The organism is Streptosporangium amethystogenes subsp. fukuiense (genome assembly GCF_042665875.1).
GTDB lineage: Bacteria > Actinomycetota > Actinomycetes > Streptosporangiales > Streptosporangiaceae > Streptosporangium > Streptosporangium fukuiense.
Genome location: NZ_JBHTEE010000001.1, coordinates 7,870,436 through 7,985,778, shown reverse-complemented (window position 1 = coordinate 7,985,778; position 115,343 = coordinate 7,870,436). Strand labels below are relative to the sequence as shown.

The following is a 115,343-nucleotide window of genomic DNA, read 5'->3' as shown; positions in this document are numbered from 1 at the left end:
GCTGGGCGCCACCGACATGGCCACTGCGCACCGCCTCCAGCGCCTTGGCCTTGCGGGTGGCGTCGTCGGCACCGAACGAGAACGAGCTGTGCTCCTTGACGTCGAGCCCGGCGCAGAACGCCCTGCCCTCACCGTGGATGATCAGTACCCAGAGATCGTCGTCCAGGTCGAACTCCAGCAGTGCGGTGCGGATCTCGGACTCCAACTCGTCACTGAGCGCGTTGAGCCGCTCGGGGCGGTTCAACTTCAGGTAGGCCAGACGCCCGTCGGCGGTGAACTCGATGGTCTTGTACTCGGTCATGCGGTCATACCGTCCTTGAAATCGTGCTGCGGATGCCGTTCAGGTGGCGGGAATCTGGTCTGTGAGCATCCGGCCGCCGGGGGCGGCTCGGACGATCCCGGCGCGCTCCAGGCGGGCTCGCTCGTCGGCGGAGTAGCCGGTCTCGGCCAGCAGGGCGGCAGTGTGCTCACCGGAAAGCGGCGCCGAGCGGAAGCCATCCGGAGCCGGGGTCCAGCCGGAGAAGCCGATCAGCGGACCGAAGCAACCGGTGACCCGGCCGTACCGGGGGTCCGGCGCGCTGATCACCAGACCGGACCGGCGCGCCGCGTCGTCGGCGAGCATCGCCGCGAAGGCGTCGCCGGTGCACCGCGTCGCCCACACTCCCGCGGCGCCGAGCAAACTCAGAGCTTCGTCGCAGGTCAGGCGGCCTATAGCGGCGGCGATGGCGTGGGCGGCCGCCTCGCTCCATTTCGATGGCGGGCCGAGCCCGGTCAACTCCAGCGCGTCCGAGAGCGCGGCGGCCATCGACTCGCCGTACGCGGCGACGGCAAGCCAGCCGTCCATGGCCCGGTACAGCGCCTCGGTCGGATGGAAACCGGTGCGGTCCGCGGACAGCACCGCGGCGCCCGCGATCGAACCATCCGGCTCCCGCACCAGTTCCCCTCGCAGGAACATCGCCGCGCCGAGCAGGCTGGTGTGCGCGTCCACCGGGGCGCCGGTCGCGTCCCGCTCGTACAGGGCCGTGAGCAGGGCGATCGCGCCGAGCGCGCCGGCGCAGTAGTCCACGAACGGGGCGCGGTACCACAGCGGCTCGTTTCCCTCTCCGCCCGCACGCACCTCGTGCCCGCACAGCGCCTGCATCACCATGTCGAACCCGCCGCGCAGCACACGCGGCCCGGTTCGCCCGTAGGCGGTGGTGTGCAGATACACCAGGCCGGGCCGGCGCTCCCGTAACGAGGCGGCGTCCACACCAAGGCGCTCGGCGACGCCGGGCCGGAAGTTGTGGTGCACCGCGTCGGCCGTGGCGGCCAGCCGCCGTACGATCTCACGCCCCTCGGGGGTCTTCATGTCGACGACGATGCTGCGCTTGCCGCGGTTGGAGGTCAGGGTATTGCGGACGCCGGTCAGATTGGACAGCCCGGTCGGCGGCTCGACCTTGATCACGTCGGCGCCGAGGTCGGCGAGCAGCTTGGAGGCGAACGGCCCGGCCACCCAGTTACCCAGGTCGATGATCCTCAGACCGGCCAGAGGTGCGCTCTCGCCGCACCGCGCCCGCCGCGGGACGGGTCGCGCCACCGGCGGGTCCCCCGCCACCGAAAGGTCCACCGGCCCAGCCGGATACTCCCGCCCGTCCGGGGCGGTGGTGACCAGCCCTGCCGCGCGTACCTGCGGGTCGTCGAAGAACTCCCCCGGTGCCAGCACCGGCTCCACCGGGACACCGGCCGCGGCGAAGGCCTCGACCAGTTCGTCGCGCGGGAAGCGTGCCGCGTACCGGCCGAACAGGTCACGGTCGGCGAAGTAGTTCTCCGCGCCGCGGGCCAGGCTGGGGACACCCCGGTCGGCGGGGTCGACGGGGCCGGGGATGCCCAGCACCCGATGCACCCGGGCCACTGCCCCGGGCACGCCGAGCACGATCTGCAGATATCCGCCGTCCGCGCAGCGCAGCACGAGGTGCTTCACATCCCGCGGCGGCACCGTGTCGAACGCCTGGTCAGGGCGTTCGGCGGAGAGCCACAGGTGCGGCCAGAACAGCGCCAGCCCCTGCTGCATGGAAACCCGGACCCGGCCACCGCGCCCGGTGCGCCGGCGTGCGTGCAGCGCCGCCCACACGCCTATCGTGCCGAGCAGGGCGGCACCGTACAACGAGGGGGCGAACGCGAGCTGCGTCGGCCGGTCGCTGAACTGCTCGAACACGAGCCCCGTCCGAGCCTGCACCAGCAGGTCTACGGCGGGCGTGGGGTCGTTCGTGCCCTGGACGTAACCACCGATCTCCAGCACGATGAGCCGGGGATGCCTGGAGAGCAGCTCAGCGAGCTCAAGGCGCGCCGGCGGTCCCGCGTCCGGGTGGTCCTCAGCGCCGACGAGAAGGACATCGACCGAGGCCAGGACATCGTCCATGCCGTTTTCGACATCGACCTCCGTCCAGTCGCGGGACCATGACCGCAGCGCGGGATATCTCTCGGTGAACGGGTCGGGTCCCGTCCGCGCGGTCCGCAGGACGGTCACCCCGGAGTCGTGCAGCAATCGCGCCACGATGGCCGTCGGAAGTCCGCTCCCGGCTTCCAGCACACGTAGTCGCGTGATCGAACCGGGGCGCTGTACGACTCGGCTCACGCCGGGCTCCCCCACTCGTTCACCGGGCGACCGTCTTCCCGCCGACACACCGACAGCCGGACACCGCGCGTCGACTCACGCATCGACGGCTCTCACAAGCCTCGGAACGGCTTCTCTGCCCCTCGGAGTCCACGGCGGCCTTCCAGACATACCAGCAACTTCGATATTTCGTTACACACTACGACACCTCGCATACGTGAGCAAGGGTGCCCACAAAACCACTCAATGGGCATAAAACCTGACATCACCCCGTGTCACAGCCCCTCCCACCACGGCCCGCAGACCAGAGTCGGCCGATACCCGCGACCCAGGGCGAGGGGAGGGTGTCCGACGGACCAACCCGCACCACCACACAGGGACGCGTCGCGCCACAGGCCGCGACCGCCGGGTTCCCGTTCCCCCGTTACGAGAGAACCGGTTCGCCGCCGCGGAGTCTCGCCACATCCAGGCCCGGCAGACGACCCGGGACCCCTCGGTGTGCGGTGACGTTTGACATCCGTCCCGCCCTGACAGATGGTTGTTCGTATAAAGGACATGCATGTCCGGTAAGCGGACAGAGTGGGAGAAGCGGATGCCGTACTACCGGGTCGTGGGGGAGATACCTCGCAAGCGGCACGTGCAGTTCCGGCGGCCCGACGGCGGGCTGTACGCCGAGGAGCTGATGGGTGAGGAGGGGTTCTCCAGCGACTCGTCGCTGCTCTACCACCGCCATCTCCCCACGGCGATCCTCAAGGCCGAGGCCGTCGAGCCGACCGAGGCCGGCCGGCTCGTCCCCAACCTGCCCCTCTCCCCCCGTCACCTGCGCACCCAGGACCTGCCGGTCGGAGGCGACCTGGTCACCGGGCGCGGGCTGCTCGCCGGCAACGCCGACGTCCGCATGTCGTACGCCGCGAGCGAGACGCCCAGCGAGCTCTACCGCAACTCCATGGGCGACGAGTGCGTCTACATCGCGAGCGGGCGGGTCAGGTTCGAGTCGACGTACGGGGTGATCGAGGCCGGGGAGGGCGACTACGTCGTCGTCCCCACCGGGACCATCCACCGCTGGGTGCCGCAGGGCCGCGTCACGGCGTTCACCATCGAGGCCGCGGGGCACATCCGTCCCCCCAAGCGCTACCTGTCCACCCACGGCCAGTTCCTGGAGCACGCCCCCTACTGCGAGCGGGACCTGCGCTCCCCGGGCGAGCCCCTCATCGTCGAGGGCGAGGAGGTACCGGTGCTGGTCCGCACCCGCGGCGGGCTGACCCGGCTGGTCTACCGCGACCACCCGTTCGACGTGGTCGGCTGGGACGGCTGTCTCTACCCGTACGCGTTCAACATCAACGACTTCGAGCCCGTCGTGAAGCGCACCCACGCCCCGCCGCCGGTGCACCAGACCTTCGAGGGCCCGAACTTCGTGATCTGCTCGTTCTGCCCCCGGCCGCTCGACTTCCACCCCGACGCGGTCCCGATCCCGTACAACCACCACAACGTCGACTCCGACGAGCTGATGTTCTACGCGGGCGGCGACTACACCGCGCGCAGGGGCTCGGGCATCGATGTCGGCTCGGTCTCGCTGCACCCGGCCGGATTCACCCACGGCCCGCAGCCGGGCGCCGTCGAGGCGGTCATCGAGGCGGTCAGGCAGGGCCACACCGAGACGAGCGAGCTGGCCGTGATGGTCGACACCTTCCGCCCCCTCGACCTCGGCCCCGCCGGCCTGTCGGTGGAGGACCCCGGCTACGCGTGGACGTGGGCCCGTTGACGGGCGGGCCCCTGGGCATGACCACGGGCCCGTCACCGGGTAGGGGCGAGACCATGGCTGCAGATATGAGCACGGACATGGGAATGGGAACGGCGCCGCTCTTCCGCGGGCTCGTCGACGACGCCGGACTGTTCCCGCCGACCGGACTGCCGATGGCCGAGGCCCTGGAGCGGCACAGGAACGACCTGGCCGGCAACGACCCGGTGCTCACCCACCGGTTCCTCTGCCCGGCCGGCCGCCTGGAAGAGCTCCGCGACCACCTGACCTTCCCGATCCGGCTCGGCCTGATCATGGACACCCCCGTCCTCCCGCCACTCGACGACCTCGACGGCCTCGCCGTCGAGCTGGTCGAGGTGCGGCAGGCGGCGGACGAGACGCCTCAGGCCGTGTCGGAGCGGCTGACCGCCGGGCTGCCCGGCGGGGCCAGGCTCTTCGTCGAGGTGCCCCTCGACGGCCGTGGGTCCCTGCCGCGCGACGGCTCGGGCCCCGGCCTGAAGTTCCGCTGCGGCGGGCTGACCGCCGACGCCTTTCCCGGTGCCGCCGACCTGGGCGCCCTCATCGCGCACTGCGCGGAGTACGGTGTGCCGTTCAAGGCGACCGCGGGCCTGCACAACGCGGTCCGCCACTTCGACTCCGCGCTGGGCGTGGACCGGCACGGCTTCCTCAACCTGGTCCTCGCGGTCTGCGCGGCCGTGGAGGGCCGCGACCCGGTGCCGGTGTTGAAGCTGACCGACGTCGGCGAGTTGGTGCGGCTCGCGCGGGCCGTGCCCCAGGAGACCGCGACGCGCGCCAGGAAGCTGCTGGTCTCGTACGGATCATGCAGCACGAGCACCCCGATCGAGGACCTGACGGCCCTGGGCCTCGTCGCCCGGCGCCCGAGCGCGACCACCCACACAACAAAGGAGAGCAAGTGATGGCTTGGGGCCCGGAGAACCTGCCCTACGGAGTCTTCTCCCGCCACGAGGGGGAGACCCCTCGCGTCGGCGTCCGGTACGGCGATCAGATCGTCGACCTGGCCGGGGCCCTGCACGACGAGGTGTTCGCCACCGGCTCGCTCAACGCCTTCATGGCCAGGGGTCCGGTCGCGTGGCGCGACACCCGCACCCTGATCCAGAACAAGCTCCGCACCGACCTGTCGGTGGTCGAGCCGCACCTCGTCCCGCTGGAGCAGGTGACGCTGCACCTGCCGATCGAGGTGGCCGACTACGTCGACTTCTACTGCTCGCTGGAGCACGCCTCCAACCTGGGCCGGATGTTCCGCCCGGACGAGGAGCCGCTCAAGCCGAACTGGCGGCACCTGCCGGTCGGCTACCACGGCAGGGCCGGGACCGTCGTCGCCTCCGGCACCCCGATCACCCGGCCGTCCGGGCAGCGCGGCGCGGGAGTCTTCGGCCCGTCCGTCAAGCTGGACATCGAGGCGGAGCTGGGCTTCGTCGTCGGCGCGCCGACGTCCCTCGGCGACCGGGCCGGACGCTTCGAAGACCACGTGTTCGGCGTGACCCTGGTGAACGACTGGAGCGCCCGCGACATCCAGGCCTGGGAGTACGTCCCGCTCGGCCCGTTCCTCGGCAAGTCCTTCGCCACCTCGATCTCACCGTGGATCACCCCGCTCGCCGCCCTGTCCGAGGCCCGCGTCGAGGGCAGGACGCAGGATCCCGAGCCGCTCGGCTACCTGCGCCGCGACGAGCCCTGGGGGCTCGACCTGCGGCTGGAGGTCGCGGTGAACGGCGAGGTCGTCTCCCGTCCCCCGTATCGGGACATGTACTGGACGCCGGACCAGATGCTCGCCCACATGACCGTCAACGGCGCCGCGCTGCGCACCGGCGATCTCTACGCCAGCGGCACGATCTCCGGCACCGGGCCGGGCGAGCGCGGCTCGCTGATCGAGCTGACCTGGAACGGGACCGAGCCGCTCAAGCTGCCCGACGGCTCTGTCAGGACCTTCCTGGAGGACGGGGACACCGTTACGATCACCGCGACGGCCCCGGGACCCGACGGAACCGTGATCACCCTGGGCGAGGTGTCGGGCAGGATCTCACCCGCGAACCGCCCCTGACAGGCGTCGAGTAGAAGACATACGGTAGGGAAAGGAACCTCCCCGACGTCCGACCCGTTGAACAAGGCAGGAGGGCCGGAGCATGGATTACTGGGTCATCTGGCTGATCCTGGCAGTCGTGCTGGGAATCGCCGAGATCTTCACCCTGACCACCGCTCTCGGCCTGCTCGGGGGGGCGGCCCTCGTCGCCTCCGTCGCCGCCGGCCTCGGACTGCCGATTCCGCTCCAGCTCCTGGTCTTCGCCGCCTCCCTGGGGGCGGGGGTGGTCGCGATCCGGCCCATCGCCAGGCGTCACCTCAAGGGGCTGCAGCCCCGGAGCCAGCGGTTCGGGATCCAGGCGATCGTCGGCAGATCCGCGTACGTGCTACGCGAGGTGACCGGCCAGGACGGCCGGGTGCGGATCGGCGGCGAGGAGTGGTCCGCCAGAGCCTACGACGAGACCCTGGTGATACCCGCCGGGGCGACCGTCGACGTCATCGAGATCGAGGGCGCGACCGCTCTCGTGTATCCGCGGGAGTGACTTCATGGACGCTCTGCTCATAGCTGTGATCCTCATCGTCCTGTTGGCGGTGTTCACCGTGGTCCGCTCGGTGCGCATCGTCCCGCAGGCGCGGGCCCGAAACGTGGAGCGGCTCGGCCGCTACCACAGCACACTCAAGCCCGGCCTCAACTTCGTGATCCCGTACATCGACCGGGTCTATCCGATGATCGACCTGCGCGAGCAGGTCGTCTCCTTCCAGCCCCAGCCGGTGATCACCGAGGACAACCTGGTCGTCGAGATCGACACGGTTCTGTACTTCCAGGTGACCGATCCCCGGGCTGCGGCGTACGAGATCGCCAACTACATCCAGGCCGTCGAGCAGCTCACGGTCACCACGCTGCGCAACGTCGTCGGCTCGCTGGACCTGGAGATGACGCTGACCTCGCGTGACACGATCAACAGCCAGCTCCGCGGCGTGCTCGACGAGGCGACCGGCAAGTGGGGCATCCGGGTCAACCGGGTGGAGATCAAGGCCATCGACCCGCCGAAGAGCATCAAGGAGGCGATGGAGAAGCAGATGCGCGCCGAGCGTGACAAGCGTGCGGCGATCCTCAACGCCGAGGGCCAGCGGCAGTCGCAGATCCTCACCGCCGAGGGTGACAAGCAGAGCGCGATCCTGCGGGCCGAGGGTGACCGGAGCGCCGCGATCCTCAAGGCCGAGGGCCAGTCCCAGGCCATCGACGAGGTCTTCCAGGCCGTGCACCGCAACGACCCCGACCCCAAGCTGCTGGCGTACCAGTACCTCCAGGTGCTGCCCGAGCTGGCCAAGGGCCCGAACAACACCTTCTGGGTGATCCCCAGCGAGGTCACCTCGGCCATCCAGGGCGTCTCCAAGGCGTTCACCGAGGCGCTGCCGCAGTCGTCGGCCACCCGCGAGGCTCCCAGGGTCAACGAGGCCGCCGAGGAGGAGCGGAAGCAGGCCGAGCAGGCCGCCGCCGAGGCGGTCGCCGAGGCCGCCGAGGCCGACCTGGGCCCCCGCCAGCTCAACGCGGCCCCGCCCTCCCTGCCCACCGACGGTCTCACGGTCCCCCAGGAGGAGCAGCACCGCACCACCCCTTGAGCCCCTGCGGCTTGTACGGGGAACGCCCCCTGAACCCCACTCCCGGCTGTCCCCGAACGGCCGTTCGGACAGCCGGGCACCGGCCCGGCCCCGTGTCTCCGGCGGCGATCGTCGCCGGAGACACGGGGCCGGTGTGAGAGCGCCGGGTCTCAGACGCGGCCGGCGCCGATCTTCTTCAACCACACGTCACAGTTCTTACAGGCGCTGCGCGCCTGCCATTTCCCGGACGTGCTGTTCCAGGTCTCGGCGTGGAAATAGAGGGTTTCCGCCTTGATTTCAGACTTTTTCGTGATTTTCCTGGCGATGAGGAGCTTGTTCATGGCGTCGACCTCCGCGCAGGCGTTCACCGGCCAGTCCTCCACCTGGGGCACGCCGACCAGCAGTTCCTCCATGACCGCATGCCGCTTGTCCGCGTAGGTGTAGGCGCCACTGGTACCGGTGTAGGTCTTTCCCGTGATCGTGTCGGCGAGGCCCACGATCACCGTGCCGACCGCGACCCCCTTTCCTCCGGGGTGCTTGTTGCGCAGGCTGACGGCCTCCTCCCGGGCACTGGCGATGATCCTCTCGTGCCGTGTCTTCGCCTGCGCCTCGGCCTCCTGGCGGTCCGCCTCGGCCTTCTTGGTCAGGTAGTAGGCCCAGCCGCCCCCGTCGTTGTCGTTCACCCAGTCGATGAACGCCGCCCGCGCGCTCGCCTCGCTCGTACCACCGATGATCGCGGACTCCAGACGCCTCAGCCTGTTCATCAGAAGCTCGACGCCGTCCTTCTCCCTGTCCACGATCGTCATCTTCCTGAAGAATCCGTCCAGCAGCGCCCAGGCGCCGAAAGCCCATTCCTTGACGCCTGTGGTGGGGACCCGGTCGCCCACCGTGGGCGGGGCGACGTACGGCTGATCGGTCATGGCGTGCCTTTCCTTTCGGTTCGCACCAGCATCCGCGCGAGCGATGTACGACCGATTACCGAGCGATATATTCCGACTGCAACCAGTGAAAAGACGCCGCCCAGAAAGGGACGCCGCATTCCCGGCCCCGATCCGAGCCCGCCGGACGGCAGAGGCCGCACACCTGTCCGATTTAAGGTCAAATGCCCGGGTACATCGTTAGTCCTCGGGGGTCGAGCGTGAAGCAACGCTGTGGGCGGGGTTAAGAAAACCGCGATGGACACCCCCGAAGGCGGCCGGGCACAGTGCGTAGGGTTCGGAGTTGAGGGGGGATCCGCGATGAAAGCGCTGGTCAAGGAGAGGGCCGAACCCGGCCTGTGGCTGGTCGACGTACCGGAACCGTCGGTCGGCGCCGGGGAGGTGCTGATCAAGGTGCTGCGGACCGGGATCTGCGGGACGGATCTGCACATCCGGAGTTTCGACGCCTGGGCCCGGCAGACCCTGCGAACGCCGCTCGTCGTCGGGCACGAGTTCTGCGGCGAGGTCGTCGAGGTGGCACCGGGCGTGGAGGACATCGCCCCCGGTGATCTGGTCAGCGGCGAGGGGCACCTGGTCTGCGGCAAGTGCCGCAACTGCATGGCCGGACGGCGGCACCTGTGCCGCAGCACGGTCGGGCTGGGGGTCAACCGGGACGGCGCCTTCGCCGAGTACGTGACGCTCCCGGCCTCCAACGTCTGGGTGCACCGGGTCCCGGTGGACCTCGACGTGGCGGCGATCTTCGACCCGTTCGGCAACGCGGTGCACACCGCCCTGACGTTCCCGATGGTCGGCGAGGACGTGCTGATCACCGGGGCCGGGCCGATCGGGCTGATGGCCGCCGCGGTGGCCACCCACGTGGGCGCCCGCAACGTGGTCATCACCGATGTCAGCCACGAACGGCTGGCCATCGCGAACAAGCTGGGCGTCACCCTGGCGCTGAACGTCGCCGAGAGGTCCGTCGCCGACGGCCTGCGTGAGCTCGGCATGCGGGAGGGCTTCGACGTGGGTCTTGAGATGTCCGGGAACCCGCGGGCGCTCCGCGACATGATCGCCAACATGTCGCACGGCGGGAAGATCGCCATGCTCGGGCTGCCCGCCGAGGAGTTCGCCGTCGACTTCGCGACCATCGTGACCTCGATGATCACCATCAAGGGCATCTACGGCCGGGAGATGTACGAGACGTGGTACGCCATGTCCGTGCTCCTGGAGAAGGGCCTCGACCTCTCCCCCGTGATCACCGACCGCTTCTCCTACCGCGACTTCGACGCGGCCTTCGACACCGCCGCCGGCGGCAGGACCGGCAAGGTCATCCTGGACTGGACGGCCTGATGTCCGGCGCGGCTTCGACACCGTCACCGGCAGGGTCACCCCGGACCTGGACCACCTGATGTCCGGCTCCCACCGCGACTCCGACACCGCCGCCGGCGGCGGAACCGGCAAGATCACCTTGGATTGGACCGCCTGATGTTCGACAACGTCCGCGACGACTTCCGTACCACCCTGAACGAGATCGCATCCGCCGGGCTGCTCAAGCCGGAGCGGGTCATCACCACCCCGCAGCGCGCCGACATCGCCGTGGCCGGCGGCGGCGAGGTGCTGAACTTCTGCGCCAACAACTACCTGGGCCTGGCCGACCACCCCGAGGTGATCGCCGCCGCCAAGGAGGCCCTCGACCGCTGGGGCTTCGGCATGGCCTCGGTCCGCTTCATCTGCGGCACCCAGGAGGTGCACAAGCAGCTGGAGGCGCGGCTGTCGGCCTTCCTCGGCCAGGAGGACACCGTCCTCTACAGCTCGTGCTTCGACGCCAACGGCGGCGTCTTCGAGACCCTGCTCGACGACCGGGACGCGGTGATCTCCGACGCGCTCAACCACGCGAGCGTCATCGACGGCATCCGCCTGTCCAAGGCCCGGCGCCTGCGCTACGCCAACCGCGACCTGGCCGAGCTGGAGGCACGGCTCAAGGAGTCCGCCGACGCCCGGCGCAGGCTGATCGTCACCGACGGCGTCTTCTCCATGGACGGCTACGTCGCGCCGCTGGCGGAGATCTGCGACCTGGCGGAGCGGTACGGGGCCATGGTGATGGTCGACGACTCGCACGCCGTCGGCTTCGTCGGCAGCGGAGGCGGGGGCACTCCCGAGCTGCACGGTGTACGGGACCGGGTCGACATCCTCACCGGCACGCTCGGCAAGGCGCTCGGCGGGGCCAGCGGCGGTTACGTCGCGGCCCGCAAGGAGATCTGCGAGCTGCTCCGCCAGCGCTCGCGCCCCTACCTGTTCTCCAACTCCCTGGCCCCGGTGATCGCCGCCGCGTCGCTGCGCGTCCTCGACCTGATCAGCGGCTCGGACGAGGCCCGCACCCGGCTGCGCGCCAACACCGAGCGGTTCCGCTCCGGGATGATCGAGGCCGGGTTCGACATCCTGCCCGGCGACCACCCCATCGTCCCGGTGATGATCGGCGACGCCGCCGAGGCCGCCGCGATGGCCGAACGCCTGCTGGAGCTGGGCGTCTACGTGATCGGCTTCTCCTACCCCGTCGTCCCGCACGGCCAGGCCAGGATCCGGGTCCAGCTCTCGGCGGCCCACTCCACCGAGGACGTCGACCGGGCCCTGGAGGCGTTCGCCACGGCCCGCGGCTGAGTTCCGCTCCCGGCCTCGCGGATGGGCACTCGTCACGGCCCCGTTGCCGTGACGAGATCGCCGCGACGGGATCACCGGGGCTCGGCCCTGCTCGCGCACGACGCGCGGGACCGACCCGCGCCGTTCGCCCTCCGGTCAGCTCTCCGCGTTCGGCGCGAACAGGTCGACGCCGTTGCCGTCCGGGTCGTGGATCACCGCGTACCGCTGCCCCCAGAACGCGTCCCACGGCTCCTTGTCCCCCTCATATCCGAGAAGGATCAGCTGCTCGTACGCCTCGTCCACCTCGGCCGGGGTGTCGAACCGGAACGCCAGCGACATCCCCTGCCCGTTCCCGGGCCGCCAGTCGGGGTAGAACGATTGGATCGTCTCGACCGTGTCCCAGGCGAGGCGCAGGCCGCCGGGCATGACCGCCTCGACGTGCGGCTGCCCGTCGGCCTCCGGCGGCACCTCCAGGCCGAGCAGCCGGTAGAAGGCCAGCGAGCGGCCCATGTCCTCGACGACCATGCCGATGACGTCCAGCTGGGCTTTCATATCAAGTCCTCCGATCACGGATTCGCGGTGGGATGTCGTGAGGTGTCCTGGATCGCGGACCGCCCCCGGTACGGCTCAACCTAGCCCCGCCCCCGGCCGCGGTCTTGTAGGAAACGGACGCGGTCGGCGGACGGTTCGGCCGGAATCGTGCCGACGGGAGCGCGACCCCGAGGACATCGCGTACGAACGACCTCGGGGAGAATACGGAGGTGATAGAGACACGGCGGCTCAGGACCCTGCGGGCGGTGGCCGACCACCGCACGGTCACCGCGGCCGCCGCCGCGCTGCACCTGACCCCCTCGGCGGTCTCCCAGCAGCTCGCCGCCCTGGAGCACGAGGTGGGCCACCGGTTGCTCGACCGCGACGGCCGGGGCGTACGGCTGACCGCCGTCGGCCGCATCCTGCTGGGCCACACCAATGAGATCCTCGCCCAGCTTGAGCGGGCCGGGGCCGACATCGCCGCCTACACGGCCGGTACGACGGGCGAGGTGAAGGTGGCCTCGTTCGCCACCGCGATCGGGCTCCTGGTGGCCCCGGCCGTCGGCGTCCTGCGGGACTCCGAACCCGGCATCCGGGTGCGGGTCCTGGACGCCGAGGGCGACCAGAGCCTCACCATGGTCCTGGACGGCTCGGTGGACGCGGCCGTGGCCGTGGAGTATCGCGGGGCCCCCGCCGAGGACGACCGGCGCCTGTCGCGCATCCCGCTCTACTCCGAACCGTTCGACGTGGTGCTCCCCCGGGACCACGCCCTCGCGGAGCGCGAGGTGACGGTCGCGGACCTGGCCGGGGAGACCTGGATCGGCCCCTACCCGGGCAATCCCTGCCACGACGTGATCGCGCTGGCCTGCGAGCACGCGGGCTTCACCCCCGAGTTCGCCCACTCCTCGGACGACTTCAGCGCGGTGGTCGCGCTGGCCGCCGCCGGGGCCGGGGTGGCGATGGTGCCTCGCCTGGCGCTGCGCGGCACCGACCTGTCCGGCGTCGAGATCCGCCGGGTCGCGGGCCCGGAACGCCGGGTCTTCACCGCGGTACGCCGGGGCGCGGAACGGCACCCCCTGCTCGTCCCCCTGCTGGACGCCCTCCGGCACACCGCGACGGCCCTGGACCGGGCCTCGTCACCGTGACGAGATCGCCGCGGAGTCCCCGGTGGAGGGCCCGTCGTCACCGGGTCCCGGGGCACCGGTTGGAGATCGTCCCTGTCCCGGGCACCCGCGCCGGTCATCACCTCGCGGTGCCTGCTCTCCCCTCCGCAGGAAGCGGTGGAGGTGCCTGAGGAAGAGACGATGTCTGCGACGGTAAAGGTGACGGCTCGTGACGACCACCATCAGGGTGACCGCTGAGGTCATCCCAACGATCACCGCCTGAATCACCGGATACATATCGTCCACCTGTCCGAAAAATCCTCCTTTAGCGAACTTATTCGTTGACCGGCGGGCTCATGGATGCATCGTGACCTGCGCTTTTACTCAGGCAGCTCAAGGCGCGAGCCCCTTGACGGCGGCCTCACCCGGTGGTCTCCAACAGATCTTCGTCGGCGAACACGGCCGGGGCACTCCCGAACCACACGGCGCAGGAGACCGGATCGGCCTCCTCATCGACACCCTCGGCGAGGCGCTCGGCGACGCAGACCCATCGGCCGTCATCGCGATGCGACGATCGATATTCGGTATGGCCGAAGATACGTTCGGTTCATGCGAAACATCGCAGCGCCCATCGTTCCCATCTTCGCGACGCGGATCCGCTGGCTAGTATCGCGACGTGACGGACGACGCCCTCCACGACCATGCCATTGACGCCTTCATCGCGGCGGCCAATGCCGATGACCCGGCGCGGCGGGCCACGCTGCTGAGTCGTGCCCTCACCGGCGACGTCGTCTTCTGGGGGCCGCTGGGCCGAGGGGTCGGGCGCAAGGCGGTCGAGGACTTCATCACCGAGGTGGTGCGGGGGCACCCGTCGGGCCCCACCCGGATGGTCCGCACCACCCGGGTGGACGCACCGGGAGAGTGGGCGCGTTTCGGGTGGCGCTACGAGGACGCCTCAGGCCGGAGCCTGCTGACCGGAATGGACGTGGTGCACGTCACCGTCGAGGGGGACATCGACGAAATAGTGATCTTCGCCGACCCGCCGGAGTGATCTCCGATTTACCCGGGTGCCGGACGCGCTCCAGCACATCGCGACGACACCGCGTCGGGCCCGTCTCCGCAAGTCTTCGATGTGGCCGAAGATGCGTTCGGTTGTACCGAAGCGTCGTGGCACCCATCGTTTCCGTGCGGCGAGGCTCGCGAGCAGGCTCCGGCATCGAGATAAGACCCCCGGCGGGGTGCTCCAACGGGGGAAGTGGAGCTGGAGCGGCATATGTCGCAGGTTCTTCGTGGGGGACGACCTACGTGCCGCTACCCGCCGAGGGTGGTCCTGATGGCTCCCAACGAGTACCGGGAGCAGCGCCTCACCCTATTGAGGCGGAGGCATCCAGGCGAAGGCGGGCGTTCCAGGGAGAAGATCATCCGGAGGCGGCGGGGCTGACGTCTCGATGGGACCCTCGTCAGAGGGCGGAACGACGGGAAGCTCGCACCAGACGGTCCGGCCGGGATGCCGGCCGTGGGAGCGGTAGCCCCAGTTCCCGCCGGAGAGCATGCCGACGATCGCCAGTCCCCGGCCGTTCTCCATGAGCAGACATGCCGGGTCCGCCCGAGCGCACGGTTCCTCAGTGCTCAGGCCCGTGTCCGCGACCTCGACGCGCAGCAACCCGCCGTACGCCAGCAACCGCAGCACCAGCGGATCGTTACCGGCGGTCCCACCATCGGAAGCCCTGGTGCCGGAGACCTCGGCCTGCCCGGCGACCCCGCGCCGGGCGTGCCGGACCGCGTTGGTCACCAGCTCGGACACGGCCAGCCGCGCGTTCTCATAGGCCGGATGATGCTCCCCCAGCCATTTACGGACCTCCTCCCGCGCCCGCGAGGCGGCCTCGACATTACTGGGCAGAAGTATTTCGCTGAACGTCTCCGGTTCCATGGAATTGCCCCTTCCGACCGAATCAAGCCGACCTGCTTTCACCGGAGCCATTAACTGACATCCCGTGGCAGCCATAGCTCGACAGGTACACCGTCCCAAACTCCGAGGCACACCGGAAGCCGATCCGCGCTTATCACGGGTTCACAGTTCACGAAGTAAGTTCACAACACTGTGAACCCGCGAGAACTTAATATCCATTCCCCCGGCAATGAAAATGAAGGAGACTGCTAAAGAGGCAACGAGAGGAGACCGAGATGAGCATCGCCGTGGAGCCAGAGCCCGAGCCGGACTCGGAGCCGGAGTTCGATACGTATTCATACGAATCCACACGCGTTCAATTCGGCAGAGAGCTACGGAAATACCGGATTTTATCTGGATTTACCCAGAGGCAACTCTGCACCGTGGTCCCCATCGCCGTAAGCCATCTGAGCATGCTGGAGAACGGCCACCGAGCACCCACCAGGAAGCTGGCCCACCAGCTGGACGAGGCATTCGACCTGGGCACCACACTCGTCGACCTACTGGACCGCCTGGACCGCGCCGCCACCCAGGTCCCCCGCTGGTTCCGCCCCTGGCTGGAGTTCGAACCCTTGTCGGTCTCCCAGCGCATCTGGGGAGCGCTGATAGTGCCCGGCCTCCTTCAGACCGAGCAGTACGCGGAAGCCATCCTCAGCCGCAGCCCCGGCGTTACCCCCGAGCAGGTGAAGGAGAACATCGTGGCCCGAATGGACCGGAAGAACATTCTTCGCCGACCTGACCCCCCGATGCTCTGGGCCATCCTGGACGAGGGCATCCTGCACCGTCCCATCGCCGATCCAGAGGTGATGAGGGAGCAGTTCCACTACCTTCTGGAGATGTCGGAGAGCCCATGGCTCTCTCTTCAGGTGCTCCCCTACACCGCGCGCAACGTGCTCGGCCTGCTGGGTGGCTTCACCATCGCCGACATGCCGGGAAGCGCACCTCCCGTGGCCTACATCGATTCCCAGAGCACCGGGGACCGAGTAAGCGAGCGGGCAGAAGAGGTAAAAAGACTAGAATTCAGATACGACCTGATCCGTGCGGACGCTCTATCCCGGAATGATTCACGCGACATGATCAAGGAGGCGATCCAGCGATGGACGACCTGATCCAGGAACTTCACACCGCCCACTGGCGCAAATCCACCCTCTCCGGCGATGACGCGAGCGACTGCGTCGAAATCGCCAACCTCTCCAACAACCACCGAGCCATCCGCGACAGCAAAAACCCCACCGGCCCCTCCCTCATCCTCACCCCCCACCAGTGGACCACCTTCGTCACCACCGTCAAGAACGGTGACTGCGACTGATCTCAAATGCACCCCCGCCAAGAAACCCCCCGGTTACGCCTTCGGGGGGTTTCTCTGTGTGTCAGAGGAAGTCAGTCACTCCGATCGATTGGATCACCGGCGCCCATCACAGTCAGCTCCAGTTCTCGGGCGGACCGTCCTGTAGGTCCTCGACGCTCACTCCTGGCAGGTCGTTGAGCAGTCGCCCCCACACCTGCTTTCCTGCGAGCGTCAGCACGGTGCGATCGGTCCGGTTACCCCAGTAGGCAGCCTCTGCCACGTCGATCGGCACCATATCGACTCCGAGGTCCGCCCAGGTGCCGGAGATCCCTCGCTGGGCATCCCCGTCGAGGTCGAATTTAACGGGGTCGTATCCAACGCCGAGTTTCACGACAACCTCATCGAGGGCCGGCCGGGGATTACGGGCCAGGAGTTCCGCGTCCAGATATTCTCGCTGGTCCATGGTGAGGTGTGCTCGTGCGGTGATCACCGACACGGCAGGCAGGAGAAGACCGTCAGGGACACGACGTTTGATCGCATGGACCACGCCGACTGCCTGGTCGTGCCCTTGGGCGTAAGCGGTGATGAGCGAGGTGTCGAGGATGAACTTGGCACTCACGCCGTGGCCCGGCCGGCGTACTTGGCGATCAGTTCCTCGGCTCGACGCTCACCGGCGGCGAACCCCTCGGGGTTGGAGGTGCGGATCGCCTCGATGCGACGCGCCTCTCGCTCCTTGGCAGCCCGGTAATCCTGCTGCATCTGTCGGTGAACAGCCTGAGCGATGTACTCGGCAGGCGTGATGTCCTGACCGGTCTCGGCAATCCACTGCCTGGCCTCGGCGAGCAGATCGGCGGGAAGTTCGTTGCTCATGTCCCGAGCGTAGTGCAGGCGCGTTGCACAGACCGGGAATCGATTGAGAGCTTCACAGTGCAGAACATCGGCAACACCCCCGGCCGGCTCAAAGAGCCGACCGAGGGCGCAGGTTAATGATCAAGATGAGAACCTGGTCCAGAACGTCAGGCCCGCGATACGTAGCGAGTCTGCACCTCGGTGAAGGTCTCGAGACCCCAGCGGCCCTTTTCCACCCCGAGGCCACTGTGCTTGACACCTGTAAGCGGCTGGGAGAAGCCGAGCGTGGACTGGTGGGTGTTGACCCACACCTGCCCGGCCTCCAACCGGTCGGCGACTGCGTTGGCACGGTCGAGGTCCGCACTCCACACCGAGGCGCCGAGGCCGAAGTAGCCGTGGTCGGCCTGGGTGACGGCCTCGCCAAGGTCGGCGTAGGGGACCACCGGAAGGACCGGCCCGAACTGCTCTTCGTCGACGACGCGCATCCCTGCGGCGGCGTTGGCGACGATGGTGGGCGGGTAGAAGTAGCCTGGCCGGTTCTCGGGCCGGCCACCGGCGGCCACCGTGGCACCTTTGGTGTTCGCGTCCTCGACGAGCGCGGACACGAAGTCGAGCTGCGCGCGGTTCTGCAGTGGCCCCATGTTGGTGTTCTCGTCCAGCCCTGACCCGAGCTTCACCGATGGGACGAGTTCGACGAGTGCGTCGACGAGTGCGTCGTGCAGGTGCGCAGGGACGTAGATGCGCTTGATCGCGATGCAGACCTGCCCGGAGTTGGTGAATGCGGCCCAGAAGAGCTTCGGTGCAATCGCCTCGACATCGACATCGTCGAGCAGGATCGCCGGGTCGTTGCCGCCCAGTTCGAGGGTCACCCGCTTGAGGTCCTTGGCGGCGGCCGCGGCGATCGCCTTCCCGGTGGGAATCGAACCGGTAAAGGTGATCTTCCGCGGGACGGGGTGGTCGACCAGCATGGGCCCGAGTTCGTCGGTGCCCGACACGACGTTCAGCACCCCCGCCGGGAACACCTCGCGCAATATCTCCCCGACACGGAGCGTGGCGAGTGGGGTGTAGGGCGACGGCTTGACCACCACGCAGTTGCCGGCCGCTAGCGCTGGGCCGATTTTGAGGCCCATCATGTACGCGGGAACGTTCCACGGGGTGATCGCAACGACCGGCCCCACCGGACGCCGCAACACCTCCACTCGCTCGGTCTCACCGTCGCTGAGGACTTCGCCGGCTACTTTGAGGTCGGCGAAGTACCGCAGGGCGGAGATCACGCCCATCACCAGCCCCTTGGAGAAGGCCAGCGGAGCGCCGAGCTCAAGGGTCGAAAGCCGGGCGATCTCGTCAATCGAGGCAGCGACCGCGTCAGCGCCCTGACGCATCATCTGTGCCCGGGCGTCCACTGACTCGGCAGCCCACCCGGGCTGCGCCGCCGCCATCGCCGACATGACGTCTTCGACGTGCTCCGCCTCCGCGGCGGGGGCGTGCGCGGCCACCTCCCCCGTCGACGGGTCCACGACCGGAAGCGAGCGCGGTGTCCGTACGGCCCGGCCCCCGATCGTCATCGTCAACTTCGCGTCCGACATCCCGCGCCCTTTCTCGAGCCTGTCCTCATTGCGGTTGAGTATGTAGTAGCCGCCGAAGCGGTCGCTCTTGGTGACCTGGCCTTGGTGCGAGCACCCGGTGGCACTCCACCTCCGGGTCGTACAAGTCCAGGGTGCGAAGGTCCCGGGTCGGACTCGTGGTCGAGGTCACAAGCCGGTCCTTTTGCGAGGCCGTGCTCCGGGAAGTGGCTGCTGTGCCGATAGGAATTTGCGACCACGTCACGGCTCGTCCCGGTCCCAGGATGGAGGTGTCCGTGCGTCGTGTAGTGGGCTGCTGCGATCGCCGCACCCGCGAACACTCGCCGGAGCGGTGGACCCGGCTTCGTCCCGCGTCAGTCCAGTGTGATGACCGCGCGCCCCTTGACCTGGCCGTTCCTGAGTCGATCGTAGACGGCGTCCACTTCGGCGAAGGGGTACTTCTCGACCTCGACTCCAATCGCTCCTGACGCTGCCAGCGCGACGACCTCGTGCAGGTCGGGGATGGACCCCATCCCGGAGCGGGTGACCGAGGTGTCGCGCTGCAGCGAGCGATGATCGACGGTTATCGATCCGCCTGCGCCACCGATGAGCGTGATCTCGGCCATACTTCCCGCTGCGGCGGCGCAGAAAGCCCCGCTGGCGTCGCTCCCGACGAAGTCCACGACGAGGTCGGCACCACGGCCCGCAGTCACCTCCTTCACCGCCGCCGCGGCGTGGGGCCCTGCCAGGATCGCGTGGTGGGCACCGAGCTTGCGCGCGAACTCGAGCTTGTCCTGGCTGATGTCGACGGCGACGACGGTGGCGGCCGAGGTCGCCCGCGCGATCTGGACCGCCAGGTGCCCGAGCCCTCCGACGCCGACGACCACGAGCGTCGACATCGGCGACACCAGCTTGTGGGCGGAGCGGCGGATCGCGTGGTACGGCGTCAGACCGGCGTCCGCCAACGGAGCGGCCTCGAACACGTCAAGGTTCTCTGGCAGCGGGACGACGTAACGCGCGTCGGGGACGAGCTGATAGTCGGCCAGCCCCCCATCGCGGCCGATCCCGGCCAGGTTCGCCCCGTTGAAGCACCAGTGATCCAGTCCGCTCGCGCAGCGGATGCAGCGTCCGCACCCCCACGAGATGTAGACCAGCACGGGCTGCTCAACGTGGAGCCCGGTCACGCCCTCGCCCAGCTCGGCAACCCACCCCGACACTTCGTGCCCCAGCGTGAAGGGCAGCGGGGGCGTGAAACCGGCTTCGGCGTCCATCAGGGTGACGTCAGTGTGGCAGGCGCCGACCCCCGCGACCTTGACCAGCACCTCGCCCGGTCCCGGTCGGGGAGTGGGCACCTCGACGACTGCCGGCGGCTCGCCTGGCTTGATCAGACGGAACGCTCTCATCCGGTCGTCCTGGCGCCTGCGGAGAAGGTGACGGGCAGGGTGGCCAGCTCCCGGCGGAACCCGGGGAGCCACTCGACGTTGTCCGGATCCTTCAGCCGGTAGTCCGGCAGACGGCGCAACACCTGCTCGATGACGACCTGCATTTCGAGCCGGGCGAGGGGTTCTCCGACGCAGCGGTGGATACCGACGCCGAACGACAGATGCGGGTTGGGCTTGCGCTCGAGGTCGACCTCGTCCGGTCGATCGAAGACCTTGTCGTCACGATTTCCGCTGCCGAAGAGGATTCCGACCTTGTCGCCGGCCTTGAACCGGTGCCCGGCGAACTCGCAGTCCCGGGTGACGGTCCGGGCGAACATCTGCGACGGCGCTTCGAGCCGGAGAATCTCGTTGATCGTGGCGGGGATCAGCGCCGGGTCGTCGATCAGCCGCTGCCGCAGCTCCATGTCGAGGCCCAACATCAAGAACGTGCTCGTCAGCGACCTGATCGTGGTGGCGTGCCCGGCCTCCCCGACCAGGATCGCCATTCCCAGCACCTGGTCCGGGGCCAGCGGCGCGCCGTCCACCTCCGCGGTGACGAGGAGGCTGAGCAGGTCGTCCTTGGGGTCGGCCCGCTTGCGGTCGAGCACCTCCCGGAAGAACGACATCAATTCACGGGCGACCTCCTCGTTCTCGGCGAGCAGTTGCTCCCGGGAGGTCTGCAGCAGCCTCGGACCGAAGCTGCGCAGCCGCTGCCACTCACCGTCTTGCAGGCCGAGGAAAAGTTCGGTCAGGCGCGAGGGGACGACCTCGCACAGCTCCGCCTTGAGGTCGGCCTCGCCCCGCTCGATGAAGGCGTCGATGAGCTCGGCGGTGACCTCCTCGACGTACTCCCCGAACTTCGCGACCTGCCTGGGCCGGAACAGCGGCAGCAGCAAGGCGCGGAAGGCCTTGTGCTCGGGCGGGTCCGCCTCCAGGGGAAGGGCCGGGATCGGCAGTCCGAAATGGGGAATCGTGACACCCTGGCCGGATGCGAACAGGTCAGGCTGGGTGAGCGCGGCCTTGATGTCCTCGTATCGCGTCAGCATGTAGTAACCGCCGAAGCGATCGCTGTGGACCACCCTGCTCTTGGAGCGCAGGTCCGCGTAGCGCTCGTAGAGCTCGTCCTGCGCCCCCGGCTCGTTGAGATCGAAGGTCGGTAGCTGTGCCGCGTTGGACATCGCCGTCTCCATGTTCCTGTCTCCTAAACTCGCGGCCATGGCGCCCGCTCGTTGCCGAAACGTTGGGCGGGCTGTCCACCCCACCGTGATGCCGTGATTCAGCAGGCATCACTAGGATCATGAGTCACGAAATTTCGTGGGATACTATGAAGTATCGCTGCACGCAACCTATGGCACCCTCCCTCCGGGAGTCAACAACCGATGAAGGCGTCGACGTTGAGAGTGCTGGGCGTCGAAGGGCCGAAGCCGCTCTCGGACTGCAGGCGGTGCGCCTGAGCGATGACGCCAACACCTTGAACGACGCCGAGGATCTCGACCCACATTCTGGACAAGAGGAACCGGCCCGATCAGGCCACCTTCTCCTGCACGTCGTGCGGTTTCGCTGAGCACGCCGACGTCAACGCGGCCCGCGACATCGCCTCGCGCGGTATGGCGGGCTGGGCAGTGAGTCACGCTGCCGACGACGCGGCCTGAACCGTCGAACCCATCGACGGCGAGGAGCTGCACGCTCGGTCGTTTACGACCGAGACCCAACCGGCTCGAACATAGGGGACATGGTCCCGCCAGGGGCTGTGCTGCGGATCAGGGCTGGGACGCCGCGATGAGTTTCGCGACGTCGGAGGCATAGACGGTCGTCCAGTGCGGATGCAGCCGGTAGTAGACCACGTCGTTGTCCCAGTCGAAGGCATCGTCGCCGTAGAAGTCCTTGAAGTACGCGAGCAGGTCCGGCCAGTCCGCGGCCGGCTCGCCGTCCTGGGGGTTGAGGATCTCCACCGTGCCGTGCGTGAACACGCCAAGCTCCTCACCACGCATGTGCGCGGCGCTGACCGCGGGCCGGGCGGCGAGGTGGCGGGCCTTGGCGGCGTTGCGCGCCGTGCCGAAGTGCCACTTTCCGTGCAGGAAGTGCCCGTCCACACCGCTGATCCGCGGCTCGCCCTTCGCCGTCACGGTGGACAGCGCGAGGGGGCACATGCCGGTGAGAACCTGGGTGAGCTGCTCCGCGGTCAGGGTGCGCTCGCCGCTGATGATCGAGCGGAGGTGCGAGGTGGAACGGGAGAGGGAGGCGTCGAGAAGGGCCTGAAGCTCTTTGAGCTCCTCGGGCGTTTCGCGCATTAGAGTCCTTGTCCATCCGTAGGGCCCGGTCCACACGCCGTCGACGCCGACCGGTGAATCCATGTTCCACCCAAAACCCGACACCTTGTGTCGTATTTCCTCACCCGTCTCGCGGCCCTCGGCGGGCCGCCCAGCCGGATGCCACACCCGGCGACACCGACGGCATGCGCGGCGGCGGGATCTCCCCTGCCTGCGAACCCCGGCCTGGGCGCCCGCTCACTCTCACTCCTGAGAGTCAATGATGAGTTGACCTATAATAAACATGCTCATCATTAATGGGGGTGATCATGGACAAGCCCGTAGGGATGTTCGACCGTGACTACGAGTGGTCGGAACTGTCGCGCTTCGTCCGCTACCCGGGACCGGAGGCAACTCTGGGCGTGGTGTCCGGACGTCGTCGTCAAGGTAAGACCTTCCTGCTGGACGCGGTCTGCCGGGCGACGGGAGGGTTCTACTTCGCCGCGACCGAGGCGACCGAGACCGAGTCTCTCCAGCAGTTCGGTACGGCACTCGCCCGCCATCTCGGTGAGCCGGTCCCGCGCAGGTTCGCGCACTGGGACGAGGCCATCGAGTTCCTCATGACCATCGCCGCCGGACCGACTCCCGTGGTCATCGATGAGTTTCCCTATCTGGCCAAGGCGTCTCCGCAGCTTCCCTCCCTGATCCAACGGGCCCTCGGCCCTCAGGGGCAACGTCAGGGCAGCGCGATACGGCTCCTGCTGTGTGGGTCGGCACTGTCCTTCATGGGGTCGCTGCTCGCGGGAACCGCGCCGCTCCGTGGCCGGGCGAGCCTGGAGTTGGTGGTCCCCACTCTTGACTACCGGTTGGCCCGGGATTTCTGGGACATCTCCGATCCCGCCCTGGCGCTGCTCGTCAACGCCGTCGTTGGTGGCACTCCCGCCTATCGGCGCGAGTTCACCCTTGGCGACGTCCCCGACGGCATCGAGGACTTTGGACCGTGGGTGATCCGCAACGTGCTCAACCCGGGGCGCCCGCTGTTCCGTGAAGCCCGCTTCCTCCTCGCCGAAGAACCGGAGCTACGGGACGTCGCCCTGTATCACGGTGTTCTGTCGGCGATCGCGAACGGCAACCACACCCGCGGCGGCATCGCCGGATACCTTGGCCGCAAGTCCACCGACCTGAGTCATTCCCTGACGCTCCTGGAAGACGTCGGAATGATCGCCCGAGATCCGGACGCCTTCCATGGAAAGCGTTCCACCTACCGCATCACCGAACCCATTCTCAGCTTCTATCACGCGATCATGAGGCCGGAATGGACCGACCTGGAGCGTCCCGGTTATGCCGGGCAGGTCTGGGACCGTTCGCAGACGGCGTTTCGCAGCAAAGTCCTCGGTCCACACTTCGAACACCTCGCCCGCACCTGGACACGCTGGTACGCCCATTCCGAAACCCTCGGTGGTCTGCGTACCCACGTCGCCTCCGGGATCCTGCCCGACCCGGCGGCCAGGAACAGCCACGAAATCGACGTCGTCGTCTTTGGTCGTGACAGCGAGGGTAAAGAGGTCATCCTCGCGATCGGTGAGGCGAAGTACGGCGACGTCATCGGCCGCGGCCACCTTGAGCGCCTTGAGCGCCTCCGTGAGCTGCTCATCCGCCGCGACGACCGCGCCACCCCCGGCACCCGGCTGCTACTGTTCAGCGCCGCCGGCTTCATGCCTCAACTGCGAGAAGCCACGCAGACCCGCGTGGATGTACAACTCGTTGACCTGGCCCGTCTCTACGAGGGTGCCTGAGCTTCCGACGTTCGAAGATCGTCACCCTTGCCGAGGGCGACTCGATCACCTTCCCCCGCAGCCGCCCGCACGTCGTCGGCGACCCCTCGGAGACCGTCACCGCCGTCGCGACGTGGCTCATCGTCCGCCGCCGGTATCCGGGCGTACGGCCGAAGACGTCACCCGGTTTCCTCCCGCAGGCCGAGGGTCAGCGTGAGGCTGCTCGGGATCGCGGCGAAGGCGTCGCGGGTGTGGGCGGCCAGTTCGGCGCGGGTGGGGGCTCCGGGCCGGGATGTCCATGTCTCCAGGGCGCAGTGGAACGCGGCGACGAGCATGTCGAGGGCGAGCCTGAGGCGCAGGTCGCGCGGATCGGCCAGGTTGAACCTGCGGTGCAGGACCGCGAGTGCGGCGCGGCTGGTGCGGTCGCAGAAGTGCAGGCCGTGCGCGTCCATCGAGGGGGTTTTCTCCGCGAGTCGGCGGCTGAGCCGAACACGGTCCTCCCAGCCCTCGGTGGGCATTCGGTCGAGGGCGGTGAGCAGGGCGTCCTGGAGCATCTCCAGGACGGAGCGACCACCGGGTTCGCGGGATTCGAGGTCGTCGAGAAAGACGGTCCACAGATCGTGGACGGGCGCCATCGCCACGTCTTCCTTACTGCTGAAGTTACGGAAGAAGGTGCGTTTGGAGACCTCGACCGCCGCGCAGAGCTCGTCGAGTGTCGTGCCGTCGAAACCCCGTTCGGTGAACAGTTCCAGAGCGGTGTCGATCAGCGCCTGGCGGGTGCGGAGCTTCTTGCGCTCGCGCAGCGGCAGCCGGTCGGCGGGAGTGATCGGTGTGGTCATCGCGGCCAGTCTAACGGAGCATGAATGCCCCTTATAGGCTTATGCCACTCAGTGGCATTATGATGATCGCCGATGCCCTCACGAAAGGCGTACAGACCCATGCGTGCTCTGCTTGTCGACCGTTCCCTAGCCGGTGGACTGCGATTCGGCGAGGCCCCCGATCCCGACCCCTCCCCCGGCCAGGCGCTGATCAGGGTGGCCGCGACCTCCCTCAACTACGGCGAGGTCAAGTTCGGCCTGGAGAACGCACCCGAGGGCAGCGTGCCGGGCTGGGACGCGGCCGGGGTGGTGGAGCGAGCCGCCGCCGACGGCTCCGGCCCGGCCGCCGGCACCCCGGTGGTGACGCTCGCCGCCGACGGCGCGTGGGCGGAGCTGCGCGCCGTCGACACGGAGCTGATCGGCACGGTGCCGCAAGGCGCCGACCTCGGCGCGGTCGGTACCGTCCCGGTGGCGGGCGCCAGCGCACTGCGTGCCCTGCACCGGCTCGGCCCGATCGTCGGCAGACGGGTACTGATCACCGGTGCCACCGGCGGAGTCGGTCGGTACGCCGTGCAGCTCGCCCGGCTCGGCGGCGCGTACGTGGTGGCCTCCACCGGTGACCCCGAAGCGCACGGCGACGGCCTGCGGGCGCTGGGTGCGCACGAGGTGGTGGCCGGGCCGTCCGAGGTCGACGCCCCGGTGGACGGCATCGTCGAACTGGTCGGCGGACGCCAACTCGTGGACGGCTTCGACAAGCTCGCCGAGGGCGGCACACTCGTGTCCGTCGGGCACGCGACCAGCGACGGCGAGCACTTCCCGTTCGGGGCGCTGTTCGGCGACCAGGGCCGCCACGACCGCTCGATCGTCACCTTCTTCCTGCTCGCCTGCTCGGACCTGGCACCGGACCTGACCTGGCTGGCCGGGCAGGTCGCGGCCGGCCGCCTGGACCCGCAGATCTCCTGGCGGGGCGGCTGGGACAAGGCCGCCGAGGCGGTCGAGGCTCTCCGCGGCCGCAGGCTGCACGGCAAGGCGGTTCTCGACATCGGCTGAGCCGGTCGCGTTTCCCCGATTCGCGAACGGCGGGCAGGCGACCAGACGCTCTTTCCTTGATGATCCGGGTGTTTCCGCACAGCGGGGCATGCGGAAACACCCGGATCACGGAAGAGTCGGCAGCGCCCTTTCGGCCCCACTCCGAGATCCGCCGGCAGGCCCTCCGTTGGAAATGAAAACGATTCTTTACATGACCTTGAACATGACTGTATGTTGTCTCTCGATCACCCTACGCACTCAAACGAATGTAGGTGAGCAACCATGCCGGACAACGGCACCGAACACCCCCCGGACCCCCGGGTGGCGTTCGCGGACGCCACGGCGGCCAGCACGGGAGAGACGAGCGAGCGGCCGGGAGCGGCCGACCGCGTCGCGGTCGTCGCGAAGAGCGACGACCACCTTCCCCCGGTGGCCGGCGAGGCGCTCGACGACAGGCCCCTCGCCCTGCGATTCACGGAAGCGGAGGAGTAGACATGCAGCTGCGTTTCCGTAACCGCTACGGCTCCAAGGTGTGGGTCGCGATCATGTTCTACAGCCCCGACGGCTGCCGCGACTACGGCCAGTGGGGCACCCGGGGCTGGTGGGCCATCGACCCGGGCGGCGAGGCGTTCGTCCTCAACACCAACAACCGCTACGCCGCCTACTACGCCGAGGCCGCCAACGGCGCCGTCTGGACCGGCGCCTACGGCCCGATGTACGTCTATCAGAACGCCTTCGACTCCTGCATCAACATCGGCAGCACCGCGGCCAGGCGCGTGGGCACCCGTCTGATCGACATGAACGGCTACTCCACGTACTACGTCAACCTCGTCGCCTGATCCGCCTCCTCACCTGACGCCCCGACCGGCACCGACCGTCCGGCCCCGTGGTGAGGACCCAACTGAGCGCCTCCTGCGTGACGGACACCGATCTCCCTTCTCCGGGTCCGTCCCCTTCTACCGGGAGGCGCTCGCCCCCAGAGCATCCGCCGGAAACCGCACGGTACCGGACCGCCTCCCGCCCCGCGCATCGAGACCCATGCCGACGAGCACGTGACCTTCGGCAGGCTTCGCCAGGCAGGGCACAAGGCCCGTCCACCTCACCTGCGAGTCCCGTTCCGGGCCAGCGTGACCGCTTCGGCGAAGCGGTGGTATCGGGCCAGCTCCTCCTCCATGGGATCGAGCACCAGCTCGCGGGCGACCTGGTCGACACTCGCCCGCAGCGCCCTCGCCGCCCTGCGGGCGCGACGCCGGCCGCCGAGCCAGGAGGCCACCCGGGAGAGCAGCGCGATCAGCAGGCCGAGCAGGACACCCCCGATCAGCAGCGTGGTGGGCCAGGGCAGCTCTCCCGCGGTCGGCAGGTAGAGCTGCGGAAGTCGTAGGTAGTCGATGGCGAGCAGGGCGAGCAGCCAGGCCCCTCCGGCGAGCACCGTCGCCAGCGCCAGCCACTGGGCCAGCCCGGCCAGCCGCCACCACAGGGGCCGCCGGGCGGCACCGAGAGAGGTGGTGGCCACCGCTCGGTCCAGGCCGTCCTCCAGCTCGTCCTCGTGTGACCTCGCCGCCTGCCGCACGGCCGTCGTCCACGGCGCGGGCAGCCCGGCCGAGGCGCCTCTCGCGGCCTCCCTGATCGCGTTGTCCATCCGGGAGCGCTGGACGACCGTCGCCACCGGAATCGAGGTCCTCCCGACGATGTCCCCCTGCTCCCCGGAGGCACGGCTGCCGGCGTCCAGACGGAGGCGGCGGAGCGGGTCCGGCCGCAGGCGGCGGATCCACCGGGTGGGCGGCCATCCGGTGGCGGCGACCGAGCGGTGCCGGTGGGACCTGGCCACGGCCTCGACGACGGTCGGCACCCCGGCGGCCTCCGACAGCGCGTCCCCCAGCGGCTTCACCAGAGCGTCCATCGAGAGGTTCTCTCCCGGAGTGGTGGTGCTGGACGCCTCTCCGAGCACGTCGGCGGCCATGCCGGTGTCGGCGGCGAGGCGGGCGGCCCAGGACCGCCGGCCGGCGACCCGGGAGGCGAGCAGGGAACGCAGCTCGGGAACACCCGCGCCGGTGCGGGCAGAGACCCCGATCACCGGCACCCCGGCCAGCCCGTCGGCGTCGAGGAGCCGCCGGAGGTCTTTCAGACACCGCTCGGCGGCGGCCGGAGAGAGCCTGTCGATCTGGTTGAGGACGACGACCATGACCTCCCGGTGCCGGGCCAGCGGCCTGAGGTAGCGGTCGTGGACCGCCGCGTCGGCGTACTTCTGCGGATCGAGCACCCAGACCAGCAGGTCGACCAGCTCGACGAGCCGGTCGACCTCCAGCCGGTGCGAAGGCTCGATCGAGTCGTGGTCGGGCAGGTCGAGCAGGATCAGTCCGGCGGCCTCCCCGTCCATCCCGGACGGCTGCCCGGCGGGCACGGGAGCATCGGGGACGAGACCGGGGGCGGGCGTCTCGGAAACGCCGGGAGCGACGCCGGCCGAGCCCGAGGTGTCCAGGAGTTCGTGGCGGCGGGGGACACCCAGCCAGTCGAGCAGCGGTCCCGCGCCGCCGCCCTCCCAGAGGGCGGCCTGGGCGGTCGAGGTGGTCGGCCGGGTGACCCCGACCGTGGCGAGCGAGGTGCCGGACAGCAGGTTGAACAGCGAGGACTTACCACTGCCGGTGGCTCCGGCCAGCGCGACCACGGTGTGGTCGACCGACAGGCTCGCCCGTACCCCGGCGCGGGAGACCACCGAACGCGCCACGGCGACCGTCTCGGCGTCCAGCCGCCCGTCGGCCAGGTCGGCGGCCCGCGCCAGCGCGGCCAGCCGGTCGTCCAGCGAGACCGCCTTCTCCCTGCGCAGCAGCTTCACGCCTCGCCCACCTCTCCGGCGCCGGTGGCGCGCGACCCCCCGTCATCGGTCCCGCCACTCATACGTGGGACGTCGCCGCCGGGCGGATGCGGCCCTTGCCCACCCGCCGGGCGCTGGACGCCACCGGACCGCCGTCGGACATCATGGACCACCTCGGCTTCGGGAGCGGAGCCCGGTGAGAGGGCGGCCCTGCGGTCCGCGACGGGCAGTTCGCGCAGGTGCTCGCGTACCGCGTCCGCGGTGGCACGGAGGGCGGGGGCGGTGCTCTCGGGCGGCTGGACGGCGTCCAGCAGGGCGGTGAAGCGGTCGGCGTCCGCACCGAGCAGGATCGCCACCCGGGCGCGCAGGTCGGAGCGGGCCTTGACGGTGAGGGTGCGGACGGCCTGGTCGCCGAAGACGGCCTCCAGGACCTTCTGGCTGAGCACGCTGGTGCCTCCGGCGATGCCGACCTCGATGCCGGTCAGGCCGCCGGTCGAGGCGAACACCGCGAGCATCAGCAGCAGCCCGGCGCCGTTGAGTCCGAACGAGGTGATACGGGCGGTGGTCCGCTTGTCCGCCCCCTCCTTCCTGACCAGGTCGAGCACGTACGACTGCCAGCCCCTGACCGCCTCCTGAGCCCTGGCGGGCAGGTCGGCGGAGGCACGGCCGAGGCGCCCCGCGGTGGCGACCCCTGCACGCTCCAGCAGGGCGCGTCCCGCCGGGTGCGACGACCACGACTCCATCAGGCGCTCGGCGGCACCGTCGGCCGAGGCCCTGATCAGTGCCTCCACCCCGCTCTCCAGCGCGACCCGCAGCTCGCTCTCCGGCGCGGGCCGCCCGGTGACGAACGCCACGACCCGGTCCCTGAGCCGGCCGACCCGGCTCTCCAGGGAGCGCATCAGGTCACCGGTCCCGATGAAGTCCTGCCAGCGGGCCAGGACCTCTCCCCGCAGCAGCGACCCGTCCCGCATGCCCTCGTCGAAGGAGGCGAGGCCCACGGCGTAGGCGGCGTCCGCCATCGAGCGCAGTTCGGCGGCACCGGCGTGCTGGCGCTCGACCGCTCCGGCGAGCGCGGGAACGCGGGTGGAGAGGCTCTCCAGCGCACCGGACAGGGTGTGGCGCACCACGTCGGCGCGGGAGCGGGAGTCGGCGGCGATGGCGGCGAGCCAGTCGGCGACCGGCTGGACCGCCTGGCGCGGCAGCCGGGCGTTCTCCTCGGGCAGCACCAGCTCGGGCACCTCGAAAAGCCGGGTTCCGCCCAGGCCGTTGGCCTCCAGCAACCGTGCCAGGTCCTTGCGCACCACGCCCAGTGCCTCCGGCGGCACCCGGGAGAGGATGACGGCCAGGGCCGTGCTCCGTTCCCTGGCCGAGCGCAGGAAACCCCAGGGGACCTCGTCGGCGTACCGGGCGGCGGTGGTGGTGAACAGCCACAGGTCGGCGGCGGCGAGCAGCTGGGCGGCCAGCTCGCGGTTGGCGGTGACGACCGAGTCGATGTCGGGGGCGTCCAGCAGGGCCAGTCCCGGCGGCAGCGCCTCGGTGGTGACGACCCTGAGCGTGCCGGGCTCGCCCCTGCCGCTCCCGGTGACGCGGGGCAGGCCGGGCAGGATGTTCTGGGCGGTGAACCAGTCGCGGTCGGCGGGACTGGTGACCAGGGTGGGGGCCATCGTCGTGGGCCGCAGCACGCCGGGCTCGGAGACGTCCGTACCGACCAGGGAGTTCACCAGCGTCGACTTGCCGGCCCCGGTGGAGCCGCCGACGACGGCGAGCAGCGGGGCGTCGATGGCGCTCAGCCGGGGGATGAGGTAGTCGTCGAGCTGGCCGGTCAGCTCGCGCAGTGCCCGGCGGTCGGCCGCCACGTCGCCGATCGCGAGGGGGAACAGGTCACGGTCGAGATGTCGCCGCAACTCTCGCAACGTCTCCAGCAGACCGTCGTTGTCGCCCATACGGTCGATCCTGCCCGACAGGACGCCCCTCTAGACGCGATCGGTGCCACCGCTCACCCGGGTCACGGCGGCGAATCCGGCCGGCATGTCGCCGCATGCCCCCCTCAGACGAAATCGGCCCCACCGCCTGACCGGGTTACGGGGGCGAACTCGGTAAAGCGGTGGGGCCCAGCCCTCGGATCCCGGCCGCGGACCGTGCCGGACTCGTCTCCCCCGCAGCTGGAGGCGAGCCCGAGTCCATCGGATGGCTCCGAGGAGATCGGGGGTCGTGCAGTGTCTATTTGAACACACAAAACTCAGAATCAGGTCAGGTAGTGCTGAATATCAGCTGAAAATTCAATCACCGTGCGGGGGGCGCAGCACGTACCCCACCCCGCGGAGGGTGTGGATGAGCCTCGGCTCGGCCGTGTCGACCTTCCTGCGCAGGTAGGAGACGTAGGACTCGACCACCCCGGCGTCACCGCCGAAGTCGTAGTTCCAGACGTGGTCGAGGATCTGCGCCTTGGACAGCACCCTGCCGCTGTTGACCATGAAGTAGTGCAGCAGCTTGAACTCGGTGGGCGACAGCCGCACCGGGACACCGGAGCGCCAGACCTGGTGCGCCTCCTCGTCCAACTCCAGGTCACCGACCTGCAGGCGGGCCGGCAGGTCGAGGTCTCCCCTGGTACGCCGGAGCACGGCCCGGATGCGGGCGAGCACCTCCTCCAGGCTGAACGGCTTGGTCACGTAGTCGTCGGCCACCCGCAGCCCGGCGACCTTGTCGTCGGTGCCGTCCCGCGCGGTGAGGAAGAGCACCGGCATCTGCCCGCTCATCTCCCGCAGCCGCCCGGCCACGGCGAAGCCATCCATGTCGGGCAGCATCACGTCCAGCACGACGAGGTCGGGGCGGATGCGCTCGGCGAACTGCATGGCCTCCCGGCCGTCCACCGCGGTCACCACCTCGAACCCGGACAGTCGCAGGCTGGCCGAGAGCAACTCCCTGATATTCGGTTCGTCGTCCACGACCAGCAATCGGGCTTCCACTCTGTCCAGCACCCCCCGAGGCTCGCTCACCTCTCTGGAACGAAGCTCAGCCGAAGCTGAACGTTTCCTGGGAACCGGCTCACCGCCGGCCACCCCCCTCGTTGATCACGGTCGCGCTGACCGAGCCGTCCTCGGCCCTGGCTCCCTGTACGACCACCGTGCCACCGGGCTTGAGGTCCGCGACCTTGCCCTCCTTGGTGAGACGCACGGATGTCTCGTCCGTGGTGTTCACCGTCACGACGGATCCGTCGGTCGTCTGGAGGTAGACCTTCTCGCCCTCCACCCGCTGCACGGTGCCGACGGTCATGCCACCTCGGCCGCCACCGCCCTGCCCCGGCCCCTGGCCCGCGCCCTGACCCCCCTGCTGCCCGTTTCCGAAACCGCCGTATCCCGCGGAACCGCCGGGGCCCGCGCCCTGCCGCGTCACGGCTCCCGGGGCACCGACTGGACCGGACGTGACGCCCATCGTCTTCTGCGCCTGGATACCCACGATCACCCCTGCCACGAGCATCACCCCGGCGCCCAGCACGAGGGTGAGCGTGGACAGCCGGCGCGGCGGCCGGGCCGCCAGCTCGCTGTCCAGGTCCCCACGGAACGGGGAGCCCTCCAGAGATCTCCCCGCCGGAACCGTCTCGTCGGCGTTGCCGCCCATGTCTCTCTCCTTGCCTAAGCCGTACGGGTCACTCGTGGCGCAGGGCCTCGATGGGCCGGAGCTTGGCCGCCCGGTTGGCCGGGTAGCCACCGAAGAACAGCCCGATGCCCACCGAGACGCCGAGGGCCAGCGCGATCGAGGACGGTACGAGCACCGGTGAGATCCCGGCGATCGTGAAGCGGGTGCCGGCGAACGCGATCGCGACGCCCAGCAGGCCGCCCAGCAGGCTCAGCACCGTCGCCTCCAGCAGGAACTGGCCGAGGATGGCGCTCCTGGGTGCGCCGATGGCCTTTCGGATGCCGATCTCCCTGGTCCGCTCGGTGACGGTGACCAGCATGATGTTGGTGATGCCGATGCCGCCGACCAGCAGGGAGATGGCGGCGACCGCACCGAGCAGGGCGGTGAAGATCCCGATGGTCGAGCTGACCGTCTCCTGCAGGGTGGCCTGGTTCAGGATCCGGTAGTCCGCGGTGCCCGTCGGGGTGATGCCGTGCCGCTGGTTGAGCACGGCGGTGACCTCGGCCTGCGCCGAGTCGGTGGCGTCCGCGCCGGTCGCCTGCACGATGATGGAACCGAGCGCGCCGAACCCGGTCAGGCTCTGCTGCACGGCGGGCAACGGCACGATGGCCACGTCGTCGGCGTCCTGCATGCCCGTGGAGCCCGACTCCTTCAGCACCCCGATCACGGTGAACGGCACGCCTGAGACGCTGACCGGCTTGCCGACCGGATCGGCGGTGCCGAACAGCCCCTCGGCCACGGTCCGCCCGATCACCATGACCTTCCTGGCGGCGATCACGTCGTCGTTGACGAAGTAGGTGCCGCTCTCGACGGGCTTGTTCGTCGCCTCGAAGTAGCTGGGGTAGGTGCCCACGAGCTGCGCGATCGGGTGGCTGGCGCCCTCGTGGACCGCGGTGGCCGAGTTCGCGGTCACCACGGGCGACACGCTCCGTACCGAGGGCGCCTGCTCTCGGTCGGTCAGCGCTCTGGCGTCCTCCAGGGTGAGCGACCTGGCCTGGGTACGCGGGCCGGAGCTCTGTCCCGCGCTCACCCGGCCTCCCCCGATGCCGCCGAGACCGCCACCGCCTCCGCCACCGCCCCCGGCGAAGGACGCCGAGATGGTGAGGGTGTTGGCGCCGAGCCGCTGGATGGACTGCTGGATGCTCTGTGAGGCTCCCTCGCCGAAGGCGACCAGCAGGATCACGGCCGCCACCCCGATCAGGATGCCGAGCGTGGTCAGGAAGCTGCGCAGCTTGTTCGCGGCCAGCCCGCGGAGCGCGAACCGCAGGATCTCCAGCCGGCTCACGCGATGACCTCCGGCATGCGGGGCGGGAGCCCGTCGACGGGGGCCTGGCGGCGGTCCTCGATGATCTGGCCGTCCACCAGACGGATGACCCGCTTGGCATGAGCGGCCACGTCGTCCTCATGGGTGATGATCACGATTGTCCTGCCTGAGACGCTGAGCCCGTCGAGGATGCCCAGCACGTCCTCGGTGGAGGCGGTGTCGAGGTTGCCGGTCGGCTCGTCGGCGAGGAGGAGGGCGGGCGCGGTGACCAGAGCCCTGGCCACGGCCACCCGCTGCTGCTGGCCGCCGGAGAGCTCGTTCGGCTCGTGGCGGACCCGGTCGGAGAGACCGACCTGCTCCAGGGCCGCCAGGGCGCGGGCCCGCCGATCCGCGGCGCCGACCCCGCCGTACGCCATGGGCAGCTCGACGTTGGCGAGCGCGCTCATCCGGGGGATGAGGTTGAACGACTGGAAGACGAAGCCGATCTTCCGGTTGCGGAGCACGGCGAGCCGGCGCTCGTCCAGCGAGCCGACATCGGTGCCGTCGATGTGGTAGTCGCCCGAAGTGGGCACGTCCAGGCAGCCCAGGATGTTCATGAGCGTGGACTTGCCGGACCCGGAGGCGCCCATGATGGCGACGTAGTCGCCCCGTTCGACGCTGAGCGAGACACCGCGCAACGCCCGGACCTCGGCGTCTCCTCGGCCGTACACCTTGGTGATGTCCCTCAGGGAGAGGACGGGGACGGTCATCTGCCGGGCCCTCCCCCACCGCCGAAGTTACGACCGCCGCCACCGCCACCGAGACCGGGGAGACCGCCACCCTGCTGGGTGGTCCCGGTGGTCGCCGGGCGGACCACCTGGTCGCCCTCGTTCAGCCCGGATCTGATCTCGGTGAGCGTGTCGCCCTTGACCCCGGCCTCCACCTGGACGGGCACCTGCCGCCCGTCACGCAGGACCGTCACCGTGCTGCGGGAACCCGTGGTGGAGATCACCGTGGAGGAGAGCGCGAGCACGTTCTGCACGCTCTCGACGACGACCCCGACCGTGGCGGTCTGGCCCAGCCTGACCTCGTCCGGCACCTCGGTGAAGGAGATCGTCACCGGGTACTGGACCACGTTGTTGCTGGTGGTGGCGGTCGGCTGGATCTGGGTGACCTTCCCGGCCGCGGTGACGCCGTTGAGCGCGTCGAACCCGATGGAGGCCGTCTGGCCGACCTTGAGCCGGGTGACGTCGGACTCGGTGAAGGTGCCGACGAGCTGGAGTCTGCCGGTGTCCGCGATGTCGATGAAACCGCCCGAGCCGCTCGCCGCACCGCCGGAGGAACCCGAGCCGGCCGCGCCGCTCGCATTGCCCGCGGCCTTGGTGGAGGAGCCCGAGGAGCCCGAACCCGAGGAGCCCCCGACCGTGCCGTTGATCGCGGTGACCGTACCGGAGAACGGCGCCTTGATGACCGTGCCGTCCACGGCGCGCTTCGCGGCCCGGTAGGTGTTCCTGGCCGTGATGTACTGGGCGTAGGCCGCGGCGGTCGAGGTGTCGTCGTCCGCGGTGTCGAGGGCGGCGGCGGCCGCGTCCAGGCTCTCCTGCGCCGAGTCGTCGTCCAGCCTGGCGAGGATCTGGCCCTTGGTGACCTTGTCCCCCACCTTGACGTAGATCTTCTCGACGGTGCCGCTCGACGCGAAATCGAGCGCCCGCGCGCGGGCGCTGGCCACGGTCCCCGAGGCGGAGACGGAGGCGGTGACGGTGGCCCGGGTCACCTGCACGGTCCGCACCGCGGCGTCGGCTGACGAGGCCTCGCCGCCGAGGGAGGAGTAGGCGATCACCGCGCCGCCCAGCAACAGGACCCCGAGGGTCCCGTTCACGATCAGCGCTCCGCGCTTGGTCGACAGCTTCACAGCGCTCGACCCTGGCGTACCAGGCTTGGGCCTACCCCGGCAAAGGCTGAAGATTTCCTGTAGACCGTGTCTTACCGCTCAGGATGCACAGCAAACCTTCAGACACCTGTGAGCATGCTGTGAATCAGACGGTCCAGGATTGTCCGCCATGAGACCGACCCATCTGTCGAAGAACCTGCGCGTGGGAGGGCTTGCCCTCGCCGCCCTCGTCCTGGTGGGCGCGGGCGCGGTCGTCGTGCTCGACGGCGGCTCCGACCAGGCCCCCCGGGTGGAGCTGGCCTCCGCCAGGCGCGGAACGGTGACCGCCGCGGTGTCGGCCGCGGGCAACACCGTGGACGACGGCACCAGGGACCTGGCCTTCGGCGGATCGGGAACGGTCACGAAGGTCTACGTCAAGGCCGGGGACAAGGTCGGCAAGGGAGATGTGCTCGCCAGGATCGGTTCCGCGCCCGCACGCGAGCGCTACGCCGCCGCGAAGGCGCAACTCGCGGCGGCCGAGGAGGCGCTGGAGGAGGCGGGAAACACGACCGGAAGCACGACCGGAAGCACTGCGGGGGATGCGACGGTCGGAGTTCCCCAGCGGCAGCAGCCGACACAGAGCCGGACCGGGACCGACCGGTCCGATCCCACCGGGCAGACCGGGTGCGAGCCCACCGCGACACGGCCTCCGGGGGCGGGTGCCACCCCCACACCGACCGGGCCGAGCGCCCCGGCGCCCGAACCGACCGGAACGGAGCGGGAGGTACGGGTCGTCCCGGCCGCCGGTGTCGCACCCGCCGGATATCGCCTCATGACGGCACCGGTCACCCCGACGCCCGTACCTGACCCGGCGCGCTCCTCCACTCCGGCCGCGCTCACCCGGACCTCGCCCGTGACGCCCACGGCCACCCCCACCCCGTCGGCGGCGGGACGGCCGGGGGGCGACTCTCCCCAGCCCGCCCCGACGGTCACCGTCACCGTGACGGCCGCTCCGACGGTGACGGTGACGGCCACCGCGACGGTCACCGTGACCGCGAGGCCGGACGGTGGCGGGCCGTCCGCGACCTCGGAGCCGACACCCACGTCCCGGCCCTCCGGCCCGACGACCGGCCCGGATGGGCCCGCGGGACCGACGGCCCACCCCGGGCCGACGGCCGCCCCCACCGGCACGGCCGGGCCGACGGCGACCGCCAGGCCCACCACGGTCAGGACGCCGACTCCCGGGCCCACCGGATGCCCCACCCAGAAGCCGGGCGCGAACACCGGCGCCGACGCCGGTGCGAACACGGGCGCGGACCGGAACTCCGGGCAGGCCGCCAAGCAGGGCACCGCCCCGAACACCGGGCAGAGCGGCGGCGCCGGGCGGGGGACGCTCAGCGTGGAGCAGGCCGAGGCCCGCGTGAAGCAGGCCCGGGCGGAGCTGACCGATGCCAGGGAGGAACTGGCGGGCGTGCGGATCGTCGCCCCCGCCGACGGCACCGTCATGTCCGTGGCCGGCGCGGTCGGCGACAGCGCGGGCACCGGGACGTTCCTCACCCTGGGAGACCTGGACGAACTTCAGGTGGAGGCGCTGTTCACCGAGTCGGACATCGGCAGCCTGGAACTGGGCCAGCAGGCGGCGATCACCCTGGCCACCCGGCAGGGGGAGCGGTACACGGGCACCGTGACCGGCATCGCCCCCACCGCGACCACCACGGACCGCCTGGTGAGGTACGGCGTCACGATCGCGTTCGACGAGCCCCCGGCGGACCTCATGGTGGGCCAGACCGCCTCGGTCACCGTGACCGTCGCCAGGTCGGCGGAGGCTCTCTACGTCCCGGCCCAGGCGGTCCGGACCAGTGCGGGGGTCTCCCGGGTCACCGTGCAGGGCGGCGTCGAGCGGGTCGTGGAGACGGGCGTCCGGGGTGACCAGTACATCGAGATCACCTCGGGGCTGGCCGAGAACGACCGGGTGGTAATGCCCGGCGGCGCGGCCGGCGGGGAGTTCCCCGACAGCAGCTGGCCGGAGGCCGGCGCCGGCGCCCGCTGAGTCCGGACGGCCACCGCCGGCACGGGAGCCGGGGTGGGGTCGCCACACCCCGGCCCCACCCGGAACAGCCGGCGTCGTGCCGGCGGTGGTCAGCCGGACTCGGGGGCGAGGGGGAGGAGCACCCGGAACGTCGCCCCCTTGCCGACCTCCGAGTCCACGGCGACGCTGCCGCCGTGAGCCACCACCATCGCGGCCACGATGGCCAGGCCGAGCCCGCTCCCGCCGTCCTCGGGGGCGCGGCGGCCCCGGGCGGAGTCGACGCGGTAGAACCGCTCGAAGACGCGTTCGCGCTGCTCGGAGGTGAGGCCGGGCCCCTCGTCCGCGACCTCGATGACGGCCATCCCGTCATCGGCGGAGAGCACCACCCGCACGGGCGTCCGCTCGGGAGTGTGGGTGAGCGCGTTGGTCATGAGGTTGCCCACGACCTGGCGGAGCCGTACCTCGTCGCCGGAGACGATGAGCGCGGAACCGTCCACGGACAGCGTGACCTCGCGCTCAGGGGCGAGGATGCGGGCGTCGTGGACGGCGTCGGCGGCGATGGCGAGCAGGTCGACCGGGCGCATGACCAGCGGCCGTTGCTGGTCCATCCGGGCGAGCATCAGCAGGTCGTCGACGAGCAGGCCCATCCTGACCGCCTCGGACTCGACCCGGCGCATCAGCGGCGCGGCGTCGATTCCCGGTCCCTGCCGGTAGAACTCGGCGAACCCCCGGATCGAGGTCAGCGGCGTGCGGAGCTCGTGCGAGGCGTCCGCCACGAACCTTCGCATGCGCTCCTCCGACCTGCGCGCCGCGGACTCCGACTCCGAACGGGCCCGGAAGGCGGTCTCGATCTGGGCGAGCATGCCGTTGAGCGACTGGCCGAGGCGGCCCACCTCGGTGCGCGGGTCGGCATCGGGGACCCGGCGGCTCAGGTCTCCGGCGGCGATGGCCTGGGCGGTGCGCTCGATCTCCTCCAGCGGGCGCAGGCTCCTGCGTATGATCAACACCCCGGCCCCGGCGAGCATCAGCATCAGGCCCCCGCCGCCGAGCAGTTCCACCAGCGCGAGCTGGCCGACGATCTGCCGGACCTCGGCCATGTCGACGGCGACGACGAGGTTTCCGCCGTCGTTCAGCGGGACCGCACGGGCTCGCCAGTCGCCGCTGTCGAACGGCCGGTTGTCCTGGCCCTGAGGCACCGACGGTCCCGGTTTGCCCTCCACGTCGGCGCCACTGTAGGCGTCGACGACCTTGCCGCTGGAGTCACGGAGCTCCAACCTCGCGTCGGGCGACAGCGGCCTGCCGATCGGCATGACTCCCCGGCTCATCCGGCGCAGCGCGGTGTCGACCGTCAGGTCGATCTGGGTGTCGACCCGGTCGATCAGGTAACCACTCATGATCGAGACGCTGCCGAGCCCGATGAGGGTGAGCGCGATCATCAGCAGGGCCAGGATGACGGCGATCAGCTTCACCCGCAGCGGGGTCGCGTTGAGCATCACGGCGTCGGCGGCAGGCGCAACACGTATCCGACGCCGCGCAGCGTGTGGATCAGCCGCGGGTCCGTGTTGTCGATCTTGCGACGGAGCACGGAGACGTAGGACTCCACGATCCCGACATCACCCCGGAAGTCGTAGTCCCACACGTGGTCGAGAATCTGGGCCTTGGACAGCACCCGCCCCGCGTTCGCCATGAAGTAGCGGAGCAGTTTGAACTCCGTGGGTGACAGCGCCACCGCCTTGCCCCTGCGCCACACCTCGTGGCTCTCCTCGTCGAGCTCGATGTCCGCGAAGTTGAGCCGGGGCTGCCGGGGGACGAGATCGCCGGAGCCGGTACGGCGCAGCACCGCCCGGATCCGGGCCACGACCTCCTCCAGGCTGAACGGCTTGGTCACGTAGTCGTCCCCGCCCAGGGTCAGCCCCCGGATCTTGTCCTCGGTGGCGTCGCGCGCGGTGAGGAAGACCACGGGGGTGTCGCTGCCGCCACCGCGCAGGCGCCGTACGACGTCGAAGCCGTCCATGTCCGGAAGCATCACGTCGAGCACGATGAGATCGGGCCGGTGCCGCTGGACGGCGGCGACGGCGTCCGTACCGTTGCCCGCCGTGTTGACGCCGAACCCGGCGAACCTCAGGCTCGCGGCCAGAAGCTCAAGGATGTTCGGCTCGTCCTCGACGATCAGCAGACGTGCCTCGGGTGAGTCGGTCACTGGTCTATTTTCACCGGCCCACATGAGAAAGCAGTTAACTGGTCAACACAGAGGCTAACCCCACAATATGTCTGGCAATGGCCAGGCTGGAGGTTGCCGCCGGGGAAGGGGCGTTGCGCACGAGGGCGACGCGGCCGTGCACGTCGATCGCGAAGTCGTCCAGCATGCCGCCGGAGGCGTCCACGGCCTGTGCGCGGACGCCGCCGGTGGTCCTGACGAGGTCGGCGGAGGTCAGGGCCGGGACGTAGCGGCGCGCGGCCCTCAGAAACGACCTCCTGCCCATCGAACCGGCCACCTCCCTGATGCCGGTCAGCCAGTGCCGGGCGGCCAGCCGCCGGGTGCCACGCCAGGCCAGAATCCGGCCCAGCTCCGCCAGGTCGACGTCCCGCCAGGAGTAGCCCTCCAGTGCCAGCGCCATGACCGCGTTGGGGCCGACCAGCACCTCGCCGTCGATCCTCCGGGTCAGGTGCACGCCGAGGAACGGGTAGCGGGGGTCGGGAACCGGGTAGACGAGCCCTCGGACCAGGTCCCTCGCCGCGCCGGCCAGCGCGTAGTACTCACCGCGGAAAGGGACGATCCGTACGTCCCCGGTGGCCTTGACCATCCGTGCGACGGTGTCGGTGCCGAGCCCGGCACAGACGATCAGCCGGTCGAAGCTCAGCGTCCGCTCCCCCGCCCGGACCTTCACCCCGCTCGCGGTCTCCCGTACCGCGCGCACCGGATGTGAGAGCAGCACCGATCCGCCGTTCTCCGCCACGTCCGCGGCCAGACGCCTGGCGACGGCCGGGAAGTCGGCGATCGCGGTGCGCGGGGAGTGCACGGCACCCGTGCCGACGGTGTGCGGCTCGATCTCCCGCAGGCCCAGCGCGTCCAGCTCGGCGATGCCGGGAACCCCGTTCGCGCGGGCCCGCTCGGCGATCCGGCGCAGCTCGGGCCGCTCGGCCGCGGTCGCGGCGACGACGAGCTTGCCGACCTCGTCGTAGGGAATGCGGTGCTCGGCGCAGTACTGCCGCAGCAGTGCCACCCCCTCACGGCAGAGCGTGGCCTTGAGCGAACCGGGCCGGTAGTAGATCCCGGCGTGGACGACGCCGCTGTTGTGCCCGGTCTGGTGGGCTCCTACGCGGTCCTCCTTGTCCAGCACCGTCACCCTGGCCCCGCGGGTCAGCGCCGCCTCCCTGGCGACGGCCAGACCGACGATCCCCGCACCGACGACCCCGACGTTCATCGCCGCCCCCCGTCCGCACCTCGACCCCGACACCCACCGCCGACGCCCACCCACGAACTGGCGACGGCCAGACCGACGATCCCCACACCGACGACCCCGACGTCCATCGCCGACTCCTGACTGTGAGGTGGTCACCGCCGCCACCCCTGTCGCGCTGGAGGGATCGCGTTACCGCGTGACACTACCCGCCAGCCTGCCGACCTTGTCCAGACCGAGGTGCCCTTCCTGCGCCAGCCAGCGCAGCGAGTCGGTGACGGTCTCCTGGACCGGCCGCAGCCCCACGCCGAGCGCCTCAAGGGTCGGGGTGTCGTACGCGCGGACCATCGTGACCATCATCTCGACGGCGTCCCTGGTCAGCGGGTAGTCGATCTCCTTGATCAGTTTCATCGCGTCGACCACGGCCGCCGCGCCGCGCAGCACCGACCGGTGGACCCGAAACCTCCGGCAGCGGTTCCCGGTCACCTCGTCGCAGACGTCGGCGAGCTGCGCCCAGGTGAGGTAGTGCCCGCCCAGCATGAATCGGCGAGGCCCCAGCCCCGGTTCGAGGCAGCGGGCGAGCACAAGGGCCAGATCCCGTACGTCGACGACGCCGACGCCGCCGGCGGTGATCGGCCACCCCTGTTCCAGCCCCGCGCGCAGCCCGTCCATCAGCGCGTCCAGCGAGGGCTGGTACGGTCCGGCGACCGCCGCCGGGTAGACGATCGTGACCGGCATCCCCTGCTCCTGGAGCCGTCTGGCGTAGTGCTCTGCGGAGATCTTGCTCCTGCCGTACTCGTTCCTCGGCGTGGAGAGCGGGCTCTCGGTCGTGATCACCGGACCGGTCGGGGGCACGAAGACCCCGATACTCGAGATGTGCACGACCGGGTCGAGACCGAGTTCGACGGCCTGCCCGAGGACGTTCTTCGCGCCGGTCACATTCGTACCGGCCAGATCGCCGGCGCGGCCGATGACCCCGATTTCCGCGGCGGCGTGAATGACCGCGTCACACTGTTCGAGCCCGTCCCGCACCGCCGCCGTATCGCGGATATCGGCCCTGTGCAGGGGAACCGGCTCCGTCACCCCGACACCGGCCAGCACTTCGCGCGTTCTCTCTGGATTGCGGATGAGCAGAAGCGGCTCGTGCCCGTCGGCGAGAAGCGCGGCGACCGCATGCGAACCGACGAAACCTGATGCCCCGGTTACCAGAACGCGCATCTTCGAAAGTTAGCGGCAATCCTCACCGGAAGAGAAGGGATAACCCCTCTGGTTCTTAACCATCATTGCCTATTGCCGGAAATCCATCCGGGACGGTTGAGGAATATTCGAATATGTCAGGGCAATAAATCTGGATGTGGTCATTCATCTGCGGTACGGGGTCATGTTCCGGACCGGCCGGAGGTACAGGAGACGAACGATGGTCCTCGCAGCCGTTACGCACATGTCTCCCGCCCGTCGCCCACCCCGGCGGTCCGGCGGGGTATACCTTGATCAGGTCGGACGACAGCCGAGACCGACAGCTTCACCGGGTGGAAATGCGAGGCGATGAGCAGAGAACTCTCCATCGGCGTCGACCACCACGAGCATGCCGGCTGCACCGTGATCAGCGTCGCGGGCGACATCGACCACAACTCCAGCGAACTGCTCAGGAAGACCATCGAGCGGCTGGTCTCCGAATGCCGCCCGCGGATCGTCATCGACGCCCAGAAGATCACTTTCTGCGATTCCACCGGACTGCGGGCGCTTCTCAGCGGCGCGCGCATGACCTCGGAGGCGGGCGGCTGGTTGCGGCTGGCCGAGGTTTCGGACGTCCTGGGACGTCTTCTGCAGATAACCGGGCTGTCCGCCTGGTTCCCCGTCGACGCCGACGTGGCGGCCTCCCTGACTCAAGCCGCCCCTCGCGACCTGCGACTTCCCGACTGAACCGGAAGCCTCCCCGCGACCCGCGACTCCCCGGCCGGGCCGGCCGAGACGACCCGATCGCCGCTCAACGGGTGTTACGGGCGATCAGGGTGATGGTGCCCGTGGCGCCCGCGGCGATGGCCAGCCAGAGCAGCACGGCCGAGGTCGGCACGCCCGCGTCCTCGCCCGCCTCGTCCCGTCCGGCCTTCTTCCCGGCGACCGGCGTGGGGGCCGGTTCGGCGTCCGGCGTGGGGGCCGCCCGCCGCAGGGCGGTCGTGGGTTCCGGAGCCGCCTCGCGGAGAACCTCCTCGGGCAGCGGCACCTGGTAGACCGGGCTGCGCTTCCCCTCGCTACCGGTCAGCAGGTACCTGCCGTCACGCGTGTAGGTGATCGACTCGGCCTGATCCAGCTGCGGCATCGTCACCCGGGTGATCTGTTCGCCGGGAGCGCGGTAGACCGTGGCGGAGAAGTAGGTTCGGATCACGAAGCTCGACCCGTCGGGGGCGTAGGCGGCGTCGGTGGCCATGAGGGGCGCGGGACCGACCTTGCGGAGCACGTTGACCCTGTCGGTGCGCAGCCGTTTCGGTGCCTCGTAGACGGCGCCGGCGAACTGCTTGGTCACGATGTAGAGGCGCCCGGTGCGGGGGTTCACCATGACGCCCTCGGCGTTGTGCCCGCCGTCCTCGTAGCGGAAGCGGTAGCGCACGGCGGGGACGACGGCGTCGCTCAGCACCGTGGGCTCCGCGACCTTGTACACCGAGATGTCAGGCCAGGCCCCGTCGAAGTTGTCGCCGATGTCCGCGAACCAGAGCACCCCCCGGCCGGTCTTCTGGTCGACGGAGGCGGCCATGCCCTCCCAGTCGCGGGCCTCCGCCCCCCGCAGGGTGAAGGTCGCGCGGGTCTGACCTTTGGGACCGACCGCGTAGAAGACCGGCCCGGAGCCGCTGTCGTTGTGCGTGTAGTAGACGTCCTCGTGGGTCGGCGAGACCGCCAGCCCGCTCGACTCGCCGATCCGGCCGTCCTTGAAGCGAAAGAGGATCCGCTCCTCATCGTCCGCTCGCGTGCCCTGCCCCGCATCGGCCCATGCCGCCCGCCCACCGCCCGCCGGCGCGCTCTGCCCCGTGAAGGCCGTGGCCGCGGTCAGGCCGACCACCGCGAACGCGCGGACCAAGACTTCCCCCGGCTTACTCAGCATCCAGCCATCATGCCCCGGCGGAACCGGCGGGCGTCACAGACGCGGCGGGGGCGGCCGGCACGGATTTTCCCGCCGATCCTCTCGCCTGGAGTGCACTCCAGGTATTTAGGGTGGGCGCATGGAATACACGCAGCTTGGCCGTACCGGCCTGAAGGTCAGCCGCCTCTGCCTGGGCACGATGAACTTCGGCCCCTTGACCTCGGAGGACGACTCCTTCGCGATCATGGACCACGCCCATGAGCTGGGGATCAACTTCTTCGACACGGCCAACGTGTACGGCTGGAAGAAGGGCGAGGGCATCACCGAGAAGATCATCGGTCGATGGTTCGCCAAGGGAGGCGAGCGCCGCGAGAAGACGGTGATCGCCACGAAGCTCTACGGCGACATGGGCGACTGGCCCAACGAGGGCCGTCTGTCCGCGCTCAACATCCGGCGCGCCGCCGACGCGTCGCTGAAGCGGATGCAGACCGACTACATCGATCTCTACCAGGCACACCACATCGACCGGAGCACCCCGTTCGAGGAGTTCTGGGAGGCCATGGACATCCTCAAGCAGCAGGGCAAGATCCTGTACGTGGGGTCGTCCAACTTCGCGGGCTGGCACATCGCCAAGGCCCAGGAGAGCGCGCGGCGGCGCAACACTCTCGGCCTGGTCTCCGAGCAGTCCCACTACAACCTGATCGTCCGCGCCCCCGAGCTTGAGGTCATCCCGGCGGCCGAGGACTACGGCCTGGGCCTGATCCCGTGGAGCCCGCTCGCGGGCGGCCTGCTCGGCGGCATCCTCAAGAAGATCGACAAGGGCCGGTCGGCCTCGGAGCAGATCACCGCCCAGTTGGAGAAGCACCGCGACAAGATCGAGCGCTACGAGGCGTTCGCGGACGAGCTCGGTGTGGACCCGGCCAACCTCGCGCTGGCCTGGCTGCTCCACCAGAAGGTCGTCACCGCGCCGATCATCGGGCCGCGCACGCTCGACCAGCTCGACGGCACCGTCAAGGCGCTGGAGATCACGCTGGACGAGAAGGCCCTGGCCCGCCTGGACGAGATCTTCCCCGGCTTCCGGACGGCGCCGGAGGAGTACGCCTGGTAGGCCGGCGTCCCGTCCCGCGGCTCTCGCCGTGGCCAGGCTCGGTCAGGGGCCTCTCGTGGGGCGTGGGAGGGGGCCGCGGTGCGGCCGGGCAGAAGATCCAGGGGACAGGGTCTAGGACACGAGTGCGCCGATCACCACGAGGAGCACGAGAAGCACGAGCACCGTGGGCAGCAGCCAGCGACGGGGACGATCCACGACCTGGAGCCTAGCCCTGCCCACGAGGTGCCCGCGCCGCCAGGTCCCATTCCTCAACCGTTTCGTAGCGGACCTTGGCCCCGAGGTTGCTCCGTATCAGGTGCACCGTCCCCAGTTCCCACTCGGTGCCGGAGAACGGCCCGAACGCCTCGACCAGAGGACCGATGTCCGTCTCCGGACGGCACCTGGCCAGGCTCAGATGCGGGGTGAACCTCCGGTGCTCCGCCTGGCCGACTCCGGCGCGGCGCGCTCCGGCCGCCACGGAGTCGGCCAGGCGGCCCAGCCTGAGGCGGTCACCGCACAGCCCGGTCCAGAAGACCCGCGCCCTGCCCGCCGAGGGAAACGCGCCGGCGCCGGCGAAGGACAGTGTCATCGGGGCGTGCCGCGCGGCCGCCCTGGCGAGCCGCGTCCGCAACTCGGGCAGCGCACGGTCGGGCACCTCCCCCAGGAACGACAGCGTCACATGCCAGTTCTCCGCGTCCAGCCAGCGCAGCCCCGGCCATCGCGCCAGGTGAGGTTCGAGGGCGCGGACCAGCTCATCGCGCGCCGGCGGTGGCGGCGGTAACCCCACGAACAGCCGCATGCGACCTCCTGCTGATCACCCTTGTCAGCATTGTCGCCGCAGCGGCGCCGATCAGAGTGAGCACCCCGCCGATCACGACTCCGGTACGCACCCCGCCCAGTTCGGAGATCCAGCCGAGCAGCGGCGCGCCGAGGGGGGCTCCCCCGGTGAACACCAGCACGTAGATCCCCATCACCCGGCCGCGCATCTCCGGCGAGGTGGCCAGCTGCACGCCGGCGTTGGCCGCGGTGTTTATCGAGATCAGCGCGACGCCGGCGGGCACGAGCAGGATCAGGTAGAGCGGATACCAGGGGGCCAGGCCGCTGGCGATCTGGAACAGGCCGAACGCGACGGCTCCGCCGACCAGCAGGCGCCTGCTCGGCCTGACCCGCCGCGCCGCCATCAGCGCTCCCGCCAGCGCTCCGATCGCGAACATGCTGGAGGCGAGCCCGAACGAGGAGGCGCCGGCCCCGAAGGTCTCGCGCGCCATCAGCGCTATCGACATCGAGAACGACTGGGTGAACATCGAGACGAAGGCGATCAGCAGGATCGGCATGAGCAGCTCGGGCCGCGCCGTCACGTAGCGCAGGCCCTCGCGAAGCTGCCCCTTGGCCCTCGGCACCGGTTCGGGGGTGGTCAGCTGGGAGGTGCGCATCAGCAGCAGCCCGCTGAGCACCGCGGCGAACGACACGAAATTGATCAGGAAGATCGGGCCGGTGCCCCCCAGCGCGTGGATCAGGACACCCGCGGCGGCCGGGCCGACCACCCGGGCCAGGTTGAAGCTCGACGAGTTCAGCGCGATCGCGTTGGACAGGTCCTTGCGGCCGACCATCTCGACGACGAACGCCTGCCGGGTCGGCACCTCGACACAGGCGATGAGGCCGAGCGTGAAGGCCATCACGTAGACCTGCCAGACCTGGGCCGAGCCGGTCACGGTGAGCACACCCATGGTGAGCGCGAGCAGGCCCATCAGCGACTGGCAGGCGATCAGCAGCGACCGCTTGGGATAGCGGTCGGCGAGCATGCCGCCCCAGAGTCCGAACAGCAGCAGCGGCAGGAACTGCAGCGCGACGGTCAGGCCCAGCGCGGCGGCGTTGCCCTTCGTCAGGTCGAGCACCAGCCAGTCCTGCGCGGTGCGCTGCATCCAGGTGCCGACGTTGGAGACCACACCTCCGGCCGCGAACAGCCGGTAGTTGTAGACGCGGAGCGACCGGAACATTCCGTCCCGCGTCTCGGGCACGGTCTGGGCCGATCCGCTCTCGGTGGCCTGGAGCTCGTTCACCACGGCGGCCCTCGCGGCCCGCCGACGCATCCGCGCCCTCGGCCCGAGTCTTCCTCTGGGCCTTCTTCCGGACTTTCCGCCTGGCACGGCGGACGCCCCGGCGTCACACGGGACCGCCGGGGCCCCGGGTTCCTCGGGGTCGGCTAGATCCGGCTGAGCTTCTCCAGTATCAGGGCCGCCTGCCTGAGCGTCGCCTTCTCCTCGGGTGTCAGCTCCTTCAGCTGCCGCGTCAGCCATGCCTCCTTGAGGCGGCGCTCCTCCTTCAGCAGCGCCGACCCCTGGCCGGTCACGCTCACGGTCACCTGGCGTCGGTCGGTCGGGTGTGGCGTACGCGACACCAGCTCCCGCTCGACCAGCACGGCGATCACGCGGGTCATCGAGGGCGGCTGCACCTTCTCTAGATCGGCCAATTCTCCGGGGGTTATCCCGGAATGCCGTTCCACGGCGGCGAGCGTCGCGAGCTGGGTGGGCGTCAGCGAGTGCACCGCGGCCTGCCTGCGCAGGCGCCTGTTCAGTCGTGCCAGTGACACGCGCAGGGACGAAGCCAGACCGGCGTCGCTTCGCAGGATCGCGACGTGGTCCTTCCTGGGATGATTCGTTATCATAAGTCATTACCTTTGCTAACTATATACGACCGCACGTGATTCCCTCCAATGGGTTTCCTGCCGGGGGCGGGCGGACGGTCAGGGGCTCGCCAATCCTGGCGTGAAGCAGCCGCCCCCGACACGCGAAAGCCGCCACGGCGACCGATGAGGATCGAGCACCGTGACGGCTTCCGCGCGACTTCTCAGCCCAGGCCGAACAGGACCTTGATCGGGCCGAGGGCGAAGTAGACGGCGAACAGCGCCGCGACGATCCACATCAGCGCGTGCAGCTCGCGGGCCTTGCCCTTGATCAGCTTGATCAGCACGAAGGTGACGAAGCCCGCGCCGATACCGGTGGCGATCGAGTACGTGAACGGCATCAGGACGATCGTCAGGAACGCCGGGATGGCGATCTCGTAGTCGGTGAAGTCGATCTCGCGGATCGAGGTCATCATCAGGAAGCCGACCACGACCAGGGCGGGGGCGGCGGCCTCGTAGGGGACGACCGCGACGAGCGGCGAGAAGAAGATCGCCAGCAGGAACAGCACACCGGTGACGACGCTGGCGAGGCCGGTGCGCGCCCCCTCGCCGACACCCGCGGCCGACTCGATGTAGGTCGTGTTGGAGGAGACGGAGGCCGCGCCTCCGGCCGCCGCGCCGATCGAGTCGACGAGGAGGATCTCCCGGGTCCTGGGCAGGGTGCCGTCCTCCTTGACCAGCCCGGCCTGTCCGCCGACGCCCACGATCGTGCCCATGGTGTCGAAGAAGTCGGTGATCAGCAGGGTGAAGACGAGCAGCAGGGCCACGATGACCGAGACCGAGCCGAAGGCGCCGATCGGGTCGAACTCCGCGAACAGCACCAGCGGGTTGTGGAACCCGAAGATCTCCTTGGGCATCTCCGGAACGACGAGCTGCCAGCCCGCCGGGTTGGGGTCCTGGCCCGGCACCGTCGCGGCGCCGACCTTGGTGACGGCCTGGACGATGATCGCGAGAACCGTCGTGGCGATGATGCCGATCAGGATGGCGCCCTTCGTCTTGCGCGCCACCAGCACCACCATCAGCAGCAGGCCGACCACGAAGACGAAGATCGGCCAGCTGGCCAGCGAACCCGCGATGCCGAGCTCCAGCGGCGGTCCCGCGGCCACGCGGCGGACGAAGCCCGAGTCCACGAAGCCGATCAGGGCGATGAACAGGCCGATACCGACGCTGATCGCGGTCTTGAGCTGGGGTGGGATGGCGTTGAACACGGCGGTGCGGAACCCGGTCAGCACCAGGAGCCCGATGATCACACCCTCCAGGAACACCAGGCCCATCGCCGACTCCCAGGACATCTGCGAGGCGATGCCGAAGGTCACGAAGGCGTTCAGGCCGAGGCCCGCGGCCATCGCGAAGGGGACCTTGCCGACGACCCCCATCAGAATGCTGAGCACTCCCGCCACAAAAGCGGTACCGGCCGCGACGAGCGGGACGTTGGGCACGCTCCCGTCGCCGATGAACTGGCCCTCGACGTCCGGGACGGTAGCGATGATCAGAGGGTTGAGCACGACGATGTAGGCCATCGTGAAGAACGTGGCGAGACCGCCGCGCACCTCCCGGCCCACGGAGGAGCCCCTGTCGGAGATGTGGAAGAAACGGTCAAGTCCACTTATTTGGGAGGTTTTACTATCTTTCACTCACGCAGAGTGACAGCGAGTCCCCCTTCCGGGAAGACCTGGTCGCCGATGGTGATGGTTTCGAGATGGATTCGCGCTTTGACGTAATCCGTTTTGCGAACCCTGCGACCCCGTCGCCTAGTCTGGAGCGCGTGAACCAGCCACGCCTCCCGGATCTGCAGCCGTTGAAGACCAACGACAAGCTCACGATCCTCACGGGTACGGGTCTGTGGGCCGTCGCCCTGGTCGTCCTCCTGGTCGTGCAGCCGGACCCCGAGCACCGCTGGTGGATCTGGATGTGCGTGTCGGGCATCTGCGGCGGCCTCTTCGGCCTCTGGTTCGTACGCCGCCGCGACCGCCGCCCCCCGCCCCCGTCCGAGGGCCCGATCGAGCCCACCACGGCGATCCTCTGAGCCGCTCGACCGCCGCCGTACCGGCCACGCCCGCGCCGATCCCGGCAGCGTGCCCGGAACCGGCGCGAGCGTGACCCGACGAAGGTCGGCGGACGTGTCACCCGGCACGCGCCCGAAACGATCGTCCGGGTCGAGCCCCTAGACGAGTAAGTCCGAAGCCCGGTCAGTGGTCGTAGGCGATCAGTGACCGGGTGACGGGCTGGCCGGTGGCGCGGTTGTGCCAGATCGCGGCGGTCAACGCCAGGATCCGCTGAGTGACGCGGACCGCGACGCCGCTCGGGCTGCGCCCCCCGTGCAGTTCCAGATCGAGCTGGCCCTTGAGGGTGTCGTTGACCGACTCGATCAGCTGGCGGATCGGTTTGAGGAACTGCTCGCCGGGCCGGGGCGCGAGGTTGCGGTAGGAGGGGCGCAGCAGTCGCACACCTCGTTCGGCCAGGTAGGCGTCGAGTTCGGCGGAGACGTACCCCTTGTCTGCGATGATCAGCAGGCCGGGGCGCTCGGCGCTCAGGTGCGGGTCGTCATCGAGCATGGCCATCAGGACCTGGCGCTCGTCGAGCTTGGGGGTGGCCAGGGCCCAGGTGATCGGCAGTCCGGCCGGGGTGCACACCAGGTGCAGGCGCAGGCCCCAAAAGTAGCGGGAATGGGAGCGGCAGTAGCCGTACCCGGCCCACCCGGCCAGGTTCGAGCGCCGGGCGGTGGGGCGCGAGCGGCCGCATTCGACCGGGGTGGAGTCCACCACCCAGACCGGGTCGGCCCATAGGTCGGTGTCGCGGGCCAGAGCACAGATGGTGCGCTGGAGCAGGGGCAGCGCGCGGCGGAGACGCTTGTTGTAGCCGGACTGGCCGGGCAGGTAGGGGAAGGCGCCGGGCAGATGGTGTGGCAGGAAGCGCAGCCATCGGGTCTCGGAGCGGATGCCGAGCAGGGCCTGGGCGATGGCAACGGTGAGCAGTTCGGCGTCGGTCAGTTTGGGCGGGCGGCCCAGACGGGCGCAGCTGCCGGGAGCGCCGAGCCAGTCATCGATCTTGACGTAGAGTGCGGTCAGAAGGGTGTTGAGGTCGTTGGTCACACATCGATCCTCGACACCCTTCGTTGCTTCCGCTCTGGCCTCGAGGGCAGGTTCGTCTGCCTTGAGGCGCAGCCTGGGTGGGCGACGCCCGGCCCACTGCCGACGCGCTCCACGGGTGGGCCCAGCAGCCGCTACGCCCCGCCCTACCCGTTCGCAGCTTTAGGACTTACTCGTCTAGGTCGAGGCGGTCCAGCTGTCCAGGTCGGCCTCGGCGAGCAGCAGCGGCACCGCCGCGGGATCGCGCAGCAGCGCCGCCACCGCGAGCCGGTCGCCCCACTGGCCGGACGCCCAGGCGAGCCCGCGCGCCAGCCCCTCCACATCCGAGGCGTGCACCATGCCCTCGAAGAACCGCCAGGCCGCGGGGACACCGTCCACCAGCAGCCGCTCGTGCGCCACGTAGCTCGCCGGTGCGGTCGGCAGCAGCGACCGTACCGCGGGCGGGACGTCACGGACCTCGCCCGAGGACGTCACCTCCCCGGCCGCCTCCTCGCCGGCCAGCGGCAGGTCGAGCAGCTCGGAGAGTGCCTCAGCCAGGTCGAACGGGGCCAGGACCAACGGCCGCCCCGCGACGAGCGGCAGCAGGTCGGGCGCCTCGACCACGACCGGCTCGCCCGCGCCCCCGTTCCCCGAACCGGCCCCCGGTTCGGCATCGGCGAGCACCGGCCGGCCGTCGGCGGCGTCGACCACGACGATCTCGTCACCCAGGACCGCGCGGACGGCGCGCGGGGGCGCGACACGGGCGGGGTCGACGGCGGCGAGGGCCACCCACAGGGAGCGGAGCTGCGCCCGGTCGACCTCCACGGAGGGGTCGCCCAGCAGATCGAGCAGCTCGTCCGGCCCCCCGTGGGAGGCGAGCAGGTCGGCCAGCGTGCTCCGGACGCCGATCATCGCCAGCGCGGCCTCGTCGACATCCGCCGGGGCGTCCCCGTACAGGCCGAACAGCAGCGGGTCACCCGCCGGGAGTCGCAGCTGCGTGGGGCGCCTGCCGCCGAGCACCGGGTGCGTGGACAGCCACCACGCGGTGTAGGACGGGACCTCCACGACCTCCCCCGACACCAGGACCCGCAGCGGATGCAGTACCGAGCGGAGCGGCGGGCGGGACAGCAGGGCGAGGGCGGCGGGCCAGTCGGCGACGTACTCCAGGTCCCGGACCGCGGAGAACTCCCGGGCGACCGGCGGCACGTTCATCTCGGGCAGCAGGTCGAGGACCGTCTCCAGCCACTCGTCCTCGCGGTCGAGGTCGTGGTCGCACTCGTCCGGGTCGATCATGACGTCGTGGTCGTTGACCACGGCGAAGCCGTCGAGCACCCCGACCGCGGCGAGTACCCTCCGGCCGTACCGCTCGACCAGCTCGGGCGCGGCGGTGCCGAAGTGCGTCTCCGCGTCGAGCAGCCCGGCCAGCGCCCCGTCGGCGAGGAGCAGTTCGCCCGCCGGGTACAGCTCGCCGTCGGCGCCGCGCAACGCCAGCTCGGCCAGCCAGGGCGCGTCGCCCGCGGTCAGCCCCGCGGCGTCGACCAGCGCGAGCACCGCCTGGGCCACCGGTTCCGGGTCGGCGCCCTCCAGCGACTCCGAGACGGCGGAGCGGGTCAGCGGATCCTCCAGGACCGTGCGGGGCGTCGCCTCAGCCGCGCCGAGCCTGAGCAGGAGGGGGTGGGCCGCGTCCGGGTGCACCACGCGCAGCCCGAGCGGGGCGAGAACCGCCGGATCCAGCGCGGAGCCGTCGGTCAGCAGCAGCGTGCCGCGCGGTCCCCTGACCAGGCGGCCGTCGGCGAGCGGCACCGGCAGCGCGCCGAGCGCCTCCGGGTCGTCGGCGGGCAGCACCTCGTACAGCGACCGCCACCAGGCCGGATCCCGGTCCTTGACGGCGTCGCCGGAGAGCATGTCCACGATGTCGGAGAGCCGCACCCGCCTGACGCCGAGCGCGTTGATCGCCGGATGCCGGGACGGCCACCCCGCGGGCAGCAGCCCACCGATCATCGGAGCGATCCTCTCCAGCAGCTCGGCCGTGGCCGTGACCACGGACGCCTGCCGCCCCGAGATGACCAGGTCCGCGCCGACCGCGGGCGGAGCCCAGGCCGCGCCGGCGCTCTCCGCGAGGTCATCGGGAAGCAGCAGCGCGGCTCCGGCCTCGCCGGGACCGGCCTCGGCCCCCTGGTCGGCCGGCAGGGAGAGCGCGGGGAGCAGCGGGGCGTCGGGGAGCCTGCGCAGAATCGCCCGGCGGATGCTCGCGTCGAGCTCGCCCTTGCCCATCAGGCCCGGGACGAGGTCGAGGAGCCGGGGCGTCCGCGGCAGACCGGCGAGCAGTTCCAGGTAGGTGTCCGCGGCGCGCTCGACCAGGAAGTCGGTCAGCGGGCCCGGTGCGACGTGCCGCCGGTCGGTGGCCATCGGGAACGAGGCGATCAACAGCGCGGGCAGGTCGAGCGGCTCGTCGCTCGGCGTGGGCGCGTGCACCACGGGCGGCACCAGCGCGGGCAGCGACCGGGGCTCCCCGGTCGCCTCGCTCACGGGTACGGCCCAGCGAACCAGCCAGTGCGGCCGGGAGCGCTCCTCGGTCGGACGGTCGGCGAAGAGCTCGGCCATCTGCTCGGGGGTGAAGCGCCCGGAGACCGAGACGACCTGCCAGCCCTCCGCGGTGACGACCCTCGTCTCCCCGTCCAGGTCGATCTCGATCACCTCCAGAGCGGGCAAACCCAGCAGCAGAGCCGGGCTGGTCTCCCTCAACATCGCTCTGACGGCGTCCTCGGCCGCCCCGTCCCGGAGCGGCAGCCGGACGAGCGTGTCGAACCCGGCGGGGATCTCGATCGGACCGGCCGGGAAGGGCAGGCGCAGCAGCGGGACGTGCCCTCCGCGCTCGGCGAGTTCCTTGGCCAGTTCGGGCTCGGCGGCCACCAGGGCGGCGGTCTGGTCACGGGACCAGCGGACCACCCCTGAGCCGAGCGAGCCGATCACCGGTTCGTCGCAGACCGACACCACGGCCGCGAACCCGACGCCGAACCGGCCGGCCGCGTGGGCGTCGCCGCGCTTGGCGGAGACGCGCAGCGTGGACAGCGCCTCGATCCCATGGGTGTCGATGGGAGCGCCGATGTTGGCCGCCGACAGCACGCCCTCGCGCAGCGAGAGACGCAGCCTTCCCGGCACCCCGGCGCGGAGCGCGGCGTCCGCGGCGTTCTGTGCGAGCTCGACGATCAGCCGGTCACGGTAACCACCGAGCGCGAAGTCCTCCTCCGCGTTGGCGTCCTCGCGGAAACGCGCGGGCGAGGCCTTCCAGGCCGCCAGGACGGTGGAGCGCAGTCGTTCGGTGCCGAAGATGTCAGTCAAGGCGATCTTCCAAAGGTCAGGGCCCCGCGGCCGGGCTCCCCTGCCGGGACACCACGAGAGCGGCGCCCGAACGGCGACGGCCGGGCGGACCACCGGGAGGGCGGCGAGGGCGGCTGCGGGGGCGGCTGCGGGGCGGAACAGACCCGGCGGCGCCGGGTCAGGAGTGACCGAGCGGCTCGGAGGCCGTATCGTCCACCGACCCGGTCAGGTCGGGTTCCGGGACGTCCTCGGCGGTGTCGTACGAGAGCGAGAGATCGTCGAGGATCGGCGCGGTCGGCTCGACCTGGTGCGGCAGCACCGCGGCCTCGGAATGCGCGCCGCAGCCGTGGTCGGCGGCGACCACCCGCCCGTCGTCGGGGGCGTACTCGTTCGCGCAGACGCCGAAGCCGGTACGCAGCGCGCCCGCGAGCGGCCAGTAGAAACCGCAGGTGGAGCACTGGGCGGGGGCGGCGTGCGCGAGCGGGGTGTGCGGTCCCGACTCGCCGGAGTGCCAGCGCCGCACGGCCCGGTCGCGGCCGATCGGGGAGAGCACCCGGGCCCGGCCGAGGCCGTACTCGAAGATCATCTGCTGGTCGGAGTCGTCACCGGTCTCGGTGAAGCCGGGCGCGAGCCGGTCGTCGTCCTCCGAGGTGGGCAGCAGGTCGCCCACGCCGAGGTCGCCCGGACGGAGCCGATCGCTCCAGGGCACCCACTGCGGCGGCATCAGCGCGCCCGCCCCCGGCAGGAGCACGACCTCGCTGACCGTCACGTTGCGCGCCCGCGAGGCACGGGCGACGGTGACGGCCCAGCGCCAGCCGCGGTAGGCGCGGTCGAGACATGCGAAGTAGTGGGTGACGACGCGGTCGCCCTCGCCCTCGACCCCGAGGTGCTCGCCCACATCGCCCGGCCTGACGTTCTCCTCGACCGCGGCACGGGCCAGGTCGACGGCCGCGACACACGCCTGGTCAAGGACCACGGCGCGGGATCGAGTCCGGCTCACGAGTCGTCTCCCGTCAGCCCCGCAGCACGACGGCTGCTGTCCCTACTGGCTCGCTCGCTCACTGCGCTCACAGTTCATTCTCACCCATGACCGGAGCGAACGGCACCGCGGACTCCCGTTAGCCCGGGGAGTGACCAGGCGCATCGGACAACTCCCCCGCCCTTCGGGTATGACTGGATACGTGGCAGCTGGGTGGGAGCGGGTTCGCAAGACGGTGAGTGACGCCTCTCGGCAGGTCGGCAGGTCGGTCGCCGCCGCGGGCCGAGCCGGCGCGCGTGCCGGCCGGGGCACGGGCCGGGCGACGACCCGGGCGGCCCTGGGCGCGGTCAACGGCACCCAGCGAGTGGGCCGGGCCGCGCGACGGCTGACCCATGCCCAGGGCGCGGGCCGCACCGGGCTGGGCCAGCTGATCGAGCTGACCGCCGCGCACAGCGCGGGTGACGCCCTGGTCACCGCGGCCCTGGCCGGGACGCTCTTCAAGCTCCCGGTGAACGAGGCCCGCGGCCAGGTCGCCCTCTACCTGCTGATCACGATGATTCCGTTCGTGGTGGTCGCCCCCTTCGTCGGCCCGGTTCTCGACCGGTTTCGCTCGGGGCGGCGCTTCGTGATGGCCGGCACCCTCTTCGGCCGCGGGCTGCTCTGCTTCGCGATGGCGGCGGCGATCGTCCCCGGAGACGTGTTCACGATCTTCCCGGCCGCGCTGGCCGTGCTGGTGCTGTCGAAGGCGTACAACGTCTCCCGCGCGGCGATCATGCCGAGCGTGCTGCCCGCCGACATCGCGCTGGTCACGGCCAATGCGAGGGTCGCCCTGTTCGCGCTGGTCACGGCCGGCGTCGCGGTGCCGGTCGGCGCGGGGGTCAGCGCCTGGCTCGGCGCCGAGTGGGTGCTGCGCGGGGCGACGGTGCTCTTCCTGCTCCAGGGCGTGCTGGCCGTACGACTCCCGCGCCACGTCGACTCCCCCGACCTGGAGGAGCTGGACGAGAGTGGCGAGGAGCGGCCGCACCGCTGGCGCACGATGCTGAACGTGGGCCCGGTGGTGGCCGAGGCGATGTGGGCCAACGTGGCGATCCGCCTCTACTCCGGATTCCTCCTCTTCTACCTGCTCTTCCTCGTGCAGGACAGGAACCTGCCCGGCCTTCCGCCGACGGTCGCCATCGGTGTGCTGGCCGTGGCCGCCGGTGCCGGCGGGCTGGCGGGCACGGCCGTGGCCTCCTGGGTGCGCAACCACTCCCCACAGGTCATCGTGCTGGCCACGCTCGCGGTGACGACCACGATCACGGTGCTGGCCGCGGTCGTCTTCCAGCTGTGGAGCGCGGTGGCGGTCGCGCTGGTGGCCGCCTTCGCCCAGGGCCTGGGCAAGCTCGCACTGGACGCGATCGTGCAGCGGGAGATCGGCGAGGAGGTGCGCTCGTCCACGTTCGGCGTGGTGGAGGCCTTCCTGCAGATCTCCTGGGTGCTGGGCGGCCTGATCGGGCTGTTGCTCTCGCTGTTCGCCGGCGGATCGGCCGGGCTGGCTCTGATGACCGTGGTGCTGGCGGGCTCGCTCGGCTGGCTGCTGGTCCGCCGCCGCAGGCGGGTCCGGGAGGTGGACGCCAAGGTCGAGGCCGCCCGGGATCCGGGCACCTCCCACCCGGGGCCTCGTCCCGCCGAAGGTACAGAGCGGTTCGCGCGGGACGGGGTGTCCGCGGAGTGGGTCAGGCCGCGGGCCGCGAAGACGGCCACGGTGGTCGTGCGGCCGGAGAACGCCCCCACCGAGAAGCGGACCAGACCGCTGACCACCCCCCACGGCTGAGCCGGGGGCGGGCGGTCGGCGGGCGGTCAGTCGTCCAGGTCGTCGGCCACCGCCCGGAGCACGGCGGCGATCTTCTTCGCGTGCGTGGCCTCGGGGTGTTTGCCCTTCTGGTACGACATGGAGACCGTGTCCAGAAGCTTGATCAGGTCTTCCACGATGACGACCATCTCGTCGGGCTTCTTGCGCTTGCCCTTGGGCTTCGCGGTCTTGGCGAGCGTGGGGGGCTGGTCGATCACTCGAACCGAGAGCGCCTGCTGGCCGCGGCGTCCCTCGGCCACGCCGAACTCGACCTTCTGGCCCGGCTTGAGAGAGTCCACGCCGGAGGGCAGCGCGGAAGAATGCACGAAGACCTCACCGCCGTCGTCGCGGGTGAGGAAACCGAAACCCTTGTCGGCGTCGTACCACTTGACCTTGCCACTCGGCACAGGGGTGACCTCGTTCAGACTGTCGTGAAAAGGAATGGATGTAGGTTATGCCCAGCGGACGCCGAGAGCGACCGTGTATTGGGGCCTGAATTACACAAGAGCCGTAGGAGTTCGCCAGCTGTCGAACCATTCGGCGAACTCGGTCAGATCGCCCAGGATCACATCCGCTCCGTGATCACGCAGTTCCACCGCCGGATAGACGCCCGTTGCCACCGCCACGCTGACGGCTCCTCCCGCTCGCGCCGCCTCGATGTCCGCGACATGATCTCCAACATAGGCGGCGGCGCCGAAAGTCGCGAGCGCGGGCCCCTTGGCCGCCCCGAAGACCGATCCGACGAGTTCGTCCACTTCCAGGCCGAGGAACTCGACGGTGTGCGCCGCGTCGCGGGCGTTCTTCCCCGTCACCACGGTGACCCTGCCCCCGGCCCGCCGTACCGCGTCGACCGCCTCGCGCGCACCGGGCATGAGGGTGGTGACCGGAACCGCGATCGACGGGTAGAGCCGCCGGTAGACGTCGGCCGCCGCGGGGACCTCGGCGGCGGGCATCCAGTTGGCCAGTTCCCACTCCAGCGGCGGTCCGAGCCTGGCCAGCACGGCGCCGCTGTCGATGAAGAAGCCGGTGCGCGACGCCACCTCGTCGTAAACGGCGGCGATGCCCGCGCGGGTGTCGGCAAGCGTCAGATCGAGGTCGAATCCCACCGAGTTCATCGGGTCACTCACCGCTCCTTGTCGGCTACCCGAAGAGGTTTCTTCGAGAAGCCCTCAAAGAATGCCAAATCCCCCTAAATATGGCCAATCCCAAGTGTTGTACATGACGTCCCCCACTGTGGAACCCTGCACCGGAAGGGTTTACTTATCCTGCGGGCAAACCTCCACGGACGGTTCCCCCGAGCGCCCGACGGCCGGGCGAACGTGCCCTCACAACGGGCTTGGACCGGCGCGGTGCGACCCGGCATGGTCGGCACTGGATAGGGTCATGGTGGAGGTATCGGCAGAGAAATGACCAGATCAACGCGCGAGCGGATCATCGACGAAGCCCTGCGACTGTTCGCCGAGCGGGGCTACTCGGCAACCTCGGTGGCCGAGATCGAGGCCGCCTCCGGGCTGTCGCCGGGAGCCGGGGGGCTCTACCGGCACTTCAAGTCCAAGTACGAGGTGCTGGCCGCGGCGGTGAACGAGCACGCGGCCAGAACACGGGCGCAGATCGCCGAGACCCTGGCCGACCTCAGCGCCGTCGACACCTCGACCGAGATCGAGGAGCGGCTGACCCACCTGTGCAGGGCCGGGCTGGCCAAGGTCCGCGAGGAGAGAGACCTCACACGCGTCTTCTTCCGCGACCTGAGCCAGTTCCCCGAGCTGGTCACGACCGTACGCGAGGGCCTCCTGCAGCCCATGTTCGACGCGATCACCACCTGGTTCCGCGCCCAGCCCGAGTACGCCGAGGCCGATGCCGACTGGCCCGCCATCGGTGCCGCGCTCGGCGGGGCGGTGGTCCACTACCGGCTGTTCGAGGAGACCGTGGGCGAACCCCCCGGTCGCGCGGAGCGCGACCGTTTCGTCGCCGCCTGGGTGTGCCTCGCGCTCGGCCTGCTGCCCCGGTCGGCGGTCCAGGCCATCGGCTGAGCGGCCCGGCACGGCCCGTGGAGCGTCACCTGCCTCCCCGCCCCGGGACGACCTCGGAGTCGAGCAGGCGGTAGGCCAGCCAGAAGACCCCCCATGCCGCGCCCAGCAGGAACATGAGCCCGCTGATGCCGAAGAACTCATCCACCACGGTGCCGAGGTCGTTCCTGGCCCGGACCAGGGCGACCAGGCCACCACCGAGGGTGTAGCTCACGATCGGAGCGGCCACCCCGAGCACCTTGTCGGAGGTGTGCCAGCTCTGGCAGGCGATCACGACGAGCGCCGCGACGGCCCAGACCAGCACCGGGATCCGAAAGATCGCGATTGGTGGGAAAGGGATGGGGATCAGCAGTCCCGCCAGGGCGAGCAGGCCCATGCCGACCGCCTCACGCCGGTGGCTCAGCAGGATCGCCCGGGTGTCACGCGCGGCGGGGGCGACGTCCTCTCGCGACCGGGCCGGGCCTCGCCGGCGCGGCCATCCCCGTTGACCACCTACCCGCCTCCTGGCCAGCAGCTCCTCCGCCGCTCGCATGCCCCTGACCACACCGGGCGGCATCCGGGGCCACGGCCCCGCGTCCTCCGGCGCCTCCTGCCGGGCCGTCCCCGATGCCGCGGGGGCCGCCGGTGACCCCTCCCGCGCCTCGGGCGAGGTTCCCCGCGCGTCCCGCGGCGAGGGCTCCCGTACGGGCGGTATCTCCTCGGTCGGCGGATCGCCCTCCACGATGTCCTCCCACTCGTCCACGGAGTCCGCTCCGCCCCCCGATCCGCCGTCCGGTGACGTCCCCTGGTCCTTCCGCCCTGACGCGCGAGCGGCCGAGGGGCCGGAATCGCCCGGTGCGGGCTCGGCGGCGTCCGAGGGGACTCCCGTCGAGGCGTACGGATGCCCCCGCACGGGCCGGCGGGGAGCGGGAACATCGAGATCGCCCGGTGCTACCTCGTCCGGATCCACCGAATCGGAATCGGCACGCTCGATCACGCTGGCCATCCTCTCTCGACATCTTCTCGCTCGTGGGCTTCTTTCCCCATTCACCACCCATCACGTGATCGATTCACCCCCTTCGTGTGATCACGGAATTCGCTCAGGCCGCATGATGTCGGTCAAGCCTCTTACCATTGACGGAATGAGCACGGAGTTCACCGAGTGGCTGCGCAGTCAGAGCGACGACCGGTTGCGGGCACTCGTCTCCGTACGCCCCGAGCTCATCACCCCCGTACCCGCGCATCTGGAGGGGCTGGCCGGGCGAGCCTGCAGTCCGTCGGCGGTGGGCAGGGCACTCGACCGGCTCGACCGGTTCGCACTCGCGGTCATGGAGACGCTGGTCGTGCTCCCCTCCCCCGTCCCCTACCGGTCGCTACGCGCCCAGCTGGCCCGCGCCCTGCCGGGGACGGCGGGCCCGGCGTTCCAGAGCGCCCTCAAGGAGGCGGTCGAGCGGCTGCGCACCATGGCGCTGGTCTACGGGCCCGACCGGGCCCTGGCCCCGGCCCCCGGTGTGCGGGAGGTGCTGGACGGTCCCGCCGGGCTCGGCCCGCCCGCCGAGGAGGCGTTCCGGCACCATTCCGCCGAGCGGCTGGCCGAGCTGGTCCAGGACATCGGAGGCGAGGGCGGCGACACCAGGGAGGCCCTCGCCGCACTGCTCGGCGATCCGGAGATCGTCGGACGGCTGGTCGAGGAGGTCTCGCCGCAGGCCCGGTCGGCGCTCAACGAGCTGGCCTGGGGGCCGGCCAGCGGCCGGGTGCCCAACGCCCGTCGCGAGGTTCGGGCCGCCACCGCGCAGTCGCCGATCGAGCAGCTCCTCTCCCGCGCGCTGCTGGCCGCCACCGGTGAGGAGACCGTGGTGCTGCCCCGCGAGGTCGCGCTGTTCCTGCGCGACGGCCGGATCCACCGGGACCTGTCCCCCCTCCCGCCCACGACCGGGGGCACCGAGCGCGACCAGCGGCTCGCCGACCGTACCGCGGCCGGACAGGCGTTCACCTTCACCCGCGCGGTGGAGGAACTGTGCGAGCGCTGGAGCGTCGACCCGCCCGGCGTGCTCCGCAGCGGCGGCCTGGCCGTGCGCGACCTCAAACGGGTCGCGACCCTGCTCGACCTGCCCGAGTGGGTGGCGGGGCTGATCGTCGAGGTGTGTCACGCGGCGGGGCTGGTCGCGGCGAGCGGCGCGGTCGACGGGGAGTGGATGCCCACCCCCGGCTACGACGGCTGGCGGGTGAAGGCCACCGAGGACCGCTGGGCCGTGCTGGCAGGCGCCTGGCTCACCATGGACCGGGTGCCGGGGGTCATCGGCGAGCGCGACGAGCGTGACCGGCTGCTCAACGCCCTCCATCCCGACCTGCGCCGCACCGCCGCCGCCGAGGTCCGCACCACCACCCTGGCCATGCTCGCCTCGACGCCCGGGGTGGCACCCACTCTGGAGGCGGTACGGACGCGTCTGGCCTGGGAGCAGCCCCGCCGTCGCGGTGGCCAGCGCGACCAGCTGGTGGAGTTCACGCTGCGCGAGGCCGAGCAGATCGGCGTCACCGGCCTCGGGCTGCTCTCCGGCCACGGCCGCGCCCTGCTCCCCGAGGCCCTCGACGGCCCCGGCGTCTCCGGTGACCCCGGCGGTGGCCGCGCCGCCTCCGCCGCCCGCCTGCTGCTCCCGCTGTTGCCCGAGCCGCTCGACCACGTGCTCCTCCAGGCCGACCTGACCGCCGTCGCCCCCGGGCCGCTCACCGGTGACCTGAGACGGTGGCTGGCACTGGCCGCCGAGGTGGAGTCGACCGGCGGTGCGACGGTCTACCGCTTCGACGAGCGGTCGATCCGGCGGGCACTGGACTCCGGGCAGGGCGCCGAGGAGATGCTGGCCATGCTGGAGCGCCACTCGACCACGCCGGTGCCGCAACCGCTCAGCTACCTGGTCACCGACGTGGCCCGGCGCCACGGCCGGATGCGCGTCGGCACGGCGAGCGCGTACGTGCGATGCGACGACTCCTCGCTGCTGGACGAGGTGATGGCCGACAAGCGGGCGATCCCGCTACGGCTGCGGCGGCTCGCCCCCACGGTGATCGCTTCCAAGTCCTCCCGGCCGACGCTGGTCGACTCGCTGCGCGCGATGGGGTACGCCCCGGCCGCGGAGTCCCTCGACGGCGACGTGATCATCACCCAGCTCGACGTCCGCAGGACCGAGAGCACCCTGGCGGCCCGCCCCCCGATCACGTTCGGCGGCCCCGAGGCCGACGTGGTGGCGGCGGCCGTCCGCGCCGTGCGCGCGGGTGACGCCGCCCACCAGGCCCGCAGGGCCCCGGTGGCCGCCCCCGGCGGCCAGGTGCCGCGCTCCCCCGCCACCTCCACGATCGTCGCCCTGCGCGAGGCCATCCGGCAGGGGTCGCAGGTCTGGATCGGTTACCTCGACTCCCAGGGCAACGCCACCAGCCGGATCCTCGAACCGGCCCGGCTGGAGGGCGGCTATCTCACCGCCTACGACGAGACGCGGGCGGCGGTGCACCGCTTCGCCCTGCACCGCATCACCGGCATCGCCGACATCGCCTGAGACGTCCTCGGCGGGACCGGCCGGGCTCGGGGGCTGCCCCGGCGTGCCGGGGAAAGGCCACGGGGGTAGTCTCGATCCAGGGATGGGGCCGCCGCGAACTCGGTCACCGGTCCTGCGGGACCGCGCCACTCGCCGGGACGCGAGGGCCCCTTTTCAGTCTCATCCCGGCCCCGGGCCCTGTCCCGCGGACCTTGCCGTCGCGAGGATCGGCCGGTGGTGCCTCGTGAGGCGGAGGGAGGGAGCCGCGGTGGCCGACGACGCGGCGGGGCGTCGCCCGAGCGGCCGCGACGGGCGAAAGTTCCAGGAGGATAAGGCCTGGCCACCGGGATACGACCGGGTCCATTCGCCGAAGGCACACGACTCACGCCCCATATCGTGATACCTGTCGACGTTCCGAGCTCCACAGAAGCGAGAGATCCACAGTGAGCAGCGGTCACTCCGAAGGTCCCAGTACCAACCCGGACGACTGGAAAAGCCCCTATAACACGGGGCCCGGCCAGACCCCCGGCTACGGCCAGCCCCAGCAGGGTCGCCACTCCGAGCACACCCAGCCGTCCGGCTACCAGGCCCCCGGCTACGGACAGCCCGACTATGGCCAGTCCGGCTATGACCAGTCCGGCTATGACCAGTCCGGCTACGGACAGCCAGGCTACGGCGAACCCGGCTATGGTCAGCCCGGCTATGGTCAGCCCGGTTACGGCCAGTCCGGCTACGGCGAACCCGGCTACGGACAGGGTTATGGCCGGCCCGGCTATGGCCAGGGCTACGGCGCACCCCCGCACCGCAACACCGAGGGTGTCAGGACCCACGCGATCGTCGCCATGGTCATCAGCATCGTGTGCACGCTGAGCTGCTACGTGACCCTCGGCGGCCTGGTCGGCGTCATCCTGTCGAGTGTCGCCCTGGGGAGGGTGGACACCGATCCCCCGGCCGCCAGGAACCTGCTCAAGTGGACCTGGATCAGCATCGGCATCAACATCGGGCTGATCATCCTGGGTGTGGCCGCCTTCATCATCGCCGGCATCAACGGCGCCTTCGACTGAACAACCCCGGGGATCGCCGTCCGCGGCCTGTGGTCGCGCACGGGTGCCGTAGACCGGGCAGGCGAGGGACGGCCAGGTGGTGAGATCGATCACGCCGGACGGGAGGCGGGACTGCCTGGGCGCTCCCGCCCGTTGCACACAGGAGACATGGAGCGGGGCGCGCCCGCGAGTGCGACCATGAGCTGATCCGCCGTAGCCCGCAGTGACCATAGGGAGAAGTCTGTGACTGACGGACCACTGATCGTCCAATCGGACAAGACCCTGCTCCTTGAGGTCGATCACGAGAAGGCCGGGGAGTGCCGCAAGGCGATCGCCCCGTTCGCCGAGCTGGAGCGTGCGCCCGAGCACGTGCACACCTACCGCGTCACCCCGCTGGCGCTGTGGAACGCGCGGGCCGCCGGGCACGACGCCGAACAGGTGATCGACGCGCTGATCGCGCACAGCCGCTACCCCGTGCCGCACGCGCTGCTGGTCGACGTCGCCGAGACGATGTCGCGGTACGGCAGGCTCCGCCTGGAGAAGCATCCCGTCCACGGGCTCGTCCTGACCAGCACCGACCGGGCCGTGCTGGAGGAGGTGCTGCGCTCCAAGAAGATCCAGCCACTGCTGGGCGAGCGGCTGGGCGACGACGGCGTGGCCGTGCACCCGAGCGAGCGCGGCAACATCAAGCAGCACCTGCTCAAGCTGGGCTGGCCCGCCGAGGACATGGCCGGGTACGTCGACGGCGAGCACCACCCGATCGCGCTCACCGAGGACGGCTGGGAGCTGCGCACCTACCAGCGGGAGGCCGCCGAGGCTTTCTGGCACGGCGGCTCCGGCGTCGTCGTGCTCCCCTGCGGCGCGGGCAAGACGATCGTGGGCGCGGCGGCGATGGCGCGGGCCAAGGCGACGACGCTGATCCTGGTGACCAACACGGTCTCGGCGCACCAGTGGAAGCAGGAACTGCTCAAGCGGACCTCGCTGACCGAGGACGAGATCGGCGAGTACACCGGTACGAAGAAGGAGATCCGGCCCGTCACCATCGCCACGTACCAGGTGATGACGACCCGCAGGCAGGGCGTCTACCGGCACCTGGAGCTGTTCGACGCCCGCGACTGGGGCCTGGTCGTCTACGACGAGGTGCACCTGCTGCCCGCGCCGATCTTCCGGATGACCGCCGATCTGCAGGCCAGGCGGCGGGTGGGCCTGACCGCGACGCTCGTGCGCGAGGACGGCCGCGAGGGTGACGTGTTCTCCCTGATCGGCCCCAAGCGGTACGACGCGCCGTGGAGGGAGATGGAGAACCAGGGCTGGATCGCCCCGGCCGACTGCGTCGAGGTGCGGGTGACGCTGACCGACACCGAACGGCTGGCCTACGCGATGGCCGAGTCCGAGGAGCGCTACCGGTTCTGCGCGACCACACCGTCCAAGACGCAGGTGACCGAGGCACTGGTCCGGCAGCACCCGGGCGAGCAGGTGCTGGTCATCGGGCAGTACATCGATCAGCTCGACGAGCTGGGCGAACACCTGAACGCGCCGGTGATCAAGGGGGAGACGAAGGTCAAGGAGCGGGAGCGGCTCTTCCAGGCCTTCCGCGACAGGGAGATCCAGGTCCTGGTCGTCTCCAAGGTCGCCAATTTCTCGATCGACCTGCCGGAGGCGGCGGTGGCCATTCAGGTCTCGGGCACCTTCGGGTCGCGGCAGGAGGAGGCGCAGCGGCTCGGCCGGGTGCTCCGGCCGAAGGCGAACGGAGGCGGGGCCCGGTTCTACTCGGTGGTCAGCCGCGACACGGTCGATCAGGATTTCGCCGCCCACCGGCAGCGGTTCCTGGCCGAGCAGGGGTACGCCTATCAGATCATCGACGCGGACGACGTGCTCGCCGGAGAATAGCCCCACATGGCGAACACGTCGTCAATTTGTGTCAGGTCCACGAAATCCCGCGGGCTTTCGACAAACGAACCACCCCCTCGCTAGGCCTTACGGCCACTGGCGACATACCCCCATGATCTGCGGGAGTCACCATGTTCGCCTGGCTTTTTCGCCATTTCACAGGAGAATGACGGAGGGTGCCAGGATGATTACCGAACGATCAGGCCGCCGGTAAAGAAAACGCTTTCCGCGATCACCCACATGATCACCGCAGCGATCATCAGAGTGATGAAACGATTTTCGTCATCGCGAATCGGGGGCGCCAGCCAGGCGCCCGCCGTGCAACCGGCCGCGATCACCGCGAACAGGGCCGATACCCAGGCCACCCCGTCCAGTCGGGCCACGCAGCCCGGGTCGGAGCAGAATGCCTCCGGCCCCCAGCCCGCGAACACCGAAAGCCCCCAGAGTGCGGCCAGTAGAAGATTGGCGACCGTCGGTATGACCGGGGAGATCCGCACGACCATCGGGATACCCGCGCCCGCCGCGTCCCAGTCCGGCGTTAATCCTTTTGAGACACACCGGCGTCGCCGCTAAGCTGGTCCATTCGCTACCCGATGACCACCACCTCCGTTTATCGAATGGGAGGCGCTTCAGCGTGCCCGCACATCAATTGGCCCCTGACATAACCGACGATCCCGCCCGAATCCTCGCCGCCGAACGCGAGCACCTGGCCATCTCCAGAACGGCGCTGCGCGCGATGCGCGAGCACGCCCAGTCCCTCTCCTCCGACGCCGCCGGAGACTGGGTCTCCCAGCAGATCCTGCAGGCGCTGCTGGACCAGCGGGTCGCGGCGCTCGCCGACCACTCGGGCACGCCCCTGTTCTTCGGCCGCCTCGACCGCCAGGCGGGCGACGATCTTCCCGGCACGGTCTACGTCGGGCGCAGGCACGTCCACGACGACCGCAGCCGCCCCCTGGTGATCGACTGGCGCGCCCCGGTCTCACGGGCCTTCTACCAGGCCAGCCCGTCCGACCCGATGCGCGTGGTGCTGCGCCGCCGATTCGGTTACCAGGGCGGCGACCTGACCGCCTACGAGGACGAGCGCCTCGACCAGGGCGGCGCCGCCCTCGCCCAGAGCAGGATCCTCACCGAGGAGATCGAGCGCCCCCGCTCGGGACCGATGCGCGACATCGTCGCGACGATCCAGCCCGACCAGGACGAGATCGTCCGCTCCGAACTCGGCCGGACGGTGTGCGTCCAGGGTGCCCCGGGCACCGGGAAGACCGCCGTCGGCCTGCACCGGGCCGCCTACCTGCTCTTCACCCACCGTGAGCGGCTCGCCAGGTCGGGCGTGATGATCGTCGGCCCGAACCGGGCGTTCCTCTCCTACATCTCCTCGGTCCTGCCCGCGCTGGGCGAGGTCAAGGTCGACCAGACCACGGTCGCCGGGATCCTCGGCGACCACTCCGCGCCCGAGGACCCCGCGGTCGGCACGCTCAAGGGTGACGCGAGGATCGTCGGTGTACTACGACGCGCCCTGTGGGCGCACGTGGTCAAGCCCACCGAGGGCGTGCTGTTCACCAAGGGGATCAACCGCTACCGGGTGGCGGACCACGAGGTCCGCGAGATCGTCGCCTCGCTCCGCGGCACCACTCGCTACGGTCCGGGGCGCGCGACGCTCGCCCAGCGACTCGCCCACCTGGTGCTCGTCCGGATGGAGCAGCGCGGTGAGTCTCCCGACGACCGGGTGCAGGACGCGGTCGCCAGGTCCAAGCCGGTCAGGCAGCTCGTGGACACGGTCTGGCCCAAGCTGACTCCACAGCAGGTGCTCCACCGGCTGTTCAGCGACCCCGCCTTCCTCGCCGCCGCCGCCAAGGACGATCTCACCGCCGCCGAGCAGTCGCTGCTGCTCTGGCCCAAGCCTCCCAAGTCCTTCCGCTCGGCGAAGTGGTCGGCGGCCGACGGCGCGCTGATGGACGAGCTGGGCGACATGATCGAGCGGACCGTCCCGCTGGGTCACCTGGTCGTGGACGAGGCCCAGGACCTGTCGGCGATGCAGCTACGTGCCCTCGGCCGACGCTGCCGCACCGGCTCCGCCACCGTGCTGGGCGACCTCGCCCAGGGCACCACGCCCTGGTCCGCCCGGTCCTGGGGCGAGGTCCTGAGTCATCTGGGCTTCGAGGACGGCGCCGTCACCGAGCTGACCCTCGGCTTCCGCGTGCCCCGCGAGGTCCTCGACTACGCGGCCAGGCTGCTGCCCTCCGTCGCCCCGGACCTGGCCGCCCCCCGGTCGCTGCGCCCCGGCGCGGGCTCCCTGTCGGTGCGGCCGGTACCCGACCTGGCCACGGCGCTGGCCCATGCCGCGCGGGAGGCACTCGCCCGCGAGGGCTCGATCGGCGTCATCGTCCCCGACGCCCTGGTGGGCGCCGCGTCCGAAGCCCTGTCCGATCTGGACCACCGGGTGCTGAGCCCCGACACCGTCGAGGACCATCGTCTCTTGGTCATCCCGGCGACCCTGGCCAAGGGCCTGGAGTACGACCACGTGATCGTGGCCGAACCCGCGGACATCGTCGACGCCGAACCTCGCGGCCTGGCCCGCCTGTATGTGGTCCTGACCCGGGCCGTCACCTCACTGACCGTCCTGCACGCCCGGGAGCTTCCCGCCCAGCTCAGCGGGTGACCGTCTGGTCGGCGCGGTACGAACGGCTCCTTGGCCTGTGCATGGGGTTCGCCGCTCTGATCCCGAAAGGATTCCTGCCGACCGGTATGACGCCGATGACCTTGTTGGTCTTGGCGTCGATCACCGACACGCTGTCCGTGTCCAGGTTGGTCACGTAGACGTAGGCGCCGTCAGGGGAGATCGTGATCCCGAAAGGAGCGCCCTCGACCGGGATCCTGACGATGACCTTGTTGGTCTTGGCGTCGATCACCGACACGAGGTTCGGGAGCAGATTGGTCACGTAGACGAGAGCGCTGTCAGCGGAGACCGTGATCCTGGAAGGATTGTTACCGACGGGGATGGTGGCGATGACCTTGTTGGTCCTCGTGCTGATCACCGACACGGTGTCGGAGTCCTGGTTGGCCACATAGACGCGGAGGCGATTGGGGGCGAATCTGATCCCGAACGGGCTGCGGCCGACCGGGATGGTGGCGATGACCCTGTTGGTCACCGTGCTGATCACCGACACGGTGTCGGAGTCCTGGTTGGCCACGTAGACACGGCGATAGGGAATGGCGGTGAGCCTGAACGGGCTGTGGCCGACCGGGATGGTGGCGATGACCCTGTTGGTCACCGTGTCGATCACCGACACGGTGTTCGCCTGCACGTCGGTCACGTAGACACGGGTGCCTCCATAGGAGACGTCGACCCCGACGGGGTGGCCGTTGATGGGAACGGTGGCAGTGACCTTGTTGATCCTCGTGTCGATCACCGACACGTTGTTCGACTGCGCGTTGGTCACGTAGACATGCGCGTTGTCGGGAGCGACCGCCACCCCGATGGGGTTCTCACCGACGGGGATGGTGACGGTGACCTTGTTGGTCGTCGTGTCAATCACCGAAACGGTGTTCGACTGCGAGTTGGTCACGTAGGCGACGTTCTCCGGCGGCGTGGCCGCCGCGGCCGTGGCCGTCGGCGCCACCGGTCCGGCCACGATGACCAGCACCGCCATGGCTGGAAGGACGCGTGACCGCCACCCACCCGCCGGTAACCGGCCAGGTGGTCTCCAGTGGTTATGATCCATCGCTCCCCTCACCTACCGCTGTACCACCAAGAACCCCATCCCTACAGCGGGGACTTCGTTCTACGGCCGCACGGCATCATGTCCCGGAAACGACACGCTGGCTTGAGCCCTTGGTACGCCCGCCCTGTCCATTCATTGCTTGATGGTGCCGAAGTCAGCCAAACGGCATGGATGTGATCACAGCCTCCACTTCTCTGTGTCTCCGGGCCAGCCCGGTTTTCGACTTCCCTCCCCTCGCCCGCGGTTCCGCACGGGCGGCCTCCTGATCGAATACCACAGCTCACGGTCTCTCCTGTGGCGGCCGTCAGGACGACTCCTGCAATGACATACGACGGACGAGACCTCGGGAAACACGCAAAAGAGGCGGCCCCGACATCTCGGGGTCGCCTCTTTTATGCGAAAGCGTTGGACTTAGAAGTCCATGTCGCCGCCGCCGGGCATGGCGGGAGCGGCCGCGGCCTTCTCGGGCTTCTCGGCGATGACGGCCTCGGTGGTGAGGAACAGCGCCGCGATGGACGCCGCGTTCTGCAGAGCGGAACGCGTCACCTTGGCCGGGTCGATGATGCCCGTCTCGAACAGGTTGACGTACTCGCCGGTGGCGGCGTTGAGGCCCTCACCCGGGGGAAGGTTGCGCACCTTCTCCACCACGACGCCGCCCTCGAGGCCGGCGTTGACGGCGATCTGCTTCAGCGGCTCCTCAAGGGCCTTCTTGACGATCGCGGCACCGGTGGCCTCGTCGCCGGAGAGCTCCAGCTTGTCGAACGCCTTGGCGCCGGCCTGCAGCAGGGCCACGCCACCGCCGGGGACGATGCCCTCCTCGACGGCCGCCTTCGCGTTGCGAACGGCGTCCTCGATGCGGTGCTTGCGCTCCTTGAGCTCGACCTCGGTCGCCGCGCCGGCCTTGATGACGGCCACGCCGCCGGCCAGCTTGGCGAGACGCTCCTGGAGCTTCTCGCGGTCGTAGTCGGAGTCGGTGTTGTCGATCTCGGCGCGGATCTGGTTGACCCGGCCGGCGATCTGCTCGGCGTCACCGGCACCGTCGACGATGGTGGTCTCGTCCTTGGTGACGATGACCTGACGGGCACGGCCGAGCTGGTCCAGGGTGGTGGACTCCAGCTTGAGGCCGAGGTCCTCGCTGATGACCTGGGCACCGGTCAGGATGCCGATGTCACCCAGCATGGCCTTGCGACGGTCACCGAAACCGGGCGCCTTGACGGCGACCGAGCGGAACAGACCGCGGATCTTGTTGACGACCAGGGTGGCCAGGGCCTCGCCCTCGACGTCCTCGGCGATGATCAGCAGCGGCTTGCCGGCCTGCACGACCTTGTCGAGAACCGGGAGCAGGTCCTTGTTGGCGGACACCTTGGAGTTGACGACCAGGATGTACGGGTCGTCGAGGACGGCCTCCATACGCTCCGGGTCGGTCACGAAGTACATCGAGGTGAGGCCCTTGTCGAAGCGCATGCCCTCGGTGAGCTCGAGCTCAAGGCCGAAGGTGTTGCTCTCCTCGACGGTGATGACGCCTTCCTTGCCGACCTTGTCCATCGCCTCGGCGATCATCTCGCCGATCTGCGGGTCGCCCGCGGAGATGGATGCGGTGGAGGCGATCTGCGCCTTCGTCTCCACGTCCTTGGCCAGCTTGGACAGCTCCTCCGACACGCGCTCGACGGCGGCCTCGATGCCCTTCTTCAGGGACATCGGGTTGGCGCCGGCGGCGACGTTGCGGAGACCCTCGCGTACGAGAGCCTGAGCGAGCACGGTGGCGGTGGTGGTGCCGTCACCCGCGACGTCGTCGGTCTTCTTGGCGACTTCCTTGACGAGCTCGGCCCCGATCTTCTCCCACGGGTCCTCGAGCTCGATCTCCTTCGCAATGGAGACACCATCGTTGGTGATGGTGGGGGCGCCCCACTTCTTCTCCAGAACGACATTGCGGCCCTTGGGGCCGAGGGTCACCTTGACGGCGTCCGCGAGCTGGTTCATGCCACGCTCGAGACCGCGCCTGGCGTCCTCGTTAAACGCGATCATCTTGGCTGCCATACGGCTAGACCTCCCAGAGACAGGGTGGCTTGCACCGGACCGAGCCGACGCCCGCGACGGCATGCGGGCCCACGACTCCGTTCGGCGGGCCCCATCGCCTCGATCCAGGGTTGGCACTCTCTATGCGTGAGTGCCAACAACGTGTTTAGCACTCTACCTTGCCGAGTGCAAGCCACGACCCCTTGACCTGCGTCGCGCCCGGAGCGGGCTTCCGCTCCGGGCCACGTCAGCGTATGCGCCGCGTCACGCGGGCGTGTGTTCCGCGCAAAGCGAAGGCCCGGCTCGCCGATTGGGGAGGCGAGCCGGGCCTAGGTGGTGTGGATCCGGCGGACTGCGCTGCCGCGGGATCCACCGGCCCCTCCCCGCGGGTTCACGGGACGGCCATGTCAGACCGCCCGGACGGACTCCGCCTGGGGACCCTTCTGCCCCTGGGTGATCTCGAACTCGACTCGCTGGCCCTGCTCGAGTGCACGGTAGCCATCCATCATGATCGCGGAGTAATGGACGAACACATCCTTACCACCGTCTACCGCGATGAAGCCGTAGCCCTTGTCCGCGTTGAACCATTTGACGGTGCCCTGCGCCACTTGCGACTCCTCTTACTGGACTTAAGGACGACGCCCATTCCTCTCGCGAAGTCCTCAATCTCCGGGGCAGACTTCGCCACATCGATCGTCCTCGACCATACCTGTGGGAACCGGTTGGGCAACAGAGTCAAGCACCAAACTAGCTCTTTACAAGAGCATTTAGTACGAGAGCACAGTTTGACTATCACTATTAGTTAGTTAAAGATTACATTATCTTTCCCCACCGCGAATACCGGTTTACGCCACAAAGCATGACACCCGCACGCGGCCGGAGCCGGGCGGGTGTCATGGAGAGGGTGTCGCAAGCGCCCCCCGGGAGGGTGCGACCGGCGCGGTGCGGGGGGTGGGTCTCAGCCCCCGGCGACCGCCGGGATGATGGAGACCTGGACGCCGGAGGGCGTGGCCGTGTCGAGATTGTCGGCGAAGCGGACGTCCTCATCTCCCACATAGACGTTGACAAAACGGCGGATCTTACCCGTTTCATCAAGAATCCGGGCACCGATCCCCGGGAAGTCCGCGTCAAGCTTCTGGAGGACGTCGCGCAGGGTCTCGCCCTCTCCGCTCACCTCGGCAGCACCACCGGTGTAAGTCCGGAGAATCGTCGGAATCCGCACAGAAACGCTCATAATTCAGTACCTTTCACGATTTCTAGGCGATTGCCGCACGGAATGCGTCAAGGGAGGGACGAATCACGGCGGTGGGGCGCGCCTCGGCGGCCACCGCGTCGAGGGTCTTGAGACCGTCGCCGGTGTTGAGAACCACGGTCTCCGCCTCCGGGTCGAGCCTCCCGGCCGCGACCAGCTTGCGGAGCACGCCGACGGTGACACCTCCGGCGGTCTCGGCGAAGATGCCCTCGGTCCTGGCCAGCAGCCGGATCGCGTCGACGATCTCGGGGTCGGTGACGTCCTCGACCGCGCCGCCGGTGCGGCGGGCGATGTCCAGCACGTACGGACCGTCGGCGGGATTGCCGATCGCCAGCGACTTGGCGATCGTGTCCGGCTTCACTGGGCGGATCACGTCGTGGCCCGCCTTGTAGGCGGTGGAGACCGGGGAGCATCCCTCGGCCTGGGCCGCGAAGATCTTGTACGGCCTGTCCTCGACGAGACCGAGCTCGATCAGCTCCTTGAAACCCTTGTCGATCTTCGTGAGCTGGGAGCCCGACGCGACCGGCACGACGATCTGGTCGGGAACGCGCCAGCCGAGCTGCTCGGCGATCTCGTATGCCAGCGTCTTGGAGCCCTCGGCGTAGTACGGCCGGAGGTTGACGTTGACGAAGCCCCACTTCTCGCCCAGTTCGTCGCCGATGAGCTCCGAGCAGAAGCGGTTCACATCGTCGTAGGTGCCCTCGATGCCGATGAGCCTGCCCCCGTACACGGAGGCCATGACGACCTTGGCCTGCTCCAGGTCGGCGGGGATGAACACGCAGGCGTCCAGCCCGGCCCGCGCGGCGGCGGCAGCGGCGGCACCGGCCAGGTTGCCGGTGGAGGAGCAGGAGAGGGTGTGGAAGCCGAAGTTACGGGCCGCCTCGACGGCGATGGCCACCACGCGGTCCTTGAAAGAGTGCGTGGGGTTACCGGAGTCGTCCTTCACGTGCAGCGAGCGCATGCCCAGCTCACGGGCGAGGTTGCCGGCGTTGACGAGCCTGGTCCAGCCGGGCTCCATGTTGGGCTTGGCGGCCACGTCGGCGGGGACGGGCAGCAGCGAGCGGTAACGCCAGATGTTGGCCGGCCCCTCGGCGATCTGCTCCCGGGTCACCCGCCCGAAGTCGTAGGCGATCTCAAGGGGCCCGAAACACTCGATACAGGCGAAGCTCGGGCCGAGGTCGTAGCGGGCACCGCACTCGCGACAGGACAGGGCCACGGCGGGGCCGAAGTGCTGGTTTCGGGTGTCTTCGACACGACCAAGCGAGGCGGTGGTGTTCTCAGTGGTTGCGAGCGCCATGAAGCGAGGCCTTTCCCTCATCTTCGTCTGCGGACCACCCTGGTCACAGACCGGAATTGGCACCTGTCCCGGCTGACCTCGTGTCGATTACGAGTCTTGAACCGGGATGGTTGCCGGGGCTTCGCAGGGCCGATCCCTCCACCCCTCTGGATGAGCAAATATTCAGTTGGAGACCTGACAGGCAGGTCTTAGGCACTCTACATCGCCGTACCGCCACCCCGGCCACTTGTCTCATTATGTGAGACATAGCGTGTTGCCTGCCGGACAGATCACCCTTGTCCGCAGGAGGGGCACCACCGCGGCCGACAGGCACCGGTCGCGGTGGACGTCCCGTGGAACCTCCCGCGCCAGGCCGCGGAAGGCGGGTCAGGGCGCCTTGGCCTTCAGCGTGTAGGGGCTGGAGCCGCTCACCGAGACCACCCGGTAGCGGTAGAAGCCGGGCGGGCCGACGTAGCTGATCCGCTCGTCGGAACCCGCGCCCTCGGAGCCGGCGACGGTGACCCAGCTCGACCGTTGCCACCTTTGGAGGTAGAGGTCGAAGTCGACGCCGTCACCGCCGTCCAGGCAGGCGGAGTGCATGCCGGCGGCGGCGGATCGGTAGTAGCGGCTCGGCTGGGAGACGGACTGAGCGTTGTTCAGCGTGCCGGTGTAGACCTTCGGGTAGCCGGTGCAGACCGTCGGAGCGGGCGGGGCGGTGCCCGGTGGGGTGGTGGCGTCGCCGGTCAGCAGGGTCAGGTCATAGGCGGTGAGGATCTCGTTGATCGGCTGGAAGTAGGTGACGCCACCCGTGGTGCAGTCGCCGGAGCCGCCGGAGGTGACCCCCTGGGCCTGGTCCACCGAGATGAACGAGCCGCCCGAGTCGCCCGGCTCGGCGCAGGCACTGGTACGGGTCAGCCCGTGGATGGTGCCCTGGGGGTAGGTGACGCTGGCGTCGCGCTGCCGGATGAGGCCGCAGTGCCAGTCGGTGGTGGAACCGGACCGGCAGACCGAGGCACCCTCCAGAGCCGGCCTGGAGCCGGCGACGGGCACGGCGCCGCCGATGCCGTTGCTCACCACCGGCCTGGGCGTCCAGCCGGAGTTCACCGCGACCCAGGCATAGTCGTTCTCCGGAAAGGACGACGCCCGGAAGACCCCCTGGGGCACCCGGTTGAAACCGGTGGTGGCATCACCCGCCTTACCGCAGTGACCGGCGCTGACGAAACCCGCCTGGGTCCCGCGCATCACCGAGAAACCGACGGAGCAACGATTCGAACTGCCGATGTAGTAGGCGTCACCGCCCTGCACGTCAGTGAAGAGCCGGGGCCGCTCGGTGGTCGGCACCACCTTCACCACACTTGAGTCGGCCCCCACGGCCTCCACGAGATCCTCGGTTGCCAGGGGGCTCTTCGACAGGATGACGATCCTGTTGTTCCTGGCGTCGACGAAGCGCACATCGCCCCCTTCGCCCTCTCCCGGCAGGTCCACGTTAAGGTCGCTGATGAGCCCGGCGAGTTCCGTCAGCGACCGCTTGACGAGTTCGGCTCTGGCGCCCGCCGCGACGATCGTGGGGAGGTCGGCGGGGTCGGTGGTGGCCACCACGAGGGTCTGCGCGATGGTTCCCATCAGCCACGAGCCGCCGAAACGGTCGCCGAGCGCCTCGCGGAGGTCTGTCTCGATCCCCGACATACGGATCTCGTTGGCCAGACGTGCCCGCACCTGTTCCCTGGTCAGTTCCAGGTCGCGTTGGAGCGCCTCCAGCATGCCCGACGGCGGTTTCCAGGCGGACACGGTGACCGGAACACTCTTCACCCGGGGTCCGGCCGCAGCCGGCACACCTGTCAGGGTTAGCGCGGTGACCGCCAGCACGCAGCCCGTGGCGACGGCATGTCTGCGGAACATGAGACTCTCCTCGACCTCGGCTTTCACAGCAGGAGGGGGAGAGCGCCGCACGGGCAACGCCACCCTAATCCAGCCATCGCCGCCAGGACCTCGAACGCCACACGCCACGCGGCAGACGATTTGCGGCCGTTCGGGCCGCGGCCTGGGTGAGGGCCGCGGAAGGCGGGTCAGGGCGCCTTGGCCTTCAGCGTGTAGGGGCTGGAGCCGCTCACCGAGACCACCCGGTAGCGGTAGAAGCCGGGCGGGCCGACGTAGCTGATCCGCTCGTCGGAACCCGCGCCCTCGGAGCCGGCGACGGTGACCCAGCTCGACCGTTGCCACCTTTGGAGGTAGAGGTCGAAGTCGACGCCGTCACCGCCGTCCAGGCAGGCGGAGTGCATGCCGGCGGCGGCGGATCGGTAGTAGCGGCTCGGCTGGGAGACGGACTGAGCGTTGTTCAGCGTGCCGGTGTAGACCTTCGGGTAGCCGGTGCAGACCTGCCTGCCCGATGGGACGGTGCCCGGGGAGATGTCACCCGACGAGCCGGCGGTGCTGTCGGCCAGCAGGGTCAGGCCATAGGCGGTGAGGATCTCGTTGATCGGCTGGAAGTAGGTGACGCCACCCGTGGTGCAGTCGCCGGAGCCGCCGGAGGTGACCCCCTGGGCCTGGTCCACCGAGATGAACGAGCCGCCCGAGTCGCCCGGCTCGGCGCAGGCACTGGTACGGGTCAGCCCGTGGATGGTGCCCTGGGGGTAGGTGACGCTGGCGTCGCGCTGCCGGATGAGGCCGCAGTGCCAGTCGGTGGTGGAACCGGACCGGCAGACCGAGGCACCCTCCAGAGCCGGCCTGGAGCCGGCGACGGGCACGGCGCCGCCGATGCCGTTGCTCACCACCGGCCTGGGCGTCCAGCCGGAGTTCACCGCGACCCAGGCATAGTCGTTCTCCGGAAAGGACGACGCCCGGAAGACCCCCTGGGGCACCCGGTTGAAACCGGTGGTGGCATCACCCGCCTTACCGCAGTGACCGGCGCTGACGAAACCCGCCTGGGTCCCGCGCATCACCGAGAAACCGACGGAGCAGCGACTCGCGACACCGACGTAGTAGGCGTCACCACCCTGCACGTCAGTGAAGAGCCGGGGCCGCTCGGTGGACGGCACCACCTTCACCACATCCGTGTCGAGGCCGGCGGCCTCGATGCGATCCTCCGCGACCAACGGCTCCGACGACAGGACGACGACCCTGTTGTTCCTGGCGTCGACGTAGCGGACACTCCCATCGTTCCTGGTTCCGGGTACCGATTGGTTGAGGCCGTCTATGTGCCTGTCGAGTTCCGCCAGCGACCGCCTGACGACCTCGGCCCGGGCGCCCGCCGCGATGATGTGGGGGATGTCGGCCTCGTCGGTGGTGGCCACCACGAGGGTCTGCGCGATGGTTCCCATCAGCCACGAGCCGCCGAAACGGTCGCCGAGTCTCGCACGGAGCTCCGCCGCCACTCCCGTCAGGCGGGCCTCGTTGAGCAGGCGCGCCTGGGCCTGTTCCCTGGTCAGTTCCAGGTCGCGTTGGAGCGCCTCCAGCATGCCCGACGGCGGTTTCCAGGCGGACACGGTGACCGGAACACTCTTCACCCGGGGTCCGGCCGCAGCCGGCACACCTGTCAGGGTTAGCGCGGTGACCGCCAGCACGCAGCCCGTGGCGACGGCATGTCTGCGGAACATGAGACTCTCCTCGACCTCGGCTTTCACAGCAGGAGGGGGAGAGCGCCGCACGGGCAACGCCACCCTAATCCAGCCATTGCCGCCAGGACCTCGAACGCCACACGCCACGCGGCAGACGATTTCGATCGGATCTCACCTCGCCGGCGCGCTCTCGTTCCCGCGCGGGGGCTCCCCGGGCCGGCTCGGCCGTTCCCGGGACCCGTCGAGGTCAGAAGCCGTAGGCGTCGCCCAGAGCGCCCTGGACGTACTTGCGCGCCTGGTGAATACGGGACTTGGCGGTGCCCAACGGGATGCGGAGCTGCTCGGCCACCTCGTTGTAGTCGAGCTGGCAGATGTCGCGCAGCACCAGTGCCTGGGCGAGATCGGGCTTCTCCGCCTCCAGGGCCTCCATCACGTCGAGCAGGTCCAGCCGGGATCCGGCGATCACGCTCACCCTGGCGACGTCCGGCTTCTGCAGCGGCAACTCGTCCGAACTCTGCTCCGCGGCGCGGCGCTTCAGTGAACGGTAGGTGCTCCTGGCGCAGTTGGCGGTCACGATGTGCAGCCAGGTGCTGAACTTGGCGCGCCCCTCGAAGCGGCCGATGTTGCGTGCCACCGCCAGCAGGGTGTCCTGGCAGGCCTCCTCCGCGTCCTGCCGGAAGGGAAGGATGCGCCCGCAGTGCCGGAGCACCGCGGGCTCGATACGCTTCAGCAGCTCGCCGAGCGCGCGGTGGTCACCTTGGGCGGCCGCCCGGGCCAGCTCCTCGGTCGTCTCGTCCAACGCCATCACGAGCCCCCATCAGCGGTCACAGTCGCTGGACATCCTACGGTCGGGGATCCCCGTTGCCGACCTTCGGCTTTGTTACAAAAAGCGACAAACCCGAAATATGCCGATCTCCGCCCTTATATGTGCTCCCAGCAGGGTCCGCCAGGAGCGCGGGACCGGTCGTCAAGGCGTCGTGAACCCCAGGGTGTAGGGGCTGGAGCCGCTCACGGAGACCACCCGGTAGCGGTAGAAGCCGGGCATGCCGGTGTAGCTGATCTGCTCGTCGGGGCCCGCGCTGTCCGAGACGGCGACGGTGCCCCAACCGGCCCCCTTCCACTTCTCGAGGTAGAGGTCGAGGTCGACGCCGTCGTCCCCGTCCAGGCAGCCGTGGTGCTGGCCGGCGACGGTCGCCCGGTAGTAGCTGGTGCTCGGCCGGTAGGCGACCTGACCGCTCTCCAGATTACCGACGTAGATCTTCGGGTAGCCGGTGCAGGTGCCCGTGCTCGGCGAGGTGATCGTGTCGGTCACCAGGGTCAGGTCGTAGGCGGTGAGGATCTCGTTGATCGGCTGGAAGTAGGTGACGCCGCCCGAGGTGCAGTCCCCGGAGCCGCCGGAGGCGACTCCCTGGGCCTGGTCCACCGAGATGAACGAGCCACCCGAGTCGCCCGGCTCGGCGCAGACGTTCGTGCGGGTCAGCCCGGAGACCGCCCCCTGGGGGTAGATGATGCTGGTGTCGCGCTGCAGGATGACCCCGCAGTGCCAGTCGGTGGTGGAACCGGACCGGCAGACCGAGGCCCCCTCGACGGCCACCTTGGAGCCGACGACGGACACGGTGCCGCCGATGCCGTTACTGACCGCCGGCTTGGGCACCCAGTTGTGGTTCACCGCGACCCAGGCGTAGTCGCTGCCCGGGAAGACCGCTGCCTGGAAGACCCCCTGGGGCACCCGGTTGAAACCGCTGGTGGCATCACCGGTCTTACCGCAGTGACCGGCACTGACGAAACCCGCCTGGATCCCGCGCATCACCGAGAAACCGACGGAGCAACGACTCGCGACACCGACGTAGTAGGCGTCGCCGCCCTGCACGTCGTGGAGGGGCTGGGGTTGCTCGGTGGACGACACCACGCTCACCGCGTCCATGTCCACGTTCGCGTCCTTGATGAGGTTCTCGGCGACCGTGGGCTGCGCGGACAGGACGACCACCTTGTTCCTCTTCGCGTCGACGTAGCGCACGCCTCCCACGCGTGGCTTGGCGGGCAGCGCGCCGTCGACCTTCTCCTTGATCAGGAGAAGTTCCGCCATCGACCGGGTGACGACCTCGGCCCGGGCGCCCGCCGCGATGATGTGGGGGATGTCGGCCTCGTCGGTGGTGGCCACCACGAGGGTCTGTGAAATGGCTCCGACAAGCCATGAGCCGCCAAAACGGTCGGCGAGCCTCCTGCGGAGCTGCGTCGCGACCGGAAGCATGCGGGCCTCGTTGAGCAGGCGTGCCTGGGCCTGCCGCCTGGTCAGTCCCAGGTCGCGTTGGAACGCCTCCAGCATGCCCGACGGCGGTTTCCAGGCGGACGCGGTGGCCGGAGCCCGAGGTCCGGCCGCGACCGGCACGCCCGTCAGGGTGAGCGCGATGATCGCCAGCACGCAGCCCGTGGCGACGGCATGTCTGCGGGACATGAATCCCTCCTCGACCTCGGCTTTCACAGCAGGAGGGGGAGAGCGCCCCACGGGCAACGCCACCCTAATCCAGCCGTTGCCCCCAAGTCCCCGAAAACCACACGCCACGCAGGCGCCCCTCGGAACGTCCCGGACCGGCGCCGTCAGGCTCGCCGGGCTTCCGATCCATCACCGGAAAGTCATGAAACCTGGATGTACTCACTGAGCTACCGACAAGAGCTGACACACTCAAATGAACGCCATTCTTCCTTGGCCTGAAGAGCAGGGCGCCCAGGCTAGGCGCCGGTTAATCTTCTGGACAAGCGTGTCCCTAGCGAGTGAAGGGATCTGATGAACGCGATCCTCGTGGCCTCCAACCGCGGTCCCGTCTCCTTCACCCTCTCCGAGGACGGCTCCCTGTCCATGCGCAGGGGTGGGGGCGGCCTGGTGTCGGGCCTGTCGGAGGTCGCGAAGGACCTCGACGTCCTCTGGGTCTGCGCGGCGCTGTCCGACGGCGACCGCGGAGCCGTGCGACTGGCGCCCGGCGGCCGTCTCGACCAGGCGGGCTACGAGACCGGGGCGCTGCGCATGCTCGACATCCCCCCGGCGACCTTCCACCGCGCGTACAACGCGGTCGCCAACTCCACACTCTGGTTCGTCCACCATCTGCTGTACGACACCCCCAACAGACCGCATTTCGACGCCAGGTTCCGCAGGGAGTGGGAGTCCTACCAGACGTACAACGAGGCGTTCGCGACGGCGCTGGCCGAGGAGGCCCCGCACGGGGCGCGGGTGATGGTGCAGGACTACCACCTGAGCCTGGTGCCGGCCATGCTCAGGGTGGAACGGCCGGACCTGCGGGTGGCCCACTTCTCGCACACCCCGTGGGCTCCGCCCGAGTACTTCAGCCTGCTCCCCGACGACGTCGCGGCCGAGGTCCTGGAGGGCATCCTGGGCGCCGACCACGCGGGTTTCCTGACCGCCCGCTGGGGCGGGGCGTTCATGGACTGCTGCGAGACCGTGCTCGGCGCCCGGGTCGAGCGCGCGAGCCGTACGGTCACGCACGAGGGCAGGACCACCCGGGTCGGCACGCACAGCCTGGGTGTGGACGGTAAGGCGCTCTGGGCACGGGCCTCCGAACCCGACGTGGAGTCGCACATGGCCGCGCTCCGCGCCCAGGTGGGCGACCGTAGGCTGATCGTGCGGATCGACAGGACGGAGCTGTCGAAGAACATCGTCAGGGGCCTGGTCGCCTACCGGGAGTTCCTCTCGGCCCACCCGGAGTGGCACGGCCGGGTCACCCATCTCGCCTTCGCCTACCCGTCCCGGCACGACCTGCCCGAATACCGCGAGTACACCGCGGCGGTGCAGCGCTGTGCCAAGGAGATCGAGGACGAGTACGCCACCGAGGACTGGGACCCACTGATCCTCAACGTCGACGACGACTACCCGCGCTCGCTCGCCGCCTACCGGCTGGCCGACGTGCTGCTGGTCAACCCGATCCGCGACGGCATGAACCTGGTGGCCAAGGAGGGGCCGATCCTGTCGCCGGGCAGCGCGCTGGTGCTGTCGCGAGAGGCGGGCGCCGCCGCCGAGCTGGGCGAGCACGCGGTGACCGTCAATCCCTACGACGTCTCGGCCACGGCCGCCGCGCTGCACGAGGGGCTGACGATGCCCGAGGCCGAGCGCGCCAGGAGGGGCGCCCTGCTGGCCACGGCGGCGACCGCGCTTCCGCCGCACCGGTGGTTCGCCGAGCAACTCGACGCTCTCGGGTAAGGACAGGAGGCTTCGGGCCCTCATGAGATAGTTTTCGCGGCTGTTTAACTTTTTTACATACGGGGAGCCTGAATTGACCGCGATCGCCCCCGTCAGGCTGATCCGGGACCGCGCGACCTGGCTGATCTACCTGCAGCTCGGCGCCTTCGCCACCTATCTGTACGGCCTCAGCACCGCGCTCCCGCTGCTCCGCATCGACCAGGGCATCTCCCAGGCGGTGGCCGGGCTGCACGGGACCTCGATGGCCCTGGGCGGCATCATCACCGGCCTCGCCCTCCCCTGGTTGACGAGGAGGATCGGCCGCCGGGCCGTCACCTGGACCGGACTGGCCGGGATGAGCGTCGGTACGCTCCTGGTCGCGGCGGCCCCCACCACGCTGCCGATCACCCTCCTCGGCTACGGCGTCGCCAGCGGGATGGCCTCCCTCACCCTGTACTCGGGCATGGCCGCGCTCGACGACCACCACGGTCCCGCGGGTCCGGCGGCGATCAGCGAGGCCAACGCGGTCTGCGTGATCGTCGGCATCGGGGTCCCCTTCGTGGTCAGCGCCGCCGCGCAGAGCGTCTTCGGCTGGCGGGCGGCGCTGCTGGTGCCCGCCGCGCTGACCGCGCTGCTCGCGCTGCTCATGGGGCGCGTCTGGATCCCGGAGCGAAAGGACGCGGCGGCCGGAACCGCCCCTGAGGCCGGGTCCCGCTTCGGCTGGCGCTTCTACCTGGCCGGGGCCGTGCTGTTCTGCTGCGTCGCGATGGAGTTCTGCTTCAACCTGTGGGCGGCCAAGCTGTTCTCCGACCAGACCGGACTGCCCGCGGCGGTGGCGGCGACCGCGGTCGCGGCGTTCACCGCCGGGTTGGCGGTGGGGCGCCTGGCCGGGGGGCGGCTGGCCCTGCGGATACCGCCGACCGCGCTGTTCATCGGGGCGCTCCTGGTCACGGCCGCCGGATGGGCGATCTTCTGGCTGAGCGAGGACCCGGTGTTCTCCTACCTGGGCCTGGCCGTATCCGGGCTGGGAGTCGCGCTGCACTTCCCGATGGCGCTGTCGCGGGTGCTGGCCGTCTCCGGCGGGCGGCGGGACCAGGCGTCGGCCCTGGCCTCGATCTTCGCCGGCCTGGCGGTGGGAAGCGGGCCGTTCCTGCTCGGCGCGCTGGCCGACGGGTTCGGCACCCAGCAGGCGTTCCTCATGGTCCCGGTCCTGATCGGGCTGGCCGTCGGAGGACTGCTGATCGGCTCCGGCAGGCGCGCCTGAGCGGGCAGGCGGCGGTGACGCCCGTCCGGCCGCGGCCTCAACCGCTCAGCGGGGCGCCTCTCCCTCGATGGCGTCGGCGATCGAGCCGAGCAGCTCCAGGACCCCCGGGGGCCCGTCCACCACGATGTCGGCCTCCACCTCGATCTCGGGGGACCCGCTGAACACCGTCACCCCCGGCAGCCCGGAGGCCCGTACCGCCGCGAACGCCGCGAGATCTCCCAGGTCGTCTCCGGCGAACAGCACGGACCTGGCGGCCCGCTCGCGCAGGAAGGCGCTCAGCGCCATCCCCTTGTCCATCCCCGGCGGGCGCAGCTCCAGCACGAACTTGCCGGGCTCCACCACCAGCCCGGCCTCGGCGGCCAGCGCGGCGACCGGCTCGCGCAGCGCCTCAAGCGTCGCCCACGGGTCGGCGGCCTGCCGGGTGTGCACGGCCATCGCCCGCTCCTTGTCCTCGACCCTGACCCCGTCCCACCCCTCGACCAGCCGGGGGAGCCCCGCCCTGACCAGGTCGAGGCCCGGATGGACGGGCGGCGCGGCCAGCGCGCCCGCCTCCCAGCGTTCGAGGCCGTAGTGGCCGAGCACCACCAGACCAGGCACCCCGGCCAGGGAGCCGTACTCGACGGCCGTGGCGGCCGGGCGGCCGGTCACCACCACCACGGCGCCGACCAGGCCGCCGAGCCTGACCAGCACCTCGGGCCCATCGGGGTGAATTCTGGCCTCCGCGGGGTCGGAGACGATCGGGGACAGCGTGCCGTCGAAGTCGAGCCCGATCACCGCTCCCCCCGGGTCGGCCACGATCGCCTTCAGCCCGTCGGGCGGGTTCGCCGTCATGTCCGGTTCCTCTCCGTCTCCACCGTCTCGCCCGTCTCATCGGCCCCCGCCTCCGGCGATCGCCTGCCCGACCGGTCGTACCCGGAGATCAGCGACGCAAGCCATCTTCAGGGCCTCTTACTCAATCCGGGCGCATCACCGCGATCGACTGCCCGACCGCTTGTACCCCGCCATCAGGGACGCAAGCCCGTCTTCCGGGCCGCTCGGTCGCTCCGGCGCGTCTCCCGGAGCCGGCGCAGGCGCTTGACCAGCATCGGGTCGTGGGCAAGTGCCGCGGGTCGCTCGATGAGCTCGCTGAGCAGCTGGTAGTAGCGCGTCGCGGAGATGTCGAAGGCCTCGCGGATCGCCTGCTCCTTGGCGCCCGCGTGGCGCCACCACCGGCGCTCGAAGGCGAGCAACTCCCGCTCGGAGTCGGTGAGAGCACGCGATGCGGGCTCTCGGGCAGCCCCGCCGTCGGCACTGTCACCGGGGGTCGGCTCGGTGTCCATGGCTTCCTCCTCGGTCGGGGCACATGGCGATCACACCGCGCACCCGCGGTCCGAAGTCAGAATAGTCCGGAATTTCGCGCTGTTCATGACGGATGCGGAGCCGTACAGTCACCAAGTGTGACCTCTGTCATCAGCCTTCTCACCGACTACGGACTGGAAGACGGCTATATCGCCGCCTGTCACGGCGTGATCGTCGGAATCTCTCCGGAGTCGCGAATCATCGACGTGTGCCATCTGGTGCCTCTGGGAGACGTGCGGCGCGGTGCGGCGATCCTGGCCCAGACGATCACCTACCTGCCTCCCGGCGTGCACGTCGCCGCGGTGGATCCCAGCGGCTCGCGCAGGGCAGTGGCGGTCGAGGCCGGCGACCACGTGTTCCTGGGCCCGGACAACGGGCTGCTGTCGTGGGCGATCCACGCCAGCGGAGGCGCGCGGGCCGCCTATGAGCTGTCCAACGAGGAGTTCTTCCTGCCTCCTCTCTCGACGACCTTCCACGGACGCGACCTCTTCGCGCCCGTCGCGGCGTATTTGGCGATCGGGCGGCATCTGGACGAAATGGGCGAGGAGATCCCGATAAACCGATTGATCTCGCTGCCCGCGCCCACCTCGACGGTCCAGGACGACTACGCCGAGGGGGAGGTGCTGTCGGTCAACCGGCACGGCAACGTCCAGCTGTCGATCGGCGCCGCCGACCTGATGACGCTGCGCGTCTCGCTGGGAGACACCCTGGTGGTCTGGATGGGCGGGCGTCGGCTCGCGGTGCCGTTCAAGGAGTCCTTCACCGCGGTCCCTCCCGGAGAGATCGTGGCCTTCATCGACTCGGTCGGGCTGGTCGCACTGGCGATCAACTCCGGCGACGCCTCCCAGCGGCTGGGCCTGCCGCCGGGAGCCCGCGTGCGGCTCTCACCCGCGCCATGACCTGTGGGCCGGCGACCGGCCCGCGGACCTCCGCCGGGCCCGCTTCCCGAAGGGGGGATGTTACCTAGCAAGCGCTTGTGTCATATTGGCCCTATGACCGCACCCGTGATCAACGGCTGGTTCACCGTGGACGGCGGCACCGCGCACCTGCTCGGCACCCGCTGCGCGGACTGCCGGACCGTCTACTTCCCGCCCCGGACGGGCTTCTGCCGCAACCCGTACTGCGACGGCGAGGACCTGGCGGAGACGCGCCTGCCGCGCCGGGGCACCGTGTGGTCCTACACCAACTCCTGCTACCCGCCACCCGCCCCGTTCGTGACCGCCGATCCCTATGTTCCCGTCACTCTCGCGGCGGTGGAGCTGGCTGGGACGGGGATCGTGGTACTCGGCCAGGTCAAGGACCTCACGGTGGACGACCTGCGGGTGGGCATGGAGCTCGAACTGACCACGGGCCCGCTCGCCGACGGCCCGCTGGTCTGGATGTGGGGCGCCCCTGGCGCCACCGGCGCCACCGGCGCCACAGCGGAGCGGCAGAACGGGGAGAGTTCATGAGCGACGTCGTCATCCTCGGCGCGGGAATGCACCCCTGGGGCAAGTGGGGTCGGCCCTTCGTCGAGTACGGGGTGGCGGCGGCCAGGGCCGCGCTGCGCGACGCGGGCCTGGAGTGGACGGACGTGCGGTTCGTGGTGGGCGCCGACACCATCAGGAACGGCTACCCGGGCTTCGTCGCCGGCGCCACCTTCGCCCAGGCCATGGGCTGGAACGGGGCGCGCATCGCCTCGTGCTACGCGGCGTGCGCCTCGGGCGCGCAGGCGCTGGACATCGCCAGGACCCGCATCCTGGCCGGCCTCTGCGACGTGGCGCTGGTCGTCGGCGCCGACTCCACGCCGAAGGGGTTCTTCGCGCCGGTGGGCGGCGACCGCCCCGACGATCCCGACTGGCTCAGGTTCCGGCTGCTCGGCGCCACCAACCCGGCGTACTTCGCGCTCTACGCGCGCAGGCGAATGGCCCTGTACGGCGACACCGCCGAGGACTTCGCCGCCGTCAAGGTGAAGAACGCCCTGGCCGGCTCGGCGAACGAGAACGCCCGCTACCGCGAAACCGTCACCGCCGCGCAGGTACTCACCTCCCCCCTGGTGGCCGACCCGCTGCGGTTGATGGACATCTGCGCCACCTCCGACGGCGGCGCCGCGCTGGTCCTGGCCTCCGCGGAGTTCGCCCGCCGCCACGGCGCGAGCCGCCCGGTACGGCTCGCGGCCGTCTCCACGGTGACGCCGTCCTTCCCCGGCACCGTGCTCGAACTGCCGGACTTCGCCACCGACTCCACCGCGGCGGTGCCGCCCCCCGAGCGCCCGTTCCGTGCCTCCATCGCCCACGCCGCCTACGAGGAGGCGGCCCTGGGCCCCGACGACCTGTCGTTCGCCGAGGTGTACGACCTGTCCACCGCGCTGGAGCTCGACTGGGTCGAGGACCTCGGCCTCTGCGCGCGGGGCGAGGCCGCGAAGCTGCTGCGCGCCGGGGACACCGCGCTCGGCGGCCGGATCCCGGTGAATCCCTCCGGCGGGCTGGCCTCCTTCGGCGAGGCGGTCCCCGCCCAGGCCATCGCCCAGGTCTGCGAGCTGACCTGGCAGTTGAGGGGCGTGGCGGGAGCGCGACAGGTGGAAGGTGCCCGGATCGGGCTGGCGATCAACCAGGGTCTGTTCGGCCACGGCTCTTCGATCATTGCCACAAGCTGACCATTCTTGACCCTCCCCAAAGCATGTCGCTGGATAGTCTCACTCCCGTTACTTTGAGTAGCCGCGCGCAGACGGTCCGTTCCAGAGGCCCCAAGACACTGCCGCGATTTCCTTCCAGGGGGAACCACACATGATTCGTCGTCTTCTCATCACTTCCGCGTGCGTCGGCATCGCCGTCCTCGCACCGGCCGTGGCCGCTTCCGCGTCCACGTCCTCCACCACCTCCACCACCAAGGCCGCGACCAAGTCCGTGGCCAAGGCCAAGGCCGCCAAGGCCGACTGCTGCGGCGTCGGCGTCGTCAGCGCGCCGCTCGCCGTCGCCTGCCCGACCGCCGCGGTGGTCGCGGCTCCCACCGTGGTCGCGGCTCCCGTGTACAGCGGCGTCTACGGGGCCGGCGTCTACGGGGCCGGCTGCGGCGGCGTCTACGGCGGCGGGATCTACGGCGGCGGCGTCTACGGCGGCGGGATCTACGGCGGCGGCGTCTACGGCGGTGGCGTCTACGGGGGCGGCATCGGCGGCGGCATCCTCGGCGGCGGCATCGGCCGGGGCAACAACATCGTCGGCGGCGGCAACGTGATCAGCAGCGGTAGCGGAGTCGGCCACGGCGTCGGCATCGGCGGCCTCGTCGGCATCGGCGGCGTCGGCGTCGACATCCTCTAGTAGGGCGGCATCCTGCCGTAGCGCAGTAGGGCGCGGCCCCCACATCTCGTTGTGGGGGCCGCGCCTTCCGCTTTTCCCGCCCCTGCTACACGTGTGTCACGTCGTGGGTCTCGGCGAAGTGGCAGGCGCTCGCGTGCGCGGTGCCCGGCCGGATCCGCAGCGGTGGCTCCTCGACGGCGCAGATCTCCGCCGCCTTCCAGCACCGCGTACGGAATCGACAGCCCGACGGCGGGCTGGCCGGGGACGGCGGGTCACCCTGGAGGATGATCCGCTCACGCCGCTCACGCCCCTCCGGGTTGGGCACCGGCACGGCCGACAACAACGCCTGGGTGTAGGGATGGGCGGGCCGGTCGTAGATCTCGGTCTCCTCGCCGAGCTCGACCATCTTCCCCAGATACATCACCCCGACCCGGTCGGAGATGTGCCGGACCACCGACAGGTCGTGGGCGATGAAGACGTAGGCGAGACCGAACTCGTCCTGCAGCCGTTCCAGCAGGTTGACGACCTGCGCCTGGATCGACACGTCCAGCGCGGAGACCGGCTCGTCGCACACGATGATCTCAGGCCGGAGCGCGAGCCCCCGGGCGATGCCGATGCGCTGGCGCTGGCCACCGGAGAACTGGTGGGGATAGCGGTTGACGTGGTCGGGATCCAGCCCCACGACCTCCAGCAGTTCCTGCACCCTGCGGCGCCGGTCGCCCTTGGGGGCCACGTCCCGGTGGATCTCGAACGGCTCACCGATGATGTCGCCCACGGTCATCCGGGGATTCAGCGAGGTGTAGGGGTCCTGCATGACCATCTGGATGTTGCGGCGGACCCGCTTGAGCTCGCCGCCCCTGGTCTGGGCGACCTCCCTGCCGTTGATCTTCACCGATCCCGAGGTGGGCCGCTCCAGCGCCATCAGGAGCTTGGCCAGCGTGGACTTGCCGCAGCCCGACTCTCCCACGATGCCGAGCGTCTCGCCCCGGCGCAGGTCGAAGGAGACCCCGTCGACCGCCTTGATCGAACCGATCTGCCTGCGCAGGACGATGCCCTGGGTCAGCGGGAAGTGCTTGACCAGATTCCGGACCTCCAGGATCGGCTCACCCGCGGCTGCCATCGAGGACCTCTCTCCAGTAGTGACACGCACTGGAGCGTGTCGGGTCGATCTCGTACAGCGCGGGCGCGTCGGTGACGCAGTTGTCCTGACGGTAGGGGCAACGCGGGTGAAAGGAGCAGCCGGAGGGCATGTCGAGCAGGTTCGGCGGCATGCCCTTGATGGCGTACAGCTCCTGCCCCTTCTGGTCGACCCGGGGAATCGAGTCGAGCAGACCCTTGGTGTACGGGTGGGCGGGCGCCCGGTAGATGTCGTGCACGGGGGCCTCCTCCACGATCCGCCCGCCGTACATGACCGCGATCCGGTCGGCGACGTCGGCCACCACACCGAGGTCGTGGGTGATCAGGATCAGGCCCATGTCGCTCTCCCGCCGCAGTTCGGCCAGCAGCTCCATGATCTGGGCCTGCACCGTCACGTCGAGGGCCGTGGTCGGCTCGTCGGCGATCAGCACCTCCGGGTCGAGCGCGATCGACATCGCGATCATGATGCGCTGGCGCATCCCCCCGGAGAACTGGTGCGGATAGTCGTGCACCCGTTGCCTGGCACCGGGAATGCGGACCCGGTCCATCAGCTCGATCGCCTTCTTCTCCGCGTCGCGTCTGGAGGTCCCCCGGTGCACCCGGAACATCTCACCGATCTGGAAACCGACGGTGAACACCGGGTTCAGCGCGGAGAGCGCGTCCTGGAAGATCATCGCGATCCGCCGGCCCCGGACCTGGGAGCGGGCGTCCTCCGAGAGTCCGAGCAGGTTCGTGCCCCGGAAGCGGATCTTCCCGCTGGGGATACGGGCCGGCGGGGAGTCGAGGATGCCCATGATGGCCTGCGCGGTCACCGACTTGCCCGAGCCGGACTCACCGAGCACGGCGAGCGTCTCCCCGGCGTTCAGCGAGTAGCTGACCCCGTTGACCGCCCTGACCACGCCCTGCCTGGTCACGAACTCCACGTGCAGGTCTTCGACGGCGAGCAGCGGCTCGCCGCCGGGAGCCCGGCCGGTCGGCACCACCTGTGTCGAGGTCTTCTTCACGGGTCCCCCTACCGCAGCTTCGGGTCGAGGGCGTCGCGGACGGCGTCGCCCAGCATGATGAAGGCCAGCACGGTAACGCTCAGGAAGGCCGCCGGGAACAGCAGCGCCCACGGAGCCTCCAGGAAACGCTCCCTGGCATCGGAGATCATGAGCCCCCACGAGATGTCGGGCGAGCGCAGGCCCACCCCGAGGAACGACAACCCCGCCTCGGCGGCGATGAAGTAGCCCAGGTTGATCGTGGCGACCACGATCACCGGGGCGATCGCGTTCGGCAGGATGTGCCGGGACATGATCCGCCACGCGGAGGCGCCGAGCGCCCGCGCCGCGAGCACGTAGTCCTGGCTCCTGGCGGTGATCACCGCGGCCCGCATGATCCGGTACGTCATCGGCCAGGTCAGTACGGCCATCGCGAGCATGACCGTCCACACGTTGCCGGTACGGAAGACGGCCAGGATGAGCAGGGCACCGAGGATCGACGGGATCGCGAAGAAGATCTCCGCGAGCCGGGAGACCAGGGTGTCCAACGCGCCGCCCGTGAACCCGGCGACGAGGCCGAGCATCCCGCCCACCAGCGCGGTGACCGCGGTGGTGCTCACACCGACCACGATCGAGTTACGGGCACCGTGGATCGTGCGGGCGTAGACGTCGCAACCGAGGTTGTCGGTGCCGAACCAGTGGGCGGCACCCATGCCCAGCCGGGTGTCCTCCAGCCGGCAGGTCGCGGCGTCGAACGGGTTCACCGAGCTGAACAGCCGGGGGAACGCGGCCATGGCGATCAGAACGGTGATGAGGGCGGCCGAGCCGATGAAGAGCGGCCGGCGGCGCAGGTCGTACCAGGCGTCGGACCACAGGCTCGCCGACCTGGGCGGCCTTCTCGCCGGCCCACCGTCCTGGGGTTTCTCGGGCCGGTCGGCGGCCGGGATCAGGGTTTCACTCATAGCGGATCCTCGGATCGAGCACGGCGTAGAGCAGGTCGACGACCAGGTTGGCCAGGATGTAGATCAGCACCAGCACCGTCACGATGCCGACGACCACGGGTTGCTCGCGCAGGTAGACGGAGCTGAAGAGCTGCCCGCCGATTCCCGGGAGGTTGAAGATCGTCTCGGTGATCACCGCGCCACCCATCAACGTGCCGAGATCGGCACCGAGATAGGTGATCAGCGGGATCAGCGCGTTGCGCAGCGCGTGCCTGCCGATGACCCGGCTCCTGGGCAGGCCCTTGGCCACCGCGGTGCGGATGTAGTCGGCACGCATGATCTCCACCAGGCTGTTCCTGGTGAGCCGGGTGAGGTAGGCGATCGACATCCCGGCGAGCACGAAGCCTGGCAGCAGGTAGCTCCGCCAGCCCGCCGAGATGCCCGCGACCGGGAAAAGGTCGACCCCGGCCTGCTTGAGCTTCACCCCCAGCAGCAGTTGGAGCACGAACCCGGTGACCAGGGTGGGCACCGAGATCAGCACCAGTGTGGAGGCGAGGATCAGCGAGTCGCTGGCCCTGCCGCGGCGCAGCGCCGCGAACAGGCCGAGACCCACACCGATGACGGCCTCCAGCACCAGGGCGGTCACCGCCAGGTTGATGGTCACCTGGAACTTGCCCGCGATGATCTCATCGACCCCCACCCCGGAGAAGGTGGTGCCGAAGTCGCCGCCGGCCAGGCCGGTGATGTAGTACCAGTACTGCACCAGGAACGGATCGTTCAGGTGATACTGCTCGCGCAGGATGGCGACGATGTTGGGGTCGATGCGCTTCTCGCCCGCCAGCGCCGCGATGGGGTCGCCGGGCAGCGCGAAGACGACGGCGTAGATGAGCAGGGTGGCGCCCAGCAGGACTGGTATCGCCTGGAGCAGGCGTCTGATGATGTAGCGGCCCATTCAGTTCTCCCGTACGTGCCCGGTGGCGATCTCGCGGACCGGCGGGTCGCGCGGCGCCGCGAGATCGCCCCGGGGCGGCCGTTGAGGGCCGGGGTCCCACCCGGCCCTCAACCGGTGGTCAGCTGACCTTCTCGACCTCGGCCCACTCGACCTGGTTGAGCAGGTTGACCCTCACACCCTTGATGTTCTTGGAGAACGCGGCGTTGTTCCGGTAGAAGTAGACCGGGATGTAGGGCAGTTCCTTGATCAGGACATCGTCGGCCTGCTGGTAGAACTTCAGGCCCTCCTCCGGTGTGGGCGCGGTGTCGCCCTTGACCAGGAGTTCGTCGAACTCCTTGTTCGACCAGCCGGCGTAGTTGGAACCGGTCTTGATCGCGACGGTGGAGAAGATCGGGGTGAGGTAGTTCTCCGCCGACGGGTAGTCGATCGCCCAGCCCATCCGGAACAGGCCGCCGTAGGTCTTCTTGTCGAGCTCGTCGAGGATCGCGGCGAACTTCTCGAACGGCTTGACCGTCACCTCGATGCCCAGGTTGGCACGGAGGTTGTTGGCGACGGCCTCGATCCACTCCTTGTGCGGGCCGTCGGAGTTGTAGCCCAGCTCCAGCGTCTTGGGGCCGCCGTTGGCCGCGTACTGTTCCTTGGCCTTGGCGGGGTCGTAGGCGCAGGCCGCGCAGGCGCCGGGCCGGTATCCGTCGAGCAGCGGGTTGATGAAGTCGTCCGCCGGGGCGCGCGTGCCGGAGAAGACCTTGTCGGCGATGGTCGCGCGGTCGATGGCCATCGAGACGGCCTCGCGGACCTTCACGTTCGAGTACGTCTTGTTGTGCCCCACGGGGAAGCCGAGGTAGCCGATGCCGCCGTCCGGCGTGTCCAGGTAGCGCTCGCCGAGCTCCGACTTCGCCCTGGAGATCGCCGAGGGAGGCAGCGAGTCATGGACGTCGAGGTTGTCCGCGACCAGGTCGTTGAACGCGGTCTCCGAGCTCGTGTAGAGCTTGAACTGGAGCTTGGTGAACTTCGGCTTCGCCCCGGCGAACTTGTCGTAGCGGGTGAGGTCGATCGTCTGGTCGGTGCCCTTGTTGTACGGCTTGTCGAACTGGAAGTAGCCCTGGCCGATCGGCTTCTTGGCGTACTCCTCGGTGACCTTGCCGTCGGCGCCGAAGGCCGCCTTGGGCAGCGGGTAGAACGCGGTGTACCCCAGCAGCGTCTTGAACTGTGAGAACGGCTTGCTGAGGGTGACGGTGAAGGTGCTCTCGTCGACGACCTTCAGCCCCTTCATCTCCTTGGTGGAGACGGTCTGCCCCTCACCGGGGTTCAGGTCGGCCCAGCCGTCCACCCGGCCGAAGAAGCCGTTGGCGCCCTGTACGTTGTCCTGGTTGGCGGCGTAGTTCCACGCGTCGACATAGTTCTGGGCGATCAGTGGCTCACCGTTGTGCCAGGTGTAGCCGGGCTTGAGCTTGATCGTCCACACCGTGTTGTCCGTCGTCTCGATCGACTCGGCGACCTCGTCGACGACCTGCTTGTTGTCGTCGTAGCCGACCAGCGGGGCGAAAACGGCGGCCAGCACCTCGGCGCCCTCGGACTCGGTGGTGTCGCCGGGATAGAAGAGTTTCTGCGGCTCGCCGAGTTCCATGCGTACGGGCAGGTCGGCCGAGGTGGCCCCGCCCTCCGGAGACGTCGAGCCGCCGCACGCGGTGAGGGCGAGGGCGAGCAACGTGGTGCCGACGGTGAGTCGCGCACCCGTGGTTAAACGCATTGCGGTAAATCCTCCCTTTGCAGACTTGCGTCAACGCTGGGATCCACGACCCGAGTAACGCGAGGGAGGATCTTGTGGCCCCCGCCTCCCGCCACTCCCGTCCGGGCGCTGACGCCACACCGATCGATCGTGACTATCCCCTACCGCGCCACACTGACCCATATCCGTAATGTTGCAGTTCGGTCACGCGTTAACTGACTCAGCGTCAAGTGTCCACCACATCAACCTGACCAGGGCACTACATGCCCACAAATACGACATACGGGTATGCGCAAGGCATCAACGATCACGTCAAACTCCCCTCGCGCCAGGACCGCTCACCGCCGTTGCCTTTCCATGACCCCGACCTGGATCCACACTTGCCGGGCCGCAAAAAATCCGGCCCCTCCCTGGCGAACCACACAATTACCCTGGAACCTCTTTCCCGGAGATCCCGTCCAATGTGTGCGGCAGCACGCCGCCGCAGGCGCTTCATCCACCCACATCCAATAGAGTCCTTGCCATGAGCCAGCCGGAATCCGCGATCGCGGACGCCCAGGCGGGCGGCCCGAGTAACGGCACCCCAGAGCCGCTGGCCAAGCTCGCCGCGCGTTACGGACTTCGGCGTGCCATCGCACGCCCGAGTCTGCTCGTCTACCTACGCCAGTTGTGGGAACGACGACATTTCGTCATGACGTACGCGACCTCGCGCAACGTCTCGAAGTACAGCAACTCAGCCCTGGGCCAGCTCTGGCAGGTCCTCACCCCGCTGTTGAACGCCGCGATCTACTTCCTGATGTTCGGCGTGATCCTGGGCGCGAGCAAGGGCATCGACAACTACCCGGCCTTCCTCATCACCGGGATGTTCGTCTTCACCTACACGCAGCGCTCGGTGAGCGGCGGCGCCAAGGCGATCTCCGGCAACCTGTCGCTGATCCGGGCCCTGCACTTCCCGCGCGCCGCGCTCCCGCTGGCCTACACGATCCAGGAGTTCCAGCAACTCCTGATCTCCATGGGCGTGCTGTTCGCCCTGGTGCTGGTCACCGGCGAGCCGATCACCCTGCTGTGGCTGTTGATCCCGGTCGCCCTGGCACTGCAGACGATGTTCAACGTCGGCGCCAGCCTGGTGCTCGCCAGGGTCGGCTCCACCGCCCGCGACCTGAACCAGCTGCTTCCCTTCATCATGCGCACCTGGCTCTACGCCTCCGGAGTCTTCTTCTCCATCGAGGACCGGGTCGTGGGCCCCAACGGCGCCGGCCTCCCCCAGTGGGTCGCCGACATCATGTACTTCAACCCGGCCGCCGCGTACATCGAGCTCATGCGGGACCTGCTCATGCAGACCCACCCGGCCCGGCCCTATATCTGGGCGGTCTGCGTATTCTGGGCAGTGTTCGCTCTGCTCGGCGGCTTCTGGTACTTCTGGCGAGCCGAGGAGAAGTACGGCCGTGGCTGAGTTGACCGAGGAGCTGTCCCGAGTGAAGGCCGAGGAGCCCGCCGTGCCCGGCACGGACGTCAGGGTGCATCCCAACCCGGAACCCGCCAAGGGCGCCCGGGAGGGCACCCCCACGGTCATCGTGGACGACCTGCACATCATCTACCGGGTCTACGGCGCGGCCAGCGACGTGGAGAAGGGCAACGCCGTCAACGCCCTGATGCGCCTCGTCAAGCGCCAGGGACGGCCGCAGATGAAGGAGGTGCACGCCGTGCGCGGCGTCTCCTTCGTGGCTCGTCACGGCGACGCCATCGGCATCATCGGCCGCAACGGCTCCGGCAAGTCCACCATGCTGCGCGCCATCGCCGGGCTGCTGCCCCCGCACTCCGGCGCCGTCTACACCAACGGCCAGCCCTCCCTGCTCGGCGTCAACGCCGCGCTGATGCGCGAGCTCACCGGCGAGCGCAACATCGTGCTCGGCTGCTACGCGATGGGCATGAACCCCGCGCAGGTCAAGGAGAAGTACGACGACATCGTCGACTTCTCCGGCATCGGGGAGTTCGTCCAGTTCCCCATGTCCACCTACTCCTCGGGCATGGGCGCCAGACTCCGCTTCGCCATCGCCTCGGCCAGGTCCCACGACGTGCTGCTCATCGACGAGGCGCTGGCCACCGGCGACCGCGAGTTCCGGCGCAAGAGCCAGGACCGGATCAAGAAGATGCGCGACGAGGCCGGCACCGTCTTCCTGGTCGCCCACAACCTCGACGTGATCGAGGAGACCTGCAACCGGGTCATCTGGTTGCACAAAGGCAAAATCAAGATGGACGGCGACCCGCAGACGGTCCTCGCCGCCTACAACAAGGTCTGATCGCCGGGCAAGATGAGGAGCGACCGAAAAGACGCTCCCATCGGAGGTGAATCGTGTCCACCCGGCCACCGATTCCGTACGACTTCCTGCCCCAGGTTCCCGCGCTGACCGTCGAAAGCGACGACGTGCGCGACGGAGAGCGCCTGGCCGCGGCCCAGGTGTTCAACGACTGGGGATTCAACGGCCAGAACGTCTCGCCCCAGCTGCGCTGGTCCGGCGCACCCGAGGGCACTCTCAGCTACGCCGTGACCTGCTTCGACCCCGACGCGCCCACCGGCAGCGGGTTCTGGCACTGGCTGCTGTTCGACATCCCCGCGGACGTGACCGAGCTGGACGCCGGCGCGGGGGCCGGTGACGGCGGTGTGGGCGTGCACGGCCGCAACGACTACGGCATCACCGCCTACGGCGGGGCCGCACCGCCCCCCGGACATCCGCACCGCTACATCTTCGCGGTGCACGCCCTCGACGTGGAGAAGCTCGGCCTCGGCGCCGACGCCTCGGCCGCCGTGCTGGGTTTCAACATCACCGCCCACACTCTGGCCCGCGGATACGTCGTTCCCGAGTACGAGAGCTAGCCGACAGGACGTGACACAGGAGGCAATGGACTGACAGCGTGTTCGGTGATCCGGTATGATTCGAACGTTGTTTCGATCCAAGGATGCCGTCATGGAGTGGGGGCGCGCGATGCGAGAGCTGTCCACCGCGATCGACCACCTGTCCGTCGAGGACCCGTCAGAGATTCCACGTCTCCAGCTCACCGAGCAGCTCATCGAGCTGCACTGGCAGATGGCCAGGCTCCAAGCCGAGATCGCCCGCCGCACCTCCGTGCGACGCCCGGGTCGCTGAGACGGCGGGGAGACCGACCGGTCTCCCCGCCGCCACAGACGACGAACAGGTCTCGCGATATATCTTAAGTAGTCGTACACTCGCGTCATGACGTCTCATCACCCCGTTCTGCGCGCCTCCGACGCCGATCGCGACCGCGTGGCCGCGGTGCTGGGCGAGGCGCTCGCCACCGGCCGCCTGACCAGCGTCGAGCACGCCGACCGCCTGGACATCGCCTACCGCGCCGTCACCACGGACGACCTCGCCCCCCTCACCGGCGACCTGCCCGACGTCGTGGCCCCCGGCCGCGAGTCCGCCACCGAGCGGCAGCAGGTCGGGGCCGTCTTCAGCAAGGTCGTGCGCGGCGGGCGCTGGCTCGCCGGGCGGCACACCACGCTGAGCGCCACCTTCGGCGCGTTGATCGTCGACCTGTCCGAGGCCGTGCTCCCCGGCAGGGAGATCACCCTGGAGGTCAACTCCCTCTGCGGCAAGCTGATCGTCCGGGTTCCGGAGAACGCCCACGTCATCGACGAGGTCAGCGGCATGTTCGCCAAGAGACACGTCTCAGGCGGCCGGGGTGGCGAGGGCTCCCCCGTCATCCGGGTCGTCGGCCGGGCCACCTTCGGGAAGATCATCGTCTCCCGGGAGAGAACCGACTGGAATCTCCCCGGCACTCCCTGATCACCCCGGCGGGACATTCCGCTCCCGGGGCCGCCTACGATGCGGACAAACCATCCCGCACGAGGTGACCGCTTGCCTGAGACCACTGCTCCCGGCACCATGCCGATCGCCCTGGACGCGATGGGCGGTGACCACGCCCCTGACGAGATCGTGGCGGGAGCCGTGCGGGCGGTGCGAGAGCACGGGATCTCCGTCGTGCTCGTCGGCGCCCCCCGCCCCCTGTACGAGGCACTCGCCCGGCATGACGCGACCACCGAGATCCCGATCGTCAGGACCGAGGAGGCTCTGGCCATGGACGAGGGTGCCCTCGCCAGCCTGCGCCGCCCGCGCTCCAGCATCGCCGTCGCCTGCCACCTCGTCCGGCGGGGTGACGCCTGCGCCGTGGTCTCCGCCGGGTCCACCGCCGGGATCGTGGCCACCGGAAAGCTCCGGCTCCGCGGCCAGCCCGGCGTGCTCAGGCCCGCCATCGCCGTCGCCCTGCCGACCAGGCCCACCCCGACCGTCCTGCTGGACGCCGGAGCGAACTCCGAGGTCAAAGCCGAGATGCTGGTGCAGTTCGCGCACCTCGGCGCCGCCTACGCCGAGACGGCGCTGGGCATCGAGAATCCCAGGATCGGCCTGCTGACCATCGGCAGCGAGCCGGGGAAGGGCAACAAGCTCGTCAAACGTGCCCACGAACTGCTGTCGGCCGCCCCCGGCCTCGACTTCTCGGGCAACGTCGAGGGCCACGACCTGCTCACCCGTACCGTGGACGTCATCGTCGCCGACGGATTCACCGGCAACGTGGCGCTCAAGACCATGGAGGGCAGCGTCCGCTACGCCTTCGCCGAGCTCCGCGAGACGGTCAGGGAGAGCCGGACGGCCAGGGTGGGCGGCCTGCTGCAGAAGAGACGCATCAGGGAGCTCTACCGGCGGCTCGACCCCGAGGTCCACGGCGGGGCCGTGCTGCTCGGCCTGAACGGCACCGTGGTCATCGCGCACGGCGCCTCACACGCCAAAGGGGTGAGCGCCGCCTGCGTGCTCGCGGCCAAGCTGGCCCACGAGGGCGTGGTGAACCGCATCGGCGAACGCCTCGCCGCCGTCCCCCGCCCGCACCGCCTCTGGTGACGTGCCACGAAACCCCTGGCCGCCGCCCGCACCGCCTCCGGTGACCCTCCGCGAACACGTCACCAACCTGCGGTGATATTTACCGCGCATCAGGTGACGTATTCCACCGAATTCTCCGACCCCGCGTACCCTTGAGTCCCAGTCGATCGGCAGGGGGCCGTGTGGAGCAGGTGACACAGCGCGGGCTGACCTCGGCAGAGGTCGCCGAGCGCGTGGCCCTCGGGCAGGTCAACGACGTCAGACGCCGATCGAGCAGATCGGTCTCGGCGATCCTCAGGGCCAATGTCCTCACCCTCTTCAACGGGGTGATCGGCGTACTCTGGGTGCTGATCATGATCTTCGGGGAGTGGCAGGACGGCCTCTTCGGCCTGGTGATCGTGGCCAACGCGGGCATCGGCATCATCCAGGAGCTCCGCGCCAAGCGCACCCTCGACCGGCTCGCCATCGTCAACGAGGCTCCGGTCAAGGTCCGCAGGGACGGCGCGGAGACCGAGATCCCGCCCCGGCAGGTGGTGTTCGGCGATCTCATCCTGCTCGCGCCCGGCGACCAACTGCTGGTCGACGGCGAGACCGTTGACTCCGACGGGCTGGAGGCGGACGAGTCCCTGCTCACCGGCGAGGCCGACCCGGTGCACAAGCTGCCTGGCGACGAGGTCCTGTCCGGCAGCTTCGTGGTCGCCGGCCGGGGCTCCTACGTCGCGACCAGGGTGGGCGGCGACGCCTACGCGGCCAGACTCGCCGAGGAGGCCAGCGCGTTCGGCCTGTCCCACTCGGAACTGCGCGACGGCATCACCCGGTTCATCAAGTACGTGACCTGGCTGGTCGTTCCGATCGGCGCCCTGCTCACCTGGAGCCAGGTCAGCAGGCGGACCGGCATCGGCGAGGCGGTCACCAGCACGGTCGCCGGCATCGTCACCATGATCCCCGAGGGCCTGGTCCTGATGACCAGCATCGCCTTCGCCGTCGGCGTGATCCGGCTGGGCAGGCGCCGCTGCCTGGTCCAGGAGCTCCCCGCGATCGAGATCCTGGCCCGGGTCGACACTCTCTGCCTCGACAAGACCGGCACGCTCACCTCGGGCGGCATGGAGCTCGGTGAGGTCCGCGGGCTCCGCGACGACCTGCCCGTGCCCGAGGCGCTGGGCGCGCTGGCCAACCTCGACCCCGACCCCAACCCCACGGCCCGGGCCATCCAGACCCGCTACCCCGACTCCCCCGGCTGGACCGTCGCCGCCAAGATCCCCTTCTCCTCGGCCCGCAAGTGGAGCGGCGCCGAGTTCGACGGGCACGGCTGCTGGGTCCTGGGCGCCCCCGACGTCCTCCTGCCGCCCGGCACCCCGGCGTACACCGAGGCTGGGGCACTCGCCGCCACCGGTCTGCGGGTGCTCGCCCTGGGGAAGGTCGCCTCGCTGCGCGACCCCGACGACCTCGGCACCGTCGAGGCCGCGGCCATCGTCGTGCTCAGGCAGCGCGTCCGCCCCGAGGCGGCCGAGACCCTCGCCTACTTCGCCGAACAGGGCGTCACCGTCAAGGTCATCTCCGGCGACAACCCCGAGTCGGTGTCGGCCATCGCCACCTCCGTCGGCATCCCCGGCGGAGAGCGCGCGGTGGACGCCCGCACCCTGCCGGATGACAATCCCGAGAAGCTCGCCGAGATCATGGAGGCCAACACCGTCTTCGGCCGGGTCAGCCCGCACCAGAAACGGCTGTTCGTCGGCGCGCTCCAGTCGCGCGGGCACACGGTCGCGATGACCGGCGACGGCGTCAACGACGTGCTCGCGCTCAAGGACGCCGACCTCGGCGTGGCGATGGGCTCCGGCAGCGGCGCCACCCGGGCGGTCGCCCAGATCGTGCTGATGAACGACAGCTTCGCCGGCCTGCCCTCCGTGGTGGGCGAGGGCCGGCGGGTGCTGGCCAACATCGAACGGGTCGCCGGCCTCTTCCTCACCAAGACCTTCTACGCGATCGTGCTCTCCCTGCTCACCGGGGTCATCGGGCTCGCCTTCCCGTTCGCTCCCCGGCACTCCACGCTGATCAACGCGCTGACGATCGGCATCCCCGCGTTCTTCCTCGCGCTCGCGCCGAGCAACGAGCGCGCCAGGAGCGGCTTCGTGCCACGTGTGCTCCGGCTGGCGGTCCCCGCCGGGATCATCTGCGCCACCGCCGTCTACCTGTCGTACTGGATCGCCCAGAGCGGGGCCGCCACCCTGGCGGAGAGCCGCACCTCGGCGGTGATCACGCTGTTCGTCGCCGCCTGGTGGGTGCTGGCCCTCGTCGCCCGCCCGTACGTCTGGTGGCGGGTCGCGCTCGTGGCCTCCATGGCCGGGCTGTTCGCCCTCGCCCTCGCCATCCCGTTCACCCGCGAGTTCTTCGCGCTCACCCTCCGCGACCCCGCCGCGGGCGGAGTCGCGGCCGGGCTCGGCGTCGCCGCGGGGGCCGTGCTGACCGGCGTCTTCGCGGTCATGCGATCCCGCCGTACCGGGCCCGGCCAGGGTGATATCCAATCGGTTCAGGATCGGTCAACCGCTACCCTTGGAACATGACCGACCCGCAATTCGCCCTCACCGAACGCGTCCAGCAGGCGCTGGCCGCGGCCTTTGGTGCCGAATACTCCGACGCAGACCCGCTGATCCGTCCCTCGCAGTTCGCCGACTACCAGGCGAACGTGGCGATGAGTCTGAGCAAGCGGCTGCGACGGGCCCCGCGGGAGGTCGCCCAGGAGATCGCCGAGCATCTCACCGGGCGGGCCGACGACCCGTTCCCCGGTACCGTCGAGGTCAGCGGCCCCGGTTTTCTCAACCTGACCCTCTCCGACGACTGGATCACCGCACAGGTCTCGGAGATCCACGCCGACCCGCGCGCCGGCGTGGGCGTGTCCGCCTCGCCGCAGACCATCGTGATCGACTACTCCGCGCCCAACGCGGCCAAGGAGATGCACGTCGGCCACCTGCGCACGACGATCGTGGGCGACGCGCTCGCCCGGGTCCACGAGCACCTGGGCCACAGGGTCATCCGGCAGAACCATCTCGGCGACTGGGGCACGCCGTTCGGCATGCTCATCGAGCACCTGCTGGACATCGGCGAGGAGGCCGCCGTCGCCCAGCTGGAGGCCGGCGAGGGCAACGCCTACTACCAGGCTGCCCGGGTGAAGTTCGACACCGACCCCGAGTTCAACAGGCGGGCCCGCGCCCGGGTCGTCACCCTGCAGGCCGAAGAGCCCGAGACGATGCGCCTGTGGCACATCTTCATGAACGCCACGGTCCGCTACTTCAACAAGGTCTACGTCCAGCTCGGCGTGACGCTGACCAACGAGGACATCGCCGGCGAGAGCATGTACAACCACGTGCTCGCCCAGGTCTGCGACGAGCTGCAGGAGCGCGGCATCGCCGTGCTCAGCGACGGCGCGCTCTGCGTCTTCCCGCCCGGCTACACCGGCCGCGAGGGCCAGCCGCTCCCCCTGATGATCCGCAAGAGCGACGGCGGGTACGGCTACGGCACCACCGACATGGCCACGATCCGCTACCGGGTCCAGGACCTCAAGGCCGACCGCATCCTCTACGTGATCGGCGTGACCCAGTCGCTGCACATGTCGATGGTGTTCGACTCGGCCAGGTTGGCGGGTTGGCTGCCCGAACACGTCAGGGCGGAGCACATCCAGATCGGCAGCGTGCTGGGCTCCGACGGCAAGATGTTCAAGACCAGGAGCGGGAAGTCGGTCAAGCTTCTGGAGCTGCTCGACGAGGCCGAGACCAGGGCCGCCGGAGTGATCCAGGATCGCGAGTACGACGACGCCGAGCGCGAAAGGATCGCGCACGCCGTCGGTATGGGCGCGGTCAAGTACGCCGACCTGTCGGTCAGCCACGACAGCGAGTACGTCTTCGACTTCGACCGCATGCTCGCCCTGACCGGCAACACCGGCCCCTACCTGCAGTACGCCCAGGCCCGTATCCGCTCCATCTTCCGCAGGGGCGGGGTGACCCCGGCCGAGACGGCCGGACCCATCGTGCTGGGCCACCCGGCCGAGCGCGCGCTGGCACTCCAGCTCCTCCGCTTCGGCTCGGTGGTCGAGGAGATGGCGGAGAACTCGGCGCCGCACAAGCTGGCCTCCTACCTCTTCGACACGGCGAGCGCCTTCACCACGTTCTTCGAGAACTGCCCGGTGCTGAAGGACGACGTCGAGGCCGCCACCCGTGCCTCGCGGCTCGCCCTGTGCGCGCTCACCCTGAAGGTCATGGAGACCGGCCTGGGCCTTCTCGGCGTCCCCGTGCCCGAGCGCATGTAACCTGTCCACCAGATGATCGTCTTTATTGGGAAATCAAAGGCGATCATCTGGCAAAGTCATGTTCGGCGCGCCTCCCCGCGGGGATGTCCGAAGCGCAATACGCTGGCGCGGTCATCGGTCACAACTTCGGGGAGTTCTCTGCCTTGAGCACGGACCTGACCGCGAATCCGCAGGCCGGGACAGAGCTGCACCGCTGTGCCGACGCGCTCCTCACCGACCTGGCCGCCGGCACCGTCCCCGCCGAGCTGCCGACCGGTTTCGCGGACATGTCCGACCACTGGCTGGCTCCGGCCATCGAGGCCCTCGTGCTGCTCATGCGCGGCGAGGAGGCGCTCGAACCCCTGGCCCGCGCCGCCCAGCGCGACGAGCGGCGGACCGCGCTCTTCCTCTGCCTCGCACTCGCCGTCGCCGGCCAGGGCGACCGCATCCACGCCTCCTGGCTCGGCAGCGCCTTCGGGGACCTGTCCCTGGACCGCCCGGTGACCCACGGCCAGCGGGCCCTCTGGCTCGCCGCCGCCCGCGGAGCGTACGGCCCGGCGGGAAAGATCTTCGTTCTCCGCAGACTCGACGCGGTGGCCGCGTCCCCGGCATCCGAACCCGACCTGTGGTTGCGCGCTCTGGTCCCCGACGAGCCCTCGACCGTCGTGTCACCGGCCCTGGCCGGGTTCGCGGAACTCGCCGAACTCCCGGAGTTCGCCGTTCCCGTACAGGCCGCCGCCAGGCTGACCCACCTGCGCGACCGCTGCGCCGAGATCACCTCGGCCCGTGAGAGCACCCCCGGAGCGGGTGACGGGACCGGGACCGGCCTGGATGACCTCGCGCTCCTTGAGGCCGCGCAGACGGATCGCTCCGGCGAGGCGACGGTCGTGTGGAGCGAGGACGAACCGCTGACCGTGCTCCGCCAGCTGATGGGGTCCGGCACCCCCGAGCGCCCGATGAGGCCGCTCACCAGCCACCTTCTCAGCGATCTGCACCCTGGCTCCCATCCTTACCTGGCCGCGATCGCGCTGCATGTGGCCGCGCCCATCGTGCGGTCCGCGGCGGAGAGGCTCGCCGAGGCCACCCGGGCCGAGGCCCCCGAGTCGGTCACCATGCCGATCCTCGGCCACCGCGTGACGCTCCGCCCCGAGGGACCCGACCCCGAGTCGCTGGGCGCCGCCGAGGAACGCATCGCCACCGAGGGCACGCCGGTCCGCGGCCGGCCCCGGGCGGCCTACCTGCTACTCGCCCTCGCCCCGGTGATCCTGGTGGTCGCGCTGGTCCTTCCCGTTCTCCCGCTCGCGCTGCTCGCGCCGCTACCGGCCGCGGCGGGGGGCTACCTGCTGTGGCGCAGGCGCAGGCGTGAACGGGCGGACGCCGAATACGTCGTCAAACAGCTGTCCGAGCTAAGGGAGCTCGCTCAGGGCGCGGTGTGGGCCCTGCATGACTACGCTCGCGAGTCGGAGGGCCGGGTCAAGACAGCGGCCTCCGACCTGGCCGAACTCACCCGGCTGCTCCGCCGGGGGCCCCGGGCGGGCTGACCGGCTCCGTTCGCCGGATGTCCTTCACCCACGGGTGTTCTTCACCGGCGGGTGTCTCAGCGACGCCGAACCTGCCGCTCGCGCGACCGTGGCGGGGGCCGATCTCTCGGACCCCGCACATCCAGGTCGCCGCTGGATCACCCGTTGGTGATCTCCACCTCGGCAGGGGCCAGCAGGAAGACCTTCTCCGCGATCCGCTCGATACGCCCTTCGCAGCCGTACGCCAGCCCGGCGACGAAGTCGACCATCCTCGTGGCCTCGGCGGTGCTCATCCCGCTGACGTCCATGATGACCGTCTGACCTTCGCGAAAGTGTTGTCCGATGACCGGTGCGTCGTTGTACTTCATCGGCGTGAGCATCACGATTCGTGAGGGCTCGTTCATCGCGTGCCAGCGCTTGGCCGCGCGCTCCGAGGCAGACTGCCAGTCCTCGCCTTCGACCTCATCCTCGTAGTCGTAGGACTCGTCATACTGCTCGGCCCCGCCCAGACCAAGGTAGCTTGCCACCTTGCGCACTGCCCCCATCGGCTCGTCCTTTCGCCAGGACCACGCCGTACCCGGCCTGTCCCTACATCTTGGACGGTAACCGACGATCTGAAGTTCGCCATGCGACACGCCCAGCGCTTATTTCCACTTTGTACGGCTACCGCACTGGTCTGCCCGATCCCTGACTTTGCCCGATCCCTTGACTCGACTTCAACTGATATCTCCAGCGCCGCTAGCATCGCGTCATGCTCGTCTACACGGTCGATTCGTTTACCGATGAATTTTTCAAGGGTAACCCTGCCGGGGTCTGTGTACTCGGCAATCCAGTCCCTGACACCTGGATGCAGTCCGTGGCGGCGGAGATGCGGCACTCCGAGACAGCCTTCCTGCTCGAAGCGGAGGACGGCGGACCGTACTCACTCCGTTGGTTCACGCCGGTGACCGAGGTGGCCCTCTGCGGGCATGCGACCCTGGCCACGGCGCATGTGCTGTATTCCACGGGAACGGTCCCAGAAACCCTCGAATTCTCGACGAAGAGTGGAATCCTGTCCGTGACCAGGGATAAATCAGGTTTAATCAGCATGGATTTCCCGGCAAAAGTACTCCAAGAGACGCCCCTCCCCAGAGGACTGATCGATGCGCTCGGAGTTAAACCTGTTTGGGGAGGAAAAAATGTTTGGGATTATCTCGTCGAGGTCGAGTCCGAGGACGCCGTGCTCGCCGCGGCCCCTGACTTCCGCGCCTTGGAGGCCGTCGACGCGCGGGGAGTCATCGTGACGGCTCGGGCATCCAGACCGGGCGCCGACTACGTCTCCCGCTTCTTCGCCCCCCGCGTCGGAGTACCCGAGGACCCGGTGACGGGCTCCGCCCACTGCGCGCTCGCTCCCTACTGGTCGGCCAGGCTCGGCTCCGACAGCCTGGTGGGCGCCCAGCTGTCGCAGCGCGGAGGCGTGGTCCGCACGACCGTACGGGGCGACCGGGTAGAGCTGGCGGGACGCGCGGTGACCGTGCTCTCCGGCGAGCTCCACGCCTAGGTCCTGTCCCCTTCCTCGCCACGGCACGATCCGGGGGAGAGCGCCCAGGGCTCCGTGGCCTCTGGCCGGCCGATGGCTCCCGGTCCGTGAAGTCGTCACAGCAGAAAGGCTCCCACCGACTGGCGGGAGCCCCGGCAAGCCCCTTCCGGAACCCCCTCGGAAAACACGAAGGCCCCCACCGAAAGGTGAGGGCCTTCATATGAAAGATTGTCCGGCGGCGACCTACTCTCCCACACCGTCCCCGGTGCAGTACCATCGGCGCTGAAGAGCTTAACTTCCGGGTTCGGAATGTAACCGGGTGTTTCCCCTTCGCCATAACCGCCGTAACACTATGAAACACACAAACCACCGTTTGCTGTCTCAGAATTGCCTAGTGGACGCGAGCAAGAATTGCTTTGTGGTCAAGTCCTCGGCCTATTAGTACTGGTCAGCTCCACACATTACTGCGCTTCCACCTCCAGCCTATCAACCCGGTCGTCTACCGGGAGCCTTACCCCCTCACAGGGTGGGAGACCTCATCTCAAGGCGAGCTTCCCGCTTAGATGCTTTCAGCGGTTATCCCTTCCGAACGTAGCCAACCAGCCGTGCTCCTGGCGGAACAACTGGCACACCAGAGGTTCGTCCGTCCCGGTCCTCTCGTACTAGGGACAGCTCCTTTCAAGTCTCCTGCGCGCGCAGCGGATAGGGACCGAACTGTCTCGCGACGTTCTAAACCCAGCTCGCGTGCCGCTTTAATGGGCGAACAGCCCAACCCTTGGGACCTACTCCAGCCCCAGGATGCGACGAGCCGACATCGAGGTGCCAAACCATCCCGTCGATATGGACTCTTGGGGAAGATCAGCCTGTTATCCCCGGGGTACCTTTTAGCCGTTGAGCGACGGCGCTTCCACATGCCACCGCCGGATCACTAGTCCCAGCTTTCGCTCCTGCTCGACCCGTCGGTCTCACAGTCAAGCTCCCTTGTGCACTTACACTCGACACCTGATTGCCAACCAGGCTGAGGGAACCTTTGGGCGCCTCCGTTACTCTTTAGGAGGCAACCGCCCCAGTTAAACTACCCACCAGACACTGTCCCTGATCCGGATCACGGACCGAAGTTAGACGTTCAAAACGACCAGAGTGGTATTTCACCAATGACTCCACCACCACTAGCGTGATAGCTTCACCGTCTCCCACCTATCCTACACAAGACGCTCCAAACGCCAATGTCAAGCTATAGTGAAGGTCCCGGGGTCTTTCCGTCCTGCTGCGCGTAACGAGCATCTTTACTCGTAGTGCAATTTCGCCGGGTCTGCGGTTGAGACAGCGGGGAAGTCGTTACGCCATTCGTGCAGGTCGGAACTTACCCGACAAGGAATTTCGCTACCTTAGGATGGTTATAGTTACCACCGCCGTTTACTGGCGCTTAAGTTCTCAGCTTCGCGAAGTCGAAACTCCACTAACCGGTCCCCTTAACGTTCCAGCACCGGGCAGGCGTCAGTCCGTATACATCGTCTTACGACTTCGCACGGACCTGTGTTTTTAGTAAACAGTCGCTTCCCCCTGGCCTCTGCGACCCCCACCAGCTCAGAACGCAAAGGTTCGTCACCAGCGAAGGCCCCCCTTCTCCCGAAGTTACGGGGGCAATTTGCCGAGTTCCTTAACCACAGTTCACCCGATCGCCTTAGTATTCTCTACCTGACCACCTGAGTCGGTTTAGGGTACGGGCCGCCACGACACTCACTAGAGGCTTTTCTCGGCAGCATAGGATCACCCACTTCGCCACAATCGGCTCGGCATCACATCTCAGACTCAATGTGTTGCGGATTTGCCTACAACACGTCCTACATGCTTACCCCAGGACTACCATCGCCTGGGCTGGGCTACCTTCCTGCGTCACCCCATCGCTTACCTACTACCAGTTCAGGCCAGGCGTTCACCCTCACCCCAAGCCCGAAGGCTCGGAGGGGTTAAGGACCCTTAGTATCACTGGATTCAGTATTGGCGCATCGTAGCGGGTACGGGAATATCAACCCGTTGTCCATCGACTACGCCTGTCGGCCTCGCCTTAGGTCCCGACTTACCCTGGGCGGATTAGCCTGCCCCAGGAACCCTTGGTCATCCGGCGCAGAAGTTTCTCACTTCTGATTCGCTACTCATGCCTGCATTCTCACTCGCACAGCCTCCACAGCTGGATCACTCCGCTGCTTCGCCGGCCGCACGACGCTCCCCTACCCATCCACACACCTAAACCACAAAGGCTCAGTTATACGTGTGAATGCCACGACTTCGGCGGTGTACTTGAGCCCCGCTACATTGTCGGCGCGGAATCACTTGACCAGTGAGCTATTACGCACTCTTTCAAGGATGGCTGCTTCTAAGCCAACCTCCTGGTTGTCACTGCGACTCCACATCCTTTCCCACTTAGCACACGCTTAGGGGCCTTAGTCGGTGGTCTGGGCTGTTTCCCTCTCGACTACGGAGCTTATCCCCCGCAGTCTCACTGCTGCGCTCTCACTTACCGGCATTCGGAGTTTGGCTGACGTCAGTAACCTTGTCGGGCCCATTAGCCATCCAGTGCTCTACCTCCGGCAAGAAACACGCAACGCTGCACCTAAATGCATTTCGGGGAGAACCAGCTATCACGGAGTTTGATTGGCCTTTCACCCCTAAACACAGGTCATCCCCCAGGTTTTCAACCCTGGTGGGTTCGGTCCTCCACGCGGTCTTACCCGCGCTTCAACCTGCCCATGCCTAGATCACTCCGCTTCGGGTCTACAGCATGCGACTCAAACGCCCTATTCAGACTCGCTTTCGCTACGGCTCCCCCACACGGGTTAACCTCGCCACACACCATAACTCGCAGGCTCATTCTTCAAAAGGCACGCAGTCACATCACAAACACTCCGAAAAGTGTTTACGCTCCTACGGCTTGTAGGCACACGGTTTCAGGTACTATTTCACGACCCCTCACCGGGGCGCTTTTCACCTTTCCCTCACGGTACTTGTTCACTATCGGTCATCAGGGAGTATTTAGGCTTACCAGGTGGTCCTGGCAGATTCACACAGGATTTCTCGGGCCCCGTGCTACTTGGGATCCCCTCCAACAGTCCAACCAATTTCGCCTACCCGACTCTCACGGTCTACGGCGCCACTTCCCAGAAGCTTCAGCTATCGGAAGGATTTCTTACTGTCTGGAGGAACGGCAGCTCCTCCCAGAGGGTCCCACAACCCCGTAAACGCAACGCCTGCCGGCTATCACACGCCTACGGTTTAGCCTGATCCGCTTTCGCTCACCACTACTCACGGAATCACTATTTGTTTTCTCTTCCTACGGGTACTGAGATGTTTCACTTCCCCGCGTTACCACCAACCGCCCTATACATTCAGGCGGAGGCAACACCACATGACTGGTGCTAGGTTTCCCCATTCGGACATCCCCGGATCAAAGTCTGGTTGGCGACTCCCCGGGGCTTAACGCAGCCTCCCACGTCCTTCATCGGCTCCTGATGCCAAGGCATCCACCGTGTGCCCTAAAAAACTTGGCCACAAAGATGCTCGCGTCCACTATGCAAATCTCAAACAACAAACAGCGACCAAACCCACCCCGCCACCAACACCCGAACCCTCAACAGGCCGAGCTGGTATGACAGGAGGATGGTCCCGCATGAGGCTCCAACAGACAGCAAGCCCGCCACAAGCGGGCCCGCCACAATGTCCGTTTCCTCAGGACCCAACAGTGTGTTCACCCCAGCGAAACCCCACAACCGCCGTTCCCACTCCCCAACTCCGAAGAACCAGGGCGGTACTAACCGATCAGCGATCCCGCCGAACCGAATAGCCAGTGCTCCACTAATGAGCGCGCCGAGCGTGGAACGTTCGCCCACGAACACGGCATGGACCACGACCACCCGAAGATGACCGCGACCGATGCTCCTTAGAAAGGAGGTGATCCAGCCGCACCTTCCGGTACGGCTACCTTGTTACGACTTCGTCCCAATCGCCAGCCCCACCTTCGACCGCTCCCCCCAGACAAGCTGGTTGGGCCACGGGCTTCGGGTGTTGCCGACTTTCGTGACGTGACGGGCGGTGTGTACAAGGCCCGGGAACGTATTCACCGCAGCGTTGCTGATCTGCGATTACTAGCGACTCCGACTTCATGGGGTCGAGTTGCAGACCCCAATCCGAACTGAGACCGGCTTTTAGGGATTCGCTCCACCTCACGGTATCGCAACCCTCTGTACCGGCCATTGTAGCATGTTTGCAGCCCAAGACATAAGGGGCATGATGACTTGACGTCATCCCCACCTTCCTCCGAGTTGACCCCGGCAGTCTCCAATGAGTCCCCACCACCCCTAAAAGGAGCGTGCTGGCAACATTGAACAAGGGTTGCGCTCGTTGCGGGACTTAACCCAACATCTCACGACACGAGCTGACGACAGCCATGCACCACCTGTCACCCAGTCCGAAGAGGGCTCCATCTCTGAAGCTTTCCGGGCGATGTCAAGCCTTGGTAAGGTTCTTCGCGTTGCGTCGAATTAAGCAACATGCTCCGCCGCTTGTGCGGGCCCCCGTCAATTCCTTTGAGTTTTAGCCTTGCGGCCGTACTCCCCAGGCGGGGCGCTTAATGCGTTAGCTACGGCGCGGAAACCGTGGAAGGTCCCCACACCTAGCGCCCAACGTTTACAGCGTGGACTACCAGGGTATCTAATCCTGTTCGCTCCCCACGCTTTCGCTCCTCAGCGTCAGGTAAGGCCCAGAGAACCGCCTTCGCCACCGGTGTTCCTCCTGATATCTGCGCATTTCACCGCTACACCAGGAATTCCGTTCTCCCCTACCTACCTCTAGCCAGCCCGTATCGAATGCAGACCTGGAGTTAAGCCCCAAGCTTTCACACCCGACGTGACAAGCCACCTACGAGCTCTTTACGCCCAATAATTCCGGACAACGCTTGCGCCCTACGTATTACCGCGGCTGCTGGCACGTAGTTAGCCGGCGCTTCTTCTGCAGGTACACGTCAACTTCGTCCCTGCTGAAAGAGGTTTACAACCCGAAGGCCGTCATCCCCCACGCGGCGTCGCTGCGTCAGGCTTTCGCCCATTGCGCAATATTCCCCACTGCTGCCTCCCGTAGGAGTCTGGGCCGTGTCTCAGTCCCAGTGTGGCCGGTCGCCCTCTCAGGCCGGCTACCCGTCGTCGCCTTGGTAGGCCGTTACCCCACCAACAAGCTGATAGGCCGCGAGTCCATCCCCAACCGAAAAAACTTTCCACACCCACCCGATGCCGGGAGGTGTCGTATCCGGTATTAGACCCAGTTTCCCGGGCTTATCCCAGAGTCAGGGGCAGGTTACTCACGTGTTACTCACCCGTTCGCCGCTCGAGTACCCCGAAGGGCCTTTCCGCTCGACTTGCATGTGTTAAGCACGCCGCCAGCGTTCGTCCTGAGCCAGGATCAAACTCTCCAAACAATGTCTGAACAGTTGCTCCCGGCTGAAAGCACCCATCACACATGATGGATGTTCAACCAAAGGAATCCGTCCCCCACCCCAATGACAGGGCAGGTTGGACAGGGTTGTGCTTCATGCACTGGCTTTTAACACACTGTTGAGTTCTCAAGAAACGGACGCGTACACCGTCGTCCCGGCTGGTTTTGGCCGGAGAACCAGGGGCGGTTCGTTTTCGTGCTGTTCTTTCGTTGTGCCGTTATTCTTTCAGGCCCGCTTTTTCGTGTCAAACCGGCTCGTTTTGAATCGATTGACTTGATCTTGCAGGTCTTGCTGGAATTCGGCGACTCCGTTTCCAGAGCAACCCCTCAAACTTACCAGCACCTGAGCGGCTCTGCGAACCGGTCTCCGGAACCTTGGGTTTCAAAGGGATTGTCAGCGGACACGACACAAGCCATACGGAAGTCACCGGAGTGATTAGAGTGGTTTGCGTCGGACCCTGCCGACTCCAAAAGATTAGCAGTCCTCCAAGAGCGCTCGGAACGTAACGGCGAACCCCGTACGAGGAAACCTTGGGCCGACCGGAGGGACCGAGCCCGGCTCGCGAGCAGCGCGGGCCCCGGCGCGTCGAGGCAGGCCGCGGTGGATCAAGGCCGATCGACCCGGCCGGGCGAGTGATCCGAACGGGGACCGGCGGAAACATAGACTCGGCTGAGTGAGCAGCCAGACGCCGCCGACGGCGAAGAAGGTTCCCAGCGAGCGCGTGCACCACGGGGACACCGTGGTCGATGACTACGCGTGGCTGACGGTAAAGGACGACCCGGAGGTGGTCGCCTACCTGGAGGCGGAGAACGCCTACACGCAGGAGGCGACCGCCCACCTCAAGCCCCTGCAGGAGACGCTCTTCCAGGAGATCAAGGGACGCACCCTGGAGACCGACCTCTCGGTCCCCACCCGCAAGGGTGGTTGGTGGTACTACTCGCGGACCGAGGAGGGCAAGCAGTACGGCATCCAGTGCCGGGTGGCGGCGGACGGCGAGACCCCGCCCGAGTTGAAAGCCGGCGAGTCGCTTCCCGGTGAGGAGATCCTGCTCGACGGCAACGAGCTCGCCGGAGACTCCGACTTCTTCTCGATCGGCACCAGCTCGGTCAGTCCCGACGGCACCCTGCTGGCCTACTCCACCAACTTCACCGGCGACGAGCGCTTCACCCTGAAGGTGAAGAACCTCGCCACCGGCGAGACCCTCCCCGACGAGATCCCCGGCATCTTCTACGGCGGCGCCTGGTCCGCCGACGGCACGACGTTCTTCTACACCACCGTCGACGAGGCCTGGCGGCCCAACCAGGTGCACCGGCACACGATCGGCAGTCCCGCCAAGGAGGACACGCTCGTCCACGAGGAGGCCGACGAGCGGTTCTGGGTCGGCATCGGGCTCAGCCGGAGCGAGCGTTACCTGGTGCTCTCCTCCGGCAGCAAGATCACCAGCGAGGTCCGCGTCCTGGAGGCCGACGACCCCGCCGGCGAGTTCCGCGTCGTCCGGCCCCGGGAGACCGGCGTCGAGTACGGCGTCGACCACGCGGGCGACCACTTCCTGGTCCTGCACAACCGGAACGCGGAGAACTTCGAGCTGGCCACCGCGCCGCTGGACGCCCCCGGCGACTGGACTCCGCTGATCGAGCACCGCGCCGACACCCGGCTGCTCGACGTCGACGCCTTCGAGGGCCACACCGTCGTGCACTTCCGCCGGGACGGGCTCACCGGCATCCGCATCCTGCCCCGTGCCGGAGAGGCGTACGAGATCTCCTTCCCCGAGCCGATCTACGACGTGGCCCCGTCGGGCAACCCGGAGTTCGTCACGGGGCGGCTGCGGCTCGGCTACACCAGCATGGTCACCCCGCCGTCGGTCTACGACTACGACCTGGCGGCGCGCGAGCTGGTCCTGCTGAAACAGAAGGTCGTGCTCGGCGGCTACGATCCCACCGAATACGAGCAGTTCCGCGAGTGGGCGACCGCGTCCGACGGCACCCGCGTCCCGATCTCGATCGTGATGAGAAAGGGCACTCCGCGGCCGGCCCCCACGGTGCTCTACGGCTACGGCAGCTACGAGATCTCGATCGACCCCTCGTTCTCCGTCGCCAGGCTCAGCCTGCTCGACCGGGGCTTCGTCTTCGCCGTGGCGCACGTCAGGGGCGGCGGCGAGATGGGCCGCCACTGGTACGAGAACGGCAAGTTCCAGAAGAAGAAGAACACCTTCACCGACTTCGTGGCCGCCGCCGAGCACCTCTCGGCCACCGGCTGGTCGAGCGCGATCGTCGCCAGGGGCGGATCGGCGGGCGGGCTGCTGATGGGCGCGGTCGCCAACCTCGCGCCCGAGATCTTCGCGGGTGTGGTGGCGGAGGTGCCGTTCGTGGACGCGCTGAACACGATCCTCGACCCCTCACTGCCGCTGACCGTGATCGAGTGGGACGAGTGGGGCGACCCGCTGCACAATCCCGAGGTGTACGCGTACATGAAGTCGTACACGCCGTACGAGAACGTGGACGGCCGGGTCTACCCGCCGATTCTGGCGATCACCAGTCTCAACGACACCCGGGTCTTCTACCACGAGCCCGCCAAGTGGGTCGCGAAGCTCCGCGACGTCGCGGACGGCGGGCCGTTCCTGCTCAAGACGGAGATGGGCGCCGGGCACGGCGGCCGCAGCGGCAGGTACGACTCCTGGCGCGAGGAGGCCTTCACCCTCTCCTGGATTCTCGACACGACCAAGGTGACCCAGTGACATACATCGCGGCAGATGACAGGTACGACGGACGCCAGCCGTACAACAGGGTCGGCAAGAGCGGGCTCAAGCTGCCCGCCGTCTCGCTTGGGCTCTGGCACAACTTCGGTGACGACAAGCCCTTCGAGACCCAGCGGGCCATCCTGCGCAGGGCCTTCGACCTGGGAGTGACCCACTTCGACCTGGCCAACAACTACGGTCCGCCGCCCGGGTCCGCGGAGACCAACTTCGGGCGGCACTTCCGCGAGGACTTCGCACCGTACCGGGACGAGCTGGTCATCTCCACCAAGGCGGGCTACGACATGTGGCCCGGCCCGTACGGCGAGTGGGGGTCGCGCAAGTACCTGCTGTCCAGCCTGGACCGGTCGCTGGAGCGGATGGGGCTCGACTACGTCGACATCTTCTACAGCCACCGGTTCGACCCGGACACCCCGCTGGAGGAGACGATGGGCGCGCTGGACCACGCGGTCCGGTCCGGCAAGGCGCTGTACGCGGGCATCTCGTCCTACTCGCCCGAGCACACCGCGGAGGCCGCGCGGCTGCTGCGGGAGATGGGCACGCCGCTGCTGATCCACCAGCCCTCGTACTCGATGCTGAACCGGTGGATCGAGGGCGGGCTGCTGGACGTCCTGGAGGAGGAGGGCGTGGGCTGCATCGCGTTCTCCCCGCTGGCGCAGGGCATGCTGACCGACCGCTACCTGGACGGGGTCCCCGAGGGGTCGCGGGCCTCGCTGGGGCGCTCCCTCGCTCTGGAGATGCTCGCCGAGGAGACGATGCGGCACATCCGCGCCCTGAACGAGATCGCGGCCGGTCGCGGCCAGTCGCTGGCGCAGATGGCGCTGGCCTGGGCTCTGCGCGACCGGCGCGTCACGTCGGTGCTGATCGGCGCGAGCAGCGTGGCGCAGCTGGAGGACAGCCTCGCGGCCGTGCAGAACACGTCGTTCGACGCCGCGGAGCTCGCGGCGATCGACAAGGACGCGGTCGAGGCGGGCATCAACCTCTGGGCCAGGTCCAGCGAGGCCTGACCGTCCATGAGAAGGACCGCCGGGTACCCGGCGGTCCTTCCGGGACGCGGGACAGGGCTAGAGCGCCTCCTGCCGCTGCAGGTGCGCGAACGAGGCCCAGCCGGGCAGGACCGGCAGCCAGAAGGTCAGCAGCCGGAACAGCAGCACGGCCGAGGTCGCCACCTCACCGGGCAGGCCGGAGAGGGTCAGGCCGACCGACAGGGACAGCTCGACGGCGCCGAGGCCGCCGGGGGTGGGGGCCGCCGAGCCGATGGCGTTGCCCGCGAGGAAGACGATGGCGACGGCGGCGAAGTTGAGGGAGCCGCCGAAGGCGCGGACGCAGGCGTCCAGGCAGAGCACGAAGAACAGGGTGAGCATCAGGGTGCCGCTGAAGCCCTCGATGATCTTCCGGGGCGACTGGAGGACGTCGAGCAGGCGCGGGATGACGCCGGAGAACAGCGAGCGGAGCCGCGCGGTGATCATGCGGCGCAGCCGCGGCACACTCACGATGATCAGCACCACCACGGCCACGGCCAGCAGCGTCAGCACGAGCGTGCGCGACGGGGTGAACGACGAGGCGGTGTTGGAACCGGTGATGTAGGCGAACAGCAGGAGCAGCGCGATGTGGAATGCCAGCCCGATGAGCTGGGAGGCACCCACGCTGGCCA

The 115,343-nt window shown here is 69.1% G+C and carries 97 protein-coding genes, 3 rRNA genes and 1 riboswitch (2 of these 101 running past the window's edge); of the genes, 44 read left to right on the top strand and 56 right to left on the bottom strand.

Annotation, left to right across the window (positions count from 1 at the left end):
- Together ACFQVD_RS35520 and ACFQVD_RS35515 are read right to left on the bottom strand one after the other, a co-directional pair.
- Positions 1–301 carry the 5' end (the start) of an enoyl-CoA hydratase/isomerase family protein gene (locus tag ACFQVD_RS35520; protein WP_343974904.1) on the bottom strand. Its footprint begins 533 nt before the window's first position, so only the first 301 of its 834 coding nucleotides appear in the window; it begins with the start codon at positions 299–301; the stop codon falls past the left edge of the window.
- A gap of 39 nt (positions 302–340) precedes the next feature.
- Positions 341–2,614, bottom strand: coding sequence for a CoA transferase (locus tag ACFQVD_RS35515; protein ID WP_343974907.1), 2,274 nt, complete (start codon positions 2,612–2,614; stop codon positions 341–343).
- Positions 2,615–3,185: 571 nt separating this feature from the next.
- Here ACFQVD_RS35515 and ACFQVD_RS35510 point away from each other — a divergent pair.
- The 5 genes from ACFQVD_RS35510 (at position 3,186) to ACFQVD_RS35490 (ending at position 8,012) form a co-directional block, all read left to right on the top strand.
- Positions 3,186–4,355 carry a homogentisate 1,2-dioxygenase gene (locus ACFQVD_RS35510; RefSeq protein WP_343975010.1) on the top strand — a complete coding sequence of 390 codons (1,170 nt, stop codon included), beginning with the start codon at positions 3,186–3,188 and terminating at the stop codon, positions 4,353–4,355.
- Between the two features lie 65 nt (positions 4,356–4,420).
- The gene (locus ACFQVD_RS35505; RefSeq protein WP_386273190.1) at positions 4,421–5,269 is read left to right on the top strand and encodes a hypothetical protein; all 849 of its coding nucleotides are present in this window, start codon (positions 4,421–4,423) and stop codon (positions 5,267–5,269) included.
- A complete protein-coding gene (gene fahA, locus ACFQVD_RS35500) occupies positions 5,269–6,411 on the top strand; it encodes a fumarylacetoacetase (RefSeq protein ID WP_343974913.1) in 1,143 nt (380 codons plus the stop codon). Before ACFQVD_RS35505 ends, fahA begins: the two co-directional genes overlap by 1 nt.
- Before the next feature lie 82 nt (positions 6,412–6,493).
- Positions 6,494–6,931, top strand: a complete 438-nt coding sequence (locus ACFQVD_RS35495) for an NfeD family protein (protein WP_343974916.1) — start codon at positions 6,494–6,496, stop codon at positions 6,929–6,931.
- 4 nt (positions 6,932–6,935) lie between these two features.
- Positions 6,936–8,012 carry an SPFH domain-containing protein gene (locus ACFQVD_RS35490; RefSeq protein ID WP_364149835.1) on the top strand — a complete coding sequence of 359 codons (1,077 nt, stop codon included), beginning with the start codon at positions 6,936–6,938 and terminating at the stop codon, positions 8,010–8,012.
- A gap of 149 nt (positions 8,013–8,161) precedes the next feature.
- Here the strand turns inward: ACFQVD_RS35490 and ACFQVD_RS35485 are convergent, their stop codons facing one another.
- Positions 8,162–8,911: a hypothetical protein gene (locus ACFQVD_RS35485; RefSeq protein WP_343974922.1), complete on the bottom strand. Its 750-nt coding sequence runs from the start codon at positions 8,909–8,911 to the stop codon at positions 8,162–8,164.
- Positions 8,912–9,229: 318 nt separating this feature from the next.
- Between ACFQVD_RS35485 and tdh the strand changes: the two genes are divergently transcribed.
- On the top strand, positions 9,230–10,258 hold the full coding sequence (gene tdh / locus ACFQVD_RS35480) for an L-threonine 3-dehydrogenase (RefSeq protein ID WP_343974925.1): 1,029 nt from the start codon (positions 9,230–9,232) through the stop codon (positions 10,256–10,258).
- 135 nt (positions 10,259–10,393) lie between these two features.
- Entirely contained in the window at positions 10,394–11,566 is a 1,173-nt protein-coding gene (locus ACFQVD_RS35475; RefSeq protein ID WP_343974928.1) for a glycine C-acetyltransferase, read from the top strand.
- 135 nt (positions 11,567–11,701) lie between these two features.
- Here ACFQVD_RS35475 and ACFQVD_RS35470 read toward each other — a convergent pair whose 3' ends face one another.
- Positions 11,702–12,097, bottom strand: a complete 396-nt coding sequence (locus tag ACFQVD_RS35470; RefSeq protein WP_343974931.1) for a VOC family protein — start codon at positions 12,095–12,097, stop codon at positions 11,702–11,704.
- 209 nt (positions 12,098–12,306) lie between these two features.
- Here ACFQVD_RS35470 and ACFQVD_RS35465 point away from each other — a divergent pair, with 209 nt between their 5' ends.
- Together ACFQVD_RS35465 and ACFQVD_RS35460 are read left to right on the top strand one after the other, a co-directional pair.
- A complete protein-coding gene (locus tag ACFQVD_RS35465) occupies positions 12,307–13,221 on the top strand; it encodes a LysR family transcriptional regulator (RefSeq protein WP_343974934.1) in 915 nt (304 codons plus the stop codon).
- Between the two features lie 634 nt (positions 13,222–13,855).
- On the top strand, positions 13,856–14,230 hold the full coding sequence (locus ACFQVD_RS35460; protein ID WP_343974937.1) for a nuclear transport factor 2 family protein: 375 nt from the start codon (positions 13,856–13,858) through the stop codon (positions 14,228–14,230).
- Between the two features lie 318 nt (positions 14,231–14,548).
- Here ACFQVD_RS35460 and ACFQVD_RS35455 read toward each other — a convergent pair whose 3' ends face one another.
- Positions 14,549–15,109, bottom strand: a complete 561-nt coding sequence (locus ACFQVD_RS35455; protein WP_343974940.1) for an ATP-binding protein — start codon at positions 15,107–15,109, stop codon at positions 14,549–14,551.
- Positions 15,110–15,363: 254 nt separating this feature from the next.
- Between ACFQVD_RS35455 and ACFQVD_RS35450 the strand changes: the two genes are divergently transcribed.
- Both ACFQVD_RS35450 and ACFQVD_RS35445 read left to right on the top strand, forming a co-directional pair.
- The gene (locus ACFQVD_RS35450) at positions 15,364–16,236 is read left to right on the top strand and encodes a helix-turn-helix domain-containing protein (protein ID WP_343974943.1); all 873 of its coding nucleotides are present in this window, start codon (positions 15,364–15,366) and stop codon (positions 16,234–16,236) included.
- The gene (locus ACFQVD_RS35445) at positions 16,224–16,436 is read left to right on the top strand and encodes a DUF397 domain-containing protein (RefSeq protein ID WP_343974946.1); all 213 of its coding nucleotides are present in this window, start codon (positions 16,224–16,226) and stop codon (positions 16,434–16,436) included. The genes ACFQVD_RS35450 and ACFQVD_RS35445 overlap by 13 nt, the downstream gene beginning before the upstream one ends.
- Before the next feature lie 112 nt (positions 16,437–16,548).
- Here the strand turns inward: ACFQVD_RS35445 and ACFQVD_RS35440 are convergent, their stop codons facing one another.
- From ACFQVD_RS35440 to ACFQVD_RS35420, 5 genes are all read right to left on the bottom strand, one after another.
- On the bottom strand, positions 16,549–17,034 hold the full coding sequence (locus tag ACFQVD_RS35440) for a hypothetical protein (RefSeq protein ID WP_343974949.1): 486 nt from the start codon (positions 17,032–17,034) through the stop codon (positions 16,549–16,551).
- Entirely contained in the window at positions 17,031–17,285 is a 255-nt protein-coding gene (locus ACFQVD_RS35435; RefSeq protein ID WP_343974952.1) for a hypothetical protein, read from the bottom strand. The genes ACFQVD_RS35440 and ACFQVD_RS35435 overlap by 4 nt, the downstream gene beginning before the upstream one ends.
- Positions 17,286–17,431: 146 nt before the next feature.
- Complete coding sequence (locus ACFQVD_RS35430) at positions 17,432–18,850, bottom strand: aldehyde dehydrogenase family protein (protein ID WP_343974955.1); 1,419 nt, start codon at positions 18,848–18,850, stop codon at positions 17,432–17,434.
- Between the two features lie 350 nt (positions 18,851–19,200).
- Positions 19,201–20,229, bottom strand: coding sequence for an NAD(P)-dependent alcohol dehydrogenase (locus ACFQVD_RS35425; RefSeq protein WP_343974958.1), 1,029 nt, complete (start codon positions 20,227–20,229; stop codon positions 19,201–19,203).
- On the bottom strand, positions 20,226–21,437 hold the full coding sequence (locus ACFQVD_RS35420; protein ID WP_343974961.1) for a cytochrome P450: 1,212 nt from the start codon (positions 21,435–21,437) through the stop codon (positions 20,226–20,228). The genes ACFQVD_RS35425 and ACFQVD_RS35420 overlap by 4 nt, the downstream gene beginning before the upstream one ends.
- 297 nt (positions 21,438–21,734) lie before the next feature.
- On the opposite strand from ACFQVD_RS35420, the gene ACFQVD_RS35415 reads away from it, so the two are divergent.
- Positions 21,735–21,899: a zinc ribbon domain-containing protein gene (locus ACFQVD_RS35415; protein ID WP_364150317.1), complete on the top strand. Its 165-nt coding sequence runs from the start codon at positions 21,735–21,737 to the stop codon at positions 21,897–21,899.
- Between the two features lie 108 nt (positions 21,900–22,007).
- Here ACFQVD_RS35415 and ACFQVD_RS35410 read toward each other — a convergent pair whose 3' ends face one another.
- Positions 22,008–22,538: a pyridoxamine 5'-phosphate oxidase family protein gene (locus tag ACFQVD_RS35410; RefSeq protein WP_343974964.1), complete on the bottom strand. Its 531-nt coding sequence runs from the start codon at positions 22,536–22,538 to the stop codon at positions 22,008–22,010.
- Positions 22,539–22,825: 287 nt separating this feature from the next.
- On the opposite strand from ACFQVD_RS35410, the gene ACFQVD_RS35405 reads away from it, so the two are divergent.
- The gene (locus tag ACFQVD_RS35405; protein WP_343974967.1) at positions 22,826–24,292 is read left to right on the top strand and encodes an AAA family ATPase; all 1,467 of its coding nucleotides are present in this window, start codon (positions 22,826–22,828) and stop codon (positions 24,290–24,292) included.
- Between the two features lie 158 nt (positions 24,293–24,450).
- Here ACFQVD_RS35405 and ACFQVD_RS35400 read toward each other — a convergent pair whose 3' ends face one another.
- Positions 24,451–25,110 carry a TetR/AcrR family transcriptional regulator gene (locus ACFQVD_RS35400; RefSeq protein WP_343974970.1) on the bottom strand — a complete coding sequence of 220 codons (660 nt, stop codon included), beginning with the start codon at positions 25,108–25,110 and terminating at the stop codon, positions 24,451–24,453.
- A gap of 99 nt (positions 25,111–25,209) precedes the next feature.
- Here ACFQVD_RS35400 and ACFQVD_RS35395 point away from each other — a divergent pair, with 99 nt between their 5' ends.
- The 3 genes from ACFQVD_RS35395 (at position 25,210) to ACFQVD_RS35385 (ending at position 26,957) form a co-directional block, all read left to right on the top strand.
- Positions 25,210–26,139 (top strand): zinc-binding dehydrogenase, encoded by a 930-nt coding sequence (locus tag ACFQVD_RS35395; RefSeq protein WP_343974973.1) that lies wholly within the window; start codon positions 25,210–25,212, stop codon positions 26,137–26,139.
- 261 nt (positions 26,140–26,400) lie between these two features.
- Positions 26,401–26,610, top strand: coding sequence for a hypothetical protein (locus ACFQVD_RS35390; protein WP_343974976.1), 210 nt, complete (start codon positions 26,401–26,403; stop codon positions 26,608–26,610).
- A gap of 2 nt (positions 26,611–26,612) precedes the next feature.
- Entirely contained in the window at positions 26,613–26,957 is a 345-nt protein-coding gene (locus ACFQVD_RS35385) for a DUF1036 domain-containing protein (RefSeq protein WP_343974979.1), read from the top strand.
- Positions 26,958–27,217: 260 nt separating this feature from the next.
- Here the strand turns inward: ACFQVD_RS35385 and ACFQVD_RS35380 are convergent, their stop codons facing one another.
- The 7 genes from ACFQVD_RS35380 to ACFQVD_RS35350 form a co-directional block, all read right to left on the bottom strand.
- Entirely contained in the window at positions 27,218–28,951 is a 1,734-nt protein-coding gene (locus ACFQVD_RS35380) for a GTPase (protein ID WP_343974981.1), read from the bottom strand.
- Positions 28,948–30,873, bottom strand: coding sequence for an ABC transporter (locus ACFQVD_RS35375; protein ID WP_343974984.1), 1,926 nt, complete (start codon positions 30,871–30,873; stop codon positions 28,948–28,950). Before ACFQVD_RS35375 ends, ACFQVD_RS35380 begins: the two co-directional genes overlap by 4 nt.
- Positions 30,874–31,209: 336 nt before the next feature.
- Positions 31,210–31,908 carry a response regulator transcription factor gene (locus tag ACFQVD_RS35370; protein WP_343974987.1) on the bottom strand — a complete coding sequence of 233 codons (699 nt, stop codon included), beginning with the start codon at positions 31,906–31,908 and terminating at the stop codon, positions 31,210–31,212.
- Positions 31,909–31,975: 67 nt separating this feature from the next.
- The gene (locus ACFQVD_RS35365) at positions 31,976–32,548 is read right to left on the bottom strand and encodes a hypothetical protein (RefSeq protein ID WP_343974990.1); all 573 of its coding nucleotides are present in this window, start codon (positions 32,546–32,548) and stop codon (positions 31,976–31,978) included.
- 28 nt (positions 32,549–32,576) lie between these two features.
- Positions 32,577–33,851 (bottom strand): ABC transporter permease, encoded by a 1,275-nt coding sequence (locus tag ACFQVD_RS35360; protein WP_343974994.1) that lies wholly within the window; start codon positions 33,849–33,851, stop codon positions 32,577–32,579.
- Complete coding sequence (locus tag ACFQVD_RS35355; RefSeq protein ID WP_343974997.1) at positions 33,848–34,579, bottom strand: ABC transporter ATP-binding protein; 732 nt, start codon at positions 34,577–34,579, stop codon at positions 33,848–33,850. Before ACFQVD_RS35355 ends, ACFQVD_RS35360 begins: the two co-directional genes overlap by 4 nt.
- The gene (locus tag ACFQVD_RS35350; RefSeq protein WP_343975000.1) at positions 34,576–35,721 is read right to left on the bottom strand and encodes an efflux RND transporter periplasmic adaptor subunit; all 1,146 of its coding nucleotides are present in this window, start codon (positions 35,719–35,721) and stop codon (positions 34,576–34,578) included. The genes ACFQVD_RS35355 and ACFQVD_RS35350 overlap by 4 nt, the downstream gene beginning before the upstream one ends.
- Before the next feature lie 148 nt (positions 35,722–35,869).
- Here ACFQVD_RS35350 and ACFQVD_RS35345 point away from each other — a divergent pair, with 148 nt between their 5' ends.
- Positions 35,870–37,729 carry an efflux RND transporter periplasmic adaptor subunit gene (locus tag ACFQVD_RS35345; RefSeq protein ID WP_386273177.1) on the top strand — a complete coding sequence of 620 codons (1,860 nt, stop codon included), beginning with the start codon at positions 35,870–35,872 and terminating at the stop codon, positions 37,727–37,729.
- Positions 37,730–37,818: 89 nt separating this feature from the next.
- On the opposite strand, the gene ACFQVD_RS35340 is transcribed toward ACFQVD_RS35345, so the two are convergent.
- The 4 genes from ACFQVD_RS35340 to ACFQVD_RS35325 all read right to left on the bottom strand — a co-directional run bounded on the left by ACFQVD_RS35340 (position 37,819) and on the right by ACFQVD_RS35325 (position 42,327).
- The gene (locus ACFQVD_RS35340; RefSeq protein ID WP_343980801.1) at positions 37,819–39,201 is read right to left on the bottom strand and encodes a sensor histidine kinase; all 1,383 of its coding nucleotides are present in this window, start codon (positions 39,199–39,201) and stop codon (positions 37,819–37,821) included.
- Positions 39,201–39,932 carry a response regulator transcription factor gene (locus ACFQVD_RS35335; RefSeq protein ID WP_386273175.1) on the bottom strand — a complete coding sequence of 244 codons (732 nt, stop codon included), beginning with the start codon at positions 39,930–39,932 and terminating at the stop codon, positions 39,201–39,203. The genes ACFQVD_RS35340 and ACFQVD_RS35335 overlap by 1 nt, the downstream gene beginning before the upstream one ends.
- Before the next feature lie 10 nt (positions 39,933–39,942).
- Positions 39,943–41,133, bottom strand: coding sequence for an L-2-hydroxyglutarate oxidase (lhgO, locus tag ACFQVD_RS35330; RefSeq protein WP_343980771.1), 1,191 nt, complete (start codon positions 41,131–41,133; stop codon positions 39,943–39,945).
- A gap of 168 nt (positions 41,134–41,301) precedes the next feature.
- Positions 41,302–42,327 (bottom strand): NAD-dependent epimerase/dehydratase family protein, encoded by a 1,026-nt coding sequence (locus tag ACFQVD_RS35325; RefSeq protein WP_343980774.1) that lies wholly within the window; start codon positions 42,325–42,327, stop codon positions 41,302–41,304.
- A gap of 327 nt (positions 42,328–42,654) precedes the next feature.
- Here ACFQVD_RS35325 and ACFQVD_RS35320 point away from each other — a divergent pair, with 327 nt between their 5' ends.
- Positions 42,655–43,032 carry an STAS domain-containing protein gene (locus tag ACFQVD_RS35320; protein ID WP_343980777.1) on the top strand — a complete coding sequence of 126 codons (378 nt, stop codon included), beginning with the start codon at positions 42,655–42,657 and terminating at the stop codon, positions 43,030–43,032.
- 64 nt (positions 43,033–43,096) lie between these two features.
- On the opposite strand, the gene ACFQVD_RS35315 is transcribed toward ACFQVD_RS35320, so the two are convergent.
- Entirely contained in the window at positions 43,097–44,206 is a 1,110-nt protein-coding gene (locus ACFQVD_RS35315) for a hypothetical protein (protein WP_343980780.1), read from the bottom strand.
- A 118-nt stretch (positions 44,207–44,324) separates the two neighbouring features.
- Between ACFQVD_RS35315 and ACFQVD_RS35310 the strand changes: the two genes are divergently transcribed.
- Positions 44,325–45,293 (top strand): aldo/keto reductase, encoded by a 969-nt coding sequence (locus ACFQVD_RS35310; RefSeq protein WP_343980783.1) that lies wholly within the window; start codon positions 44,325–44,327, stop codon positions 45,291–45,293.
- Positions 45,294–45,498: 205 nt separating this feature from the next.
- Here the strand turns inward: ACFQVD_RS35310 and thpR are convergent, their stop codons facing one another.
- The 4 genes from thpR to ACFQVD_RS35290 form a co-directional block, all read right to left on the bottom strand.
- Complete coding sequence (gene thpR, locus ACFQVD_RS35305) at positions 45,499–46,071, bottom strand: RNA 2',3'-cyclic phosphodiesterase (protein ID WP_343980786.1); 573 nt, start codon at positions 46,069–46,071, stop codon at positions 45,499–45,501.
- Positions 46,025–47,332, bottom strand: coding sequence for an MFS transporter (locus ACFQVD_RS35300; RefSeq protein ID WP_343980789.1), 1,308 nt, complete (start codon positions 47,330–47,332; stop codon positions 46,025–46,027). The genes thpR and ACFQVD_RS35300 overlap by 47 nt, the downstream gene beginning before the upstream one ends.
- A gap of 143 nt (positions 47,333–47,475) precedes the next feature.
- A complete protein-coding gene (locus ACFQVD_RS35295; RefSeq protein WP_343980792.1) occupies positions 47,476–47,937 on the bottom strand; it encodes a MarR family winged helix-turn-helix transcriptional regulator in 462 nt (153 codons plus the stop codon).
- 182 nt (positions 47,938–48,119) lie between these two features.
- Entirely contained in the window at positions 48,120–49,589 is a 1,470-nt protein-coding gene (locus ACFQVD_RS35290) for an NCS2 family permease (protein ID WP_343980795.1), read from the bottom strand.
- A 131-nt stretch (positions 49,590–49,720) separates the two neighbouring features.
- Between ACFQVD_RS35290 and ACFQVD_RS35285 the strand changes: the two genes are divergently transcribed.
- Positions 49,721–49,981 carry a DUF2530 domain-containing protein gene (locus ACFQVD_RS35285; protein ID WP_343980798.1) on the top strand — a complete coding sequence of 87 codons (261 nt, stop codon included), beginning with the start codon at positions 49,721–49,723 and terminating at the stop codon, positions 49,979–49,981.
- A 163-nt stretch (positions 49,982–50,144) separates the two neighbouring features.
- On the opposite strand, the gene ACFQVD_RS35280 is transcribed toward ACFQVD_RS35285, so the two are convergent.
- The 3 genes from ACFQVD_RS35280 to ACFQVD_RS35270 form a co-directional block, all read right to left on the bottom strand.
- The gene (locus tag ACFQVD_RS35280; protein ID WP_386272591.1) at positions 50,145–51,047 is read right to left on the bottom strand and encodes an IS982 family transposase; all 903 of its coding nucleotides are present in this window, start codon (positions 51,045–51,047) and stop codon (positions 50,145–50,147) included.
- Positions 51,048–51,221: 174 nt separating this feature from the next.
- Positions 51,222–54,365 (bottom strand): sacsin N-terminal ATP-binding-like domain-containing protein, encoded by a 3,144-nt coding sequence (locus ACFQVD_RS35275; protein ID WP_343980860.1) that lies wholly within the window; start codon positions 54,363–54,365, stop codon positions 51,222–51,224.
- Between the two features lie 157 nt (positions 54,366–54,522).
- The gene (locus tag ACFQVD_RS35270; RefSeq protein WP_343980863.1) at positions 54,523–55,344 is read right to left on the bottom strand and encodes a DUF3027 domain-containing protein; all 822 of its coding nucleotides are present in this window, start codon (positions 55,342–55,344) and stop codon (positions 54,523–54,525) included.
- Positions 55,345–55,525: 181 nt separating this feature from the next.
- Here ACFQVD_RS35270 and ACFQVD_RS35265 point away from each other — a divergent pair, with 181 nt between their 5' ends.
- Positions 55,526–57,136: an MFS transporter gene (locus ACFQVD_RS35265; RefSeq protein ID WP_386273172.1), complete on the top strand. Its 1,611-nt coding sequence runs from the start codon at positions 55,526–55,528 to the stop codon at positions 57,134–57,136.
- 26 nt (positions 57,137–57,162) lie between these two features.
- Here ACFQVD_RS35265 and ACFQVD_RS35260 read toward each other — a convergent pair whose 3' ends face one another.
- Complete coding sequence (locus ACFQVD_RS35260) at positions 57,163–57,561, bottom strand: cold-shock protein (protein WP_343982973.1); 399 nt, start codon at positions 57,559–57,561, stop codon at positions 57,163–57,165.
- 90 nt (positions 57,562–57,651) lie between these two features.
- Positions 57,652–58,281 (bottom strand): HAD family hydrolase, encoded by a 630-nt coding sequence (locus ACFQVD_RS35255; RefSeq protein ID WP_343982976.1) that lies wholly within the window; start codon positions 58,279–58,281, stop codon positions 57,652–57,654.
- Positions 58,282–58,560: 279 nt separating this feature from the next.
- Here ACFQVD_RS35255 and ACFQVD_RS35250 point away from each other — a divergent pair, with 279 nt between their 5' ends.
- On the top strand, positions 58,561–59,184 hold the full coding sequence (locus ACFQVD_RS35250) for a TetR/AcrR family transcriptional regulator (protein WP_343982979.1): 624 nt from the start codon (positions 58,561–58,563) through the stop codon (positions 59,182–59,184).
- A gap of 25 nt (positions 59,185–59,209) precedes the next feature.
- On the opposite strand, the gene ACFQVD_RS35245 is transcribed toward ACFQVD_RS35250, so the two are convergent.
- Positions 59,210–59,923 carry a hypothetical protein gene (locus ACFQVD_RS35245; protein WP_343982981.1) on the bottom strand — a complete coding sequence of 238 codons (714 nt, stop codon included), beginning with the start codon at positions 59,921–59,923 and terminating at the stop codon, positions 59,210–59,212.
- Positions 59,924–60,302: 379 nt separating this feature from the next.
- Between ACFQVD_RS35245 and ACFQVD_RS35240 the strand changes: the two genes are divergently transcribed.
- From ACFQVD_RS35240 to ACFQVD_RS35230, 3 genes are all read left to right on the top strand, one after another.
- Positions 60,303–62,705: a helicase-associated domain-containing protein gene (locus ACFQVD_RS35240; protein WP_386273169.1), complete on the top strand. Its 2,403-nt coding sequence runs from the start codon at positions 60,303–60,305 to the stop codon at positions 62,703–62,705.
- A 422-nt stretch (positions 62,706–63,127) separates the two neighbouring features.
- On the top strand, positions 63,128–63,748 hold the full coding sequence (locus tag ACFQVD_RS35235) for a DUF4190 domain-containing protein (RefSeq protein ID WP_343982986.1): 621 nt from the start codon (positions 63,128–63,130) through the stop codon (positions 63,746–63,748).
- A gap of 222 nt (positions 63,749–63,970) precedes the next feature.
- Positions 63,971–65,617: a DNA repair helicase XPB gene (locus tag ACFQVD_RS35230; RefSeq protein WP_343982989.1), complete on the top strand. Its 1,647-nt coding sequence runs from the start codon at positions 63,971–63,973 to the stop codon at positions 65,615–65,617.
- Between the two features lie 188 nt (positions 65,618–65,805).
- Here the strand turns inward: ACFQVD_RS35230 and ACFQVD_RS35225 are convergent, their stop codons facing one another.
- A complete protein-coding gene (locus tag ACFQVD_RS35225) occupies positions 65,806–66,120 on the bottom strand; it encodes a hypothetical protein (protein ID WP_343982992.1) in 315 nt (104 codons plus the stop codon).
- Positions 66,121–66,251: 131 nt separating this feature from the next.
- Between ACFQVD_RS35225 and ACFQVD_RS35220 the strand changes: the two genes are divergently transcribed.
- Entirely contained in the window at positions 66,252–68,276 is a 2,025-nt protein-coding gene (locus ACFQVD_RS35220; RefSeq protein WP_343982995.1) for a HelD family protein, read from the top strand.
- On the opposite strand, the gene ACFQVD_RS35215 is transcribed toward ACFQVD_RS35220, so the two are convergent.
- From ACFQVD_RS35215 to ACFQVD_RS35175, 9 genes are all read right to left on the bottom strand, one after another.
- Positions 68,266–69,267, bottom strand: coding sequence for a YncE family protein (locus tag ACFQVD_RS35215; RefSeq protein ID WP_343982998.1), 1,002 nt, complete (start codon positions 69,265–69,267; stop codon positions 68,266–68,268). The two genes, ACFQVD_RS35220 and ACFQVD_RS35215, sit on opposite strands and share 11 nt — an antisense overlap.
- A gap of 483 nt (positions 69,268–69,750) precedes the next feature.
- Entirely contained in the window at positions 69,751–71,376 is a 1,626-nt protein-coding gene (gene groL / locus ACFQVD_RS35210; RefSeq protein ID WP_343983001.1) for a chaperonin GroEL, read from the bottom strand.
- Between the two features lie 386 nt (positions 71,377–71,762).
- Positions 71,763–71,963, bottom strand: coding sequence for a cold-shock protein (locus ACFQVD_RS35205; RefSeq protein WP_012895270.1), 201 nt, complete (start codon positions 71,961–71,963; stop codon positions 71,763–71,765).
- A 350-nt stretch (positions 71,964–72,313) separates the two neighbouring features.
- Positions 72,314–72,589, bottom strand: a complete 276-nt coding sequence (locus ACFQVD_RS35200; RefSeq protein ID WP_343983009.1) for a MoaD/ThiS family protein — start codon at positions 72,587–72,589, stop codon at positions 72,314–72,316.
- Positions 72,590–72,611: 22 nt separating this feature from the next.
- Positions 72,612–73,904: a threonine synthase gene (gene thrC, locus ACFQVD_RS35195; RefSeq protein WP_343983012.1), complete on the bottom strand. Its 1,293-nt coding sequence runs from the start codon at positions 73,902–73,904 to the stop codon at positions 72,612–72,614.
- A 14-nt stretch (positions 73,905–73,918) separates the two neighbouring features.
- A riboswitch (SAM riboswitch) is annotated at positions 73,919–74,061 on the bottom strand.
- A 209-nt stretch (positions 74,062–74,270) separates the two neighbouring features.
- A complete protein-coding gene (locus tag ACFQVD_RS35190; RefSeq protein ID WP_386273163.1) occupies positions 74,271–75,782 on the bottom strand; it encodes a S1 family peptidase in 1,512 nt (503 codons plus the stop codon).
- Between the two features lie 167 nt (positions 75,783–75,949).
- Positions 75,950–77,476, bottom strand: coding sequence for a S1 family peptidase (locus ACFQVD_RS35185; RefSeq protein WP_386273161.1), 1,527 nt, complete (start codon positions 77,474–77,476; stop codon positions 75,950–75,952).
- Positions 77,477–77,684: 208 nt separating this feature from the next.
- Entirely contained in the window at positions 77,685–78,242 is a 558-nt protein-coding gene (locus ACFQVD_RS35180) for an RNA polymerase sigma factor (RefSeq protein WP_343966940.1), read from the bottom strand.
- Positions 78,243–78,404: 162 nt separating this feature from the next.
- The gene (locus tag ACFQVD_RS35175; RefSeq protein WP_343966942.1) at positions 78,405–79,892 is read right to left on the bottom strand and encodes a S1 family peptidase; all 1,488 of its coding nucleotides are present in this window, start codon (positions 79,890–79,892) and stop codon (positions 78,405–78,407) included.
- A gap of 330 nt (positions 79,893–80,222) precedes the next feature.
- On the opposite strand from ACFQVD_RS35175, the gene ACFQVD_RS35170 reads away from it, so the two are divergent.
- Together ACFQVD_RS35170 and ACFQVD_RS35165 are read left to right on the top strand one after the other, a co-directional pair.
- Entirely contained in the window at positions 80,223–81,647 is a 1,425-nt protein-coding gene (locus tag ACFQVD_RS35170) for an alpha,alpha-trehalose-phosphate synthase (UDP-forming) (protein ID WP_343966944.1), read from the top strand.
- A gap of 73 nt (positions 81,648–81,720) precedes the next feature.
- Positions 81,721–82,890 carry an MFS transporter gene (locus tag ACFQVD_RS35165; protein ID WP_343966947.1) on the top strand — a complete coding sequence of 390 codons (1,170 nt, stop codon included), beginning with the start codon at positions 81,721–81,723 and terminating at the stop codon, positions 82,888–82,890.
- A 45-nt stretch (positions 82,891–82,935) separates the two neighbouring features.
- On the opposite strand, the gene otsB is transcribed toward ACFQVD_RS35165, so the two are convergent.
- Positions 82,936–83,721 (bottom strand): trehalose-phosphatase, encoded by a 786-nt coding sequence (gene otsB / locus ACFQVD_RS35160; RefSeq protein WP_343966949.1) that lies wholly within the window; start codon positions 83,719–83,721, stop codon positions 82,936–82,938.
- A gap of 173 nt (positions 83,722–83,894) precedes the next feature.
- Positions 83,895–84,209 carry a DUF3263 domain-containing protein gene (locus tag ACFQVD_RS35155; protein WP_343966951.1) on the bottom strand — a complete coding sequence of 105 codons (315 nt, stop codon included), beginning with the start codon at positions 84,207–84,209 and terminating at the stop codon, positions 83,895–83,897.
- 117 nt (positions 84,210–84,326) lie between these two features.
- Between ACFQVD_RS35155 and ACFQVD_RS35150 the strand changes: the two genes are divergently transcribed.
- The 4 genes from ACFQVD_RS35150 to ACFQVD_RS35135 all read left to right on the top strand — a co-directional run bounded on the left by ACFQVD_RS35150 (position 84,327) and on the right by ACFQVD_RS35135 (position 87,524).
- The gene (locus ACFQVD_RS35150) at positions 84,327–85,127 is read left to right on the top strand and encodes an SAM hydrolase/SAM-dependent halogenase family protein (protein ID WP_343966953.1); all 801 of its coding nucleotides are present in this window, start codon (positions 84,327–84,329) and stop codon (positions 85,125–85,127) included.
- Between the two features lie 93 nt (positions 85,128–85,220).
- Complete coding sequence (locus tag ACFQVD_RS35145) at positions 85,221–85,679, top strand: Zn-ribbon domain-containing OB-fold protein (RefSeq protein ID WP_343966955.1); 459 nt, start codon at positions 85,221–85,223, stop codon at positions 85,677–85,679.
- The gene (locus ACFQVD_RS35140; RefSeq protein WP_343966957.1) at positions 85,676–86,863 is read left to right on the top strand and encodes a lipid-transfer protein; all 1,188 of its coding nucleotides are present in this window, start codon (positions 85,676–85,678) and stop codon (positions 86,861–86,863) included. The genes ACFQVD_RS35145 and ACFQVD_RS35140 overlap by 4 nt, the downstream gene beginning before the upstream one ends.
- 130 nt (positions 86,864–86,993) lie before the next feature.
- Complete coding sequence (locus ACFQVD_RS35135; protein WP_343966960.1) at positions 86,994–87,524, top strand: hypothetical protein; 531 nt, start codon at positions 86,994–86,996, stop codon at positions 87,522–87,524.
- Positions 87,525–87,609: 85 nt separating this feature from the next.
- On the opposite strand, the gene ACFQVD_RS35130 is transcribed toward ACFQVD_RS35135, so the two are convergent.
- The 5 genes from ACFQVD_RS35130 to ACFQVD_RS35110 all read right to left on the bottom strand — a co-directional run bounded on the left by ACFQVD_RS35130 (position 87,610) and on the right by ACFQVD_RS35110 (position 93,263).
- Positions 87,610–88,623: an ABC transporter ATP-binding protein gene (locus tag ACFQVD_RS35130; protein ID WP_343966963.1), complete on the bottom strand. Its 1,014-nt coding sequence runs from the start codon at positions 88,621–88,623 to the stop codon at positions 87,610–87,612.
- The gene (locus tag ACFQVD_RS35125; protein ID WP_343966965.1) at positions 88,607–89,644 is read right to left on the bottom strand and encodes an ABC transporter ATP-binding protein; all 1,038 of its coding nucleotides are present in this window, start codon (positions 89,642–89,644) and stop codon (positions 88,607–88,609) included. The genes ACFQVD_RS35130 and ACFQVD_RS35125 overlap by 17 nt, the downstream gene beginning before the upstream one ends.
- An 8-nt stretch (positions 89,645–89,652) precedes the next feature.
- Entirely contained in the window at positions 89,653–90,582 is a 930-nt protein-coding gene (locus ACFQVD_RS35120; protein WP_343966967.1) for an ABC transporter permease, read from the bottom strand.
- Positions 90,575–91,513 carry an ABC transporter permease gene (locus tag ACFQVD_RS35115; protein WP_343966969.1) on the bottom strand — a complete coding sequence of 313 codons (939 nt, stop codon included), beginning with the start codon at positions 91,511–91,513 and terminating at the stop codon, positions 90,575–90,577. Before ACFQVD_RS35115 ends, ACFQVD_RS35120 begins: the two co-directional genes overlap by 8 nt.
- A gap of 118 nt (positions 91,514–91,631) precedes the next feature.
- On the bottom strand, positions 91,632–93,263 hold the full coding sequence (locus ACFQVD_RS35110; protein WP_343966972.1) for a peptide ABC transporter substrate-binding protein: 1,632 nt from the start codon (positions 93,261–93,263) through the stop codon (positions 91,632–91,634).
- 502 nt (positions 93,264–93,765) lie between these two features.
- Here ACFQVD_RS35110 and ACFQVD_RS35105 point away from each other — a divergent pair.
- The 9 genes from ACFQVD_RS35105 (at position 93,766) to ACFQVD_RS35065 (ending at position 103,954) form a co-directional block, all read left to right on the top strand.
- On the top strand, positions 93,766–94,695 hold the full coding sequence (locus ACFQVD_RS35105; RefSeq protein ID WP_343966975.1) for an ABC transporter permease: 930 nt from the start codon (positions 93,766–93,768) through the stop codon (positions 94,693–94,695).
- 43 nt (positions 94,696–94,738) lie between these two features.
- The gene (locus ACFQVD_RS35100; RefSeq protein ID WP_386274424.1) at positions 94,739–95,542 is read left to right on the top strand and encodes an ABC transporter ATP-binding protein; all 804 of its coding nucleotides are present in this window, start codon (positions 94,739–94,741) and stop codon (positions 95,540–95,542) included.
- A 53-nt stretch (positions 95,543–95,595) separates the two neighbouring features.
- Positions 95,596–96,117 carry a YbhB/YbcL family Raf kinase inhibitor-like protein gene (locus ACFQVD_RS35095; RefSeq protein ID WP_343966979.1) on the top strand — a complete coding sequence of 174 codons (522 nt, stop codon included), beginning with the start codon at positions 95,596–95,598 and terminating at the stop codon, positions 96,115–96,117.
- 91 nt (positions 96,118–96,208) lie between these two features.
- The gene (locus tag ACFQVD_RS35090; protein WP_030925184.1) at positions 96,209–96,388 is read left to right on the top strand and encodes a hypothetical protein; all 180 of its coding nucleotides are present in this window, start codon (positions 96,209–96,211) and stop codon (positions 96,386–96,388) included.
- A gap of 87 nt (positions 96,389–96,475) precedes the next feature.
- Entirely contained in the window at positions 96,476–97,048 is a 573-nt protein-coding gene (locus ACFQVD_RS35085; protein ID WP_343966983.1) for a DUF1707 SHOCT-like domain-containing protein, read from the top strand.
- A 99-nt stretch (positions 97,049–97,147) separates the two neighbouring features.
- Positions 97,148–98,155 carry a phosphate acyltransferase PlsX gene (gene plsX, locus ACFQVD_RS35080; protein WP_343966994.1) on the top strand — a complete coding sequence of 336 codons (1,008 nt, stop codon included), beginning with the start codon at positions 97,148–97,150 and terminating at the stop codon, positions 98,153–98,155.
- Between the two features lie 161 nt (positions 98,156–98,316).
- Positions 98,317–100,695, top strand: coding sequence for an HAD-IC family P-type ATPase (locus ACFQVD_RS35075; RefSeq protein WP_343966985.1), 2,379 nt, complete (start codon positions 98,317–98,319; stop codon positions 100,693–100,695).
- Complete coding sequence (argS, locus tag ACFQVD_RS35070) at positions 100,692–102,434, top strand: arginine--tRNA ligase (RefSeq protein WP_343966987.1); 1,743 nt, start codon at positions 100,692–100,694, stop codon at positions 102,432–102,434. Before ACFQVD_RS35075 ends, argS begins: the two co-directional genes overlap by 4 nt.
- Before the next feature lie 143 nt (positions 102,435–102,577).
- Entirely contained in the window at positions 102,578–103,954 is a 1,377-nt protein-coding gene (locus tag ACFQVD_RS35065; RefSeq protein WP_343966989.1) for a hypothetical protein, read from the top strand.
- A 137-nt stretch (positions 103,955–104,091) separates the two neighbouring features.
- Here the strand turns inward: ACFQVD_RS35065 and ACFQVD_RS35060 are convergent, their stop codons facing one another.
- Complete coding sequence (locus ACFQVD_RS35060; RefSeq protein WP_030925173.1) at positions 104,092–104,478, bottom strand: cell division protein SepF; 387 nt, start codon at positions 104,476–104,478, stop codon at positions 104,092–104,094.
- A 206-nt stretch (positions 104,479–104,684) separates the two neighbouring features.
- On the opposite strand from ACFQVD_RS35060, the gene ACFQVD_RS35055 reads away from it, so the two are divergent.
- Positions 104,685–105,473, top strand: a complete 789-nt coding sequence (locus ACFQVD_RS35055) for a PhzF family phenazine biosynthesis protein (RefSeq protein WP_343966992.1) — start codon at positions 104,685–104,687, stop codon at positions 105,471–105,473.
- 209 nt (positions 105,474–105,682) lie between these two features.
- On the opposite strand, the gene rrf is transcribed toward ACFQVD_RS35055, so the two are convergent.
- The 3 genes from rrf to ACFQVD_RS35040 all read right to left on the bottom strand — a co-directional run bounded on the left by rrf (position 105,683) and on the right by ACFQVD_RS35040 (position 110,919).
- Positions 105,683–105,799 (bottom strand): 5S ribosomal RNA (gene rrf / locus ACFQVD_RS35050).
- A gap of 71 nt (positions 105,800–105,870) precedes the next feature.
- Positions 105,871–109,000, bottom strand: a 23S ribosomal RNA gene (locus ACFQVD_RS35045).
- A gap of 393 nt (positions 109,001–109,393) precedes the next feature.
- Positions 109,394–110,919: ribosomal RNA gene (locus tag ACFQVD_RS35040) — 16S ribosomal RNA — on the bottom strand.
- Together the 16S, 23S and 5S rRNA genes form the textbook arrangement of a ribosomal RNA operon.
- A gap of 691 nt (positions 110,920–111,610) precedes the next feature.
- Here ACFQVD_RS35040 and ACFQVD_RS35035 point away from each other — a divergent pair.
- Together ACFQVD_RS35035 and mgrA are read left to right on the top strand one after the other, a co-directional pair.
- Positions 111,611–113,671 carry a S9 family peptidase gene (locus ACFQVD_RS35035; RefSeq protein ID WP_343972844.1) on the top strand — a complete coding sequence of 687 codons (2,061 nt, stop codon included), beginning with the start codon at positions 111,611–111,613 and terminating at the stop codon, positions 113,669–113,671.
- Complete coding sequence (gene mgrA / locus ACFQVD_RS35030) at positions 113,668–114,696, top strand: L-glyceraldehyde 3-phosphate reductase (RefSeq protein ID WP_343972840.1); 1,029 nt, start codon at positions 113,668–113,670, stop codon at positions 114,694–114,696. Before ACFQVD_RS35035 ends, mgrA begins: the two co-directional genes overlap by 4 nt.
- A gap of 57 nt (positions 114,697–114,753) precedes the next feature.
- Here mgrA and ACFQVD_RS35025 read toward each other — a convergent pair whose 3' ends face one another.
- On the bottom strand, positions 114,754–115,343 hold the 3' portion of the coding sequence (locus ACFQVD_RS35025) for a lysylphosphatidylglycerol synthase transmembrane domain-containing protein (RefSeq protein ID WP_343972837.1). 1,837 nt of this gene lie beyond the right edge of the window; 590 of the gene's 2,427 nt are visible here — the last part of the coding sequence; its start codon lies off the right edge, out of view; the stop codon is at positions 114,754–114,756.

Bases quoted from the DNA above. Each gene is read 5' to 3' on its own strand.
- ACFQVD_RS35240 (WP_386273169.1), top strand. From the start codon at position 60,303: ATGAGCACGGAGTTCACCGAGTGGCTGCGCAGTCAGAGCGACGACCGG.
- ACFQVD_RS35385 (WP_343974979.1), top strand. From the start codon at position 26,613: ATGCAGCTGCGTTTCCGTAACCGCTACGGCTCCAAGGTGTGGGTCGCG.
- ACFQVD_RS35470 (WP_343974931.1), bottom strand. From the start codon at position 12,097: ATGAAAGCCCAGCTGGACGTCATCGGCATGGTCGTCGAGGACATGGGC.
- ACFQVD_RS35375 (WP_343974984.1), bottom strand. From the start codon at position 30,873: ATGGGCGACAACGACGGTCTGCTGGAGACGTTGCGAGAGTTGCGGCGA.
- lhgO (WP_343980771.1), bottom strand. From the start codon at position 41,133: ATGAACGTCGGGGTCGTCGGTGCGGGGATCGTCGGTCTGGCCGTCGCC.
- ACFQVD_RS35425 (WP_343974958.1), bottom strand. From the start codon at position 20,229: ATGAGAGCGTTCCGTCTGATCAAGCCAGGCGAGCCGCCGGCAGTCGTC.
- ACFQVD_RS35315 (WP_343980780.1), bottom strand. From the start codon at position 44,206: ATGCTGAGTAAGCCGGGGGAAGTCTTGGTCCGCGCGTTCGCGGTGGTC.
- ACFQVD_RS35090 (WP_030925184.1), top strand. From the start codon at position 96,209: ATGGAGTGGGGGCGCGCGATGCGAGAGCTGTCCACCGCGATCGACCAC.
- plsX (WP_343966994.1), top strand. From the start codon at position 97,148: ATGCCGATCGCCCTGGACGCGATGGGCGGTGACCACGCCCCTGACGAG.
- ACFQVD_RS35490 (WP_364149835.1), top strand. From the start codon at position 6,936: ATGGACGCTCTGCTCATAGCTGTGATCCTCATCGTCCTGTTGGCGGTG.
- ACFQVD_RS35145 (WP_343966955.1), top strand. From the start codon at position 85,221: ATGACCGCACCCGTGATCAACGGCTGGTTCACCGTGGACGGCGGCACC.
- ACFQVD_RS35215 (WP_343982998.1), bottom strand. From the start codon at position 69,267: ATGGCGGTGCTGGTCATCGTGGCCGGACCGGTGGCGCCGACGGCCACG.
- ACFQVD_RS35185 (WP_386273161.1), bottom strand. From the start codon at position 77,476: ATGTTCCGCAGACATGCCGTCGCCACGGGCTGCGTGCTGGCGGTCACC.
- ACFQVD_RS35200 (WP_343983009.1), bottom strand. From the start codon at position 72,589: ATGAGCGTTTCTGTGCGGATTCCGACGATTCTCCGGACTTACACCGGT.
- ACFQVD_RS35485 (WP_343974922.1), bottom strand. From the start codon at position 8,911: ATGACCGATCAGCCGTACGTCGCCCCGCCCACGGTGGGCGACCGGGTC.
- otsB (WP_343966949.1), bottom strand. From the start codon at position 83,721: ATGACGGCGAACCCGCCCGACGGGCTGAAGGCGATCGTGGCCGACCCG.
- ACFQVD_RS35085 (WP_343966983.1), top strand. From the start codon at position 96,476: ATGACGTCTCATCACCCCGTTCTGCGCGCCTCCGACGCCGATCGCGAC.
- ACFQVD_RS35405 (WP_343974967.1), top strand. From the start codon at position 22,826: ATGGACAAGCCCGTAGGGATGTTCGACCGTGACTACGAGTGGTCGGAA.
- ACFQVD_RS35180 (WP_343966940.1), bottom strand. From the start codon at position 78,242: ATGGCGTTGGACGAGACGACCGAGGAGCTGGCCCGGGCGGCCGCCCAA.
- ACFQVD_RS35355 (WP_343974997.1), bottom strand. From the start codon at position 34,579: ATGACCGTCCCCGTCCTCTCCCTGAGGGACATCACCAAGGTGTACGGC.
- ACFQVD_RS35105 (WP_343966975.1), top strand. From the start codon at position 93,766: ATGAGCCAGCCGGAATCCGCGATCGCGGACGCCCAGGCGGGCGGCCCG.
- ACFQVD_RS35475 (WP_343974928.1), top strand. From the start codon at position 10,394: ATGTTCGACAACGTCCGCGACGACTTCCGTACCACCCTGAACGAGATC.
- ACFQVD_RS35115 (WP_343966969.1), bottom strand. From the start codon at position 91,513: ATGGGCCGCTACATCATCAGACGCCTGCTCCAGGCGATACCAGTCCTG.
- ACFQVD_RS35175 (WP_343966942.1), bottom strand. From the start codon at position 79,892: ATGTCCCGCAGACATGCCGTCGCCACGGGCTGCGTGCTGGCGATCATC.
- ACFQVD_RS35400 (WP_343974970.1), bottom strand. From the start codon at position 25,110: ATGACCACACCGATCACTCCCGCCGACCGGCTGCCGCTGCGCGAGCGC.
- ACFQVD_RS35410 (WP_343974964.1), bottom strand. From the start codon at position 22,538: ATGCGCGAAACGCCCGAGGAGCTCAAAGAGCTTCAGGCCCTTCTCGAC.
- ACFQVD_RS35250 (WP_343982979.1), top strand. From the start codon at position 58,561: ATGACCAGATCAACGCGCGAGCGGATCATCGACGAAGCCCTGCGACTG.
- ACFQVD_RS35110 (WP_343966972.1), bottom strand. From the start codon at position 93,263: ATGCGTTTAACCACGGGTGCGCGACTCACCGTCGGCACCACGTTGCTC.
- ACFQVD_RS35345 (WP_386273177.1), top strand. From the start codon at position 35,870: ATGAGACCGACCCATCTGTCGAAGAACCTGCGCGTGGGAGGGCTTGCC.
- ACFQVD_RS35435 (WP_343974952.1), bottom strand. From the start codon at position 17,285: ATGAGCAACGAACTTCCCGCCGATCTGCTCGCCGAGGCCAGGCAGTGG.
- tdh (WP_343974925.1), top strand. From the start codon at position 9,230: ATGAAAGCGCTGGTCAAGGAGAGGGCCGAACCCGGCCTGTGGCTGGTC.
- ACFQVD_RS35505 (WP_386273190.1), top strand. From the start codon at position 4,421: ATGAGCACGGACATGGGAATGGGAACGGCGCCGCTCTTCCGCGGGCTC.
- ACFQVD_RS35225 (WP_343982992.1), bottom strand. From the start codon at position 66,120: ATGGTCGTGCGGATCTCCCCGGTCATACCGACGGTCGCCAATCTTCTA.
- ACFQVD_RS35120 (WP_343966967.1), bottom strand. From the start codon at position 90,582: ATGAGTGAAACCCTGATCCCGGCCGCCGACCGGCCCGAGAAACCCCAG.
- ACFQVD_RS35130 (WP_343966963.1), bottom strand. From the start codon at position 88,623: ATGGCAGCCGCGGGTGAGCCGATCCTGGAGGTCCGGAATCTGGTCAAG.
- groL (WP_343983001.1), bottom strand. From the start codon at position 71,376: ATGGCAGCCAAGATGATCGCGTTTAACGAGGACGCCAGGCGCGGTCTC.
- ACFQVD_RS35445 (WP_343974946.1), top strand. From the start codon at position 16,224: ATGGACGACCTGATCCAGGAACTTCACACCGCCCACTGGCGCAAATCC.
- ACFQVD_RS35420 (WP_343974961.1), bottom strand. From the start codon at position 21,437: ATGGAGACGGCGATGTCCAACGCGGCACAGCTACCGACCTTCGATCTC.
- ACFQVD_RS35190 (WP_386273163.1), bottom strand. From the start codon at position 75,782: ATGTTCCGCAGACATGCCGTCGCCACGGGCTGCGTGCTGGCGGTCACC.
- ACFQVD_RS35495 (WP_343974916.1), top strand. From the start codon at position 6,494: ATGGATTACTGGGTCATCTGGCTGATCCTGGCAGTCGTGCTGGGAATC.
- ACFQVD_RS35055 (WP_343966992.1), top strand. From the start codon at position 104,685: ATGCTCGTCTACACGGTCGATTCGTTTACCGATGAATTTTTCAAGGGT.
- ACFQVD_RS35135 (WP_343966960.1), top strand. From the start codon at position 86,994: ATGATTCGTCGTCTTCTCATCACTTCCGCGTGCGTCGGCATCGCCGTC.
- ACFQVD_RS35140 (WP_343966957.1), top strand. From the start codon at position 85,676: ATGAGCGACGTCGTCATCCTCGGCGCGGGAATGCACCCCTGGGGCAAG.
- ACFQVD_RS35335 (WP_386273175.1), bottom strand. From the start codon at position 39,932: ATGTGGGCCGGTGAAAATAGACCAGTGACCGACTCACCCGAGGCACGT.
- thpR (WP_343980786.1), bottom strand. From the start codon at position 46,071: ATGCGGCTGTTCGTGGGGTTACCGCCGCCACCGCCGGCGCGCGATGAG.
- ACFQVD_RS35320 (WP_343980777.1), top strand. From the start codon at position 42,655: ATGAGCAGAGAACTCTCCATCGGCGTCGACCACCACGAGCATGCCGGC.
- ACFQVD_RS35170 (WP_343966944.1), top strand. From the start codon at position 80,223: ATGAACGCGATCCTCGTGGCCTCCAACCGCGGTCCCGTCTCCTTCACC.
- ACFQVD_RS35395 (WP_343974973.1), top strand. From the start codon at position 25,210: ATGCGTGCTCTGCTTGTCGACCGTTCCCTAGCCGGTGGACTGCGATTC.
- ACFQVD_RS35340 (WP_343980801.1), bottom strand. From the start codon at position 39,201: ATGCTCAACGCGACCCCGCTGCGGGTGAAGCTGATCGCCGTCATCCTG.
- ACFQVD_RS35295 (WP_343980792.1), bottom strand. From the start codon at position 47,937: ATGATAACGAATCATCCCAGGAAGGACCACGTCGCGATCCTGCGAAGC.
- thrC (WP_343983012.1), bottom strand. From the start codon at position 73,904: ATGGCGCTCGCAACCACTGAGAACACCACCGCCTCGCTTGGTCGTGTC.
- ACFQVD_RS35060 (WP_030925173.1), bottom strand. From the start codon at position 104,478: ATGGGGGCAGTGCGCAAGGTGGCAAGCTACCTTGGTCTGGGCGGGGCC.
- ACFQVD_RS35310 (WP_343980783.1), top strand. From the start codon at position 44,325: ATGGAATACACGCAGCTTGGCCGTACCGGCCTGAAGGTCAGCCGCCTC.
- ACFQVD_RS35455 (WP_343974940.1), bottom strand. From the start codon at position 15,109: ATGGAACCGGAGACGTTCAGCGAAATACTTCTGCCCAGTAATGTCGAG.
- ACFQVD_RS35325 (WP_343980774.1), bottom strand. From the start codon at position 42,327: ATGCGCGTTCTGGTAACCGGGGCATCAGGTTTCGTCGGTTCGCATGCG.
- ACFQVD_RS35430 (WP_343974955.1), bottom strand. From the start codon at position 18,850: ATGTCGGACGCGAAGTTGACGATGACGATCGGGGGCCGGGCCGTACGG.
- ACFQVD_RS35510 (WP_343975010.1), top strand. From the start codon at position 3,186: ATGCCGTACTACCGGGTCGTGGGGGAGATACCTCGCAAGCGGCACGTG.
- ACFQVD_RS35365 (WP_343974990.1), bottom strand. From the start codon at position 32,548: ATGGGCGGCAACGCCGACGAGACGGTTCCGGCGGGGAGATCTCTGGAG.
- ACFQVD_RS35155 (WP_343966951.1), bottom strand. From the start codon at position 84,209: ATGGACACCGAGCCGACCCCCGGTGACAGTGCCGACGGCGGGGCTGCC.
- ACFQVD_RS35450 (WP_343974943.1), top strand. From the start codon at position 15,364: ATGAGCATCGCCGTGGAGCCAGAGCCCGAGCCGGACTCGGAGCCGGAG.
- ACFQVD_RS35390 (WP_343974976.1), top strand. From the start codon at position 26,401: ATGCCGGACAACGGCACCGAACACCCCCCGGACCCCCGGGTGGCGTTC.
- argS (WP_343966987.1), top strand. From the start codon at position 100,692: ATGACCGACCCGCAATTCGCCCTCACCGAACGCGTCCAGCAGGCGCTG.
- fahA (WP_343974913.1), top strand. From the start codon at position 5,269: ATGGCTTGGGGCCCGGAGAACCTGCCCTACGGAGTCTTCTCCCGCCAC.